This window comes from Arthrobacter cavernae, from assembly GCF_017368795.1.
Lineage (GTDB): Bacteria > Actinomycetota > Actinomycetes > Actinomycetales > Micrococcaceae > Arthrobacter > Arthrobacter cavernae.
This window is the reverse complement of the sequence record NZ_JAFNLL010000017.1, coordinates 1-115,343: the sequence shown is the minus strand read 5'-3', so window position 1 is coordinate 115,343 and position 115,343 is coordinate 1. Positions and strand designations below refer to the sequence as shown.

The 115,343-nt window shown below is 65.8% G+C and carries 101 protein-coding genes and 2 pseudogenes (1 of these 103 running past the window's edge); 33 read left to right on the top strand and 70 right to left on the bottom strand.

Going from position 1 to position 115,343, the window contains the following annotated elements; translation table 11 throughout:
- Positions 1–179: the end of an Lrp/AsnC family transcriptional regulator gene (locus J1902_RS09260; protein ID WP_207615958.1), read on the top strand. Its footprint begins 253 nt before the window's first position; 179 of the gene's 432 nt are visible here — the last part of the coding sequence; the start codon falls outside the window, past its left edge; its stop codon occupies positions 177–179.
- A gap of 131 nt (positions 180–310) precedes the next feature.
- Positions 311–1,207: an SDR family oxidoreductase gene (locus tag J1902_RS09255; protein ID WP_207615957.1), complete on the top strand. Its 897-nt coding sequence runs from the start codon at positions 311–313 to the stop codon at positions 1,205–1,207.
- An 82-nt stretch (positions 1,208–1,289) separates the two neighbouring features.
- On the opposite strand, the gene J1902_RS09250 is transcribed toward J1902_RS09255, so the two are convergent.
- The gene (locus J1902_RS09250) at positions 1,290–2,486 is read right to left on the bottom strand and encodes an ABC transporter permease (protein WP_242701797.1); all 1,197 of its coding nucleotides are present in this window, start codon (positions 2,484–2,486) and stop codon (positions 1,290–1,292) included.
- Complete coding sequence (locus tag J1902_RS09245; protein ID WP_242701796.1) at positions 2,473–3,501, bottom strand: ABC transporter ATP-binding protein; 1,029 nt, start codon at positions 3,499–3,501, stop codon at positions 2,473–2,475. Before J1902_RS09245 ends, J1902_RS09250 begins: the two co-directional genes overlap by 14 nt.
- Positions 3,502–3,672: 171 nt before the next feature.
- Between J1902_RS09245 and J1902_RS09240 the strand changes: the two genes are divergently transcribed.
- Positions 3,673–5,019 carry an aspartate kinase gene (locus J1902_RS09240; RefSeq protein WP_207615956.1) on the top strand — a complete coding sequence of 449 codons (1,347 nt, stop codon included), beginning with the start codon at positions 3,673–3,675 and terminating at the stop codon, positions 5,017–5,019.
- Between the two features lie 122 nt (positions 5,020–5,141).
- Here J1902_RS09240 and J1902_RS09235 read toward each other — a convergent pair whose 3' ends face one another.
- Both J1902_RS09235 and J1902_RS09230 read right to left on the bottom strand, forming a co-directional pair.
- A complete protein-coding gene (locus tag J1902_RS09235; RefSeq protein WP_372434442.1) occupies positions 5,142–5,345 on the bottom strand; it encodes a hypothetical protein in 204 nt (67 codons plus the stop codon).
- 106 nt (positions 5,346–5,451) lie between these two features.
- Positions 5,452–5,676: a hypothetical protein gene (locus tag J1902_RS09230; RefSeq protein ID WP_207615955.1), complete on the bottom strand. Its 225-nt coding sequence runs from the start codon at positions 5,674–5,676 to the stop codon at positions 5,452–5,454.
- A gap of 106 nt (positions 5,677–5,782) precedes the next feature.
- Here J1902_RS09230 and J1902_RS09225 point away from each other — a divergent pair, with 106 nt between their 5' ends.
- The gene (locus tag J1902_RS09225; protein WP_207615954.1) at positions 5,783–6,265 is read left to right on the top strand and encodes a MarR family winged helix-turn-helix transcriptional regulator; all 483 of its coding nucleotides are present in this window, start codon (positions 5,783–5,785) and stop codon (positions 6,263–6,265) included.
- Between the two features lie 96 nt (positions 6,266–6,361).
- Here the strand turns inward: J1902_RS09225 and J1902_RS09220 are convergent, their stop codons facing one another.
- Positions 6,362–8,386: a sialidase family protein gene (locus J1902_RS09220; protein ID WP_207615953.1), complete on the bottom strand. Its 2,025-nt coding sequence runs from the start codon at positions 8,384–8,386 to the stop codon at positions 6,362–6,364.
- 201 nt (positions 8,387–8,587) lie between these two features.
- Here J1902_RS09220 and J1902_RS09215 point away from each other — a divergent pair, with 201 nt between their 5' ends.
- Genes J1902_RS09215 through J1902_RS09205 form a run of 3 tightly spaced genes read left to right on the top strand, consistent with a single transcriptional unit; the run spans position 8,588 to position 10,489 of the window.
- Positions 8,588–9,166 (top strand): SSI family serine proteinase inhibitor, encoded by a 579-nt coding sequence (locus J1902_RS09215; RefSeq protein WP_207615952.1) that lies wholly within the window; start codon positions 8,588–8,590, stop codon positions 9,164–9,166.
- Positions 9,153–10,103, top strand: coding sequence for a 3-methyladenine DNA glycosylase (locus J1902_RS09210; RefSeq protein ID WP_207615951.1), 951 nt, complete (start codon positions 9,153–9,155; stop codon positions 10,101–10,103). Before J1902_RS09215 ends, J1902_RS09210 begins: the two co-directional genes overlap by 14 nt.
- A gap of 2 nt (positions 10,104–10,105) precedes the next feature.
- Positions 10,106–10,489 carry a serine protease inhibitor gene (locus J1902_RS09205; RefSeq protein WP_207615950.1) on the top strand — a complete coding sequence of 128 codons (384 nt, stop codon included), beginning with the start codon at positions 10,106–10,108 and terminating at the stop codon, positions 10,487–10,489.
- Between the two features lie 10 nt (positions 10,490–10,499).
- On the opposite strand, the gene J1902_RS09200 is transcribed toward J1902_RS09205, so the two are convergent.
- The 5 genes from J1902_RS09200 to J1902_RS09180 form a co-directional block, all read right to left on the bottom strand.
- The gene (locus tag J1902_RS09200; protein ID WP_207615949.1) at positions 10,500–12,701 is read right to left on the bottom strand and encodes an elongation factor G-like protein EF-G2; all 2,202 of its coding nucleotides are present in this window, start codon (positions 12,699–12,701) and stop codon (positions 10,500–10,502) included.
- Between the two features lie 258 nt (positions 12,702–12,959).
- Positions 12,960–15,944 (bottom strand): S8 family serine peptidase, encoded by a 2,985-nt coding sequence (locus J1902_RS09195; protein WP_307794406.1) that lies wholly within the window; start codon positions 15,942–15,944, stop codon positions 12,960–12,962.
- A 344-nt stretch (positions 15,945–16,288) separates the two neighbouring features.
- Positions 16,289–19,261 carry an exo-alpha-sialidase gene (locus tag J1902_RS09190; RefSeq protein ID WP_242701795.1) on the bottom strand — a complete coding sequence of 991 codons (2,973 nt, stop codon included), beginning with the start codon at positions 19,259–19,261 and terminating at the stop codon, positions 16,289–16,291.
- 547 nt (positions 19,262–19,808) lie between these two features.
- A complete protein-coding gene (locus J1902_RS09185) occupies positions 19,809–20,099 on the bottom strand; it encodes a DUF1540 domain-containing protein (protein ID WP_207615947.1) in 291 nt (96 codons plus the stop codon).
- 117 nt (positions 20,100–20,216) lie between these two features.
- Positions 20,217–20,405: a hypothetical protein gene (locus J1902_RS09180; RefSeq protein ID WP_207615946.1), complete on the bottom strand. Its 189-nt coding sequence runs from the start codon at positions 20,403–20,405 to the stop codon at positions 20,217–20,219.
- A 324-nt stretch (positions 20,406–20,729) separates the two neighbouring features.
- Between J1902_RS09180 and purS the strand changes: the two genes are divergently transcribed.
- Genes purS through purL form a run of 3 tightly spaced genes read left to right on the top strand, consistent with a single transcriptional unit; the run spans position 20,730 to position 24,065 of the window.
- Positions 20,730–20,981, top strand: coding sequence for a phosphoribosylformylglycinamidine synthase subunit PurS (gene purS, locus J1902_RS09175; protein ID WP_207615945.1), 252 nt, complete (start codon positions 20,730–20,732; stop codon positions 20,979–20,981).
- Position 20,982: 1 nt separating this feature from the next.
- A complete protein-coding gene (gene purQ / locus J1902_RS09170) occupies positions 20,983–21,750 on the top strand; it encodes a phosphoribosylformylglycinamidine synthase subunit PurQ (RefSeq protein ID WP_207615944.1) in 768 nt (255 codons plus the stop codon).
- Positions 21,747–24,065: a phosphoribosylformylglycinamidine synthase subunit PurL gene (gene purL, locus J1902_RS09165; protein WP_307794405.1), complete on the top strand. Its 2,319-nt coding sequence runs from the start codon at positions 21,747–21,749 to the stop codon at positions 24,063–24,065. The genes purQ and purL overlap by 4 nt, the downstream gene beginning before the upstream one ends.
- 93 nt (positions 24,066–24,158) lie before the next feature.
- On the opposite strand, the gene J1902_RS09160 is transcribed toward purL, so the two are convergent.
- The 9 genes from J1902_RS09160 to J1902_RS09120 form a co-directional block, all read right to left on the bottom strand.
- Positions 24,159–24,452, bottom strand: coding sequence for a DUF503 domain-containing protein (locus tag J1902_RS09160; protein ID WP_207615943.1), 294 nt, complete (start codon positions 24,450–24,452; stop codon positions 24,159–24,161).
- Positions 24,452–24,769, bottom strand: coding sequence for a putative quinol monooxygenase (locus J1902_RS09155; RefSeq protein WP_207615942.1), 318 nt, complete (start codon positions 24,767–24,769; stop codon positions 24,452–24,454). Before J1902_RS09155 ends, J1902_RS09160 begins: the two co-directional genes overlap by 1 nt.
- A gap of 96 nt (positions 24,770–24,865) precedes the next feature.
- On the bottom strand, positions 24,866–25,759 hold the full coding sequence (locus tag J1902_RS09150) for a carbohydrate ABC transporter permease (RefSeq protein WP_207615941.1): 894 nt from the start codon (positions 25,757–25,759) through the stop codon (positions 24,866–24,868).
- A complete protein-coding gene (locus J1902_RS09145; protein ID WP_207615940.1) occupies positions 25,759–26,781 on the bottom strand; it encodes a carbohydrate ABC transporter permease in 1,023 nt (340 codons plus the stop codon). The genes J1902_RS09150 and J1902_RS09145 overlap by 1 nt, the downstream gene beginning before the upstream one ends.
- Complete coding sequence (gene ngcE, locus J1902_RS09140) at positions 26,778–28,187, bottom strand: N-acetylglucosamine/diacetylchitobiose ABC transporter substrate-binding protein (protein WP_207615939.1); 1,410 nt, start codon at positions 28,185–28,187, stop codon at positions 26,778–26,780. The genes J1902_RS09145 and ngcE overlap by 4 nt, the downstream gene beginning before the upstream one ends.
- Before the next feature lie 208 nt (positions 28,188–28,395).
- Complete coding sequence (locus J1902_RS09135) at positions 28,396–28,593, bottom strand: hypothetical protein (RefSeq protein WP_207615938.1); 198 nt, start codon at positions 28,591–28,593, stop codon at positions 28,396–28,398.
- A gap of 20 nt (positions 28,594–28,613) precedes the next feature.
- Complete coding sequence (locus J1902_RS09130) at positions 28,614–29,024, bottom strand: MmcQ/YjbR family DNA-binding protein (protein ID WP_207615937.1); 411 nt, start codon at positions 29,022–29,024, stop codon at positions 28,614–28,616.
- 49 nt (positions 29,025–29,073) lie between these two features.
- Positions 29,074–29,922, bottom strand: coding sequence for a polysaccharide deacetylase family protein (locus J1902_RS09125; RefSeq protein WP_207615936.1), 849 nt, complete (start codon positions 29,920–29,922; stop codon positions 29,074–29,076).
- Positions 29,923–29,996: 74 nt separating this feature from the next.
- On the bottom strand, positions 29,997–30,422 hold the full coding sequence (locus J1902_RS09120; RefSeq protein ID WP_207615935.1) for a CoA-binding protein: 426 nt from the start codon (positions 30,420–30,422) through the stop codon (positions 29,997–29,999).
- A gap of 270 nt (positions 30,423–30,692) precedes the next feature.
- Here J1902_RS09120 and acs point away from each other — a divergent pair, with 270 nt between their 5' ends.
- Genes acs through J1902_RS09100 form a run of 4 tightly spaced genes read left to right on the top strand, consistent with a single transcriptional unit; the run spans position 30,693 to position 35,879 of the window.
- Positions 30,693–32,849: an acetate--CoA ligase gene (acs, locus tag J1902_RS09115; RefSeq protein ID WP_242701794.1), complete on the top strand. Its 2,157-nt coding sequence runs from the start codon at positions 30,693–30,695 to the stop codon at positions 32,847–32,849.
- On the top strand, positions 32,846–34,039 hold the full coding sequence (gene sfnG, locus J1902_RS09110) for a dimethylsulfone monooxygenase SfnG (RefSeq protein ID WP_207615934.1): 1,194 nt from the start codon (positions 32,846–32,848) through the stop codon (positions 34,037–34,039). The genes acs and sfnG overlap by 4 nt, the downstream gene beginning before the upstream one ends.
- Entirely contained in the window at positions 34,039–35,388 is a 1,350-nt protein-coding gene (locus J1902_RS09105; protein ID WP_207615933.1) for an O-acetylhomoserine aminocarboxypropyltransferase/cysteine synthase family protein, read from the top strand. Before sfnG ends, J1902_RS09105 begins: the two co-directional genes overlap by 1 nt.
- Positions 35,385–35,879, top strand: a complete 495-nt coding sequence (locus tag J1902_RS09100; protein ID WP_207615932.1) for a CoA-binding protein — start codon at positions 35,385–35,387, stop codon at positions 35,877–35,879. Before J1902_RS09105 ends, J1902_RS09100 begins: the two co-directional genes overlap by 4 nt.
- 118 nt (positions 35,880–35,997) lie before the next feature.
- On the opposite strand, the gene J1902_RS09095 is transcribed toward J1902_RS09100, so the two are convergent.
- From J1902_RS09095 to J1902_RS09065, 7 genes are all read right to left on the bottom strand, one after another.
- Complete coding sequence (locus J1902_RS09095) at positions 35,998–36,615, bottom strand: hypothetical protein (RefSeq protein WP_207615931.1); 618 nt, start codon at positions 36,613–36,615, stop codon at positions 35,998–36,000.
- Positions 36,612–37,166, bottom strand: a complete 555-nt coding sequence (locus J1902_RS09090) for an RNA polymerase sigma factor (protein ID WP_207615930.1) — start codon at positions 37,164–37,166, stop codon at positions 36,612–36,614. Before J1902_RS09090 ends, J1902_RS09095 begins: the two co-directional genes overlap by 4 nt.
- Before the next feature lie 533 nt (positions 37,167–37,699).
- Positions 37,700–38,989 (bottom strand): adenylosuccinate synthase, encoded by a 1,290-nt coding sequence (locus J1902_RS09085; protein WP_207615929.1) that lies wholly within the window; start codon positions 38,987–38,989, stop codon positions 37,700–37,702.
- Between the two features lie 158 nt (positions 38,990–39,147).
- Complete coding sequence (locus J1902_RS09080; RefSeq protein WP_242701793.1) at positions 39,148–40,869, bottom strand: choice-of-anchor G family protein; 1,722 nt, start codon at positions 40,867–40,869, stop codon at positions 39,148–39,150.
- Between the two features lie 8 nt (positions 40,870–40,877).
- Positions 40,878–41,591, bottom strand: a complete 714-nt coding sequence (locus J1902_RS09075) for a hypothetical protein (RefSeq protein ID WP_307794403.1) — start codon at positions 41,589–41,591, stop codon at positions 40,878–40,880.
- 1 nt (position 41,592) lies between these two features.
- Positions 41,593–42,219 (bottom strand): S24/S26 family peptidase, encoded by a 627-nt coding sequence (locus J1902_RS09070; RefSeq protein ID WP_242701792.1) that lies wholly within the window; start codon positions 42,217–42,219, stop codon positions 41,593–41,595.
- Positions 42,220–42,228: 9 nt separating this feature from the next.
- Positions 42,229–42,921: a SipW-dependent-type signal peptide-containing protein gene (locus tag J1902_RS09065; protein ID WP_307794402.1), complete on the bottom strand. Its 693-nt coding sequence runs from the start codon at positions 42,919–42,921 to the stop codon at positions 42,229–42,231.
- Between the two features lie 427 nt (positions 42,922–43,348).
- Between J1902_RS09065 and J1902_RS09060 the strand changes: the two genes are divergently transcribed.
- On the top strand, positions 43,349–43,981 hold the full coding sequence (locus tag J1902_RS09060) for a uracil-DNA glycosylase family protein (protein WP_207615925.1): 633 nt from the start codon (positions 43,349–43,351) through the stop codon (positions 43,979–43,981).
- Positions 43,982–44,095: 114 nt separating this feature from the next.
- On the opposite strand, the gene J1902_RS09055 is transcribed toward J1902_RS09060, so the two are convergent.
- The 11 genes from J1902_RS09055 to J1902_RS09005 form a co-directional block, all read right to left on the bottom strand.
- Entirely contained in the window at positions 44,096–44,290 is a 195-nt protein-coding gene (locus J1902_RS09055; RefSeq protein WP_207615924.1) for a DUF1918 domain-containing protein, read from the bottom strand.
- 142 nt (positions 44,291–44,432) lie between these two features.
- A complete protein-coding gene (locus J1902_RS09050; protein WP_207615923.1) occupies positions 44,433–44,852 on the bottom strand; it encodes a DUF3151 domain-containing protein in 420 nt (139 codons plus the stop codon).
- Positions 44,852–45,871 (bottom strand): class II fructose-bisphosphate aldolase, encoded by a 1,020-nt coding sequence (gene fbaA / locus J1902_RS09045; protein WP_207615922.1) that lies wholly within the window; start codon positions 45,869–45,871, stop codon positions 44,852–44,854. Before fbaA ends, J1902_RS09050 begins: the two co-directional genes overlap by 1 nt.
- Before the next feature lie 191 nt (positions 45,872–46,062).
- A complete protein-coding gene (locus J1902_RS09040; protein WP_207615921.1) occupies positions 46,063–47,322 on the bottom strand; it encodes a lipase family protein in 1,260 nt (419 codons plus the stop codon).
- Positions 47,323–47,612: 290 nt separating this feature from the next.
- The gene (locus tag J1902_RS09035; RefSeq protein ID WP_207615920.1) at positions 47,613–47,930 is read right to left on the bottom strand and encodes a hypothetical protein; all 318 of its coding nucleotides are present in this window, start codon (positions 47,928–47,930) and stop codon (positions 47,613–47,615) included.
- 104 nt (positions 47,931–48,034) lie between these two features.
- The gene (locus tag J1902_RS19810; RefSeq protein WP_207615919.1) at positions 48,035–50,125 is read right to left on the bottom strand and encodes a PxKF domain-containing protein; all 2,091 of its coding nucleotides are present in this window, start codon (positions 50,123–50,125) and stop codon (positions 48,035–48,037) included.
- Positions 50,122–50,556: an NIDO-like domain-containing protein gene (locus J1902_RS09025; RefSeq protein WP_207615918.1), complete on the bottom strand. Its 435-nt coding sequence runs from the start codon at positions 50,554–50,556 to the stop codon at positions 50,122–50,124. The genes J1902_RS19810 and J1902_RS09025 overlap by 4 nt, the downstream gene beginning before the upstream one ends.
- 206 nt (positions 50,557–50,762) lie before the next feature.
- Positions 50,763–51,446, bottom strand: coding sequence for a TrmH family RNA methyltransferase (locus J1902_RS09020; RefSeq protein WP_207615917.1), 684 nt, complete (start codon positions 51,444–51,446; stop codon positions 50,763–50,765).
- Positions 51,447–51,515: 69 nt separating this feature from the next.
- Complete coding sequence (locus J1902_RS09015) at positions 51,516–53,750, bottom strand: ABC transporter permease (RefSeq protein WP_207615916.1); 2,235 nt, start codon at positions 53,748–53,750, stop codon at positions 51,516–51,518.
- Positions 53,747–54,460: an ABC transporter ATP-binding protein gene (locus J1902_RS09010; protein WP_207615915.1), complete on the bottom strand. Its 714-nt coding sequence runs from the start codon at positions 54,458–54,460 to the stop codon at positions 53,747–53,749. Before J1902_RS09010 ends, J1902_RS09015 begins: the two co-directional genes overlap by 4 nt.
- Positions 54,457–54,984, bottom strand: a complete 528-nt coding sequence (locus J1902_RS09005; RefSeq protein ID WP_207615914.1) for a PadR family transcriptional regulator — start codon at positions 54,982–54,984, stop codon at positions 54,457–54,459. Before J1902_RS09005 ends, J1902_RS09010 begins: the two co-directional genes overlap by 4 nt.
- Positions 54,985–55,173: 189 nt before the next feature.
- Between J1902_RS09005 and J1902_RS09000 the strand changes: the two genes are divergently transcribed.
- Positions 55,174–56,004 carry an HAD-IIA family hydrolase gene (locus J1902_RS09000; protein ID WP_207615913.1) on the top strand — a complete coding sequence of 277 codons (831 nt, stop codon included), beginning with the start codon at positions 55,174–55,176 and terminating at the stop codon, positions 56,002–56,004.
- 8 nt (positions 56,005–56,012) lie between these two features.
- Complete coding sequence (locus J1902_RS08995; protein WP_207615912.1) at positions 56,013–56,747, top strand: tyrosine-protein phosphatase; 735 nt, start codon at positions 56,013–56,015, stop codon at positions 56,745–56,747.
- Positions 56,748–56,801: 54 nt separating this feature from the next.
- On the opposite strand, the gene J1902_RS08990 is transcribed toward J1902_RS08995, so the two are convergent.
- From J1902_RS08990 to J1902_RS08895, 20 genes are all read right to left on the bottom strand, one after another.
- Positions 56,802–57,926, bottom strand: a complete 1,125-nt coding sequence (locus J1902_RS08990) for an alpha/beta hydrolase (protein ID WP_207615911.1) — start codon at positions 57,924–57,926, stop codon at positions 56,802–56,804.
- 105 nt (positions 57,927–58,031) lie between these two features.
- Complete coding sequence (pyrE, locus tag J1902_RS08985; protein ID WP_207615910.1) at positions 58,032–58,604, bottom strand: orotate phosphoribosyltransferase; 573 nt, start codon at positions 58,602–58,604, stop codon at positions 58,032–58,034.
- A 43-nt stretch (positions 58,605–58,647) separates the two neighbouring features.
- Positions 58,648–59,496 carry an IclR family transcriptional regulator domain-containing protein gene (locus tag J1902_RS08980; protein WP_207615909.1) on the bottom strand — a complete coding sequence of 283 codons (849 nt, stop codon included), beginning with the start codon at positions 59,494–59,496 and terminating at the stop codon, positions 58,648–58,650.
- 84 nt (positions 59,497–59,580) lie between these two features.
- Positions 59,581–60,249, bottom strand: a complete 669-nt coding sequence (locus J1902_RS08975) for a 3-oxoacid CoA-transferase subunit B (protein ID WP_207615908.1) — start codon at positions 60,247–60,249, stop codon at positions 59,581–59,583.
- A 1-nt stretch (position 60,250) separates the two neighbouring features.
- A complete protein-coding gene (locus J1902_RS08970) occupies positions 60,251–60,940 on the bottom strand; it encodes a 3-oxoacid CoA-transferase subunit A (RefSeq protein ID WP_207615907.1) in 690 nt (229 codons plus the stop codon).
- A 3-nt stretch (positions 60,941–60,943) separates the two neighbouring features.
- Positions 60,944–62,173 carry a thiolase family protein gene (locus J1902_RS08965; protein WP_207615906.1) on the bottom strand — a complete coding sequence of 410 codons (1,230 nt, stop codon included), beginning with the start codon at positions 62,171–62,173 and terminating at the stop codon, positions 60,944–60,946.
- A gap of 317 nt (positions 62,174–62,490) precedes the next feature.
- Positions 62,491–64,770, bottom strand: a complete 2,280-nt coding sequence (locus tag J1902_RS08960; protein WP_242701791.1) for a gluconokinase, GntK/IdnK-type — start codon at positions 64,768–64,770, stop codon at positions 62,491–62,493.
- Entirely contained in the window at positions 64,760–65,989 is a 1,230-nt protein-coding gene (gene manD / locus J1902_RS08955) for a D-mannonate dehydratase ManD (RefSeq protein ID WP_207615905.1), read from the bottom strand. The genes J1902_RS08960 and manD overlap by 11 nt, the downstream gene beginning before the upstream one ends.
- A gap of 132 nt (positions 65,990–66,121) precedes the next feature.
- Positions 66,122–67,564 (bottom strand): glucuronide transporter, encoded by a 1,443-nt coding sequence (uidB, locus tag J1902_RS08950; protein WP_207615904.1) that lies wholly within the window; start codon positions 67,562–67,564, stop codon positions 66,122–66,124.
- A gap of 272 nt (positions 67,565–67,836) precedes the next feature.
- Positions 67,837–69,156 carry a mannitol dehydrogenase family protein gene (locus J1902_RS08945; protein ID WP_207615962.1) on the bottom strand — a complete coding sequence of 440 codons (1,320 nt, stop codon included), beginning with the start codon at positions 69,154–69,156 and terminating at the stop codon, positions 67,837–67,839.
- Between the two features lie 86 nt (positions 69,157–69,242).
- Positions 69,243–70,649, bottom strand: coding sequence for a glucuronate isomerase (gene uxaC, locus J1902_RS08940; protein WP_207615903.1), 1,407 nt, complete (start codon positions 70,647–70,649; stop codon positions 69,243–69,245).
- Positions 70,650–70,866: 217 nt separating this feature from the next.
- Entirely contained in the window at positions 70,867–71,919 is a 1,053-nt protein-coding gene (locus J1902_RS08935) for a LacI family DNA-binding transcriptional regulator (protein ID WP_307794401.1), read from the bottom strand.
- Between the two features lie 88 nt (positions 71,920–72,007).
- Positions 72,008–73,174: a Gfo/Idh/MocA family protein gene (locus J1902_RS08930; protein WP_207615901.1), complete on the bottom strand. Its 1,167-nt coding sequence runs from the start codon at positions 73,172–73,174 to the stop codon at positions 72,008–72,010.
- Between the two features lie 32 nt (positions 73,175–73,206).
- The gene (locus tag J1902_RS08925) at positions 73,207–74,067 is read right to left on the bottom strand and encodes a sugar phosphate isomerase/epimerase family protein (protein ID WP_242701790.1); all 861 of its coding nucleotides are present in this window, start codon (positions 74,065–74,067) and stop codon (positions 73,207–73,209) included.
- Positions 74,068–74,113: 46 nt separating this feature from the next.
- Entirely contained in the window at positions 74,114–74,989 is an 876-nt protein-coding gene (locus J1902_RS08920; RefSeq protein WP_207615900.1) for an ATP-binding cassette domain-containing protein, read from the bottom strand.
- On the bottom strand, positions 74,986–76,842 hold the full coding sequence (locus tag J1902_RS08915) for a dipeptide/oligopeptide/nickel ABC transporter permease/ATP-binding protein (protein WP_207615899.1): 1,857 nt from the start codon (positions 76,840–76,842) through the stop codon (positions 74,986–74,988). Before J1902_RS08915 ends, J1902_RS08920 begins: the two co-directional genes overlap by 4 nt.
- The gene (locus J1902_RS08910) at positions 76,839–77,780 is read right to left on the bottom strand and encodes an ABC transporter permease (protein WP_207615898.1); all 942 of its coding nucleotides are present in this window, start codon (positions 77,778–77,780) and stop codon (positions 76,839–76,841) included. Before J1902_RS08910 ends, J1902_RS08915 begins: the two co-directional genes overlap by 4 nt.
- Before the next feature lie 6 nt (positions 77,781–77,786).
- Positions 77,787–79,313, bottom strand: coding sequence for an ABC transporter substrate-binding protein (locus J1902_RS08905; RefSeq protein ID WP_207615897.1), 1,527 nt, complete (start codon positions 79,311–79,313; stop codon positions 77,787–77,789).
- A 151-nt stretch (positions 79,314–79,464) separates the two neighbouring features.
- Positions 79,465–80,472, bottom strand: a complete 1,008-nt coding sequence (locus J1902_RS08900) for a Gfo/Idh/MocA family protein (RefSeq protein WP_207615896.1) — start codon at positions 80,470–80,472, stop codon at positions 79,465–79,467.
- Between the two features lie 46 nt (positions 80,473–80,518).
- Positions 80,519–81,364: a sugar phosphate isomerase/epimerase family protein gene (locus J1902_RS08895; RefSeq protein ID WP_207615895.1), complete on the bottom strand. Its 846-nt coding sequence runs from the start codon at positions 81,362–81,364 to the stop codon at positions 80,519–80,521.
- A gap of 204 nt (positions 81,365–81,568) precedes the next feature.
- Between J1902_RS08895 and J1902_RS08890 the strand changes: the two genes are divergently transcribed.
- The 4 genes from J1902_RS08890 (at position 81,569) to J1902_RS08875 (ending at position 86,925) form a co-directional block, all read left to right on the top strand.
- Positions 81,569–82,588 carry a LacI family DNA-binding transcriptional regulator gene (locus J1902_RS08890; RefSeq protein ID WP_207615894.1) on the top strand — a complete coding sequence of 340 codons (1,020 nt, stop codon included), beginning with the start codon at positions 81,569–81,571 and terminating at the stop codon, positions 82,586–82,588.
- Positions 82,589–82,671: 83 nt separating this feature from the next.
- Positions 82,672–83,502, top strand: a complete 831-nt coding sequence (gene nadE / locus J1902_RS08885) for an NAD(+) synthase (RefSeq protein WP_207615893.1) — start codon at positions 82,672–82,674, stop codon at positions 83,500–83,502.
- A 219-nt stretch (positions 83,503–83,721) separates the two neighbouring features.
- Positions 83,722–85,875, top strand: coding sequence for an amylo-alpha-1,6-glucosidase (locus J1902_RS08880; RefSeq protein WP_207615892.1), 2,154 nt, complete (start codon positions 83,722–83,724; stop codon positions 85,873–85,875).
- Positions 85,876–85,896: 21 nt separating this feature from the next.
- On the top strand, positions 85,897–86,925 hold the full coding sequence (locus J1902_RS08875; RefSeq protein WP_207615891.1) for a glycosyltransferase family 4 protein: 1,029 nt from the start codon (positions 85,897–85,899) through the stop codon (positions 86,923–86,925).
- Positions 86,926–86,929: 4 nt separating this feature from the next.
- On the opposite strand, the gene J1902_RS08870 is transcribed toward J1902_RS08875, so the two are convergent.
- The gene (locus J1902_RS08870; protein ID WP_207615890.1) at positions 86,930–88,141 is read right to left on the bottom strand and encodes an acyl-CoA dehydrogenase family protein; all 1,212 of its coding nucleotides are present in this window, start codon (positions 88,139–88,141) and stop codon (positions 86,930–86,932) included.
- 115 nt (positions 88,142–88,256) lie between these two features.
- On the opposite strand from J1902_RS08870, the gene J1902_RS08865 reads away from it, so the two are divergent.
- From J1902_RS08865 to J1902_RS08855, 3 genes are all read left to right on the top strand, one after another.
- Entirely contained in the window at positions 88,257–89,987 is a 1,731-nt protein-coding gene (locus J1902_RS08865) for an AMP-binding protein (protein ID WP_207615889.1), read from the top strand.
- Between the two features lie 24 nt (positions 89,988–90,011).
- Positions 90,012–90,521: a MarR family winged helix-turn-helix transcriptional regulator gene (locus tag J1902_RS08860; RefSeq protein ID WP_207615888.1), complete on the top strand. Its 510-nt coding sequence runs from the start codon at positions 90,012–90,014 to the stop codon at positions 90,519–90,521.
- 72 nt (positions 90,522–90,593) lie between these two features.
- Entirely contained in the window at positions 90,594–91,454 is an 861-nt protein-coding gene (locus J1902_RS08855) for a helix-turn-helix transcriptional regulator (RefSeq protein ID WP_207615887.1), read from the top strand.
- A gap of 61 nt (positions 91,455–91,515) precedes the next feature.
- Here J1902_RS08855 and J1902_RS08850 read toward each other — a convergent pair whose 3' ends face one another.
- Positions 91,516–91,926 carry a hypothetical protein gene (locus J1902_RS08850; RefSeq protein WP_207615886.1) on the bottom strand — a complete coding sequence of 137 codons (411 nt, stop codon included), beginning with the start codon at positions 91,924–91,926 and terminating at the stop codon, positions 91,516–91,518.
- Positions 91,927–92,231: 305 nt separating this feature from the next.
- On the opposite strand from J1902_RS08850, the gene J1902_RS08845 reads away from it, so the two are divergent.
- Positions 92,232–94,400, top strand: a complete 2,169-nt coding sequence (locus J1902_RS08845) for a copper-translocating P-type ATPase (protein WP_207615885.1) — start codon at positions 92,232–92,234, stop codon at positions 94,398–94,400.
- A 109-nt stretch (positions 94,401–94,509) separates the two neighbouring features.
- Here the strand turns inward: J1902_RS08845 and J1902_RS08840 are convergent, their stop codons facing one another.
- Entirely contained in the window at positions 94,510–95,880 is a 1,371-nt protein-coding gene (locus J1902_RS08840; protein WP_207615884.1) for an MFS transporter, read from the bottom strand.
- A gap of 228 nt (positions 95,881–96,108) precedes the next feature.
- Here J1902_RS08840 and J1902_RS08835 point away from each other — a divergent pair, with 228 nt between their 5' ends.
- Positions 96,109–96,798, top strand: coding sequence for an SRPBCC family protein (locus J1902_RS08835; protein WP_207615883.1), 690 nt, complete (start codon positions 96,109–96,111; stop codon positions 96,796–96,798).
- 50 nt (positions 96,799–96,848) lie between these two features.
- On the opposite strand, the gene J1902_RS08830 is transcribed toward J1902_RS08835, so the two are convergent.
- Positions 96,849–97,433: a dihydrofolate reductase family protein gene (locus J1902_RS08830; RefSeq protein ID WP_207615882.1), complete on the bottom strand. Its 585-nt coding sequence runs from the start codon at positions 97,431–97,433 to the stop codon at positions 96,849–96,851.
- Positions 97,434–98,057: 624 nt separating this feature from the next.
- Entirely contained in the window at positions 98,058–99,101 is a 1,044-nt protein-coding gene (locus tag J1902_RS08825; RefSeq protein ID WP_207615881.1) for a saccharopine dehydrogenase NADP-binding domain-containing protein, read from the bottom strand.
- Between the two features lie 68 nt (positions 99,102–99,169).
- Here J1902_RS08825 and J1902_RS08820 point away from each other — a divergent pair, with 68 nt between their 5' ends.
- The 4 genes from J1902_RS08820 to J1902_RS08805 all read left to right on the top strand — a co-directional run bounded on the left by J1902_RS08820 (position 99,170) and on the right by J1902_RS08805 (position 103,313).
- On the top strand, positions 99,170–99,772 hold the full coding sequence (locus tag J1902_RS08820) for a TetR/AcrR family transcriptional regulator (protein ID WP_207615880.1): 603 nt from the start codon (positions 99,170–99,172) through the stop codon (positions 99,770–99,772).
- Between the two features lie 4 nt (positions 99,773–99,776).
- On the top strand, positions 99,777–100,658 hold the full coding sequence (locus J1902_RS08815; protein ID WP_207615879.1) for an AfsA-related hotdog domain-containing protein: 882 nt from the start codon (positions 99,777–99,779) through the stop codon (positions 100,656–100,658).
- A 343-nt stretch (positions 100,659–101,001) separates the two neighbouring features.
- A complete protein-coding gene (locus J1902_RS08810) occupies positions 101,002–102,372 on the top strand; it encodes a hypothetical protein (protein WP_207615878.1) in 1,371 nt (456 codons plus the stop codon).
- Positions 102,373–102,380: 8 nt separating this feature from the next.
- The gene (locus J1902_RS08805; protein WP_207615877.1) at positions 102,381–103,313 is read left to right on the top strand and encodes a hypothetical protein; all 933 of its coding nucleotides are present in this window, start codon (positions 102,381–102,383) and stop codon (positions 103,311–103,313) included.
- Positions 103,314–103,381: 68 nt separating this feature from the next.
- On the opposite strand, the gene J1902_RS08800 is transcribed toward J1902_RS08805, so the two are convergent.
- From J1902_RS08800 to J1902_RS08785, 4 genes are all read right to left on the bottom strand, one after another.
- A complete protein-coding gene (locus tag J1902_RS08800; protein WP_207615876.1) occupies positions 103,382–104,161 on the bottom strand; it encodes an enoyl-CoA hydratase in 780 nt (259 codons plus the stop codon).
- A 74-nt stretch (positions 104,162–104,235) separates the two neighbouring features.
- Positions 104,236–105,165, bottom strand: coding sequence for a 3-hydroxyisobutyrate dehydrogenase (gene mmsB, locus J1902_RS08795; RefSeq protein WP_207615875.1), 930 nt, complete (start codon positions 105,163–105,165; stop codon positions 104,236–104,238).
- Complete coding sequence (locus J1902_RS08790; protein ID WP_207615874.1) at positions 105,162–106,265, bottom strand: enoyl-CoA hydratase/isomerase family protein; 1,104 nt, start codon at positions 106,263–106,265, stop codon at positions 105,162–105,164. Before J1902_RS08790 ends, mmsB begins: the two co-directional genes overlap by 4 nt.
- Entirely contained in the window at positions 106,265–107,764 is a 1,500-nt protein-coding gene (locus tag J1902_RS08785) for a CoA-acylating methylmalonate-semialdehyde dehydrogenase (RefSeq protein WP_207615873.1), read from the bottom strand. Before J1902_RS08785 ends, J1902_RS08790 begins: the two co-directional genes overlap by 1 nt.
- 253 nt (positions 107,765–108,017) lie before the next feature.
- Between J1902_RS08785 and J1902_RS08780 the strand changes: the two genes are divergently transcribed.
- Positions 108,018–110,168 (top strand): amylo-alpha-1,6-glucosidase, encoded by a 2,151-nt coding sequence (locus J1902_RS08780; protein ID WP_207615872.1) that lies wholly within the window; start codon positions 108,018–108,020, stop codon positions 110,166–110,168.
- A 122-nt stretch (positions 110,169–110,290) separates the two neighbouring features.
- Positions 110,291–110,392, top strand: a pseudogene (locus J1902_RS08775) (LuxR C-terminal-related transcriptional regulator); the annotation flags it as partial.
- Positions 110,393–110,426: 34 nt separating this feature from the next.
- On the opposite strand, the gene J1902_RS08770 reads toward J1902_RS08775, so the two are convergent.
- The gene (locus J1902_RS08770; protein WP_207615871.1) at positions 110,427–111,830 is read right to left on the bottom strand and encodes a flavin reductase family protein; all 1,404 of its coding nucleotides are present in this window, start codon (positions 111,828–111,830) and stop codon (positions 110,427–110,429) included.
- Positions 111,827–113,131, bottom strand: coding sequence for an aromatic ring-hydroxylating oxygenase subunit alpha (locus J1902_RS08765; protein WP_207615869.1), 1,305 nt, complete (start codon positions 113,129–113,131; stop codon positions 111,827–111,829). Before J1902_RS08765 ends, J1902_RS08770 begins: the two co-directional genes overlap by 4 nt.
- 160 nt (positions 113,132–113,291) lie before the next feature.
- Between J1902_RS08765 and J1902_RS08760 the strand changes: the two genes are divergently transcribed.
- Positions 113,292–114,224 (top strand): LysR family transcriptional regulator, encoded by a 933-nt coding sequence (locus tag J1902_RS08760; protein WP_207615868.1) that lies wholly within the window; start codon positions 113,292–113,294, stop codon positions 114,222–114,224.
- Positions 114,225–114,272: 48 nt separating this feature from the next.
- Here J1902_RS08760 and J1902_RS19320 read toward each other — a convergent pair.
- Together J1902_RS19320 and J1902_RS08750 are read right to left on the bottom strand one after the other, a co-directional pair.
- A pseudogene (locus J1902_RS19320) lies at positions 114,273–114,498 on the bottom strand (S-(hydroxymethyl)mycothiol dehydrogenase); the annotation flags it as partial.
- Positions 114,499–114,613: 115 nt separating this feature from the next.
- Positions 114,614–115,042: an MFS transporter gene (locus tag J1902_RS08750; RefSeq protein ID WP_207615865.1), complete on the bottom strand. Its 429-nt coding sequence runs from the start codon at positions 115,040–115,042 to the stop codon at positions 114,614–114,616.
- Positions 115,043–115,343 lie beyond the last annotated feature (301 nt).

Genomic DNA, 115,343 nt, shown 5'->3' with positions numbered 1-115,343 from the left:
AGCTTCGCGGTTTCCCGGAGATCAGCGCCCTGCACACCACCAACGGCGGCTGGGACCTCGTGGCGGAACTACGTACCGAGGACTTGGCCGGTTTCGATGACGTTCTGGGCCGCATCAGGTCGATCGATGGCGTGGTGAACAGCGAAACGAGCCTGCTGCTCAGCTCGGTGCTGCGCTAGAACGAACGCTGTGGTGTGCGGCAAGCCGCGCAGGACACGCGACTTCGCAGGGCATTTTGATTCGGGAAGCATGGACCGGCGGGCAGGCACGTGCTACGACTGGTCCCAGGAACAATTCCCGGGAGAAAGCAATGACTGGAGAACAGCCGGTACTCGTCGTTGGAGCAACTGGATACCTGGGCGGCCAGGTGGTGGATGAGCTTCTCAGCCGCGGGAAGAGAGTCCGCGCGCTGGTCCGCCCGGCGTCGGACGCGGGGAAGCTCGAGGCCAAGGGTGTTGAGGTTGCCCGCGGTGACATGCTGGATGTCAGTTCCCTTGTCGCGGCGATGACCGGCGTCGATGCTGTCATCTCGACGGCGGCCGGCTACACCCGGAACGACAGGAACGCCGAGGCGATCGATACCTTCGGCAACGCCAATCTTGCAGTCGCCGCCAATCTCGCCGGCGTGCCGCGCTTTGTGCTCATTAGTATTCTCACCTGCGACCAGACACCCCAGGTGCCCCATTTCTGGCACAAGAAGCTCGCGGAGGACAAGCTCGAGGAGCTCGGCGTCCCCTTCGTCGCGCTGCGGCCAGGGGCGTTCTTCGACCAGATCGCCAGGATGGGCGGCGACCCGTTCGAGAAGGGCCGCATCATCTGGCTTGGCTCCAAGAACATCCCGCTGACCTTTGTCCTTAGCAGCGACCTTGCGGGGTATTTGGCCGATGCCGTCGAGGCGGATATTGCTGCGGGTGAGCGCATTGATATCGGCTGGAACCGGCCGCTCAGCATGCTGGACGCCGCGGGCCTGGCATCAGGGCACACAGACAAGAACGTCAGAGTCATGGCCACGCCCACCGGCGTGCTCCGCGCCATTGGCAAGATCACGGCGAAGTTTGCCCCGCTGATGGTCGACATGGCAAGCATGGCCGCCTGGTTCGACACCGGCAGGTACGTCGCCGACACCCGCCGCCAGGCCGAACTCTTCGGACCCGTGCCGACGCCGGAGGACGCCATTTCGCGTCTGGCCGAGCGACTCGGCCACTAGTACTGCAGTCCCTACCCCCGCTGCGCGCGCCGCCGTGCCAGCAGCAGGCCCGGCACCACCACCGCGGCGGGCATGGCCCCGGCTACGCGATCCGGGTGCCGCGGGCCAGACGGTGTGCGGGGGTCCGCAGTGAGCGCCAGCCAAGCCACATGAGGAGCCCGGTCAGCATCAGCTGCAGTCCCAGCCCGAGCGGCCACAGCGGCGTGGTCTGGCCCAGGTACTGCGGGTGCGGCACGCCGTTGGCACACGGGTAGCTGTGTTCGGGGCCGGCGAGCGCGTACCGGGAGCTCTGGCTGATGGATTCGATCATGCCGGGGTAGTGGTGGTGCATGCCCTGGACGTTGCGGTCCGGGTACGGGATGGCGTCGGCCACCACGACGTAGGGGTTCATGGCGAGGACCCAGGCCACCCGCTCGGTGCGGTAAACCACGTGTTCCTCCAGCGGCCCCACGCACGTATGGTCGGGTTGGCCGTTGGTATTCGGTACCGGGAACTGCCTTTCCAGGTATGGATACTGTGCGTTGTTGGCCAGGACGGTTCCTTGGGTCAGCTGCGTGCCCAGCCCGAACGCGATCAGAGTCCCGACCACCAGCCCGGCCACGGTCAGGTACGTGACCACGATCGAGAACAGCGGCCGCCCCGCCAGCGCCGAAATCCCGACCCCTATCCCGCACACTACGGCCAGTTCAACGGCCAGCATGAGCAGGGACACCAGCACGTGCCCGGGGGTCATCCCGCCCTGCATTACCCCGAACACCAGGAACGGCGTGCTGGTCACCAGGAACGCGAGCGCCACCAGCCAGGCCGCGAAGAACTTGCCCCACAGGATCTGGCCGGGCGTGAGCAGGGTGATCTGCAGGATGGCCAGGGTCCCGCCGGCACGGTCCCCGTTGACGGCGTTCGCGGACAGGGCGGGCGCCACCAGCAGCCCGAACAGCAGCACGAACGCGAGCACCACCTCGAAGATCATGGATCCGGGCCCGCTGGGCTCCCCCATCATGGTGTCCGGCATCTCCCGCATGAACTGCTGGCTGGCGTTCCAGCTGGCCCACGTCAGCCAGCTCACCAGCGCGATCAGCGCAAACCAGATGCCCAGCATGATGTACCAGCCGCGCGAACGGAGCCGCTGTTTCATCTCAAGCACCACGACATCGCGGATGCCCGCAAAATAGCCGACGACGGCGTTCCCCGCCTGGGCTGGTCGCCGGCCCGCCGTCGGGGTTCCGGGGCTGTCGCCCACCAGGCTCATGGCCGCTCCTGGTTCATCATCGTTCCGCATCCAGGGTCATGTAGGTCTCCTCCAGGGCGCCTGTGGTGGGCGCGAAGCTGACCACGCCGACGCCAGACTCGACGAGCCGCTTGAGCAGGGAGGCGGCGTCGTCGTCGTCCATCAGCACCAGGCTCACGGACGGCCGGCGGCCGCCCTCCGCACGGAAGACCAGCCCGAACTCGTGCAGCCTGGCACTGAGCGCGGCGCCGTCGAGGGCGGTGACGGAATAGCGCCGGCCCTCCTGGGCGGCTTCCTCGAGCGTCTGCTGCTTGACGGTGCGGCCCTGGTTGACGAACACGGCGCCGTCGGCGATCTCGTCCAGTTCGCTGAGCACATGCGAGGACACCACCACGGCCTTCCCGGACGCGGCCAGTTGCCGCAGCAGGTTCCGCAGTTCCACCCGGGATCCCGGATCCAGCCCTGAGGCAGGCTCGTCCAGGAGCAGCACGGAGGGGTCGTGGATCAGGGCGCGGGCCAGGCTGAGGCGCTGTTGCTGGCCGCGGGAGAGTGCCCGGGCGGGCTGGTCGGCCAGCGCGTCCAGCCGGACCGCATGCAGCAGACGGGACACCCGCTGGCCGCGGCCCTCGGCGGGCAGCCGGTAGAAGCGGGCCATCTGCGTGAGGATTTCGCGGGCACTCAATGAATCCCACACGCCCAGGGTGTCCGGCATCCAGCCGACCTTGCGCCTGACGGCGGCGTGCTCGCGGACGGGGTCGAAGCCGTCGATGCGGATGGTTCCGGCATCGGGCCGGAGCAGCGAGGCGAGCATCAGCAGGAGCGTGGTCTTGCCCGCACCGTTGGGCCCGATGAGCGCGGTGACTTTGCCCGCCGGGGCGTGGAAGTCCATGTACTCGACGGCTTGGACGCTTCCGAAGCGGCGGGAGACCCTCTGGGCTGTGACGCCCCGTGCGGCGCCCCCTGGCACGGCGTCGTACGGCACCGCGTCGTACGGCGCTGCGGCCCCTTCGGCGCGGGCACCCGGCGCCGGGTCACTGCCTGGCATTCCGCCGGCACTCTGCGTCATACGCCGATGGTACGCCGCACGGCTCCGCACCGATACGCGGGGGGTGGCCGCTATTTGGTCACAATTCCCGTGGCGGCGCGGGGCGGCGATAAACTGGGCCAATAAGCCACTCCGGCATGCCCAAATTGGCGGCCGGATTTCGAACCCTAGTGATCCAGTGAGGGTGCGCGCATGAGTATGCCCACTACCGAAGTGAAGACCGAAGAGCTGTCCGTCGAGGCTGCCGTCACCAAGCAGCTGATCGTGCAGAAGTTCGGCGGCTCCTCGGTTTCGGACGCCGAAGGCATCAAGCGGGTTGCACGTCGTGTTGTGGACGCGCAGAAGGCCGGCAACGAGGTAGTCGTGGTGGTCTCCGCCATGGGCGACACCACCGATGAACTCCTGGATCTGGCCGCCCAGGTGACCGATTCCGCTCCGGCCCGCGAGATGGACATGCTCCTCTCCGCCGGTGAGCGCATTTCCATGGCCCTGCTGGCCATGGCCATCAACAAGTACGGCGCTTCGGCCCAGTCCTTCACGGGTTCCCAGGCCGGCATGATCACGGACGGCATCCACGGCAAGGCCCGGATCATCGACGTCGATCCCCACCGCATCCGCACCTCCCTGGACAAGGGACACATCGCCATCGTGGCCGGCTTCCAGGGCATGAGCCGCAGCACCAACGAGATCACCACGCTGGGCCGCGGCGGCTCCGACACCACCGCCGTGGCGCTGGCCGCCGCCCTTGAGGCCGATGTCTGCGAGATCTACACGGACGTGGACGGCATCTACACGGCAGACCCGCGCGTGGTTCCCGCCGCCCAGAAGATCGACCGGATCTCCAGCGAGGAAATGCTGGAACTGGCCGCTTCCGGCGCCAAGATCCTGCACCTGCGCTGCGTGGAGTACGCCCGCCGCTTCGGCGTGCCGCTGCACGTCCGCTCTTCATTCAGCCAGAACGAAGGCACCTGGGTCCTGCCCGGGGCCGATGACAAGATCCAGACTCAAGAGGGAGTTGCCTTGGAGCAGCCAATCATCTCCGGCGTTGCGCACGACCGGTCCGAAGCCAAGGTCACCGTTGTAGGCGTTCCCGACATCCCGGGCAAGGCCGCAGCGATCTTCCAGGTCATAGCCGATGCCCACTCGAACATCGACATGATCGTCCAGAACGTCTCCACGCACGGCACCGGCCGCACGGACATCTCGTTCACCCTGCCCATCGTCGAGGGCGCAGATGCCCTCGCCGCCCTGCGCGCAGCCGAGGGCGAAATCGGCTACGAGAGCATCGAATACAACGAGCACATCGGCAAGCTGTCCCTGATCGGTGCCGGCATGCGCTCCCACCCGGGGGTCTCGGCCACCTTCTTCAAGGCGCTCTCCGATGCGGGAATCAACATCAACATGATCTCCACCTCGGAAATCCGCATCTCCGTCGTGACCGATGCCGACAAGCTTGACGAGGCCGTGCGCGCCATCCACTCGGCCTTTGAGCTCGACGCCGAATCCGAAGCCACCGTCTACGGCGGCACCGGCCGCTAGGTACACCCGCTGGACGGCGCTGCACCAGCGGTGCCGCCGGCCACCCGCCGTCGGGGGTTGAACGTGAAGGACCGGGGCTCGCGCTCCGGTCCTTTTGCTTTAGTTTCAGTCGGCTTTGAGTTTTAGTCTGGTTCCTTGCGGACGCCGTAGCGATGGCCCTCGGTATCGGTCTCTACAACGAAGTGCTCGAGGTCGACCTGCGAAGCCGATTCATATTTGTCGTGCTTGTGGACCACGGGGGCTTTGGTATCGCCCTGGCTCGCCGGGCCGAAGAGCGCCTGCAGGCGGTCCGTCACCTTCATGAAGGTGTCAAGTGCATGTCCCACAACTTCCACCTCCTTCCCCGCAGCTAGGTCCGGCCGAACGGCCGTACCTGGTGGTTCCAGTGAGCCAATTTTACGCCCGGAAGCCCGAAAAGGCCCGGAATCCGGCTCAGCGGAGGGACTTGTCCCCGGGGTTCTTCGGCACCACGTAGGTGCTGCCGTCCGGGCGGCGGAGGGTTTCCCACTGCTGGGTTTCCGCCTGGCGCTGCGCGAGCAGCCTGCGGTTTTCCTCGGTCATCTCATGGTCCAGCGAGCTGCTGTGCGCAGGCCCGAAGATGACCCGCAGCTTGCCTGTGGCGCGCATGAACTTGTGGGTTAAGGATTCCTTTGCCACCCGGATCGACTCCCCTTTCAAAGGTAGTGTGGTTTAAGAGTACACTAACAATTAGTGCACTAATCAATTCGCCAATCAATTCACTGAGCAACGCTGGAGGCAAACCGTGACAACGGTCCGTGAAATCACCCCGGAGACCGCGAACGACGACGACCTCCTGCTGGAGCACCAGCTGTGCTTTGCGCTGACGGTCGCCTCGCGCAGCGTGGTGGGGGTCTACAAGCCGGTGCTGGAACGGCTGGGCCTGACGCATCCCCAATACCTCGTCATGCTGGCACTGTGGGAACGCAGTCCGCGCACGCTCAAGGACGTCAGCGAGGCGCTGCTGCACGAGCCGGCCACGCTTTCGCCCATCCTGCGCCGCCTGGAGGATGCCGGCCTGGTGACGCGCGGCCGCATCCCCGGCAACGAGCGCGCCCTGGCCATCACCCTGACCGAGGCCGGCACCGCCCTGCGGCAGCAGGCCACCGCGGTTCCGGGAACCATCATGGAACGCCTCCATCTGAGCCGCGAGGAAGTCGCCAGCCTCCACAAAGCCATGACGGGCCTCATTGCAGCCACGCAGCTCCCAGCGGACGCACCCGCCTGACGCGCGCCCTGCTTTGAACAGCGCCCCGCCTGAACGGCCGCCGGCCCGTGTCCACTGGGGAGCACGGGCCGGCGGCTTACAGGGACTGGCAGGGCATTACTTCAGTCTCACCACATCCCCCAGAAGACGGCCCGACGTCGTACTTCCGGCCGTGATGTTCCAGGAACTGTCCGGGACGAAGTAGCCCAGGGCGACGTCGGCCGCGGTGACCGTGTGCAGCGGCGTGCTGCAGACATAGGAAGCCCCGGCTCCGAGGTTCGTGTAGCGGCAGTTTCCGGTTCCCGGGGGCACGAACGGCGCAAAGTTTCCTGCCGTCGGCGCGACGGTGAGCGTTCCCGCCGTCGTGTTCTTGACGGTGAACTGGTAGCTAACGGTTTCGCCCGCCACGTAGGGGTTGGCCACGAAGTCGCGGGCGGTGTCCGTGCGAGCGCCGGTGATGGTGACGCCCGCGATGGAGCCGTTCGGCGCCTGGATTCCGCCGGCCAGCGGGACCGGGGTTCCCAGGACATTGCCGCTTCCGGTGGCTGCGCCGGTGATCGCCCAACTGGTGTCGGGCACGAAGTAGCCCTGCGAGACTTCGGCCACGGTGACCGTGTGCAGCGGCGTGCTGCAGGTGTACCCGGCGCCGGCGGCGAGGCTGAGGTAGCGGCAGTTGCCGGTTCCGGGCGGCACGAACGGGGCGAAGTTGCCCGACGACGGCGTGACCGCCACGGTGCCGGCGTTCTTGTTGGTCACCGTGAAGCTGTAGGAGACGGTTTCGCCGGCCGCGTAGGGGTTGGTGACGAGGTTGCGGGCGGCATCGGTGCGGGTCCCCGAGATCTCGACGCCGGCAATGGTGGTGATCCCGGCGGCAGCCGGAGGCGTGCAGCTGTTGAGCCAGGCGTCATTGAACTTCGCGAACATGATGCCGGTGCTGTAGCTGGACTCGTAGAGGACGCCCAGCTGGCCGGACTCGAGCCGCGTGACGGTGGAGTAGGCCGAGAAGCCCGAACGGATGGTGCGCGGGACACCCCAGGTGGCGCCGTCGTCGCACGAGACGCGGGCCGAGACGTTCTGTCGGTTGTCCGCGTGGTTGGCGTTGGTGAAGACCAGCTTCCTGGCGTCCGCCGTTCCCGCCGCGGCATCCGGGAAGAGCCGGGTGATGGCGGCGTTGTTGGCGGGATCGCTCAGGTTCGTGTCCATCGTGACGGCCCCGTAGCTGGCGCCGCCGTCCGTGGAAATGGCCACTTTTCGGGCATTGTCCGCGGCGTTGTTGGAGCGGGAATTGAGCATGACACGTCCGTCAGAGAGCTCCACGGTCTTGTTCTCATCCATCTGCGTGCCCACATTGGCACCCTTGACCCAGGTGGCGCCATGGTCGTCGGAGTAGACGCTGTAGGCCTGGATGGCGTTGCTGCCGCCGCTCTGCCGCACATCGCCGGCGAACTGCTGGATCAGGCGTCCGGCGTAGGCGCCGTATTTGAGCTGGATCCCTTCGCCCGAGCTGGCGAACATGGCGCGGACGTCGCCCGTCTGCGGGTTGCTGGTGCTGGTTCCGGGCTTGACCACGCTGGTGATCAGCCGCGGCGTTCCCCAGGTGACGCCGCCGTCGGTGGACTCCGAAACCTGGGCGCTGATGACGTTGCGGTTGGCATCGTCATTGCCGAAGGTGCTCGCCGTGAAGCCGGCGTCCTGGGAGTAGACGGAGAAGAGGAACAGCTTGTTGGCCACGGCGTCGTAGACAAAGCTGGGGTCGCTGTAGCCGTACTTCGCGGCGCCGCCGTTGGCGCTGTCCTGGAAGCCGGCAAGGACGGTGCGCTGCGTGTCCCAGGTGGCCCCGCCGTCGGTGCTGCGGCGCAGGACGATCGAGTTGGGGTTGGGCGAATCGGCGGCGTTGGTGGGCCGGCCGTCCCAGGCCGCGACCACGACGCCGTTGCCCAGGTAGCTGAGCGCCGGGATCCGGTAGGCCGCAAAGGGGCTGACCAGGGTGGGCGCGAGGTTCTGCTCAGTGAACGTCCCCGGCGGATCCGTGGGCGCGGCCGAGGCCGGCATGGCCGTGCCAAGGGCGCCGGCCAGCAAGGTCACAACCCCGAGGCCTGCCGCCGAGAGGGAACGGAGGGTTCGATGGTGGTTCTGGGGCATCCCAGTCCTTTCGACAGTCCCGGCACGGGGCCGGGCACGAGTGCAGCTCCCGACGCCAGGGCGGCGTGCGGGTTCGGTGACTCTTTCCCCAATGGATTTCCCCCAATAGCCCCATATTGGACATGGAACATCCCATCACCTTAGTGATTCAGATCACAAGCAGTCAAGGGGCGTAAAATGGCAGAAACCTAGGAGAGTCCCATGCGCTTGCGAACAGTACGGCCATTGCTGGCGGTCCTTGCCGTGGCCGGACTCGCCGCCTGTACGGCCGGCCCGCCGGCCGCCCCCAGCGGAAGCGGCACAGGCTCCGCGCCGCCGTCGTCCGCTACACAGTCCGCCTCGCCCTCCAACGGCACACTGCCCACCACGCTGGGACCGGAGGACATGACCCCGGACCCCTCGCTCTCCTACCCCGGCACAGAAGTCACCCCCGGCCAGGGCAATGCGGAACTCTCGATCCTCGTCAAGGACTCCCCCGACGCCGCCCCGGCGAGCCATACACTCGTCTGCCGCGACGGCGCCCCGGCCCCCGAAAGCAAGCACCCCACCGCAGCCGCTGCCTGCACGGCATTGAAGAACAACCCGGCCCTGCTGGAGCGCCAGCCGAAATCCGTGGACCAGATCTGCACCCAGCAGTACGGCGGGCCGCAGACGGCAAGCGTTTCCGGCGCCGTGGACGGCGTCGAGGTCAACGCCTCCTACAGCCTCACGGACGGCTGCGAAATCTCGGCGTGGAACGCCGTCCGCGACATCCTTGGTTCCTCCGGTGGAGCTTCCTAGGCCCCGGCACCTCCCGCAAGAGCAATGGCTCGGGCTGGAGGCTGCCCATCACGCGCGCGTCGCCCGCTACGCCGATCCCTACCTGGCCCGGCGCTCCGCCGGGCGCAAGCACCCGGTGGAGGATTTCCTCTTCACCTACTACACCCAGAAGCCCGGCCAGCTGCTGCGCTGGCACCCGGGCGACGGCGTGGTGCTGTCCGGCGAGCGCGCGGCCGAACGCGCCGCGTGGAAGTTCTACGCAGTGCTCGACGACGCCGGGCTGGCGGCCGCTGGCCTCCCGGCGGGTACCGTGGCGGTCGCCTTCGACCGGGAACGGTTCCTGGCCGAACGCGCCGACGCCGTGCGCTTCGCGGGGATCATCCTCGCCGGCACCGCGGCGCGGCCGGGCCAGTTCGGCTGCTTCGGGCTGCACGAGTGGGCCATGGTGTACCGGCAGGACAAGTTCGACCTCCGGCACGAATACCTGCAACTGCGGCTCGGCTCCGAAGGCACGGACACGGTGGTGGAGGAGAACCGGATCCGCTGCTCGCACTTCGATGCCTTCCGCTTCTACACCCCGGACGCCATCCCGCGCAACGAGCTCACCCCCACCCGCGACAACCAGCGCACCATGGAGCAGCCCGGCTGCCTGCACGCCAACATGGACCTCTACAAGTGGGCCTACAAGCTGGCCCCGGCCCTGCCGAGCGAACTGGTGATGGACTGCTTTGAGCTTTCTTGGCGGATCCGCACCATGGACATGCAGGCCTCGCCCTACGATCTCGAAGAATGGGGCTACCCGCCCATCAGGATCGAGACAGCGCAGGGCAAGGCCGAGTACGTTGAGTACCAGCGGGCCTTCGCCGCCGAATCCCAGGAGTTGAGGGCCCGCGTGCTCGCAGCCGTGCAGCCGCTTCTGGCGGCTGTCGCCGCCGCACCCGCCGCCAGCGAAAGGTAGCCATGGCTTCCGCGGAAACGCGTCAGGATTCACCGTACGACGTCGAGCTGACCGTCAAGCTGACCGAGTCGCCTGGCGGCCCGGAGCATGAGTTCGTCCTCCGCGCCGCCGACGGCCGCCTCTCCCCCGGCTCCACCCTGCCGGATGCGCCCGCGGCTCTAGCCGCCGTCGAGCAGCACGGCGAAGCGGTCTTCTTCCCGGTGCCCACGCCGTACCGGATCTGCACGCAACAGTACGGGGGTCCGCAGGTGGCGGTGGTGACCGGCTGGTTCCATGGCCGCAAGGTCAGCAGCCGTTTCAGCCGGACGGACGGCTGCGAGATTGCGCGCTGGCGCACCATGGCCGCGCTGCTCGGCGGCGTGGCAGGGTCCACGGGGGACGTTTAGCGCGGCGGCGTCAGGCGTTCAGGACCGGCGGGGTGACGTTGGGCGGCAGCGGTTCGTGCCGCAGGTAGCTGCGGCGGAAGCGGCCGGTTCCCGCGGTCAGTGCGCGCAGCTCGACGACGTACCGCAGCAGCTCATCGTCCGGGACTTCGGCGCTGATCTCGGTGCCCTCGCCGTCGGCCGCGATTGTGCCGGTCAGCCGCCCGCGGCGGGAGGACAGATCGCTCATCACGGCGCCCACAAACTCGTCCGGGACGGTGATGGTCACCGCGGAGACGGGCTCAAGGAGCTGGATGCGCGTGGCGGCCGCCGCCTCGCGCAGCGCCAGCGCGCCCGCCGCCTGGAACGCGGCATCGGAGGAGTCCACGCTGTGGGCCTTGCCGCCCACCAGCCGCACCCGGATGTCCACCACCGGGAAACCGGCGGACACGCCCTTCTGCATCTGCGCCCGGACGCCCTTCTCCACCGAGGTGATGAAGGGCCCGGGAACCACGCCGCCCACGATCTTGTCGATGAACTCGAAGCCGGCACCGCGCTCAAGGGGCTCCACATCGATGTCGCAGATGGCGTACTGGCCGTGCCCGCCGGACTGCTTAACGTAGCGTCCGTGGCCGCTGGCAGGCGCGGCGAAGGTCTCCCGGAGCGGCGTGATCACGCCGACCGTCTCCAGTTTCACACCCTGCTCACGGAGCCGGTCCAGCACCACGTCGGCGTGTGCCTGGCCCATGCACCACAGGATCAGCTGATGGGTTTCGGCGTTGCGTTCCACACGCAGCGTCGGGTCGCCTGCCGTGACCTTACCCAGGCTCTTAGCCAGGGCGTCCTCATCGTTGCGCGAGGCCGCCTTGACCGCCACAGGCATCAGCGGCTCCGGCATGTCCCAGGGCAACAGCAGGAGCGGCAGCTCCTTCGCCGATACCGTGTCGCCGGTTTCGGCGCTCCCCACCTTGGTGATGGCACAGATGTCTCCGGCCACGCACTGCGGCATGGGCCGCAGGGTTGAGCCCAGCGGGGAGTGCAGGTGCGTGAGCCGTTCGTCGGCGTCGTGGTCCTGGTGACCGCGGGCGGACAGGCCGTGCCCGGCCACGTGCACGGCCGAATCCTGCCGCAGCGTGCCGGAGAAGACGCGCACCAGGCAGACCCGGCCGAGGAACGGATCGATGCTGGTGCGGACCACCTCGCCGGCCAGCGGCCCCGCGGGGTCGCAGCTGAGCCTCTTGGCCGGCGCGCCATCGAGCTCCGTCACTGCCGGCAGGGGGCGTTCGAGCGGAGACGGGAACGAGCTGCCCAGTACCTCCAGCAGTTCGTCGATGCCGACCCCTGTTTCTGCCGAGGTGGCCAGCACCGGGAAGAACGAACCGCGCGCGACGGCGGTCTCCAGGTCCTCGGCCACCGTTTCCAGGGCGATGTCCTCACCGCCGAGGTAGCGGTCCATCAGGGTCTCGTCCTCGCTCTCCGCGATGATCCCCTCGATGAGTGCGCCGCGTGCGGACTCCGCGGCGGCCAGCTCGGCGGGCTCCGCCGGGCGCACCGCGGGGCGCTCGGCGCGGCGTTCGGCGGCGCGTTCGGTGGCGCTGTAGTCCGAAACCGTTCCGGCAAGCAGCCCGAGCAGTCCGGTGACAGCTCCGTCGGTGCGCACGGGCAAATGCAGCGGCAGCACTGACTCGCCGAACGCCTCGCGGCAGGCGGCCAGGGCGGCGTCGTAATCCGCCCGCGGATGGTCCAGGCGGCTGATCACCACGGCACGGGGCATTCCGACACGTTCGCACTCGGCCCACAAAGCCGTGGTCGCCGCGTCGATGGGATCGCTGGCGGACACCACGAACAGGGCAGCATCCGCTGCGCGGAGGCCGGCACGCAGCTCGCCCACAAAGTCCGTGTAGCCGGGCGTATCGATGAGGTTCACCTTGAGCCCGTCCAGGGACAGCGGCGCCACGGAAAGCGCCACCGACCGCTGCTGGTGGATTTCGGCCGGTTCCGAGTCGCTCAGAGTGGTGCCGTCCACGATCGATCCCATCCGCGAAATGACGCCCGTGGCCGCCAACAGGGCCTCCACCAGCATCGTCTTGCCGGCGCCCGAGCGGCCCACCAGGGCCACGTTGCGGATGCCCCCAGGACCGTCCATGCCGGGCACGGCGGACGCATCTCCCCGCCGGGACTCGGACGGGGGCCGCCCCGGACTTTTCGCCGTGCCGCTTGTGCCTTTCGCCGACATGGTGCCTCCTGGAGTGTTCCCGCGCTCGACCCTGTCTACAGATTCGACACCCTGGGACCACCGCACGGCAAGGGGGCGCCCGCAGTATCCGGGCCGCGGCACGGAACGCACAGCAGCGGCCGGGGGGATCCTCCGCCGGTCGCTGCCGTTCATTCAGCTCTTCAGTTGAGTTCCGCCGGTTCAGATGGCGTTGTTCGGGTTCTCCACCGGCTCGTCGCCGCGGATCTTGCCCTTGTTTTTCTTGTCCTTCTTCGGATCCTACTCAGCGGGCACCACCACTACGGTGACGAACGTAGGATCGCTGGCGCCCGCAAACGTGAGCCGGCCGATGTAGGTGCCCGGCGTCAGGCCCGCCCAGTTGAGTGTGATGGTCTCCACACTGCCGTTGCCCAGCCTGATCGGGTTCGGAGTCACCGTGGCGTTGCCTTCGTTGGCGCCCAGGACGGCGGCGTCAACACTTGCCTTGGTGGGCCGGTTGTCCGGGCTTGCGAACAGGTTGGCGAAGACGATGTAGTCGCCGGCCGCCGGGTTCGGAACGGATACCGATTCGCTCGCTGCCCCGGTGGCGGAGACCAACAGCTGGCCGTCAGGCGTCAGGACCACCATGTCGAAGTCGGCGGCTTCATCGGAGGAAATGACGGAGAACTTCGCCAGCGCCTTGCCTGGTCCCACCGTGACCGTCTTGACGAAGTTGGAGGCGTCAGTTCTGCCGGTGAAGGGGCCCGGGACCAGTTCGATCGCCGAGGAATCCGCCTTGGACAGACCGTCGACGGTCACGGCCACCGGCAAGTTGGTGCCGGCAACGATGTCTATCTCTCCCGAACCGCTAGGGCCTCCCGTGAAGGCGAGGCTCTTGGCCGCCACGACCGACTGCGGACGGACCGCAATCGGGGACGTGACGGTCTTGCCGGCGCTCTGCCAGCTCAGGGAACCCATGGCGAAAGTGCCTAGATCTGCGTTCACGTTTTCGAACTCGACCGTGAACGTCTTCTTCTCCCCCGCCGATCTGAAGTCAAGCACGGACGGGGAGACCTTGACCTTGACGCCGGGGACATTGGCCGTGGCGCGGTAGAGGCCCGGAGTCAGGGCCGTCACCGTACGGGTGACCTCGATCCTGCCCGCCAGGTTGCCCAGGGCGAAGGAGGCGACGTTCATGTCGCGCGGGAGGGTGGAGCCAAGACCCGGCATGCCGAGGTCGAGTCCCGTCCCCTGGATGAATTTGAGGAAGTCCTCGGTATCGGCGTCGTAGACAAGGCCCGGCGAGAGGACGGCGGCGGGGTCAACCTGGCCGGCACCGGTGGCGAAGACATCGGTGTTCCTGGTCCCGTTGGCGAGCACGACGTCCCCGGCCGTGGTCATCATGGCGGACTTCACGGTGGCCGGGGACCATTGCGGGTTCTTGCCCAGGATCAGCGCACCGAAACCGGCCACATGCGGGGCGGCCATGGATGTACCGGACAGCAAGCCGAAGGTGTCGCCTCCGGTGCCGATGGGCGAAACGCCCGCCAGGACGGCCACGCCGGGAGCCGAGACGTCCGGCTTCAGGAGGTCCGAATCGGTGGCGAGCAGCGGACCGCGGGACGAGAAGCCGGCAATCTGCGGCTGCGCCTCAAGGGGCAGGCCCGTGGTGTCCCGGTTCAGCAGGGAGACCGTGATGGCCGGGTTGGCTGTCACCTTGTCTTTGATGGCCTGGGTGGCCGGCGGGTTCACGTGGACAGTGGGCACCGCGTGCTTGTCGGTGTCCAGGGAGGAGTCAACGAGGTTTACCAGGATCATGCCCACGCCGCCGCCGCGGAGGACCTCGCGACTCTTGGCAACACGGTCGACAACGCCGCGGTCACAGACCACAACCTTGCCGGCGATCTTTGCGGGATCCAGGGAGCCAGGGGTGCAGAGTGCTGCGTTGCCGGTGGCTGAGGCTGCGTTGGTGGACAGTACGACGCCGGCCCCGATCACCTCCTTGTTCATGATGCTGGCGCCGCGGTGCTTGCTGCCGTCCGAGAATTCGATGGTTCCCTGGAGCTCCTGGGAGAACGAGGTGGCGGCAACGGTGGTCAGCCACGGTGCCCCGTGGTGGACGGTGCCGGCGTTCGGGCCGGAGTTGCCGGCCGATGCCGCGACGAAGATGCCAGCGGAAGCGGCAGAGAGGAAGGCCAGGGAGACCGGGTCTGTGGTGGTGGTCGCCGAGCCGGAGATCGAGTAGTTCAGCACGTCTACGCCGTCCAGGATGGCTTGTTCGATCGCGTCAACAGCGGCGGAGCCGAAACAGCCGCCGGTGACGGGATCATTGTCTTCCCAGCAGATCTTGTACACGGAGATCTTGGCAGCCGGGGCGATGCCGCTCGTGATGCCGAAGCTGCGTCCGTCCACGCTGGTTTCAATGTTGGCATTGCCCGCAGCCGTGCTGGCCGTGTGCGTTCCGTGGCTGTCCACGTCAACGGGTGAGATCAGTTCCTGGGGTGCCCGGTTGGCCGGGGGAACGGTTTCCAGGAACGGCTCGGCAAAGTAGCGGGCGCTGAGGACCTTGGAGTTGCAGGCCGTTCCGTCAAAGCCCTGGCCGGCCTGGCATTCGCCGACGAAGGTATCGCCGTCGGCCTTGAGCATCGCGATCTTGCCGTCGGCCGTGCGGTACGGCACGCCCACTTGCGGGTTCCCGAGCAGCGGGGATACCGGTTCCCCGGAGAAAAACGGACTGGACGGCGTGTACCCGGTGTCGATCACACCCACCACGGTGCCCTTGCCGGCATTCGCCTGGCCGCCGTACTGGGTGTTCCAGGTGCCGTTGGGCCCGCTGAGCTTCAGGAAGTCCGTGGTGGAGTAGTCAGGGGCAAACTGGGTGTCGGGTGCAACCATCAGGACCTTGGGGTCCTTGGCCAGGTTGATGGCCTGGTCGGCGGAAAGGTTCGCGCTGAAGCCGTTGACGGCCGCGGTGAACTCGCGCTTGATCTGCACGTTTTCCTGTTTGGCCACCTCCTGGTGCTTCTGCTCCAGGTGGGACCGGTACTTCCTGACCTCGGCTTTGTTGGCGTCGAGCTTCTTGCCCTCCTTCGGTTTGGTGGCCTCAAAACCCGGGGTCCCGCCGTCGTACGTTGCCGCAGGCTTCTCTGCCAGGACCACCATGTAGCGTCCGTCTTGGAGGGCACCGGGGTCAATGTTTTTCTTGGCGATGCCCGCCACCGTTGTGTCCGGGGCGGCGTGGGTGGGTGCCAACGCCACGGAGGAGAACAGTAGCGGAAGTCCCACGGCGAGTGCCGAAGCCTTTCGAAGCCCCCCGCTTCGCACGAATCCCTTTCCTTGTGATTTCACGAGTGGTTGCACCTTTCAATAAGGGCGATCCGGTCGTTGGGGCCTGGATCAATCAACTGGGACCGGTTGCCATTTGACACTTCTTGTCATTTGAGCAAAGGACCAGCTGATTCTCAGGGTACCGAGCGGCAGCTGAATATGACATAGAGCACACCTGGACATTTTTGCCTTGTCACGCCCGGCGGAAAGGGCTCCCAAAACAGGAAGAGCGGGCCGGTGGAAGATCCACCGGCCCGCCCAGTTGTTTACCGCCTGCCGCGGGGCAGGGGTCCTAACCCAACTCAGCCTTTGGGCGTGACCTGCAGGAGGTCGAAGGAGACCTGGTTTCCGTCCTTGTCCAGCACCACCACGTCGTCGCGGCCGTTCTGCACGTCGGAGGGCAGGATGAACTCAACCGTGTTGTCGGTGGTGGGGAAAATCCAGCCGATCCGGTAGCTCTTCTTGTTGAGGTAGACGTAGTACCACTGGCCGTAGTCGAGACCCTTCAGGGTCACCTTCTGGCCGTTGCAGTATTTATCCTGGGTGCCCAGCTCGAGCGGAGCCGTCTGCTCCCCGAGGTCCTGGACGGCCAGGACGGGAACCGTCTCCGGCTGCGCCGGCTGGAAAGCCAGCACGACGGCGCCGCCGGTCACCGTGACCGTGACCCGCTTTGCGCCGTTGGAGGCGGTTGCTTCGAACGACACGGCGTCGAGGCGGCCTGCCGCGATGTCGGCTGCGGTCAGGACGTGCTCGCGCGTTGCCGTCACGGTCCCGCCCACGGCCACGTTCGGCTCACTGATCGAGGCGTCCGGTGCACTCAGCCCGGTCAGCGAAACATTGCCGGCGTTGCCCACCGTGTAGGTGTACGTGACGGCATCGCCCGCGCTGGCGAAACGGTCGCCGTCGGCGTCGTTCCACTCGGCGGCCACAGTGCCTTCAAGCTTGGCGTCACGGACCTTCAGGTCAACTTCGCCGCCGTCGATCGTGTAGTTCTTGCTGCTCTGGCCCGCGGAGCTGACTTCCCACGTGGTCTGCGGGACGAAGAAGCCCTGCGCGGCCTCGTCCACCGTCACGGCGTGGCGCGGCGTCGCGCAGCTGTAGCCCTGGCCGGCCGGCAGCACGCCGTAGCGGCAGTTGCCCGGGCCTTCAGGGACGAACGGGCTGAAGTTGCCGGCAGTGGGGACCACTTTTTCCACGAGCGGACTCGTGTTGCTCACACTGAACGTGTACGGGAAAGCGTCACCGGCAGCGTACGGCTGGGTGGCGAGATCGCGCCCGGCATCGCCGCGGGCGCCCGTGATGGCGGCGGAGACAAGGCCGTCACGCAGTGCCACTGCGGCACCGGTGAACGGAACCGTCTTGGTGAGCGACGGCGTCGCGCTGGCCGTGATGGTGAAGCTCGCCTGGGGGACGAAATAGCCGCGGGCGATGTCCTCGGCCGTCAGCGTGTGCTTGGCCGTGGTGCAGTTGTAGTTGGCGCCGGCGGCCAGGCTGTTGAACCGGCAGTTGGGCGAGCTGGGTGCGCCCGGGGCGGGCGGGAGGAAGCCGGTCTCAAAGTTGCCGGAGGCGGGCACTGAATTCGCGGTGACGTTGGCGGTGCTCTTGACGTTGAACGTGTAGCCCAGGACGTCGCCCGTCTGGTACGGGCTGGTGACGACGTCGCGGGCAGGGGCCGTTCCGGTGATGGTGAGGCCCACCTGCGGGGCTGCCGGGACGGTGGCCGTGAAGGTGAACTGCGAAACCCGGCCATCCGCCGTCGTGAACGCGGCGTTGAGGTTCTGCGGGCCGCTGGCGTTCGCCGGTGCGGTCAGGTCCACGTTGACGGTCACCGAGGCGCCGGGCGCGACGTCGGGGACGGGCACCGTGGTGGCGGTCCAGCCGGTGGGGGTATAGACCGTGGCGTTGGCGCCGGACAGCGTGGTGGCTTCCTGGTTGGTGACGGTGACCGCTATCTGCTTGGTGGCGCCGGGGGCCGTGGTGAGGGCTGGCACGGACAGCGGGGCGCAGACGTAGTTCAGCCACGCGTCGTCGAACTTCGCGAACTGGATGTTGTCGGTGTAGTTGCCCTCGTACAGCACGCCGAACTTGCCGTCTTCCAGCCGGGTCACGGTGGAGTAGGCGGAGAAGCCGGAGCGGATGGTGCGCACGCCGGGCCAGGTGGCGCCGTCGTCGCAGGAGACGCGGGCGGAGACGTTCTCACGGCCGGTCTTGGAGTTGGAGTTGGTGAAGATGAGCTTTTTGGCATCGGACGAACCCTGCTCCGCCGCCGGGAACATCCGGGCGATGGCGCCGTTGTTGGCCGGGTCCGGGAGCTCGGTGTCCTGGGTGACGGGACCGTAGCTGGCGCCGCCGTCGGTGGAGACAGCCACCTTGCGGTAGCCCTGGTTGGCGTTGTCGCGCGAGTTCAGCAGCACGCGGCCGTCGGAGAGCTCAACCGTCTTGTTCTCGTCCATGCGGTCGCCCACGTTGGCGCCCTTGTGCCACGTGACGCCGTGATCGTCCGAGTAGACGCTGTAGGCCTGGATCTTGTTGGTGCCGTCGGCTTGGCGGACATCGCCGGCGTACTGCTGGACCAGGCGGCCCTTGTACTGGCCATACTTGAGCTGGATGCCCTCACCGGAGGAGGCGAAGTTGGAGCGGACGTCGCCGGCTACCGGGCTGGTCTTGCTGGTGCCCGGCTTGGTGACGTTGGTGATGAGGCGCGGCTGGCTCCAGGTGACGCCACCGTCGGAGGACTCGATCACGGCGGAGGAGATCACGGTACGGTCGGCGTCGTCGTTGCCGAACTGGCTGCCGTGGAAACCCTGGTCCTTGGAGTACACAAAGAGGTTGAAGACCTTGCCGGCCTCGGCATCGTAGATGTAGGACGGGTCGCTGTAGCCGTACTTGGGCCCGGTGGCGTCGCCCATGTGGCCTGCGGCGATGACCTGCACTGGACCCCAGGTCTGGCCGCCGTCGGTGCTGCGGCGCTGCACGATCGAGTTGGCATTCGGGGCATCGGCGGCGCTGCCGGGACGGCCGTCCCAGGAGGCGAGCACCACGTTGTTGCCCAGGTACGTCAGGGCGGGAATCCGGTAGAAGAAGTTGGCCGCCGTGCGGTCGGCACCGATGTTGGACTCGGTGAAGACACCCGGCGCCGCGGCCGGGTTGTTCGGCGGGATCGGGGCGGCGTTGGCCGGCAGCCCAAGCCCGGCCAGAAGGCCGAGGCTCAGAGCACCGGCGGCCGCGGTGCGGCAGGCGATGGCCAGTCCAGAGTGCGTGCATGTGGATTTCAAAATCCAGCGTCCTTTCGTAGTACCGCGCTGGGCGGCCTTGCGGGGATCGAACGAGTGGCTCGGGGCCTTGCGGCGACATTGTGCTACGTGCCACATCGAACGTCCTACAACCATAGGGTGCCGAGGGTCACACTTCCAGAGCGACATGCAATAAAGTGATTTCTTCGCCCAGATTGCGCCCACAAGGCGTCAGAAGCGGGCCGGTTCCAGCCAAGTTCGGCTTGGTCGAGCGGCGAGCGACGTGGGCCGGCGCCGTCCCCCGACATCCATGCGTGAGGTCTCAACTCTTTGGAAGCTTCAAAGAGTCGAGACCTCACTCCTCGGCGGCCTCAGGTGCCCCTGGCGGGCGCGGCCACGCCGGCGGGCACAGGCACGCGGGAGGCGCTGGTCGTCCGGCGCGCGGGCGCGAGCACACAAACTCCCCCGCACACGCAAAAGCGGGCACGCCCCCGTCGGAAGGGTGCGTGCCCGCTATGCGGATCGGGATCTGACTTATGGACCTAGCTCGGGGCTCTTGCCTGCGAGCCTCGGACGTCAGACTCGGATGTCAGGCGTGCTCGTACGTCAGGCAGTCGGCCGCTTCGGCGCCCGGGCCAATCTTGACGTCGTGGGCCTCGCACATGAGGTGCTCGTTGTGAACGCACTCCGCACGCTGGCAGGCGCCGACGTGGGCCAGGACCTTCGGGAGCCCGCCCATTGCGGTGGTGTCAATGAAGGTGGCGCAGGATGCGTGATCTTTGGTTCCGCCGATGGTGATGCCATAAGCGGTACAGCCATGGTGGTTGAATCCGCAGCTGCCAACACTGCAGGCGGAGACTTCGGCAACATGTTCGGTCATGGTTCCTCCTGGTCGCAATGAATGCTCAATCGAGGGACGGGCCCCTGTGTACGTACCAAAATACGCCGGATTGGGCCGCTTTGACCGCCACAAATAGCGCATTTGTACGTGCGCTATTCAGGACTGCTTGGGAGTGCGCAGGGCGTCGCTGATCCTGGCCCGCGTGGCCTCGTCCAGCGGCGCCGTCACATGCTGCTCCCGGGCCGCCCTGTCCGCCTTGACCTTCTGGAAGACCATCCGGCCCAGGCCCGCAAAAACTGCCGCAACAACAACACCCAGCACCATCGACTTTGGTTTCTCCGCCATGCCGCCATCCTAGTGACGCGGCCCACGGCAGGCCAGAGTCGCCGTCGGGCGCTTCCAATACGCCCAAAAACCGCGGCAGGACTCCTTTTTGCGTCATTTCGGCGGCGCCTCTTCACTGATCGTCGGTGAATAGGGTATGGGCGGATCGCCCGGTAGAATGGGCATGCAAGCTCGCGGAGCGCCCCCCTCATGCTGTTTTCAAGAACACTGTTGCTGAACACTGTTTGGATAACACTGTTTGGATTCAGTTGAACGGCGTGAGACGGCAATTCTCCGCGACACCCTTATTTAAGGTTCACCCAACTCACGCACAGGAGTTACCGGATGCCCCGGATCGTCGTCGACGTCATGCTTAAGCCCGAGATTCTGGACCCTCAGGGGAAGGCCATCGTGGGTGCACTGCCCCGCCTCGGCTTCACCAGCTTCAGCGCTGTCCGCCAGGGCAAGCGATTCGAACTGACCGTCGATGGCGAGGTGACCGACGCCATCCTCGCCCAGGCCCGCGAAGCCGCCGAGACCCTGCTGTCCAACCCGGTGATCGAAGACGTCGTCAACGTCGAGGTCGTCGAGGCCTGACATGACTGAACTCCCCTTGATCGGCGAGGCTGCGGCCGCCGCCGACGCTTCTGGTGCCCGCGAGCTCGCCGGCGCCCGGATTGGCGTCGTCACGTTTCCCGGCTCCCTTGACGACCGCGACGCCGCACGTGCAGTCCGCCTGGCAGGCGGCACCGCCGTCTCGCTGTGGCATGCCGACACCGTGCTGGCCGACGTCGATGCCGTGGTCATCCCGGGCGGATTCTCCTACGGTGACTACCTGCGCGCGGGGGCCATTTCGCGCTTCGCCCCGCTCATGTCCAAGATCGTGGACGCCGCCAACTCCGATGCCAAGCTTCCTGTGCTGGGTATCTGCAACGGCTTCCAGATCCTGACCGAGTCGCACCTGCTGCCCGGTTCCATGATCAAGAACGACCACCTGAAGTTCCTGTGCCGCGACCAGGTCCTGCGCGTAGAGAACAACTCCACCATGTGGACCTCGGACTACGCCGCCGGCCAGGAAATCACGATTCCGCTGAAGAACCAGGACGGCCAGTACATCGCGGACGAGAAGACCCTTGACGCCCTCGAGGCCGAGGGCCGCGTCGCGTTCCGCTACGTGGGCTTCAACCCGAACGGCTCGCGCCGCGACATTGCCGGCATCTCCAACGCCGCCGGCAACGTTGTGGGCCTCATGCCGCACCCGGAGCACGCAGTGGAAACCGGCTATGGTCCGGAATCCAACGCCGGCACCGATGGCCTGGGCTTCTTCACCTCTGTCCTCAACAAGCTCGTGGGAGGCGCCAAGTGACTATTTCCGCTGACGCAGTCAACAAGAAGTTCAACATCGACACGGTCGAGAACGCTGCCAAGACGCCGGACACCGAACTGCCGTGGGCCGAACTGGGCCTGAAGCAGAACGAATTCGACGAGGTCGTGAAGGTCCTGGGCCGCCGCCCCACCGGCGCCGAACTGGCCATGTACTCCGTGATGTGGAGCGAGCACTGCTCCTACAAGTCCTCGAAGAACCACCTGCGCCAGTTCGGCGAAAAGGTGACCGACGAGATGAAGAAAGACATGCTGGTGGGCATCGGCGAAAACGCCGGCGTCACCAACCTGGGCGACGGCTGGGCCGTGACCTTCAAGATCGAGTCCCACAACTCGCCGTCGTTCGTGGAGCCCTACCAGGGTGCCGCAACCGGCATCGGCGGCATCGTCCGCGACATCATCTCCATGGGCGCCCGCCCGGTGGCCGTGATGGACCCGCTGCGTTTCGGTGCCATTGACCACCCGGACACCGCCCGCGTCATGCACGGTGCCGTTGCAGGCATCGGCGGCTACGGCAACTCGCTCGGCCTGCCGAACATCGGCGGCGAAATGGTCTTCGACGCCGTGTACCAGGGCAACCCGCTGGTCAACGCACTGGCCGTTGGCGTCATGCGCCACGAGGACATCCGCCTCGCCAACGCCTCCGGCAAGGGCAACAAGGTGGTCCTGTTCGGTGCACGCACCGGCGGCGACGGCATCGGCGGCGCCTCGGTGCTGGCCTCCGAGTCCTTCGACGACACCAAGCCCTCCAAGCGCCCCGCCGTGCAGGTGGGCGACCCCTTCGCCGAGAAGGTGCTGATCGAGTGCTGCCTCGAGCTGTTCAAGGGTTCCCTCGTTGAGGGCATCCAGGACCTCGGCGCCGCAGGCATCTCCTGCGCCACGTCCGAGCTGGCCTCCAACGGCGACGGCGGCATGCAGGTCGAACTGACCTCCGTGCTGCTGCGCGACCCCACCCTGACCCCGGGCGAGATCCTGATGTCCGAGTCGCAGGAACGCATGATGGCCGTGGTCACGCCCGAGAACATTGCCGCTTTCGAAGCGGTCATGGACAAGTGGGCCGTGGAGTACTCCTGGCTGGGCGAGGTCACCGACACCGGCCGCCTCATCATCACCTGGGACGGCGAAGTAATCGTCGACGTCGACCCGCGCACCGTGGCCCACGACGGCCCCGTCTACGACCGCCCGTACGCCCGGCCCTCCTGGCAGGATTCCGTGCAGGCCGATTCGTTCACCGGTTCCGTACAGGATGCCGGCCGCCCCTCCGCCCCAGCGGAACTGGCTGCCGCCGTCACCGAACTCGTCGCCTCGCCGAACATGTGCGACAAGTCCTGGATCACCAAGCAGTACGACCGCTACGTCGGCGGCAACACCGCCATGGCTTTCCCGGATGACGCCGGCGTGGTCCGCGTGGACGAGGAAACCGGCCTGGGCGTGGCCCTGGCCACCGACGCCAACGGCCGCTACACCTACCTCGACCCGTACCACGGCGCACAGCTGGCCCTGGCCGAGGCCTACCGCAACGTCGCCACCTCCGGCGCCGTGCCGATGGCCGTCAGCGACTGCCTGAACTTCGGTTCCCCCGAGGACCCGGACGTCATGTGGCAGCTCGCCGAGGCCATCCGCGGCCTGTCCGACGCCTGCATGGTGCTGGGCATCCCGGTTACCGGCGGCAACGTCTCCCTGTACAACCAGACGGGCACCACGCCGATCCACCCCTCCCCCGTGGTGGCAGTGCTCGGCAAGCTCGACGACGTCGCGCGCCGCACGCCGTCGGGCTGGAAGGAAGACGGCCAGGCCATCTACCTGCTGGGCACGACGGCGGCGGAGCTGGACGGTTCGGAATGGTCCAACTTGCGCGGACACCTCGGCGGCCTGCCGCCGAAGGTTGACCTCGCCGCCGAACGCGCGCTGGGCGAGATCCTCATCAACGCTTCCCGCGACGGCATGATCGACTCCGCGCACGACCTCTCCGAAGGCGGCCTCGCGGCAGCCCTGGTGGAGTCCTCGCTGCGCTACGGCGTCGGTGCCCGGATCGCGCTCGAGGACCTGCTGGAGCGCGACGGCGTGGACCTGTTCACGGCCCTGTTCTCCGAGTCCCAGGCGCGCGCCCTGGTGGCGGTTCCCCGCTCCGAGGAAGTCCGCTTCAAGGACATGTGCACCGCCCGCGGCTTCGCACACCTCCGGGTTGGCGTGGTTGACGCTGCCGGCGGCCAGCTGGAGATCAACGGCGTGGAGACGCTTTCGCTCGACGCCCTCCGCGAAGCCCACGAGGCCACCCTGCCGAAGTACTTCGGCTAAGGCAGGAATTCAGAAACCGCACCCGTTGCGGACCAACGCACCCATTCGAATGGGTGCCGCGGTCCGCAGCGGGTGCGGTTTTTGCGTTGGCGCTCAGTCTTCGCTGTGAAGCTCCCGCTGCCGGGCGCTGAGCAGCTCCAGCTCGGGACGGGCCGCGACAAAGCGCTCGACGGCGTCGAGCACCTCCACGAGGTGCGCCCGGTCTGCCGCGACGAGGCCGGCACCCACCAGGGCCCGGCGGTGCTGCTCAAGATGGCCCGTCTCGGCCGCCGTGACCTCGAACCGCCTCTTGAGCTCCGCGATCAACGGGCGCACCAGGGACCGTTTCTCCTTCAGGCTCTGGACGTCGCCCAGGAGGATGTCGAACTCGATCCAGCCGATCCACATCAGACGGCCAGTTCGCCCATGCTGTCCCAGCCGTCGCCGTCGAGCTGGCGGCTGACGATCCGGGGCGTTTCCACGAGGGCGGGCAGCATGTCCACCATGGCCTTCTTGAAGTGTTCGCTGTTGACGTGGTCTCCGGCGGCGTCATCCTTGAAGGCTTCCACCAGGACGAACTCGCTGGGGTCCTCCACGCTGCGGGACCAGTCGAACCACAGGTTGCCCGGTTCCGCGCGGGTTGCCGCGGTGAAGTCGGCCACGAGGTCCAGCCAGCGTTCGGTCCATTCGGGCTTGGTCTTGAATTTGACGACGATGAAGATCATGGGATCAGTCTCTCATCGGATGGGGTGGGACAGCCCGACGGCGGCCCCCGCCTTAAGGTGAGGACCGCCGTCGGGCGTTGACTCGGGAGAGCGGCGCTATTTGGAGGTGCCCTGCGACACCGAACCCTGCAGCTGGCGCTGGAAGATGACGTAGACGATCAGCACAGGAACCACCGTGACGGTGACCGCGGCAAAGAGCGCGCCGAAGTCCACGGCGTAGCCCATCTGGCCCGCGAAGGCTGCCAGGCCCTGGGAAAGCACCCGGGGTCCGGCGGCGTTGATCGCCACGGGGATGAGGAACTGGTTCCACAGGCCCAGGAAGTTGAAGATGGCCACGGACGCGAGCCCGGGCTTGGCCATCGGCAGCATCACCTGGAAGAACGTCCGCCACTGCCCTGCGCCGTCCAGGGCCGCCGCCTCGGTGATTTCATTCGGCAGCGACTTGAAGAAGGAGAACAGGAAGAACACGGTGAACGGGAGCGCGAAGCCGACGTACGTGATGATCAGTCCCGGCAGGGTGTTGAGCAGGCCGATGTTCTTCAGGATGAAGAACAGCGGGACCATGGCCAGGAAGATCGGGAACGTCAGACCGGCCAGCATCAGGTAGTAGATGGCCTTGCTGCCCGGGAACGCGTAGCGCGCCAGGACGTAGGCGCACATGGCTCCGAGCACCATGACGATCACCAACGCCGAGCCCACCACGATCACGGAGTTCAGGAAGTAGCTTCCGATTCCGGCTTCGCTCCAGGCCCGGATGTAGTTGTCGAAACGCCACTGCGAGGGCAAGGCGAACGGCGAGGCGAAAATCTCGCTGGACGTCTTGAAGGAGGACATGAAAGTCCAGAGGAGCGGCAGGATCACGATGAGCGACCAGATGGTCAGGGCAGAGTGCGAAACGGCGCCCACCACCTTGTCACCGGGCGTGGTGGCCGGCTTGCGCGGGTTGAAGTGCAGCGACTTCATTTCCTGGTTGGCGGTTCTGGTACTCATCAGAGGGACACATCCTTGTCGCCGCCGGTGAGCCTGTTGACCAGGAACACGAGGCCGGAGAAAATCAGGGTGGCTACGGCCAGCACAACGCCCATGGCGCTGGCCAGGCCGAACTGGCCCTTGGTGAAAGCGGTGAAGAAGAGCTGCTGGGCCATCACCAGGGTGGAGTTGTCCGGGCCGCCTCCGGAGTTCAGTGCGGCCATGTAGACGAACGCGTCCAGCGCCAGGATGCCCATGTAGATGTAGGCGGTCTGGATGTTGTCCCGGATCAGCGGGATGGTGATGGAGACGGCGGTGCGGAAGCGCCCCGCGCCGTCGATCCTGGCCGCCTCGAACAGCTCGGCCGGGATGCCCTTGATGCCTGCCACGAACAGCACCATGTAGAAGCCGATGAAGCCCCACACGATCACGAACATGGTGGCGATCATGGCGGTGTTCTTGTCCCCGAGCCATGCGAAGGACTTGAACTGCTCCAGGCCCATGGACGTGAGGATGCCGTTCAGCAGACCGCCGGAAGGATCGTAGATCTGACCCCACATGATGCCGATGGCAATGGCCGGGATCGTGTACGGGAAGAAGGAGACAACTCGGTAGAAGCTCGAATTGCGCAGACCCTTGATCTGGCCTTTGCTGCTTCCGCCGACGGTCACGAAGGTGGCCAGCACCAGGCTGAGGATGATGGTGATGATCGGCAGGAAGATGACCAGCAGGATGTTGTTCCCCATGGCCTTCATGAAGATGTCATCCGTGAAGATGCGCTGGTAGTTCTCCAGCCCCGTGAAGTTCTGGGTGGGCGAGAAGCCGGTCCAGTCCGTCATGGAGTAGTAGAACGCCTGAGCGAACGGCGAAATCACAAACAGGACGTAGATGGCCAGCGGCAGCCCGAGGAACACCGCGAAGAAGCTGACCTTGTCGAACGTCAGGGGCTTGCGCCGCCGCTTGACGGCGGGTGGAGCGGTGTCCGGAACGACGGCGGTCAGGCCGCCGTCGTTCCGGCGCGGCTTTGTTTTCACTTCTGTCACTTCACTTCAATCTTCTTGACCGAGCTGTCGTTGCGGACCTTGTCGGTGATTTTCTGCAGTTCTGACGTCAGTGTTGCCACGTCCGCCTTGCCGTCCAGGAACGAGTTCATGATCACCAGCTGGTCCTTGTTCATGCCGTAAAGGTCAATGAAGTTCCAGGTGAAGATGTCCTTGCCCGCGTCCCCGAGCATCTTGGTCTGGGAGACCAGAGCGGTGGAACCGAAGCCGTCCGCGGGGACGGTGCCCTTGACGATGGTCGGAGCCAGCTTGGTCTTGGCGAAGTTGGTGGCGGCCTCCTTCGAGAGCATGACGCGGAGCAGTTCCTTGCCGCCGGCCACGTTCTTGCCCTGCGACGGGACTATGAACGGCTCGCCTGCGGCGCTGTGCATGGCCGCGAACGGCAGCTTGGAGCTAGCCGTCAGGGTGGGGACGGGAGCGCCGGTCATCTTGAAGCCGGCCTTGGTCTGGTCCTTCATTTCGTTTTCGATCCAGGAACCGGACGGGTACATCAACGACTCCTGGGCGTTGGTCCACTGTGCCTGGGCCGCTGTGAATTGGGTTCCCGAGCCGCCTGGCTTGAAGTAGCCGGCCTTGACGATCTTCTCCACGGCGGTGAAAACGCCCTGCAGCGCCGGGTGCGACCAGCCGTCTGCCTTGAGGTTTTCCAGGCCCAGCCGGACGTCGTGGCCGCCTTCCTTGATGGCGGACTCGATCATCATCCAGAGATAGTAGGAAGCGGCTTCCTTGCCCCAGACGAACAGGTACTTTCCCTTTTCCTTGGCCTTTCCGCCCAGCTCGTATGCCTCGTCCCAGGTCTTGGGAACGGTCCAGCCGTTCTCCTCGAACAGCGACGCCGAGTACCAGTTGGCGAACACGGTCAGCACATAGTTCAGGGCTGCCAGCTTGCCTTCAAAGGTACCCGGGGCAAGGACGCCGTCGTAGAGGGTGTCCCTGATAACGGTTCCCTCGAGGTTCTTGGCGTCCACCACGCTGTTCAGGTCCTCCAGCTGGGCCAGGATGGTGCTGAAGCCGATCGACTTGGCGCCGGAGTTGTCGATCAGGTCCGGCGGGTTGCCGCCGACGAAGCGCGGCTGGAGTTCCTGCGCGATGTCCGTGGACGGCGCGATCTTGGCCGTGGAACCGGCGTGCTTTGCTTCAAACGCCTTGCCGGCGAAGTCGACGTAGTCGATCCCGTAGCCGCCCTTGAAGATCACGGCATCAACGGTGGACTTGTCCGCCATGCCAAAAGGGTTGGCGTCGGAGATGGTTCCCGTGGGGCCGGCGGTGCCTCCGCCGCCGCCCCCTGCACAGGAAGCCAGTGCGCCGCCCATCGGCACGAGCACTGCTGCGGCGAGTGCTCCACGCAGGAATCCGCGGCGACCAAAGGACTGGTGCTGAACGTTCATTTCTAAACCCTTCAGTGACTCGTTGTGCCGACTGGTGCGGCACGCAGGCCGTTAGTCGGGCAGTGGGGACGATCGCGAACGACGCCGTCCTTCGTGTGACATACTTCACCACGAATGATCGAAAATCAATATTTCACGCTAGTTTCGATCAACATTTGTCAAAGTGTGATCGTTTTGTGATCCCCTCCCATCCAGCGTTTCCGCTGCTTCAGAGCCTCTCCCAGTGTCCTCCCGCCAGCGACTTTCCGCACTCGTTAATGGCTTCACGGGCCCGTATTTGCTGGTTTTCCGTGCCCACGCGCCCAGCCCACTGCTCGGCCAATTGGAACTCCACCATGGCCTCAGGGAAACGCGCAGCCGCGTGCAGGATCCAGCCCCGTTCCAGCAGGATCCGCACGCCCACCATGGGGGTCCTGGAGCGTGGCGTCAGGTACTGCGCCCCTGGGCGAGCCGGGCCCAGCCGAGCTGTTCCTGCTGCTTGCGGCTCAGCGTGGCCACCACAAGGTCGTAGGAGTCCTCCACCATGTCCCGGACCATGTCGTCCGGCAGGGCGCCGTCCAGGCGGACGCCGTTCCAATGGGTCTTGTTCATATGCCAGGCGCCGGTGATCTCCGGATGGGCGGCACGCAACTGCCCGGCCAGGGTCGGTTCGCATTTGAGGCTCACAGACCAGTTGTCCGGATCCATGGCCGACAGGGCGAACATCTTGGCCTCATGCCGGGCCCCGCCGGCGACGGCGGCACGCACCTTGAACACGGAGGTTTCGGCGCCGAAGGGGAAGTCTTCGAAGGCACCGGGGAACCCCAGGCAGATCTCACGGAGGCGGGAAACGTCCATGGGGCGAGCCTACCCGGGGCGGATGGGCCGGTGAACCCAGTGAGCTGCCTCAGGCCACGCCGAGGAAGTCCTCCAGCAGCACCACTTCCAGGCCGGCGGCGAGCTGGGCCGCACGGAAGGCCGCCAGGTCGGCCGCGAACTCGGGACGGAAGTGCATCAGCACGATGTCCCCGGCGCGCAGCGAATTGCCCACCTGGTAGTCCATCCTGCCGGCATTGGCCTTGGCCTCCCAGGTCACGATCGCTTTCATCCCGGCGGCCGCCACTGCCTGGCGCATCGCCCCGGAGTACGCGCCTCCGGGCGGCCGGAACAGGGTGGGGCGCCGGCCGTACTGCAAGCCGGCAAACTGCTGCATGCCCTCGATGTCGTTGAGCTGCTGCTGGTAGCTCCACTGCCGGACCATGTTGATGTTGTGCGAAACCGTATGGTTCTCGATGAGGCTGCCCTGGGCCTGGAACGCCTTGAAGAACGCGGGATTGTCCTGGACGGAATTCTGCGTCAGGAACAACGACGCCGGGTAGTCGTGCTCCGCCATGAGCCTGGCCATCTCGGGAGTCTTGGTGTTGCCGTCGTCGATCGTCAGGAAGACCACGGGGTGCTTGGTGTCGATCTTGGTGATGACCGGGGCCAGGCCGTCCCGGATCGGAGGCAGAGCGAAGTCCGGGATAAAGGTCCGCCGGATCCGCTTCTTGACAGCCGGCGTGGGTGTTGCGGTTGGTGCAGGCGTTGCGGAGGGAGCTCCCGACGCCGGGACGCCGGCGCTCGGCGGCAGCTCCGCCGTCGGGGTCGCGGGAGCTGCACAGGCGGTGATGCCGGCCAGAAGAGAGACGCCGAGAACACCGATCGCGGCGCGTCGGCTGGCGCTCCGGGGGGCCACCTCTGGGTGGTCGTTACACATGGCGGTCCCGGTGATCGGAGGGAGGGTTCTCCAGCAGATTAGCAGCCGGCCGGGTCCCAGTGGGCCCGGCCGTTCTACAGGCCGTAACGCCAGCCCACTTGGGCCGGGCAGAGGTTCATGACGACGTCCAGTCCGGCGGCCTTGGCCCGCTCCGCCGCGTCCTCGTCGATCACGCCGAGCTGCAGCCAGACGGCCTTCGCACCGACCTCGATGGCTTGGTCCACCACGGCGCCCACACGCTGGGAGTTCACAAAGCAGTCGACGACGTCGATTGGCTGGCGTTCCAGGGGCACGTCGGCGAGGAACTTGTAGCCTGTTTCGCCGTGGACGTCCTCGCCCCGCATGTTGATGGGGATGATCTCCATGCCCATGGTGCCGCGCACATAGAGGGCCACCTCGAAGGCGGAGCGCCACTCATTCGTGCTCAGCCCCACGATCGCCCAGCGGCCTTTTGTTCGCATAAGGCGGTCTACAACAGCCGGATCATTGACGTGCGTCATGCCCCAAGCCTACTCCAGGGGCAAAGTGGTCCAGCCGATCGAATTTATGAATGAATCTCTGGCAAATCTCAGGCAGGGCATGAATATTACGCATCAAGACCGCGTGATTTTGAGTGGACTGAATGATCGGCTTTAGTTGAAAGCGACCATCCCGAGCGGCCGAGAGACCTGGATCCATGACGCCGCAGCAACCCAAAACCAGCGAACCGCGGGCGACCATCCCACACGTTCAGCAACGGGTGCTACCGCCAGGACCGATGGAGTTTCTTCATGTCTTTTGCGGTACCGCCACACCTGATTTCACAAACCACTTCGGACGCGACGGCGATCGAAGCAGGGCTGCTTGACGCGCCCGGCTCCATTCGCGGCTCTTCGGGATGGTCCTCGACCGAGCCCACGGACGGCGCTGTGCACGGCGTTTTCTCCAGCGACCGGGCGCGTCACCGCAGTTCAAATACCAACGGCTTCGACCCTGCCGGCTCTGCCGTGGCCTTTTGGGAAGAGCAGGCCCTCCGGCTGGACTGGGCCGAGGCTGACTGGGCGGGCGCTTCCGGGCCGGAAAAGCCCTGGCACACCGCCCACGCCTGGGTGCCTGCCGATGCTGAGGCCGGCCGCGGCCCGCAGATCAGCTGGTTCGACGGCGGCAAGCTCAATGTTGCCTACAACTGTGTGGACCGCCATGTGGAAGCCGGGCGCGGGGACAAAGTGGCCCTGCACTTCGAGGGCGAGCCCGGCGACCGCCGCACCATCACCTACGCGGATCTGCAGCGCGAGGTCTCCAAGGCAGCCAATGCACTCCTGGCCCTGGGCATCACCAAGGGCGACCGCGTGGTCATCTACCTCCCGGTGATTCCCGAAACCGTGGTCATCACCCTGGCCGTGGCACGCATCGGCGCCATCCACTCGCTCGTCTTCGGCGGCTTCTCGGCCGAGGCCCTGCGCTTCCGCGTCGAGGACACCGGCGCCAAGCTCCTGGTGACCACGGACGGGCAGTTCCGCCGCGGCGCAGCGGTGCCCGTGAAGGACAATGCGGATGCCGCCGTCGCCGGAGCCAACGCCATCGAGCACGTGCTGGTGGTCAACCGCACCACGGCGCCCGAAGACCTGGCGGCCGTCCCCATGACCGCAGGCCGCGACGTCTGGTGGCATGACGTCGTCGGGCAGGCTTCAGAGGTCCACAAGCCCGAGGCGTTCGACGCCGAAACCCCCCTGTTCATCATGTACACCTCCGGGACCACCGGGAAGCCCAAGGGCCTGGTGCACAGCTCCGCTGGGTACCTCACCCAGGCGTCCTGGAGCTTCGAGCACCTGTTCAGCAACCCGGATCCCGCGCTCCGTGACCAGGACGTGCACTGGTGCACCGCGGACCTCGCCTGGGTCACGGCCCACACCTACGAGATCTACGGACCGCTCTCCAACGGCGTCACCCAGGTGATCTTCGAAGGCACCCCCAACACCCCGCACCCGGGGCGGCACTTCGAGATCATCGAGCGTTACGGCGTCACCCAGTACTACACCGCGCCCACCCTGGTCCGTTCCCTCATGGGCTGGTTCCCCGACGGCGTCCCTGCGGAATACGACCTCTCCAGCATCCGGATGCTCGGCACCGTGGGCGAAGCCGTGAACCCCGAGGCCTGGCGCTGGCTGCGCGAGAACATCGGTGCCGGGACGGCACCCGTGGTGGACACCTGGTGGCAGTCCGAAACCGGCGCCACCATCATGTCGCCTGCTCCCACGGACACCGAATTCAAGCCCGGCTGCGCCGCCCGCCCGCTGCCCGGCGTCAGCACCCGCGTGGTGGACGAGAACGGCGAGCGCACGGCGCCCGGCGTCCAGGGCTTCATCGTGGTGGACAAGCCCGGGCCGGCCATCGCCCGCACCGTGTGGGGCAACCCGCGCCGCTACTTCGATTCGTACTGGAGCCAGTACGCGGAGCAGGGCTGGTTCCTTGCCGGCGACGGCGCCAAATACGACGACGACGGCGACATCTGGATCCTCGGACGCGTGGACGACGCCCTCAACGTCTCCGGACACCTGCTCTCCACCATCGAGATCGAATCGGCCCTCGTCTCCCACCCGGACGTGGTGGAGGCCGGGGTGTGTCCCGTGGCCGATCCCACCACCGGGCACGCCGTCGTCGCGTTCGTGGTCCTCCGCGGCGACGCCACCGGTGACGCTCCGGCGGACGTTGCCGCGGACCTCCGCAACCACGTCGCCGCGGTGATCGGCCCCATCGCCAAGCCGCGCGACGTCGTCGTGGTGGCTGACGTACCCAAGACCCGCAGCGGCAAGATCATGCGCCGGCTGCTTACCCAACTCTTCGAGGGAACCGCCCTGGGCGATACCACCTCACTCCAGAACGAACCGGCGATTGCCGGCATCCAGGACGTCCTGCGCGAGCGGGCTCTAGTAAAGGAAAATTCATGACCGAGATCAGCAACGTGGCCCGACTCTCCGAGCCGCTCAAGTTCGCCTACTGGGTACCCAACGTGTCCGGCGGCCTGGTGGTCTCCACCATCGAACAGCGCACCGGCTGGGACTTCGACTACAACAAGAAGCTCGCGCGGATCGCCGAGAACTCCGGCTTCGAGTACGCCCTGACGCAGACCCGCTACGCCGCCTCCTACGGCGCCGACAAGCAGCACGAAGCCACGTCCTTCAGCCTGGCCCTGCTCGCCGCCACCGAGCGCCTCAAGGTCATCGCCGCCGTCCACCCGGGCATGTGGCACCCCGGCGTCCTGGCGAAGTACATCATCACCGCAGACCACATCTCCAACGGCCGCGCCGCCGTCAACATCGTCTCCGGCTGGCTCAAGAACGAGTTCACCAACTTCGGCCTCGAGTGGCTGGAGCACGACGAACGCTACGTCCGCACCGAGGAATTCATCAAGGTCCTCCGCGGCCTCTGGACCGAGCAGGAATACAGCCAGTCCGGGAAGTACTACAACATCACCGACTTCACGCTGAACCCGGCCCCCGTGGACATCCCGGGACGCGCGCACCCGGAGATCTTCTTTGGCGGCAACTCCACCGCAGCCCAGGCCACGGCCGGCCGCGTGGCCGACTGGTACTTCTCCAACGGCAAGGACCTGGAAGGCTTCAAGGAAAACATCGCCGGCGTCGTGGCGGCTTCCTGCGAGACCCGGCGCGGCACCGAGGGCCAGCTGGCCGCCCCGCGCTTTGGCCTCAACGGCTTCGTCATCGCCCGCGATTCCGAGAAGGAAGCCCGCGACACCCTCCGCGAGATCGTCGAAAAGGCACACAAGCCGGCCGTCCAGGGCTTCCGCGATGCCGTGCAGGAAGCCGGTCCGTCCACCAAGGACGGCAAGGGCATGTGGGCCGACTCCACGTTCGAGGACCTGGTCCAGTACAACGACGGCTTCAAGACCCAGCTGATCGGCACCCCGGAGCAGATCGCCGAGCGGATCGTCGAATACAAGAAGATCGGCGTGAACCTGTTCCTCACCGGCTACCTGCACTTCCAGGAGGAAGTCGCCGCGTTCGGCCAGGACATCCTGCCGATCGTCCGCGAACTCGAGGCCGACCTTGCCCGCAAGAACGGCACCGAGCTGGACCTGTCAGGCACGCCGGCTGCGAAGGTCGAGGTGGCCGTCTGATGGCCGACCGCACCTTCGGCTTCCGCACCCGCGCCCTGCACGCCGGCGGCACCCCCGACGCCGAGCACGGCGCCCGCGCGGTGCCGATCTACCAGACCACCTCCTTCGTGTTCAAGGACACCCAGGACGCGGCCAACCTCTTCGCGCTGCAGAAGTACGGCAACATCTACTCCCGCATCGGCAACCCCACCGTGGCAGCGTTCGAGGAGCGCATCGCCTCGCTGGAGGGTGGCATCGGCGCCGTCGCGACGTCGTCGGGCATGGCGGCGGAATTCATCACCTTCGCCGCGCTGACCCAGGCGGGCGACCACATCGTGGCGGCCTCCCAGCTGTACGGCGGCACTGTCACCCAGCTGGACGTCACCCTGCGCCGCTTCGGCGTGGACACCACCTTCGTACCCGGCACCGACCCCGCAGACTACGCGGCGGCCATCAAGGAGAACACCAAGGCGATCTTCGTCGAGGTGGTGGCCAACCCGTCGTCGGAGGTCCAGGACCTTGAGGGGCTGGCGAAGGTAGCGCACGACGCCGGCATCCCCCTGGTGGTCGACGCCACCTTGAGCACGCCGTACCTCGTGCGGCCGATCGAACACGGCGCGGACATCGTGATCCACTCCGCCACCAAGTTCATCGGCGGGCACGGCACAACCCTGGGCGGCGTGATCGTGGAAAGCGGACGCTTCAACTGGGGCAACGGCAACTTCCCCATGATGACCGAGGCCGTGGCCTCCTACGGCAACATCTCCTGGTGGGACAACTTCGGCGAATACGGTTTCCTCACCAAGCTGCGCTGCGAGCAGCTGCGCGACATCGGCCCGGCGCTCACCCCGCTGGCCGCCTTCCAGCTGCTGCAGGGCGTCGAAACCCTCCCCCAGCGCCTGGACGAACACCTGAAGAACGCCCAGGCCGTGGCCGAATGGCTCGACGCCGACCCCCGAGTGGCCTACGTGAACTACTCGGGCCTGCCGTCCCACCCACACTTCGAACGCGCACGGAAGTACCTGCCGCTGGGCCCCGGCTCGGTGTTCTCCTTCGGTGTGGCCGGCGGACGCGCGGCCGGGCAGAAGTTCATCGAATCCCTGCAGCTGGCCTCGCACCTGGCCAACGTGGGCGACTCCCGCACCCTGGTGATCCACCCGGGCTCCACCACGCACCAGCAGCTCAGCGGTGAACAGCTCGAGACCGCCGGGGTTCCGGAGGACCTGGTCCGCATCTCGGTGGGCCTGGAAGACCTCGACGACATCCTCTGGGACCTGGACCAGGCACTGGCTGCCGCCTCCACCGCTTCGGCGGAAGACGCCGTCGTGGTTGAAGAAGCTGAGTCCTGCACGATCGGAGCACGCGCATGAGCACCGGACCCCGCACCTGGGAAGGCCCCTCCGCACCGGAACGCCTGGGCCTGCTGCGCGACGCGAAGTCGATCGCGATCGTGGGTGCCTCGGACAAGCCGTCCCGGGCCAGCTACTTCGTGGCCACGTACCTGCTCTCCTCCACCCGCTACAAGGTGTACTTCGTGAACCCCGTGGTCAAGGAGATCCTGGGCCAGCCCGTGTACGCCTCGCTCGCCGATCTGCCGGAGTCACCAGACGTGGTGGATGTCTTCCGCAAGCACGACGACCTTCCGGGCGTCCTGGCGGAAGCGAAGTCCGCCGGCGCCAAGACGCTGTGGCTGCAGCTGGGCTCCTGGCATGAGGATGTGGCCCGCGACGCCGAGTCCGCCGGCCTGAACGTGGTCATGGACCGCTGCGTGAAGATCGAACACGCCCGTTTCCACGGCGGCCTGCACCTGGCCGGCTTCGACACCGGGGTGATTTCCTCCAAGCGGCAGCTGCTGGCCTAACGCTTTTAGCTCAAGTACGACGACGGCCGGTGCCCTCCCTTCGGAAAGGCGCCGGCCGTCGTCGTACTTAAGCTCTTCTCCTCAGCGGTCAGCGCTGGTGAAGCGGCGGCGTGGTGCCTCAGCCTTGGTCATTCTTGGGTTCGGCTTTGGGCACCTCGGGAAGGGGCTTGGTCTCCGTGGTGTTCTCCCGTTTGGGCGCAGGTACGGCCGGAACCGCAGGCACCGCCGCTTGCTCCGCGGGGGCGCTCTCCCGCTTGGGCGCGGGGACGGCCGGAGCCGTCAGCTGCTCGGCGGGAGGCACGGCCGCAGGGTCAACCGTGGGCGCCGGTGCGGTGGTGACCTTGGGGGCGTCCGGGACGGGAACCTGCGGCTGAGCCGGCGTCGGAGCGACAGTCCAAGCCGGCGCCCAGCTCTCCAGCATGCGGTCGACGAATTCCGGCCGCTCGCTGAAGCCGGAACTCGCAGCGGCAACGCCGCTGACGCCAAGTCCCATGGCCGCCAGCACGGCGACTCCCACGACGGCGGGGCGGTGGTTGCGCAGCCAGCGGCGCTTGCTGAGGTCATCGGTGGGTCCGGCCAGCATGGCGGCCAGTTCCGCTCCGGGCGCGGGTGCGGGCATCGTGGCAAAGGAGCCCAGAGAGTTGAGCACGGCTGTCAGCGCGGGCGCGTCCCGGAGACCGGCGTCGAGCATCACGTCGTCCACAATCTTTTCGCGTTCGATATTCCTGCACGTCATGGCGCCACATATTCCTTTACTGCCGACTGCTCACGGAGTGTTATCAGTGCCCGGCGCTGCAGCTGTTTCACTGCGCCGGCGGTTTTCCCCATAATGTCGGCCACCTGCTCAACGGTCAGACCGGCGACGATCCGGAGGGTCAGGACCTCCCGCTGGTCCTCGCCGAGGATATCCAGCAGTGCCATGACTTCGCCCGGTGCGAGGCGGTCCATCGCTTCGGCCTCTGCCGAACTCGACTCGCGTGTGTCCCGCTCCGGTTCAAACTCACACTGCTCCGGCGCCCTGCTTTGCCGCCGGTGGTCATCCACCATGCGCGCGTGGGCAACCGAAAAAACGAAGGTCCGCAGTCCGTGCACCCCGCCGGTGATCGAATCGATCCGGGGCAGGACCGCCAGAAAAACGTCCTGCGTAACGGCCTCGGGGTCCGTCACCCCCTTGGCCGTCAGATAGCCGAGGACCTGGCCCGCGTAGGCCTGGTAGACGGCGCTGAAAAGCTCCGCATCCCGGCCACGGAGGGCACGCAGCGCGTCATCGGTCAATGCGTCGGTCACAGGGGAAGGGACTTTCGGTTGGCGACAGATCCTTGGCTCCTCGAGCCAACTGAGTCCACCGCGGTGGCCGGAGGACAACTTTACCTAGGGTAGCCGCTGCGCCTGCACAGCCGAAACACTTGATCACGTGGCTGCCGAAAAGTCGTCCGGATATGGAAGAGCCGAGCCGGAACATGATGGGGGACAAGTTCCGGCTCGGCTCTTTCAAAGAGGTAATCGACGGGGCACCCACAAGGGTTACGCAGATGCGAAAGTTTTTTGGGGAGGTTGCCGGGGCCTTCCCGTGGCGCCAGGTGCAACGAGGCGGCCACCCCGCGCCTCACCCGGGGGCCACCTTGCGCCGCCCCGGACTTGATCCAGCAGATCTGGCGGGTCAAGGCCGCCCACGTCGCCGACGTCGCCTCATCTGCTGTCTGGACTGCATCCCTGGACTGTAGCTGCTGCCTGGACCGTAGCTGCTGTCTGGACGGGCCGGAAACTACGACGGCGGGCCACCCATAAGGGTGACCCGCCGCCGTCGTAATCTCTGAAAGTTAGTCCTGGATCAGATCGCGGACCACGATGGTCTGGTCGCGGTCCGGGCCGACGCCGATCGCGGAGAAGCGCGTGCCGGAGAGCTTTTCGAGGGCCAGCACGTAGTTGCGGGCGTTCTCGGGGAGGTCCTCCAGCGTGCGGGCGCCGGTGATGTCCTCGGTCCAGCCGTCGAAGTACTCGAAGATCGGCACCGCGTGGTGGAACTCGGTCTGCGTCATGGGCATTTCGTCGTGGCGCACGCCGTCAACATCGTAGGCAACACAGACCGGTATCTGCTCGATCCCCGTGAGGACGTCCAGCTTGGTGACGAAGTAGTCCGTGAAACCGTTCACGCGCGAAGCGTGGCGGGCCAGGACGGCGTCGTACCAGCCGCAGCGGCGCGGACGGCCGGTGTTCACACCGAACTCTCCGCCGGTCTTCTGCAGGTACAGGCCCATCTCGTCGAAGAGCTCCGTGGGGAACGGGCCGGCGCCGACGCGGGTTGTGTACGCCTTGATGATGCCGATGGAGCGCGAGATGCGGGTGGGGCCGATGCCCGAGCCCACGGACGCGCCGCCGGCGGTGGGGTTGGAGGAGGTCACGAACGGGTAGGTGCCGTGGTCGACGTCCAGGAACGTGGCCTGGCCGCCTTCCATGAGCACAACCTTGCCCTCGTCCAGGGCATTGTTGAGGACCAGGGTGCTGTCGATGACCAGCGGGCGCAGGCGCTCGGCGAAGGACAGGAAGTAGTCCACGATCTCGTCCACCACGATGTCACGGCGGTTGTAGACCTTGACCAGGAGTTCGTTCTTCTGGCGCAGCGAGCCTTCAACCTTCTGGCGGAGGATGGATTCGTCAAAGACGTCCTGGACGCGGATGCCCAGGCGGGCCACCTTGTCCATGTAGGCCGGGCCGATGCCGCGGCCGGTGGTGCCGATGGCGCGGCTGCCGAGGAAACGCTCCGTGACCTTGTCCAGCACCTGGTGGTACGGGGCCACCAGGTGGGCGTTGGCGGAGACGCGCAGGCGGGAGGTGTCCGCGCCGCGGGCTTCCAGGCCCTCGATCTCCTCGAAGAGGGCCTCGAGGTTCACCACGCAACCGTTGCCGATGATCGGAATCGCGTTGGGGCTCAGAATGCCGGCGGGAAGGAGCTTGAGCTCGTACTTCTCACCGCCTACGACCACGGTGTGCCCGGCGTTGTTGCCGCCGTTGGGCTTGACCACGTAGTCCACGCGGCCACCGAGCAGGTCGGTTGCTTTGCCTTTGCCTTCGTCGCCCCACTGGGCGCCGACGATCACGATAGCGGGCATGGGATCCTCCCCCATTCTTTCGGGCCAAGCCGCGATGGCCTGGCGCCGTACATGAGAACGCCCCGAACCTTTCTGGTGCCGCCGCTTGGCGCAGCAAACGCAAGAGTTCCGGGGCTCTTACCAGCCAAGTTTAGCGGATGCGGCCCGGATCCTCGGTGTCAGGGGGCGCGGAGTGACGCTGGACCCGCCGAGGCATTGCCGAGCGAGAGGCTGAGGAGGCTTGCACTGTCGATCAGTCCCACCCTGAGTGCCGAAACTTTGTACTCCCCGACGGCGGCCGTGGCGTCGGCGGGTTTGGTACTGGTCCAGGGCTGGTCGGGCTGGACGTTGACGCGGATGGAGACGGTGCTACTGAACGCGGTGAGGATCGGGGCGACGGCGTTGACCACCGGAGTGATGAGCGACTGCAGGCCTGTGCCCAGCGCTGGGATTATGCCCGAATTGAAAACGGTGGCGTTAAGAACGGTCTGCACTACGCCATTGGTGCCACTGAGCAGTGCCCCGGTGATGGGAGATAAGAGCGCAGCCACCACACCCCCGAGATCGAGTCCGATGACATCGGCCGTCACCGCCGGCGCTACAGCTGTGCCATCCAGGAACTGCCCGAGCGTGGATGGACCCATGTTGACCCCGATGGTCGCTGCGTTGATGCCGGCCAGTTTCAGGGTGATATTGGTGGTGGCGTTCAGGGTGATGGCCCTGAGTGCCGTGGTGAGTGCTGTGAGGACACGGGTCTTCCATGCGTTCAAGAGTGCCGTCACCTTACTGGTGACGGCGGCGGTTATGGCCGCGTCCAACACCACAGCGTGGTTGGGGCCCATGCCGTTCAACCCGGTGGTGCCGCCAGCCAGCGACGCGATGTTGACGCTAATCGTTCCAGCCCCCAAATCAACAGTGACGATGCCGTCCGTCATCGACTCGGTCATGAGGGCGGTCACCCCGGACAGATCCGGGGCGGACAACGTGGCGTTGGTGCTGATGGAGCCAAGAGTCAGGGTGCCTAGGAGCGGATTCACAATGGCGGATATGCCGTTGGTGATCCCGGTGGCCAATCCGCCGGTCCCCAGCAGCGCATTCAGCTGGGTCGGGACCGCGCCCACCAGCGTGGCACCCTGCGTGGACAGCGCTCCCACCGAGGCAACATTTGCGTTCAGGTCCAAGCTCGCAATGCCGTAGTCCCGCTGGACCGTGGGTGTTGCGTCCAGGGCCGGCCAGCCGTTCACCATCTCACAGGCGTCCAACTGGGCCGAGGATGCGAGCGCGCCAATGTCAAGGGTGACGCCGCTCAGCGAAGCAGGCACCAGTGCACCCAGTGAAATGCTGGCTGCCTTCGGAGCCGTGGCGCTGCCGTTAGCGGTCCCTGCAGCGTCAACGGTGCCCGACTGGTCCGAGACCAGGCCGGCGGCACCGCGGGAGTGGCCGTTGTTCTGCGACTGTGCCCATTGTGTGTACGTTCCAAGGCCGCCCACGGGGATCCCCAGCCCCAGGGCTGCGGTGATGGGATTGCTGCCCAGCGCGGTGACAGGCAGCTTGCTGATGAAGGCATCTGCTGTGCCGGGCACTGGCGTCGCGGATACCGGCACCGGCGAAGCCGTGGCGCCGTTGTTGCTGACCGTGAGACCTTCGACGCCGGCAATGGAGTCCAGGCTCGTGCTCAGCACCGTACCGCTGAGCTGCCTGGCCCAAGCTTGGTTCGTAAACATCGTATTTGTGGTGCAGTCGCCGGGCGCGCTGACTCCGACCGAGGCCTTGACCCATTCGCTGTCGGTCCACGCGGCAGACGTGATGCTCGTTCCTGCGGTGACGGCAATCGCAGTGGCGGCCGCGACGAGCAGCGAGCGGCGGGGCCGGTCAAGAAGGCGCCGTGTCAATCGGGTCATGGTGCCCTTCATCCGCTTCTGTCCGTCCGCCGCGTGACGATCAGGACCACGGCTCCCAGCAGCAGAAGGCCGGCACCTGCGAACAAGGCCGGCAGCACCGCCGCGCCAGTGTCACCCAACAGTTCAGGAGCGGCGCCCTCACCGCGAGGCACAGTTCCGGCGTCGTCATCTCCCATGGCAGTCACGCCAATGCCCAGACGCAACTCGGAGGCTCCCTCCGGAGTCACCGGTACGGCCGAGCGTTCCAATCTGAACATCAGATAGGGGGATGTTCCTGTGCGGAGATCGCTTAGCTGAATGCGCACATTTCCTCGGAGCTCGGAAAGCACAGTGGCGCGGACCCTGTGTATGGCACCACTCGGGCAGGACAGGACCTGGTTCAGACCGCTGGCGCCCTGCCACGGCACCGCACATTCTTCGACCGCAATGATGTGACTTCCCGTCACTGCGCTGGCGGCCGTCAGTTGGAGAGCCGCCGTTGCCACAGGCTTGTCGCTCAAGGTCACCCCAATCTGCCAGCTGAAGGTCTCAGCCGGTTTCAGTGCTGGGAAATCGAGGGGATATACCGACGAAGACAATGACAACGCCCCTGGCATCCCGGTTTCGGGCACGGGCACGAAATGGTCGTCGGCTGCCGCGATTGGTGCGGCAAGAATCGCCGCTGTCAGCACAGCGATGCAGGCACACCCCACCCGGCCCACGGACTTGATCCATGCCCTCACCTCATTCACCTCCGCTTGAGTCGTCGCCGGAGCCATTTGGGTTACCCGCGTGGCGAGGTTGCCGCTTCGGCCAGTACGCCCACACCACCAGACCGGCCACCGCCAGAGTGGCCCCGCCAATGAACCCCGGTCCCCTTGCCGCCATCACCCATGAACCCAGCGAAGGCACGGTGAAAAGAACCTTCTGGGCAGTGGCGACGTCGTACGGCAGCGGGTCCTGGGAGCTGTTGGCATCGCCCTTGAGCGTCAAGGACGGATTGGCATCCGGCGATTCCGGAAGCACCACCGAAACCACCCGGTGCGTCACCAGCGCGCTGGCTTCCGTGCGCTTGACGGAGACGACGTCGCCGGGCAGCAGGTCCCCTGCGGGCACCTGAACGGTCAGGGACAAGGCCCCGACCGGATAGTTCGGTTCCATGGAGCCTGTCCGGAAGACGACGAATGACGCCTTGTAGAGGAAACCCAAGACCAGCGCGAGAATGCACAGAAGTCCCAGGACCGCCACCAGTGTCAGGGCAATCTCACGGGAGAGCGTCAGGATGCGAAACAGGACCCGCCAGAGCCTCTTCCCGGGCGGCGTTGCAGCCGCTCGGGAAGAAGTCCTGCGCCGGGTCTGGAGATCCGGCATGTCAGTTGGCTAGGATCCGACCGTGCTGGTGAAGCGCCAAAGCGGGACGGTCTTAAGCCCCTGGAGCGAGGATGCTGCGCCCGCCGGCAGCGTGATCGCAAAGCAGACGTCGACGCCGCTACCAGCGGTGGTCGCGTCCGCGCCGGCGGGCAGATCGATCGCGACGGCAGAAGAAGCAGTCAACGCCGAGCTTGCTGCGACCAGAGTTGTCCCTGCACCTGCGAAGCCGGCTGCGTTGCAGGATGCTTTCCCGACGAGCTTCTTGGCTTCGTACGTCAGGGCTCCGTACAAAGCTGTGCTGTTGGTGACAGCATCGGCTGGAGCGGACTGGACACCCTCGGCGAGTGTGGCCGTGAGCGCCTCCGAGCCGGCCGCCGCACGCAGCTGCATGGGTGCATAGACCGTGGCTCCGGGCACCAGCTTGTCGGCATTGACGGCGAACGTCAGTGCCCCGCCGTCCTTGCTGCCCTGATCGCTCCACGCGTCGATTCCGGCAGCGCCAGTCCAGGTGTTCTGCTCCATGTGATAAGTCTTGGTGCCGGGTCCGCCGCCGTTATCCGACTGGCCGAAGACCCATTCGTTGTCCGTCCAGGCTGCCAGCGTGAACGCGGCTCCGATGCCAAGGACAAGACCGCCGGCCAAGAGCGCCCGGACTTTTGTTGCTTTTCCGGAGCGATGCCCCGGGTTGGATATTGCTGCCACTAGTACCCCCACAGTAGATGTGATGCTGACGATCTGCGACCGAAGCACGGACGTGGGGGATCCACGATGGTTTCCCCCAAAGAACCGATGGTGCAAACCCATCATCTGCCGGGGTCGTTGTCAACGCGGCCGGGCCGCCCGAGCGTTCATTTCCGAATGTTACAAGTCAAGCCGTATGACCGCCTGAACTGGGACGATATGTTCAGACTCCGCCGTCGAGCGACCCATCCCGCCGTCGAGACCCCTGCCACGTTGGCCCAACACGCCGGAGGCGTCAGGACACGGCGCGCCGGGACCGGGATTTTGACACCCCGCCCGTCCGGTAAGGTTAACCAGCCCCCAACAGCACCCTTCAGGGACCGGCAGCGGCATGCCCGCAACCGGTCCTGCGAGTGCGCTCAGCAACACCTAGGAGACCCAAGACCCGATGCAAGACCTGGCGACTGAATCACCCAACGAGCTCCTCTGGAACCGCCGTTACGAACCCCACATCGCCGAGGTCACCGGGCTGTGCGATTCCCTCAAGGAACAGAAGCCGGGCAGCGAGGTCCTCTACATCGACCCCGTGCACAACACCGATGAGTGCCGCATCATCAGCCTCTTCTCCAACACCCGCACCACGTCCGGCGAGGGCTTCATCGTCCCCGGCGATGCGGAGGCCACCACCCGCATGCTCGGCATGCAGTGGCAGCTGGGCCTGCGCCCGGAACTCACCATGCCGTGGAACGCGTACCCGTGGATCGAGCCGAACGAAGAGCCGGGCAAGCTGACTCCCGCCAACATCACCGAGGGCCTCAAGCCGCTGCTGCGCCTGCTGGCACTGCTGCCGCGCACCTCCGCGCTTGTGGCGCACGGCAACGAGGCACACCGCCTGGCCGACCAGCTCATGAAGGCCGCCCCCGCGAGCATCATGCGCCGCGGCTTCAAGACCTTCAAGGTCCGCTCCCTGGGCGGCCGCTCCTTCGCCGGCTCGCCCGCGCGTCAGCAGGAGTACCTGGACGCCATCCACGGCGCCTACGCCGAGGCCATGGCCCGCACGGGCATTCCCCGCAAGGCCTAGCAATAAGGACTTAACGACGACGGGCGGCCCCCACCTTTTGGTAAGGGCCGCCGTCGTCGTTGGCGATTGAGCGCGTCCAAGTCCGGGCGACCCGGTGATTGTGCCAGTCGTGACTCAGGCAGATTCCTGGCTCGCCTCGACGACGAAGTCCCCTCCCGGAAAGATGATGGACTCGTGGCCGTCGTCGAAACGCACACGGTAGGGCGGCGCCCCGTCAACGCCGCGTACCTCAATGATCTCGCCGTGCCGGTCAGATGACTCTACCGTCCTGCCCCGGACGATGATGCGATCCCCTTGCGATGCCTTCATGGCAATCACCTCCACGCCCCAGCGTACGATGCTGCGCCCGCCGGGAACAGGGCCCGAAGGGCTTAAATGCGAGGCCCGCTCTGCGTCCTTGGAATGCTCTGAAGGACGCAGAGCGGGCCTCGCAAGTTGTCACTGCAAAACTCTAGGCCTCGATCGCTGCCTTGGCCGAGGGGTCCGAGTCGTTCAGGAACTTCTCGATCCGCTCCGGTTCCTCGGCCTCGCCGATCGCCGCGGATGCCCTGCCCAGCGCGTACAGGGCGCGCAGGAAGCCCTGGTTGGGCTCGTGCTCCCACGGGATGGGGCCGACGCCGCGCCAGCCGTTGCGGCGCAGGGAATCCAGGCCGCGGTGGTAGCCCACGCGGGCGTAGGCGTAGGACTCGATGGTCCGGCCCTCAGCCCAGGCTTCCTCGGCCAGGATCGCCCACAGGAGCGACGACGTGGGGTTCTGGGCCACGAGGTCCAGCGCTTCCTTGCCAAGGGCCAGGTGCTGGTAGATCTCCGTCTCGGCAGGCAGGAGCGTCGGCTCCGGACCCATCAGGTTCTTGCGGAATTCGTCGGACATCAGAAGGTCTTGCCGACCGAACCGAGCTGCTGTGCGGCTTCGACGATGCGCGCGGCCATGCCGGCTTCGGCGGAAGCGCCCCAGACGCGCGGGTCGTAGCTCTTCTTGTTGCCCATTTCGCCGTCGATCTTCAGGACGCCGTCGTAGTTGGCGAGCATGTGGCCGGCCACCGGGCGGGTGAAGGCGTACTGGGTGTCCGTGTCCACGTTCATCTTGATGACACCGTAGGACACGGCGTCGGCGATTTCCTGGGCGGAGGAACCGGAGCCGCCGTGGAAGACGAGGTCGAAGGGGTTTTCCTTGCCGATCTTGGCGCCCACCTCGGCCTGGATCTGCTTGAGCAGCTCGGGGCGGAGCTTGACGTTGCCCGGCTTGTAGACGCCGTGGACGTTGCCGAAGGTCAGCGCGGTCAGGTAGCGGCCGTGCTCGCCGGCACCCAGGGCCTCGATGGTGGCCAGGGCGTCCTCGGTGGTGGTGTACAGCTTCTCGTTGATTTCGTTCTCGACGCCGTCCTCCTCGCCGCCGACCGTGCCGATTTCGACCTCGAGGATGATCTTCGCGGCCGCGGCGCGCTCGAGCAGTTCACGGCCGATGCGCAGGTTCTCGGACAGGGTCTCGTGCGAGCCGTCCCACATGTGCGAGTTGAAGATCGGGTCCTTGCCGGACTTGACGGCTTCCTCGGAAGCGGCCAGCAGCGGCAGGACGAAGCCGTCCAGCTTGTCCTTGGGGCAGTGGTCCGTGTGCAGGGCGATGTTGACGTTGTAGTTCCTGGCGACCTCGCGGGCGAAGGCGGCGAAGCCGAGCGAACCGGCAACCATGTCCTTGACGGAGGCGCCGGACCAGTAGGCCGCGCCGCCGGTGGAGACCTGGATGATGCCGTCAGACTCGGCCTCGGCGAAACCGCGGATCGCAGCGTTCAGAGTCTGCGACGACGTCACGTTAACCGCCGGGAAGGCAAAGCCTCCGGCCTTGGCGCGGTCGATCATCTCGGAGTAAATCTCTGGGGTTGCAATGGGCATGGTGACTCCTATGCTGAGTTTTCGTCTGTTGGGTTGTGACCCTGGAGTAGACCGCTTACGGCTAGCCACCATCCTAGCCATTTCTGTGCAGGCGCAGTGTTTCGGGTCACGCAGGCGGGTAACACTTGCGGCAGTTTTGCCGGGATGGCACCCCGCAGCGTGTCGCCGCGGGGTGCCATCCCGCGCAGGGTTCAGCCCACCAGCCAGCAGTTACTGATGGCGCTCCGGCCCGAGAAGCGGCGCTCCAGGAAGATGAACGCCTGCGGGATGGCCGCCGCGTAGCCGCCCATGTGGGTTGCCCCGGCCGTGGTGTCGAAATACACGGAGGATCCGGCGGCGCACCAGCGCTTGGCCAGCTGCCTGGTCTGGTCATAGGGAATGACGTCATCGAGCAGGCTGTGCGAGAGCAGCACGGGGACCTGAGGCGCCCGTCCGTTGCCGATCTTCTGCTCGGCGAGGACCGGCTTGACCTCGGGGAGATCCAGCAGGGAGCTCAGCTTTTGCCCGGACACCGTGAGCTGGGCGGTGTTGAGGAAGCCGCTCGACACGATGGACTGCACGGTGCATTCAGTGTCCGTCGCGGCCAGCTTGGCCCGCCCGGCGGCGTTGAGGTACGGGCTCAGCTCGAGTCCGCCGGTGGCGCTCATGCCCGTCACCGCGTACAGCAGGAACCCGGTGTACAGGCCGCCGTCGAGGTTTCGTCCGACGGCGGGGAGGTCCGCGGGCACAGCCCCGGCGTACGCCCCCTTGAGGTTCAGCTCCGGGGCGTACTGGGGTGCGAGCTCGACGGCGGCTGCCGAGGCGCCGCCGCCCTGCGAGTAGCCGGCCAGGGCCACCGGACCGCCGGGGACGATCTGCGGGTTGCCGAGCCGCTGGGCCGCACGGGCGGCGTCGAGGACGGCGTGCGCCTGCGAAGCCCGGGCCATGTACGTGTGGCTTCCGGCCGTGCCGAGGCCCTCATAGTCAGTGACCGCCACGGAATAGCCGCGCGCCAGCAGTCCGGCGAGGAACACACCTTCGTATTCCTCACCGGCCGCCATGGCCCTGGACGGGGCGCACTGGTCCCCTTGGCCCTGGGTTCCGGCGGCGTAGCTGACCAGCGGGCGCGGGCCGGAACCGGTCCAGGCGGCGTACGGCACCAGCACGGTGCCCGTCACGGCAATGGGTGTGCCCGCACTGTTCACCGAGCGGTACATGATGCGCTGCACCGCGGCCTGGGCGCGGATGGTCTTGAGCGGGTCGACGTAGAACACCGACGGCTCAGCCCGAACGAGGTCCCCGTTGTTGGCCGGAAGCGATGCGGGGGTGGCGTAGAAGTCGAGCGGATCGGCCGCCGTGGTGGCCGGCGCCAGGGTGGGAGCAGGGGCGGCATTGGCCGCGGCGCCGCCCCCGAACGTGAGAACCGCCGCCAGGGCAACGGCCGAACAGACGCGTACAGAAGGATGCTTCATTGAACCTCCAGTCAGTGCCACACTCGCCAGTGAGTGTGATCCAAGCCACATGCTACTGTCGGGTAACTTGCGGACCTAGGGTTTCAGTGAAGATTTCCGATAGTTGCGTGTCGGATTCGGTGCGGGGTCAGAGGTTCATGCAAGTTCTCATGCTGAGATGCGGCGCGTGGTGATGGTCCTCTCAAGGATCTCAAACTATAGGGCCGGTTCGCAGGCTAAACGCAGCGCCGCAACGTGTAGCTAGAACCCCCGGGTTCCTGGCGAACCCGTTCCGCACGTGGGCCCGGGCCCTACTCTGACCGCCGGGAGCCCCGGTGCCGCATCCCCCAATAGAGGCCGACCACAGCCAAAGGAAAGGCTGCGGCAGCAACTACGTGCCGGATCAGGCTGGTGGGCGCGATCAGGGCTGCCCCGCCTACCAGGACAGCGGGCGCCGCAACGAAAGCAATAACCCAGCGAGGGTGCCTCAGAATCACGGACAATGCGGTGGCCCCCAGGGATGCCAGTGCCCCGGCGAGGATGTAGAGTCCGCCGACCCTCAGATCCTCAACAAGTGCAGGATCTGGCATGTAGCCGAAGAACATGGAACGCCAGAGCCCTATGCTCATGAGAACGATGGAGGCGACGATGAGGGCCCCCCAAAGTATCAGTCCAGGCCAGCTTCCGCGGTTAGCCGCTGGAGGGTCTTGTCTCATGGCATCTCCGTTGGTCGTCACCGCACGAACCTGAACATCGCTTGATGCGAACTGCCGTCATCCAGGACCATGTCGAATGTACGGCAGCTTCCTGCCCAGGTTGATTCAGTCTTCCAGACGTAGCTGTACCTGCCGGACGCCGGGTCGTAACTGAGCGAGCCTGCACCAGCGGTGGACGTTGCCTCCGCCACGCTGACCGGAGTGTTAGCCGGGCAGCCAACCTGGAACGAAGTGGGCGAACCTGCAGCGATGATATTGAGCCCGTAGTCACCGCCGAGGCTGAACTTCATGGGCACGGCACGGCCGGCTTTGACTTCGCTGATGGCCGGCGCGGCAGCAACAGGCTGGAAGAATCCTGCAAAGTCGTAGGCTGACACCGTGACAACCTGGTCGGCAGCGTCAAAGCCCTCTCCGCCGGCGTTGTCACGGATGGCCAAGGTGGTCAGGTACTTTCCAGCCTCGGCGTAGGTGTGGGTGGCCTGGCTACCTGTGGCGGTAGCGCTGTCGCCGAACTCCCACAAGTAGTCGACAATATTGCCGTCGGCGTCCGTGCTTGAGCCGGCGTCTACCGTAACGGTCCGCCCATCCTGCGACAAAGTGAAGCTGGCGGTCGGGGTCTTGTTGACCGCTGGGACATGCCATACGGACAGCCTTGTGGGTTCGCCCTGGGGAGCCACCTGCGCCCCGAAGAGTCGAACGGTCCAGATGCCGGCCTCGCTGGAGCTGAGGTGGTAACTTTCGAACGTCGGGCCAACCTCATGCTGGACATCTGCAGCATTGACGCCGCGGTCTATGACCCGTCCCGAAGGGGAAATCAGGCTCATCACGACGTCGCTGCCCGGCCACTGCGTGGAGACGCTGACCGGCTCCCCAGCGGACTCGAACGTTGTGGAGATCGTCTGCCCCGGCAGGACATTGTAAAAAGTCCCAGGATCGGGGCTAGACAGCTTGGTGGCGACTCGACCGGCAATCAGCTCATGGCCAAAGGCGTTCGGATGGAAGGATTCGTTGTCACCCAGCCCAATCAAGCCGTTGAGGAACTTCTGGTCCGAGTCGGTGCACAGCTCGTGCCCATCCGGGGCGTCGTAGATGTCCACGTATTGCATGCCGAGACTGCCAGCCTGATTGCTGATCAGTTCATTGAGTTGCCCGATCTTGGAGTTGATCCAGCGCTGGTCGGCGATGCGGACATACTCGCAGTGGTTGTCGAGCCAGCCACTCTTGCCACCTTCGACGTAGAACCTCGGGTAGCCGACGACGACGACCCGGGCGAAGGGGGCCCTGCGCCGGATCTCCCTATAGGTTTCTCCGAGCATATTGCTGGACACCATGGCGTCATAGCTCGTCTGGAGTTCGGCACCCAGGTCATTTTCGCAGCTTGCTTCGGCGAAGGGATTCACCCAGTCCCTGATGGCTGACTGGATGCAGCTTTTGAGAATTCCAGCAAAGCCCAGATCGTTGCCGCCGATGCCAATGGTGACCAGTTTCGTGCTGCTGTCCAGCCGGTCGAACTGGGCCATCCCGTCGGTGTACGGTGGCCGCCCGGCCGCGTAGGTCACCGGTAGGTCCGTGGTGAGGGCGCCGCTGCATGCTCCGAAGTCAAGATCGAGGGTCACGGTCCCGCTTGTCACGATGCGGTTCGGGTAGGCATGGACGGAGCGGTGGCATCTGTTGGTGGAAATGTCCGTCAGCGGAAAGTAGTCGTAAGCTCCCTCGCCCGACTGAAAGGAATCGCCGAGCGCAACGTAGCGGGTTAGCGGAGCATTGCCGCCGCGCACCCGGAAGACATGTCGGCCGGAAACGGCGCTGTCGGTGCTGGTCACGGAAAGTCCGGTGGGACTGGAATCCAGGAAGGCGCCGTTCGTCAATGAGCCGGCCAGTTCATAGAAAGTGCCCTCCTGGCCGCTCCCGTTGGAGAAGCCTGCGGCTGCCGATGTGCCGCCCAGGCCTGCCGAGCCGCCGCTGAAGTCACCGGACTCCCACTGGATCTGGTCGTAGTTGAAAACGATGTCGAAGTCGCCGGGGGTGGATGAGTCCTCCCGGTTGACCAGCAGGAGCTGGAAGCTGTTGAGCTTGTCGGTGTGCCCGGCGTAATAGCCGACGTTCACCCAATTGACGCAGAACGCACGGTGGCCTCGTAGGTGGTGTTTCCCCACCCGTAGCCCACTGGCTGTGAGCCAGCACCCCTGGTGTCCACGTCACCGAAGAAGGGTGCGATGATCTTGCTGCTTGTCCCAGCCAGGCCGAAGGGCGTGTACGTCGACAGCGGGCCGTCGAAGGTGACGTTGCCGTTGTTGTTCACCCAGAGGCTTTCAAAGGATGACCCGTAGAAGTTGACGCCGAATGGCAGCTGGACGGACGCCGACGAAGAATCGTCATTGGCCCTGAGTACATTTGCATTGCACTCTGCAGCGTTGATGATCGCCTCCGCGGGTTCCATCACCGCCTGCGCGACGAGCGGCTGCGCAGCCAAAGCTGCCGCCAGGAAAACGGCAGAAATGGTCCCTGTAATACGATCCAGCATGGTGTTCTCCCCCACTGAAGCACGATGATGAACGCAAACGTAGCACTCAAAAGTTAGACATGTCTACGAGTTTGTCCAGCAACTTGAATTACTGGCGAGCAGCCCGCATATTGGGGCCCTGCCGGAGAAAGTCAAGGTCAATCCGAAACGCACCACGGGCGATCAAGGTACGTCGCAATGTCGCGCGCGAACACCGCCGTGAAATGCCATCTCGGCGAGGATCAGACGTGCTGCTGGAAGACGTGCCGGCGGACCCAGGCGTGCATGGCAATCGCCGCCGCCGAGGCGGCGTTGATGGAGCGGGTGGAGCCGAACTGCTCGATCGAGAGGGTGGCTGCGGCGGCCTCGTGGACCTCCGGGGTGAGGCCGGGTCCCTCCTGGCCGAACACCAGCACGCATTTCTCCGGCAGCTCGTAGGTCTCCAGCGGCACGGAATCCGGGAAGATATCGATGCCAATGATCGCCAACCCCTCGTCCTCCGCCCAGGCGACGAAGTCCTCCACGGTGGGGTGGTGGCGGACGTGCTGGTAGCGGTCGGTGACCATGGCCCCGCGGCGGTTCCACCGGCGTCGTCCGATGATGTGGACTTCCTTGGCGAGGAAGGCGTTGGCCGTGCGCACTACGGTGCCGATGTTGAGGTCGTGCTGCCAGTTTTCGATGGCAATATGGAATTCGTGGCGACGGGAATCCAGTTCGGCCACGATGGCCTCGTGCTTCCAGTACCGGTACTTGTCCAGCACGTTGCGGCGGTCGCCATCGGCGAGCAGATCCGGGTCCCAGTGATCGCCGTCGGGAAGTTCGCCTTCCCAGGGCCCGACGCCGACCTCGGGTTTCGCCTCGGCCTCCCCGTCTGCGGTGGTTTCGGCAGGCGTCGGCAGGGCTTCGTTGGGGGGAAGGTCAGTCACCCCTCAACTTTAGCCGCGCCCCGCTACGGCTCTAGCCCGCCAACTTCCATTTGTTGATGCGGAGGAGGTTCATTCGAAGCGGGTAGCCGCCATGGCCGTGTTGCCCCGGATGAGACCGAAGGTGGCTGTCACCGCTGCCAAGGCGAGCAGGAGGCTAAGGCCCAGGGCTATGAAGTAGTCGGGCGTCGGCCAGGCCACCCGGTAGCTGTCGTCGATGCCGGTGACCATCAGCCAGGCCACGAGGAATCCGAGCCCGACCGAGAGGAACAGCACGGTCAGGAGCGGGACAGCTGCCTCACGGGTGATGATCCGGCGCAGGACCGAGACCGGCATCCCCATGAGCCGCATCAGACCGAGTACCCTCTTCCGGTCCAGGACAGCGGAGGCGGTGGCGACGGCCAGGGACAGTCCGGCGATCGCGACCGCGAGGAACATGCCAAGATAGGCGAGCACGGCCAGGCCCTGGATCAGGCGGGTGGAGGACTGCAGTTTGTTGTCCATCGGGGAGGTGGCCGGGATGGCCGTGACACCTGAACTGTTCATTGCTGTCCGAGCGCGGTCCATGGCCTCGGGGGTCCCGTCGGTGCCGAGCACCATCACCACCGGCACCAGCCCTTCCAGCGCCCTGGCAGGAGCCGGGGACAGCGCCAGTGGCTGCGTTGTCCAGAAGTGGAGCAACGACGCATCAACGGCAACGGTCTCCGATTCCGGGATGTTCTCGAACCCCAGGGCAGGAGCATCCGCGGCGCGAAGGAAGATTTCCGGGCCGGCATCCCTTTCGTGAAGTGCTGCCGGCCCGTAGCCGATTGTGGCGCTCCGGATTCCAGGCAGCTCATTGGCCCGGTGTGCGGCCTCCAGGACCCGGGCTGGAGTGTGCCCGGTGCCCACGGTCGCATGGAGGCTGGTGGGCTGGAGCAAGCCGGGGCGGGCCGCGGGCGCCTCTGTTGTTTGGATGACGCTGGATGCTCCGGCGAAGACGGAGACGACGAATACTGCGATCACAAGCCCTGACACGGAACGGAATGTCGCCACAGGGGTCTTGTGGATCCGGCTGGCGGCAATGACGGCCGCGGCACTCCGCGCCCGGCGCAGCCCCGTCCGGCTCACCAGTTGGGTCAGCCAGGGGCCGATGACCACGATGCCAGCGAGGATCAGCACGAACCCGCCGATGAGCAGTGGTGATTCAAGCCACGGCAGGTGCACTTCCAGGACCCGGATGATGACGACGGCAGTGATCATGGCGGCCAGCCCGGCCATCAGTGGCACGGCCCGCCACATGGTGGGTGTCTTTTCGTGCACGGCCCGTGTCACTCCCAGGGGACCAATGCCGGCCCGGGACGTGCGGTATCCGGCCACCAGTGCCGAGGCGAGCACCACGATTGCGACAACGGCGCTGGCGGCCACCGGGCCGGTGGCCAGATCGGCTTCGAACACCCTGGTGCCATTGACCGGTATCTGCGCGGCTGCCGGCCTCAACGCGGCAGCGAGGACGACGCCGAACACCGCGCCGATCAGGCTGGGCACTGCGGTTTCAACGGCGGCGATGCTCGATACCGTCTGCGGCGATGCGCCAATCAGCCGCAGGGTCGCGAACCGTTCCCGGCGCTGGGCTGCACCAAGTCCGGTGACGATGCTGATCAGCAACAGAACGGGGAAGAACACCGCCGCGGCTCCGATGAGAAGCACCGTATTGTAGGCGGCCGCGCTGCCTCCGTAGGGGTTGGTAGTGAAGTCCGACACGAGGGAAGCTCTCCCGCTCAGGCGGAGTTCGGCTTCCGTGGCGCCGGTAATGACGACCAGCGAGTCCGGTCCTGGCAGCGCCGAGTCGTCAATCGTGCCGGCGAACTGCCCGAAACGGTCCCCGAGCTGATCGCGGGGTGTTGATTCGATCAGGCGTTGGAGGGCCGGCGACGCATAGTAATGGCCCGGTTCCGGAGGGGCGGGGATACCGGGGATCTTGACGGTGCTCGGGCTGAGTGCCGCGAAGTCGCGGCGGTTGATCAGTTGATCTCGGAAGATCTCCACCGGGTTCGTCCTCATGAGTACCGTTCCCGCGGTCATCGGCACCGGTGTCGCCGGCCCCGAAGCGCTCGGATCGCCGGATACCGCCGGGACGGCCACAGCGGGGCGCCCGGTTTCGCGCAGCCAGGCGCCGCGGTCATCGCGGGCGCTCAGCCCGTTGGCGCCGCCCCACAGCAACAACACCAGGCACACCCCGACGGCGACACCTCCGGCGATTCCGGCGAGCCTGCCGTAGGCGGACCGGCTGCCGACGACTGCCAGCCTGAACAGCCCGGGGTTCACGCGGACACCCGGTAGCCGGCGCCGATTGCGCCGTCGCGCACGATGACTTCCCGGTCCGCATACGCGGCGGTGCGGGCATCGTGGGTGATCATCACCACGGTTGTGCCGGCTTCGCGGACAAGCTCGAGCATAAGAGTCAGCACATTCTCTGATGCGAGGGAATCCAGCGAGCCAGTGGGTTCATCGGCGAACAACACGGCAGGGGACGTCACCAGCGCCCGGGCAACGGCGACGCGCTGGGCCTGGCCTCCGGACAGTTCACCGGGCAGCTTGGCGCCGAGTCCGTCAAGACCCAGTCGTTCCAGCAGATCCCTCGACCGGCGGAGCGCCTCCGGGCGCCGGGTCCCGGCCAGGAGCAGCGGGATGCTGACGTTGTCCGCCGCGGTGAGCTCCGGCAGCAGCTGGCCGAACTGAAAGACGAACCCGAAATCGCTCAGCCGCAGCCGGGCCCGTTCCGGTTCCCCGAGGGCACTGGTCTCCACCGCAGACCGCCCGGCGGGACGGTAGGTCACCGAACCGCCGTCGGGGACAAGAACACCGGCGAGGCAGTGCAGCAGCGTGGACTTGCCGGATCCGGACGGGCCCATGACGGCGAGTACTTCCCCTGCGTGGACGTCGAGGTCGATGCCCCGCAATGCCTCGGTCTGCCCGAAGGAGTGGTGCAGGCCGCGGGCACTGAGGATGGGTGCAGCGGTGTCATTGGTGCTCATGCGCTCTGGAGCTCCTTCTTGAGTTGGGTCAGGCGGGCGCCGGTGAGGTCGATCCAGCGCAGGTCCGCTTCGATGTGGAACAGGCCGTGATCGCACATCAACACTTGCAACAGCCCGGCATCGCGCTTGAGCCGGGTCAGTTCACGCATGCGGGCCATGTGTTCGCTGCGCTGCACATCGAGCAGCCGCTCGGCGTCGTCGTCGAGCAGCAGGGCGATCACGGTCTTGGCGAACAGCTCGCTCTGCAGGGACTCAGAGGGCACATCGGGAGTGAACAGCCACGCGCGCACCCTGTCCTGGCCGGCAACGGTGATCTCGTACTTCTTCCGGTCCGGACCACCGCCGGTCTCCTCCCCCAGGGCCCGGATCAGCTCATCACGGACCATCCGGGCCAGGGTGGAATACACCTGCCCGAAGGCCAAGGCCTTTCCGGCTCCGAAGTAGCGGTCATAGGAGTGCTTGAGGTCGTAGCCGTAGCTCGGCCCGCGGCTCAGGAGGCCCAGCAGGGTGAGGGAGTTGTTCACACCTATATCTATACACTCAGTGCATAGTGAGACGCCAGCCTCCACCTGCCAAACGTGCCGTGTCGCCGTGCAGATGGTCGCGGCACCGGGGAATGGAGCGAAAGACACCAATGACCATCGGGATGTTTAGCAGCCTGAAAAATGAAAGACTGGGAGGCAGTGCACGAGCAACCCTAGCTGGAGGCAAACATGGCAGAAGAATCCACGCCCAACACATCCACATCGGTCTACCGCAATGGCCACGAGATCGAATGCTGGCTCACGGACATGGACGGTGTGCTGGTCCACGAGAACCAGGCGATCCCCGGAGCCGCAGAGCTGATCCAGCGCTGGGTGGATACCTCCAAGCGCTTCCTGGTGCTGACGAACAACTCCATCTACACCCCGCGCGACCTCGCGGCCCGCCTCAGCGCCTCCGGCCTGGAGGTTCCGGAAGAAAACATCTGGACCTCGGCCCTGGCCACCGCCCAGTTCCTCAAGGACCAGGTGCAAAGCTCAGATTCGGGCAACCGCGCCTACACCATCGGCGAGGCGGGGCTCACGACTGCCCTGCACGAGGCCGGCTTCATCCTCACGGACACGGACCCGGACTTCGTGGTGCTCGGCGAAACCCGCACCTACTCCTTCGAGGCGATCACCATGGCCGTGCGCCACATCCTGGCCGGCGCCCGCTTCATCGCCACCAACCCGGACGCCACCGGCCCGTCCAAGGACGGACCGCTCCCCGCAACGGGCGCCATCGCCGCCATGATCACCAAGGCAACGGGCCGCGAGCCCTACATCGTGGGCAAGCCGAACCCCATGATGTTCCGCTCGGCCATGAACCAGATCGACGCCCACTCGGAAACCACGGCCATGATCGGCGACCGCATGGACACGGACATCATTGCGGGCATGGAAGCCGGACTGCACACCGTGCTGGTCCTGAGCGGCATCACGCAGCGGGACGAGGTTGCCTCCTTCCCGTTCCGACCGAACCAGATCCTGGACTCGGTGGCCGATCTGAAGAGCCAGATCTAGGTCCCACCATGACGGTGCTGAACCTGCGGCCCCTGGCCGGCGGCCGGATCCTCAGGGGAAGCCAGCCGTTCGGCCTGGATGCCGTGTCCGCCGCCGGGTTCCTGGCCGCGCACGGCATCCAGACCGTCATGGACCTGCGCAGCGAGTACGAGCGCGCCATGGTTCCGTGGCTGATCCCCAACGGCGGGAGCGACGCCGGGACATCCGGTCCCGCCGGTCCCGCGGTGCCGGCCGCCGCCGTCGAGCTCGTGGAAAACCCGTTCGATCCGCACACCGCCGCCGGCGGGCTGCAGTCGATCGAGACCCCGCAGGACCTCGGTGAGCTGTATCTGGGCTGGGTGCGTTCGCGCCCGGAGTGGGTGGCGGATGCCCTGCGGCCAGTGGCCCAGGGCCGGCGGACGCTCATCCACTGCTCGCTGGGCAAGGACCGCACGGGCGTGGTCTCGGCGCTTGCCCTGCTCCTGGCCGGCGAGCATCCGGATGCCGTGGTTGCCGACTACACGGCCACCACCGCCAACCTGCCGGAGATGCTGCACATCATGGCCGACACCTGGCGCCTGCACGTGCCGTCCACGCCGTCGCAGTTCTTCAGCCCGGACCTCATGATCCTGCAGGCCCCGGAGGCCGCCATGCGGCACTTCCTGGCCGGCTTCGCCCGCGAATTCGGCGACGCCCGGGGCTTCCTACGGGAGGCGGGCCTGACCGCCGTCGAGGTTTCCGCGCTGGGTGGGCCCGGCGCGTAACGGCCCTCAACGTCAATTGAAGTCGCGAAGCAACGTTCGCCAGCGAAGAAAAACCTAAGCCGGGCGAATAATCCGCCCCGACGGCTCCTTAAACGACGGCTCCTCGGGGGTCGGCGGCAGCGGCTGCAGCTCATTCTGGACACGTTCCAGCAACGGCCTGTAGATATCCGCGCTCCACTGCGGGCTGGCGTGCGCTGGTCGTGCGCCCTCTGTGCTGAGGACCGGCAACTTCATGTTGGCCGCAAACACCTTGGTCCAGCCCTCCCGGGCGGAAACGTAATCCACCGTGCCGTCCTGGGGGTTGCCGAGGAAAGCCATCTGCGTGCCCCCGATCTTCCCGGCGAACCTCAGCCCATCGAAGTGGTAGATGTACGCCGACTCGGTCTGGATCAGCACGCTGGACGGTGCAATCGGCGAGAGCTGCTCCAGGCTTTGGTCCAGGATCTGCCGCCACGCGCGCTCGTCCTTGTGGACCACGCGCTCCCCCAATTCGTAGCTACCGCGGAGCACGGAGGGGATGCGGAAGCCGTTCTCGTAAAGGAACACGACGCCGTCGAACCAGCTCTGGTCCAGGACGTCGTAGCGGCTGTACGGGCTGGAATCGAGGACGATCAGCTGCGTCTCCACGCCGTGCAGCTCAAGCAGGCGGGCGGCCACTTGCGTGGCGAGCATTCCGCCGAAGCTGTGGCCGTAGAAGTACAGCTTCTCAAGCTCCAGTTCGCGGACGTGGAGGATGACTTCGCGGACGATCTCGTCAACGTCGAGCCCCAGGTTGGAATATCCGACGGCGGCAAGGCGGCCGCGCTGGTGAAGGGCCGGACGCAGTGAGTTGAGGATCCACTGTGCCTCATCCCAACTGGTTTTGTAGCCGGGGAAGAGGATCCAGCTGGCCTTCGGGAAGTACAGGTCGGAGAAGGGGTCGGGCACCCGGAGGATCTTGGTGGCCCGGCGTTCGGCCTGCACGCGCCGGGTGAACAGCATGTCCCCGGCCAGCGCAGCGGAAGCCCCAGCCGTAATCAAGAAGTTGCGCCGGGATGTCTTTTTGAGGCGCGCAGCGAAGGGCAGGATCCGGGCCCAAGAGCCCGGATCCTCCAAGTCCTCCGGTTCCGGCGGGGCCGGTAGGGGGAGGTTTTCGTTCACCTCCGGCAGTACCGGGAGCTTCCCTACTTGAACGTCCACGCAGCAAGCATAGCTTTGCGGCGACGGCCTTGCAGTCCTTCAGTTTGAGTACAGGTAGCGCCCTTAAGATGCCCCCTTAAGGGCGTTTCCTGTACACAAATTCGATTAGTTGAGGCCGAGCTCGTCCTTGCCGAAGGCGAACAGGTACGGCACGCCGGTTTCGGCTTCGATCTTTTCCTTGGCACCGGTGTTGCGGTCCACGATGACGGCCACGGCCACCACGTTGCCGCCAGCCTTGCGGACGCCTTCGACGGCGGTCAGTGCGGAGCCGCCGGTGGTGGAGGTGTCCTCGAGGACCACCACGTTGCGGCCCTCAACGGAGGGGCCTTCCACCTGGCGGCCCATGCCGTAGGACTTCTGGGCCTTGCGGACCACGAACGCGTCCACGGCACGGCCGGCGTCGGCAGCTGCATGCATCACGGCGGTACCGACGGGGTCGGCTCCCATGGTGAGGCCGCCGGCGCACTCAACGGCGATGCCGGCGTCGTCGATCATGGACAGCATGACCTGGCCCACCAGCTTGGATGCCTCGTGGTGCAGCGTAATGCGGCGCAGGTCGATGTAGTAGTCGGCTTCGGCGCCGCTGGAAAGGATCACCTTGCCGCGGACGACCGCCAGTTCTTTGATGAGTTCAAGAAGGCGGGCACGGGCAGCAGTGTCAACGGTGGGGGAAGTCATGGTTCCTATTCTACGTAAGGCACCGGCGTCACGCCGTCGCGCGCTACGCGTCGCCGTGCTTCGCGGACACGTCCTGCGAGATGGCGCGGGCCGTCTCCACCACGTGCCTGCGGACGGATTCCAGGTAGGCCGCGGGATCCGCCTGGGCCGCGACGCTCTGTGCCTGCAGGGACACGTTGACGGCGGCAACCACGTCGCCCGCGTTGTGGTTCCAGACCGGGGCGGCAATGGACATGAGGCCGACTTCCAACTCCTGGTCCAGCAGGCACCATCCCTGCGCGCGGACCTTGTCCAGAACGGCCAGCAGCTCGCCCCGCGTGGCTACGGTACGCGGGGTGATGGCGTGCAGCTCGGCCGCCGCGAGGTATTCCTCCAGCCTGGGCTGCGGCAGGCCGGCCAGCAGCACGCGGCCCATGGACGTGGCGTAGGCCGGGAAACGCGTGCCCACGGTGATGCCGATGGTCATGATGCGGCGGGTGGCCACGCGGGCCACATAGAAGATGTCCGTGCCGTCCAGCACGGCGGCCGACGTCGACTCCCCCAAGGCGAGGGACAGATCCTCGAGGTGGGGCTGCGCCAGCTGCGGCAGGGACAACGCCGAGAGGTAGGAGTAGCCAAGCTGCAGCACTTTGGCCGTGAGCACGAAGCTCTTTCCGTCGGTACGGACGTAGCCCAGCTCCACCAGCGTGTGCAGGAACCGACGGGCAGTGGCCCGGGTGAGGTCCGTGCGGGCGGCCACCTCACTGAGCGTCATGACGGGGTTGGCGGCATCGAAGGCGCGGATCACGGACAGCCCCCGCGCCAGTGACTGGACGTACTGGTCACTCGCCTGCGGCGCAGTGCTCTTGCCGGGCGCAGTGCTCTTGCCGGGCGCGGATGCTTCGTCAGTCATGATTACCAATCCTATGGGTACGTTGTGAGGCCCGCTCTGCGTGCCTTGACGCCGCGCAGGGACGCAGAGCGGGCCTCACAACGGCTAGGAAGCGGCCACCAGCGGCAGCGGCACCATTGCCTGGAGCTCCTCGAAGGTGCAGCCGAACGTCTCACGCACGGTCACGCCGTCGGGCCCGGTCAGGAAGACCGCCTTGTCCGTGTACACGCGGGTCACGCAGCCCACGCCCGTGAGCGGGTAGCTGCAGTGCTCCACGAGCTTGGACACGCCGTCGCGCGTCAGGAGCGTCATCATCACGAACACGTCCTTGGCGCCCGTTGCGAGATCCATGGCGCCACCCACGGCAGGGATGGCGTCCGGCTCACCCGTGTGCCAGTTGGCGAGGTCGCCCGTGGCGGAGACCTGGAAGGCGCCCAGCACGCAGATGTCCAGGTGGCCGCCGCGCATGATCGCGAAGGAGTCGGCGTGGTGGAAGTAGGACGCGCCCGGGAGCTCCGTGACGGGGATCTTGCCGGCGTTGATGAGGTCGCCGTCGATCTGCTCCCCCACAGCCACCGGGCCCATGCCGAGCATGCCGTTCTCGGTGTGGAGCGTGATGTTCTGCTCCGGCCGGAGGTAGTTGGAGACCAGTGTGGGCTGGCCGATGCCCAGGTTCACGAACGAGCCCGGCGCGATGTCGCGCGCCACCAGTTCCGCGAGCTCGTCGCGGCCCAGGGGCTTGTCGCTGGTTTGGATGTTGCTCTGGGCGCTCATGTCAGGCCACCTGTTCCTTGCTGCCGAGGGCGTCAGCCACGCGGACGATGCTGTTGACGTAGATTCCCGGGGTGACCACGTTCTCCGGGTCCAGCGCACCCGTGGGCACGATCTCCGAGACCTGCACAATGGTGTGCTTGGCCGCGGCCGCCATGATGGGGCCGAAGTTCCGGGCGGTCTTGCGGTACACGAGGTTCCCGACGCCGTCCGCCTTCAGCGCCTTGATGAGGGCGACGTCGGCGTGGATGGGGGTCTCGAAAACCTGCCCACGGCCGTCGATGATGCGGGTCTCTTTGCCCTCGGCCAGCATGGTGCCGTAGCCGGTGGGGGTGAAGAAGCCGCCGATGCCGGCCCCGGCAGCGCGGATGCGTTCAGCCAGGTTGCCCTGCGGCACGAGCTCCAGCTCGATCTCGCCGGCCTTGTACCTGGCGTCGAAGTGCCAGGAATCGGACTGCCGCGGGAAGGAGCAGATCATCTTCTTCACGCGCCCTTCCTTGATGAGCAGCGCGAGGCCCTGGTCGCCCTGGCCGGCGTTGTTGTTCACCACGGTCAGCTCTGTGGCGCCGGATTCCAGCAGCGCGTCAATGAGTTCGAACGGCTGGCCGGCATTGCCGAAGCCGCCGATCATCACCGTGGAACCGTCGCGGATGCCGGCGACGGCCTCACTGACGGTGTCGATGAAATTCAGCATGGCCTAACCCTTCACTGCTTGTGCCGACGGGGCGGCGGAAACGTTTTCGAGGACGACGGCGAGCCCTTGCCCGACGCCGATGCAGATGGCCGCGACGCCCCAGCGCTCACCCGAGGCCTGCAGGCTGCGGGCCAAAGTGCCCAGGATGCGGGTGCCGGAGGCGCCCAGCGGGTGGCCCATGGCGATCGCGCCGCCGTGGCGGTTCACGATGGACGGGTCGATCCCCCACCCGTCGATGCAGGCCAGCGACTGGGCGGCGAACGCTTCGTTAAGTTCGACGGCGCCCACCTGCTCCCAGCCGATGCCCGCCTTCGCGAGGGCCTTATTGGCGGCCGCCACCGGGGCGAATCCGAAGAACTGAGGGTCGTTGCCGTGCGCGCCGCGGCCAGCGATGCGGGCCAGCGGTTCCAGCCCGAGCAGCCCGGCGGCAGCCTCGCTACCGACCCACGCCGCGGAGGCGCCGTCGGACAGTGGCGACGCGTTGCCGGCCGTCACCGTGCCGCCCTCAATCCCGGCGGATTCGGGGCGGAACACGGTCTTGAGCCCGGCCAGCTTCTCGGCGGTGGAACCGGCACGGATGCCCTCGTCCCGCACCAGCTCGGTGCCAGGCACGGGCGAGACCAAAGAGTCGTAGAAACCTTCATCCCAAGCGGCCGCGGCAAGGTTGTGCGAGTCGGCGGCGAACTGGTCCTGCCGTTCCCGGGTGATGCCATGCTTTTCGCGCAGCCGTTCGGTGGCCTCGCCCAGGGAGATGGTCCAGTCCTTGTTCATGGCCGGATTCACCAGGCGCCAGCCCAGGGTGGTGGAGGCCAGGGTCATGTCCCCGGCCGGGTACGGCTTGGAAGTCTTCGGCAGCACCCACGGGGCACGGGACATGGACTCGGCGCCGCCCACCAGGACCAGATCGGCGTCGCCGGCGTTGATCTGGCGGGACGCGATGATCGCCGCGTCCAGGGAGGAGCCGCAGAGCCGGTTGACCGTGGTACCCGGGATGGACACGGGGAGTCCGGCCAGCAGTGTGGCCATGCGGGCGATGTTGCGGTTTTCCTCGCCGGCGCCGTTGGCGTTGCCGAAGACCACCTCGTCGATCCGTTCCACATCCAGGGCCGGGGCGCGCCTGACGGCTTCACGGACCACGTGGGCGGCGAGGTCATCCGGACGGACGGCGGCAAGGCCGGAACCGAACTTGCCGAAGGGGGTGCGCACGGCGTCGTACACATAGGCCTGGTTCATGGGTTTCCTCTGATTCCAACTGAGTAGTCCTGTGGTCACCGCTGCTGGCCAGCCTCCCAACTAGGTAGCAGTAGGTGTCGTTATGAAGGCTCAAAACGACATTAACTGCTACCTAGTTGGGCGCGGACCCGGACGCCATGGGCGCCCCCGGCTGACCGGGCGGTTGATTCAGCTTATCTCAGATGTTCACAATCCGCACGTATGTTCTTATTGCGAACAAGTGACGGTGCACAACAGAAATGCCCGGTACCGCCGTATAGGCAGTACCGGGCATTTCCGTTCTTCCTCCCTGATGGCGGGGAGGAACGCGTCCCAGGCTAGAGCCGGGTGTCGAACGAATCGCAGAAGACGTTCTCGTTGAACGTTCCCTGGAATTCGGACTTGCCCTGGATCTTCTGGATGGTTGCGCGAATGGCCTCGCGCGTTCCCGCATGGGCGTGGATGGCGGTCTTGACCATCGGCACGTCGATCAGGTGGTTGGGCTGGTTGAGCGAGACGAACACCGTGGGGACCTCGGTCACGTACCAGGGGATCTCCGCCGCCATGGGCGTGGACCACTTGATGCGGATCGCAGCCTCCTGCGCAAACCCCTTGACATTGGCGAACACAAACGCGGCATCGTACTTGTCTGCGTAGTCGCCGGTGGCTTCTTCCGAGATGACGGACATGAAGTTGACGCCCGTCTCCCCCGCGGCTTCGCGCTGCTCCGCCGTCTTGAAGACGTGTACTTCGAACCCTGCAGATTCCAGTTCCTCCTTGACGGTGTCAAGGTAGGCCAGCGGATCTGCCCGGGTGAAGTCCGAGCCGCCGGAGATGCCGTACAGACGGATGCGCTTGTGCGTTTCCGGCGTGATCGGCAGGTTGCCGGCGGTGTCCTTCACCAGGGTGATGGTCTTGTCCGCGACCTCCGCGGCGATGGCGCGGTGCGCCTCGCTGCCGATCAGCTCCAGAGCGCCCACAGGCGGCACCAGTTCTTCGCGGGCGGACGTGTGCAGCCCCAGGCTGGCCTTGAGTGCCAGGATCCGGCGCAGCGCATCGTGCAGGCGTTCCTCCGTGATGACGCCGGACTTGTAGCCGTCCAGCATGTACTGGAAGTCCTCGTCCGGGTTGCGGAAGAACAGGAACATGTCGCAGCCGGCGGCGATGGTGGCAGGGACCAGGTCCTTGCGCTTCATCACCTGCGTCAGGCCGATCATCTGCGAAGCATCCGTGAGGATGAGGCCGTTGAAGCCCAGCTCGCCGCGCAGCAGGTCCTGCAGCAGTTCCGGGGCCAGCGTGGCTGGCAGGATGTCCTTGTCCGCCAGGCCGGGCCGGAAGTGCTTGGACAGCTCCGGTGCGCCGATGTGGCCGATCATGATCGACTGCACGCCGTGACCGATCATCTCCCGGTACACGTGGCCGTACGTCCGGTTCCACTCCTCGTAGCCGAAGGTATTGTACGAGGTGACCACGTGCTGGTCGCGCTCATCCAGGCCGTCGCCCGGGAAGTGCTTCATGGCGCAGACGGTGCGTGACTCACTGATGCCGTCGAAGTATTCCTTGGCGCGCTCCACCACGATCTCCGGCGTGTTGCCGAAAGCGCGGGTGGAGATGACCGTGTTGCGCCAGTTGTAGTGGATGTCCACGATCGGCGCGAAGGCCCAGTTGCAGCCAAGCGCGGCGGTCTCGACGCCGGCCACCTGGCCCATCTGGCGTGCGATGGACTTGTCCGGGTGTGAGCCCGCCTGCAGGTGGGTGGACACGAACGTGCCGTCGTCGCAGCTGCCGGCGCCGCCCATTTCAGGGTTGGAGGCGATGAGTAGGGGGATCTTGGTCTTGGACTGCGCGTAGCGGATGTGCTCCTGGACCGCTCCCGAGGGGCCCGGCCGGTAGCGCATGCCACCCACGTGGTAGTTCTCCAGCACACCGTCGAGGTACTCCGGGGAGTAGTCGTTGTTGTGGTTGATGAACAGCTGGCCGATCTTCTCTTCGAGCGTCATCGAACCGAGGGTGGACTCCACCCAGGCGATGGCGTCGTCGTCGAGCTTGAACGGCGCTGCCTTCAGGTCCACCTGGAACCGCCCGGCGGCAGCTTCTGCCGATCCGCTGAGGGCGGCTTTCACGTCATTCACAATCTTCTCCACAGGTTCAGCGATGTCCACCACAAGGGCGGCTTCGTCGGCGTGCGGGACTTCCAGCGTTGCCAGCTGGGAGTCCAGCAGCGACGCCGGCATGAAATGGTCCGGGCGGGCGTTCATGCGTTCGGCCAGCAGTTCCTTGGTGCCGTGCAGGTGCACGAACACCACGGAGGAGTCGCCGCTGCGGATGATGTCGCGGTAGGAGCGCTTGAGGGCGCTGCACGCGATGACCAAGCCAGTGTCCGACGCCGCGAACCGGCTCCCGATTTCGGCCAACCACGGTGCGCGGTCGTCGTCGTTCAGCGGCGTTCCGGAGGCCATCTTGTCGATGTTGGACTGCGGGTGGAGCGAATCGCCGTCGAGGAATTCCGCGCCGATGCTTTCGGCGAGGGCGGCACCGACGGTGCTCTTGCCGCAGCCGGCCACGCCCATCACCACGATGTGGAGAGGTGCGTGGACGGCGTTCAGATCACCAGTCATGGACGGTGCCGTCGACCAGGCGGTTGTAGGGCAGGTAGGCCTGCTGGTACGGGAACGCGTTGGCGGCTTCCACGTTGAACTCGACGCCGATGCCGGGCTTGTCGCCCGGGTGCAGGTAGCCGTCCTTGAAGGTCATGGACTGCTCGAAGACCTCGTTGGTCTTGTCCGAGTGCTGCATGTATTCCTGGATACCGTAGTTGTGGATGGCCAGACCCACGTGCAGCTGTGCTGCGAAGCCCACCGGGGAGATGTCGGTGGGGCCGTGGAAGCCGGACTTGATCTGGTACTGGGCGGCGAAGTCCATGACCTTCTTCAGCGGGGAGATGCCGCCGAAGTGCGTGGAGGCTGCGCGCACGTAGTCGATCAGCTGTTCCTTGATGATGGTCTGGTAGTCAAACACGGTGTTGAAGATTTCACCGATGGCCAGCGGGGTGGTGGTGTGCTGGCGGACCAGGCGCAGTGCTTCCTGGTTTTCGGCCGGGGTGCAGTCCTCGAGCCAGAAGAGGTCATACGGCTCCAGGGCCTTGCCGAGCTTGGCGGCCTGGATGGGCGTCATGCGGTGGTGGCCGTCGTGCAGCAGCGGGATTTCCGGGCCGAACTCGTTGCGCACGGCCTCGAAGACAGTGGGCAGGTGGCGCAGGTAGGCGCGGGTGTCCCAGTCCTCTTCCTGCGGGAAGGCTCCGCGGCCGGCGGGCTCGTAGTCGTAGCGTTCGCCGGAGGCCTGTGCCTGGGCGGCAACGCCGTAGACGGCCTTGATGCCGGGGATGGCGGTCTGGATGCGGATGGACTTGTAGCCCAGTTCCAGGTGCTCGCGGACGGAATCGAACAGCGAGGGGATGTCCGCGCCGGAGGCGTGGCCGTAGGCACGCAGGCCGTTGCGGGATGCGCCGCCCAGGAGCTGGTAGACCGGCATGTTGGCTACCTTGCCCTTGATGTCCCACAGGGCCATGTCCACGGCGGCGATGGCGGCCATGGTGACCGGGCCGCGGCGCCAGTACGAGCTGCGGTAGAGGAACTGCCAGGTGTCCTCGATGCGGTGCGGGTCCTTGCCGATGAGCAGCTGGGCGATGTGCTCCTTGAGGTACGCGGCAACGGCGAGCTCGCGGCCGTTCAGGGTGGCATCGCCAATACCGACAACACCCTCATCGGTGACGACTCGGAGCGTGACGAAGTTGCGGCTGGGGCTGGTCACAAAGACTTCAGCGGAAACGATTTTCACAGCTTGTCCTTTCGGGGGCGGGCTGGGCCGAGGGGTTCACCAGGCTGGGTGCAATGCACACCACAGCTTTCTAAATATGATTTTATGCTGGATGGCAATAGTAAGGCAACCGATTGCCGATAGGCGGCGGGTTTAGCTCGAGGCCTGGTTTGCCCCGGCTGCTACGGGCCGCGCCCCGTCAGTGGCCGGGAGCTCGACGGCGGGAGCCTGGCCGGCGCCTCCGTCACCCTTGGCTTCGGCTTCGGCCAGCTCCCGGCGGGCCTTGATCTCGCCCACGATCTGGGCGTGGAAGACGTCCGTCAGCTTGTACTTGGACATGACCATGATCGCGAGGATGGTCATGATGGCGGGCAATGCACCTGCGGCGAACTGGATTCCGGCGACCGCTTCCGCGGTCTGCGCGGCACCGGACTTGTAGCCACCCATGGCGAGGGCGTAGGCAGCCAAGGCGCCGCCGACGGCCTGGCCGGTCTTGCGGGTGAAGGAGAACAGCGCGTACGTGATGCCTTCGGTGCGGACGCCAGTCTTCCATTCGCCATATTCGACGGTGTCGGCTTCCAGGGCCCAGACCACGATGTTGATGGCCATGACGCCCACGATGCTCACGAGGAGGCCGGAGAAGCCAAGCCAGACCATCCAGGCTGGCGAGAAGAAGACGATTGCGCCGCCGACGACGCAGATGAAACCCGCGGCAATGTAGACGGTCTTCTTGCCAAACTTCCGGACCAGCTTGGGCATCGCCGGAGCGAGGACGAAGGTCAGGATGAGCTGGGCGATGGACAGTACCGGGTAGAGGTCCAGGCGGCCCAGGACGTCGCGCAGGTAGTAGAGCTGCACGGAGGACAGCGCCATGTAGCCGGTCAGGAAGAGGAAGGAGCTCAGGCACAGCCACAGGAGCGGACGGTTGGTCTTGAGCGTCTCCATGCTCTGCTTGAAGGACACGTTGGGTACGGAACGGTGGACGCGCTCCTTGGCGGTGAAGATCGTGAAGAAGTACAGCGCGGCGCCGATCACCACGAAAATGAGGGTGATGGTGGTAAATGTCTCCTGCAGCTTGGCGCCCGGCTTGATCAGCGGCGCAACGAAGATGCCCAGGGCAGATCCGACCAGCAGCGCGCCCACCATGCGGGCGGAGCCCAGCTTGGCCCGTTCACTCGGGTCTTGGGTCATGGCGCCGGCCAGGGAGCCATAGGGGATGTTGACGAGGCTGTAGGCCAGGCCAAGTGCTGCGTATGTCACGTAGGCGTAGAGCAGGGTTCCGGATTCGCCCAGCTGCGGAACGGAGAACGTTGCAACACTCAGGAGCAGCAGCGGGATGGAGCCGAACATGATGAACGGGCGGAACTTCCCAAAGCGCTTGCTAAACGTGCGGTCCACCATGCGGCCGGCAAAGACATCGGCGAAGGCGTCAAAGATCCTGACGACCAGCAGCAGGGTACCTGCCGCGGCCGCGGAGATTCCGGCAACGTCCGTGTAGTAGACGAGCAGGAACATGGTGGCCGTAGTGAAGGCCAGATTGTTTGCCGCATCGCCGGCACCATAGCCGAAGATGCTGAGCTTACTGAGCTTTTTCAAAGCGGGCTCCTTTACCCTTGTGCGTCATTGCATACCGGGCCGGCTCAGGAAGGGGAATTGCCCGAGGGGCCAGCGGTTTTTTGACTCTGGTGTAATTCTAATCACGCTGGCAATCCACTGGCAAGCGGTTGCCAAAAGTTTCTTAGGATTTCTTTTTCAGAGTCGGTGCATCGAACAAAACCCCAGTTCAGGGCCCTCTTCCGTTCTTGGCATTAAACGGAAACTGCCCGGGCCACCGGTGAAACCTGGCCCGGGCAGCAGTGCAGTCAGAGCTAGCTGAGCTTGCCCGCAACCGCAAAGGTTCCTGAGAGGCTCTCCACAAGGTCCGTGATACCGGCGTCCGTGGCGAGTTCCGGATCCAGCATGCCGAGCAGGGCTTCGAGCCGGGCGCGGCCCTGGAGCAGGTTCGCGGCGGCGATGTCCGCTGCCAGAGGATCCTGCAAGCCGGTGGCCGTGGCAGTGAACACGGCCCAGGCCGCGATCATGCGCGCCGCTGCTTCGCCGCTGCGGCCTGCGGCACGCTCGGCGCGGAGCACGGGCACGGCGCGCATGCGCAGTTTGGTGCTGCCGTCCATGGCGATCTGGGCCAGGTGGTGGGCAATGCGGGAGTTGCCGAAGCGCTCCAGCAGGGCGGCGCGGTAGGCGGGGACGTGGAGTCCTTCGCCGTGCAGGTTCGCGGCGGCCTCGTCCCAGAACTCTTCCACGGCCTGGCGGCAGACGTCGTCGCCCAGGGCCTCGGCCACGGTGGTGTGTCCGCGCAGCTGGCCGGCGTAGGCCAGCAGCGAGTGGGCGCCGTTGAGGAGCCACAGCTTGCGGTTCTCGTACGGTTCGATCTCGGCTACGAACATGGCACCGGCATCTTCCCAGCGCGGACGGCCGGCCGGGAAGTCCCCGCTCAGCACCCAGTTGTGGAAGGGCTCGGTGACCACGGGAGACTCGTCGCGGTAGCCGCACGCGGCGGCGACGGCGTCGAGGTCGGCGTCCGTGGTGCGCGGCGTGATCCGGTCAACGGAGGTGCTGACGAAGCTGACGTTGGCGTCGATCCAGGCGGCCAGGCCGGCGTCGAAAGCTGACGCCATGCCCACCACTGCGTTGCGGGCAACGGTGCCGTTGTCAGAAAGGTTGTCGCAGCAGACCACGGCGAGGGGGCCGGCGTCGGCGTCGCGGCGGGCGGCGAGCCCGAGCACCAGGCGGCCAAGCGGCGTCGCCGGCTTGTCTGCCGAGGCGGCGGTCAACAGCGCGAGGTCTGCGACGACGTCGGGGGCCTTGCTGTCCAGCTTGCCGTCGGCGTTCAGGCGGTAGGCGGCCTCGGTGATGGTCAGCGTGACCACGGAGGTCAGCGGCGCGGCCAGCAACTCGACGAAGCGGGCAACATCGGCGCCGTCAACGGCCTCCACGATGCTGGTAATGACCTCGAAGGAATCGCCCTCGTCCGAGCGCTCCACCACGGTGTACAGCCCGTCCTGGGCCGCGAGGACCTCGGCGGCGTCGGGGCGGCGGCCCGTGAAGGAAGCGATGCCCCACTCCGCGGAATCGCCGGCCTGCTGGGTGTACCAGGCCTGGTGGGAGCGGTGGAAGGCGCCCAGGCCCATGTGCACAATGCGCACGGGCGCCTTAGCGGCCGGCCTGACCGCGCGGCTGAGGCGGGGCAGTGCGTCGGTGTGGTTCAGTTCGGCGGTCACAGCTTGAAGACCCTTCGGGGTGAAGCGTCGACGAGGTCGACGATGAGTTCGTGGGCGCGGTCCTCTGTGACGCGGTGCTCGGCGACGAGGCGGGCCAGGAAGGAGGCCTCGATGCGGCGGGAGGCGTCATGCCGGGCCGGGATGGAGCAGAACGCGCGGGTGTCGTCAATGAAGCCAGAGGACCGGGAGAAGCCGGTGGTCTCGGTGACGGCGGAGCGGAAGCGCAGCATGGCATCCGGGGCATCCAGGAACCACCACGGCGCACCGAGGTACACGGAGGGGTAGAAACCGGCCAGCGGCGCCAGTTCGCGGGAGTACACGGTTTCGTCCATGGTGAACAGCACCAGGTGGAAGTCCTTGGCCGTGCCGAAGTCCTGCAGCAGCGGGCGGATTGCCTCGGTGTAGTTCACGGCGAACGGGATGTCGTGGCCGGTGTCGGCACCGAATTCGTTGAAAGTGGCCGTGTGGTGGTTGCGCGAGGAACCCGGGTGGATGGTCATGACCAGGCCGTCTTCAACGGACATGCGGCCCATCTGGTACATCATGTGCGCTTCGAAGGTGTCGCGGTCCTCGGCCGTGGCCTTGCCGGCACGGGCGAACTCGAACAGACGCTCTGCCTCGGCACCGTCCAACTTGAGGGTTGCCGGTGTGAGGACGCCATGGTCCGCGGAAACCGCGCCGTGCTCCACGAAATAACGACGGCGGTTTTCCAGGGCCGTGATGTAGCCCGCGTAGCCGCTTGCGCCGTCGCCGGCGCTTTCGATCAGCCGGTCAACGTTGGCACTCCACGTGGGGTGCGCGATGTTCAGGTAGGCGTCCGGGCGGAAGGTCGGCAGGACGCGGCCGTTGAACGTGGGGTCCTCGGCGATGGCCTTGTGGCTGGCGAGGTTGTCCAGGGGATCGTCCGTGGTGGCCAGGACCTCGATGTTGAAGTCCTTGAAGAGTTGGCGGGGACGGAAGCCGGGCTCAATGAGCTTGGCGGCGATGGCGTCATAGCTGGCGTCCGCGGACATCTCGCCGAGGTCTGCGCCGAGCTTGAACACGCTGTCGAACTGCGTGCGCAGCCAGTAGCCGGAGGCGGTGCCCTCGAACAGCGGCCAGGCCTCGACGAAGGTGCGCCAGATTTCACGCGACTCGGGCGTGGTGGCACCGCCTGCGCGCAGATTGTCCAGGGAAATGCCGTTGGCGTGGATCAGGCGCGTGACGTAGTGGTCCGGGCTGACCAGCAGCGCGGCAGGATCGGGGAACGGCGTGTTCTGTTCGATGACGGCGGCGTCAACGTGTCCGTGCGGGGAAATGATGGGCAGGTCCTGGACGCGTTCCAGCAGGGCGCGCGCAATGCTGCGCGTCCCGGGATCCGCGGGCAGGAGCCGGTCAGGGTTGGCTGCGATCGACTGTGACATAGATCAATTTTCGGCCCGTTCGAAGATTTTGTCAACCGGTTGCCAAAAATTGCCATCTGCTTGCAGCGGGGGTCGAATTGGGGTCACCGACGCGGTTCGCGCCTGGGGATGCGCAAAATCCCCAGCGACGCGGGAAATCGGGCGTCGCCAGGGATTTTGCGCGTCGGCGGACCGTTTGCGCGTCGGTAGGCACTCGTGCCCGACGGCGGCTGCTCGCCTAGTTCGCGACGAGGAGCCGTCCGCTTGAGCCCCGCAGCACGAGTTCCGTTTCCACCCGCACCGTGCCTTCCGGGCCGGCCTGGCCCAGGAGCAGGTCCAGCAGCAGGAGTGCGGCCCGGGAGCCGCACTCCCCCAGCGGCGAGCGGACCGTGGTGAGGGGCGGCGTGGTGAAGTCGGCACCGAAAATGTCGTCGAAGCCCACGATGCTGATCTGGTCCGGCACGCGCATGCCCCCGGCCTGGAGTTCCTGCATGAGGCCGATGGCGAGGAGGTCGTTGTAGGTGATCACCGCCGTCGCGCCGCTGTCCATGACATCGCGCGCTACCTGCCGGCCGCCGTCGACCGTTGGCTTGGACGATTCCAGGCGAACAGCCTTCAGCTTGGACCATTCGCAGGCCGCCTGGACGCCCTCCCAACGCCGGACGGACATCCAGGACTGCGGCGGGCCCGCCACGTAGGCAACGTTTTTGTGGCCGTTGGCGGCCAGGCTCCGTACGGCCTCGCTGATGCCCTTGTTGACGTCCGGGACGACACACGGCACGCCGTCCACTTCACGGTTGATGACCGCGACGGGCTTGCCGGAGGCCAGTTCGCGGATCAGTTCGTCGTCCATGCGGGGGCTGGCCAGGATGAGGCCGTCCACGGTGCCCATCATCCGGCGGGCCGCCGTGATTTCCGTTTCCGGGGACTCGGCGGACTCGGCCAGCACCAGCGTGTAGTCGCGGGCGGCCGCAGTGGTCTCGGCACCACGGATGATGTCGAAGAAGGTGGGGTTGGTGATGTCCGCGACGATCAGCCCTATGGTCTGCGTGCGCCCGGTGGGCAGTGCTCTGGCGAAGGGGTTCACCTGGTAGTTCAACTGCTCGGCGGCGTCCTCGATGATCTTCTGGGTCTTGGCGCTGACCCGGCCGGGCTTGCTCAGCGCGCGGGAAACCGTGGAGGGGTTGACGCCGGCGAGCTTGGCGATGTCGTAGATCGTGGCGGAAGACTTCTCACCCCGTCCGCGCTTGGTGGAGGCAGGGACAGTTGCGGATTCCGTAGCGTCAGTCACGGTTCCATCGTAGCCGTTTGGCAACAAAAGCGGGCCGGTTGCCATCCCTTTGGGGATGGCAACCGGCCCCGTTTGCTAAGTCTCGGCGTTAGCTGCGCTCGGGGAACTTGCCTTCTTCGGCGATGCGCTTGTTGAGCTCGCGCATGTATTCCTCTTCGTCGAAGTCCAGGGAGACTTCCTTGCCGGTCCAACTGGAGAGGTGGATGGCGTTGGCGAGGCGGACGCCGTTGATGCCGTCCGAACCCGGGGCCAGCAGCGGGGTGCCGTCCAGGATGTTGGCGGCGAAGTTCTCCAGGACACCGGCGTGCTGTGCACCCCAGGCGGACTCGAACTCGATGACCTCGGTGGTGTAGTACTCCGCCGGGTTCAGCTGGCCAGTGAAGAGCTTCATGACGTCGCCCATGTCCATGGCGTCGCTGAGTTCGCGCTCGGGCTTGTGCAGGCGGGTAACCGTGGCGGTCTTGCTTCCTTCGACGACGATCTTGCCCTGGTCGCCCAGGATTTCGAAGCGGTCGGTGCCCACGAGGTCGTGCGTGGCGGTGACGAAGACGCCGGTGGCGCCGTTGCCGTAATCGACGACGGCAGTGACTTCGTCCTCGACCGCAATGTCGCGGCGGAAGCCGTAGGCAACCTTGGAGTAGACGGACTGCGGCACGCCGCAGATCCACTGCCACAGGTCCAGCTGGTGGGGTGCCTGGTTGACCAGGACGCCGCCGCCTTCGCCGCCCCACGTTGCGCGCCATTCGCTGGAGTTGTAGTAGCCCTGCGGACGCCACCAGTTGGTGATGATCCAGTTGGTGCGGCGGATGGCACCGATTTCGCCGTTGTCGACGATTTCCTTGAGCTTCTTGTACAGCGGGTTGTTGCGCTGGTTGAACATGATGCCGAAGGAGAGCTCGGGCTTGGAGGCCGCGAATTCGTTCAGTTCCTTGACCTGCTTGGTGTAAACGCCGGCCGGCTTCTCCACCAGGGCGTGGATGTTGCGTTTGAGGGTCTCGATTCCCATTTCCGGGTGCAGGAAGTGCGGAACGCAGGTGACGATCGCATCGACGTCGCCGCTGTCCAGCATCGCGATGTAGTCGTCGTAGAACGGAACCCCCGGGTATTCGCTTTCGAACCGTTCCTTCTTGGCGGGATCGTGGTCGCAGAGGGCCCCGATCTCCATGTTGGGGACAAGCCCGTCCTTGATGAACTTGGCGTACATGCCGCCCTGCTGTCCCAGGCCGATGATGCCGAGGCGTACTTTCGTGCTCATGTGGTGAGTTCTCCGTATCTTCTTGCTAAGGATTAGAAAAGGTCAGCGTGGCCCAGGGCCCGCAGGTTGTCGTGGGAGGTCTGCAGTGCTTCCCAGACGGTGCGGCCGTAGAGCTCGTCCTGCTCCACCAGCAGGTACTGGGCGCCGGCGGCCTCTGCGGCCGGGATGATGGACGCGAAGTCCAAGTTGCCTTCGCCCACCTCGGCGAACTGGACCACGTTCTTGAAGTGGTCCATGAAGCCGCGGAAATCGCCCGTTTCCAAGAGCCCGAAGGATTCCTCGGGCAGCTGGCCGATCCTGTAGTCCTTCAGGTGGACCATGGCGGTGCGGCCGGCGTACTTTTCGATGGTGCGCACGGGGTCCAGGCCGCCGCGCTGCACCCAGTGCACATCCAGTTCCATGCCCATGGCCGGGGAGTTCTCGGCGATGAGGTCCAGCATGTACTTGCCATCGAACTTCGCGAACTCGATGTGGTGGTTGTGGTAATACAGGCCGATGCCCTGTTCCTGCAGGCGTTCGGCGTACTCGTTGGCCTGCTTGGCGAAGTCGATCACCGCGTCGATCGACTTCATGGCCGTGAACGGCAGCATGCCGATGCGCAGCAGCTTCGAGTCCAACCGCTTGGCGTCCTCCACCACCTTGTCGAAGTTGTCCTTGAGCGAATCGCCGGGCATGCCCTTGGGGGTTTCCATGGCGACGGACAGCGCGGCAATGTCCATGCCGAGTTCGCCGCGGGAACGGTCCAGTTCGGCAACGTTTTCCGGGGTCATGGGGATCTGGGAGATCTCGACGGCGTTGTAGCCGATCGCGCTGACCTTGCGGAGCGTCTCGAACGCCCCGAGTTCGGCGAAGCTCTCCTTGAGCATCATTGCCTGTACGCCGATTTTTGCCATGGTTGTGTATCCTCCTGCTTGGTGGTGGTCTTTTTCCGCGTGCTGCCTAGGCGAGCGCGCCGGCTTGTTCCGTTTGCTGCCGCTGGATCTCCAGGAGCCGGTGGCGGTCCGCGCGGCGCTTTTCCTGCCGGTCCGGGTCCGGCACCGGCGAGGCCAGCAGGAGCCGCTGCGTGTAGGGGTGTTCGGGATCGCGTGTGACGACGTCGGCTGGTCCTTGTTCCACGATCTCGCCGTGGTACATGACGGCCACGCGGTGGCTGATGTGCCGGACGACGTCGAGGTCGTGGGAGACGAACAGGTAGGAGACGCCGGTGTCGTTCTGGATCTGCAGGAACAGGTCCAGGACGCGGGCCTGGGTGGTGAGGTCCAGCGCGCTGACGGGCTCGTCGCACACGATGAGCTTGGGCGAGAGTGCCAGGGCACGGGCGATCGCCACGCGCTGGCGCTGGCCGCCGCTGAATTCCCGCGGCAGGCGGTGGATGGCGTCCGAAGGGAGCCCCACCTGGTCGAGGAGTTCCTTGACCCGCTTCTTGGCCGCGGTCTTCTCCATGCCCTGCACGCCGAGAGGTTCGGCGAGAATGTCGCCGATCTCCAGCGCCGGGTTCAGTGACGTGTAGGGATCCTGGAAGACCACCTGGAGGTCACGGCTCAGGGTCCGCCGCTGCTTGCGCGTGGCGTTGCTGATGTCGTTGCCTTCGAAGATGATCTTGCCGCCGGTCACGGGCGCCAGGCCAAGGACCGCCCGGCCCAGGGTGGTCTTGCCGGAACCGGACTCCCCCACCAGGCCAAGGGTCTCGCCCTGGCCGATGGTGATGTTGATGTCCGTCAAGGCCCGGAAGGGCTTGGCCCGGAACCTTTTGCTGGGGTATTCGACAATCAGCTTGTCCACCGTCAGGAGCGGGGCGTTTTCCGTGGTGCTCATGCGACTGGCTCCTTTTCGCTGGAAACAAGCATGGTCATGGGGGTTTTGCCTTCAAGCATGGAGGCCAGAAGGGTCTGGGTGTACTTCTGCTTCGGGTTGCGGAGGATGTCGCGGACGGGGCCGTCTTCGACAAGCCTTCCGTTCTGCATCACCGCCACGCGGTCGCAGAGGTCCGCCACCACGCCGAAGTTGTGCGTCACCAGGATCACGCCGACGCCCAGGCTCCGCTGCAGGTCGCGGATGAGTTCCAGGACATCTGCCTGGACCGTAACGTCCAGGGCGGTGGTGGGTTCGTCCGCGATGATGAGGTCCGGTTCGCAGCTGATGGCGCCGGCGATGAGCACGCGCTGTGCCATGCCGCCGGAGACCTCGTGTGGGTAGGCCTTGAACGTCCGCTCCGGGTTGACGATGCCGACGTCGGAGAGCAGCTTCATGGCCCGCTTGGTGGCTTCCGCCTTGGAGATTCCCAGGACGCGGACCATGGGCGTGACCAGCTGGTAGCCGATGGTGAAGGCCGGGTCCAGGTTGCTCATGGGTTCCTGCGGGATGTAGGAGATCCGCTTGCCGCGCAGCTTGGAGAGCCGGTCCTGGTTGACCTTCTCGTCCCCCGGAGCCACGGTGTAGTTGCCATCGAACTGGATGGCGCCGCCCACGATGCGCGCGGTATCCGGCAGCAGGCCCAGGATGGAGAAGGCAGTCTGGGACTTGCCCGATCCCGACTCGCCCACGATGCCAAGGATTTCGCCCCGGTCAACGTGGAAGGAGACGTCGTCCACCACTTTCTTGATGGAGCCGTCCGCCTGCGGGTAGCCAACCCCCAGGTTGGTCACCTTCACCAGGTGGTGCTCGGTTCCGGCTTCGACGGCGGCAAGGGTCTTGCGTGCCGCCTTGGCGGCGCTGGCTGACGCCGCGTGTTCCGCGTCATGCATCTTCTTCCTGCGGTGCTTGATCTTGTCCGCGTCCTCCAGGGCGTCGCGGATGGCGTTGCCGAGCAGGACCAACGCACCGATGGTCAGGGCCATGGCAAATGCCGGCCAGAACAGCAGTGTCGGCGTCAGGTAGACGTTCTTGAAGCCTTCAGAGAGCATCACGCCCCAGGTTGCCTTGGCCGGATCGCCGAGGCCCAGGAACTCCAGGCCGGACTGGATGGCGATGGCAACGCCGGCAATCGCTGCGGTCTGGATGATGATGGGTGCCCGGACCACGGAGAAGATGTGGCGGGCGATGATGCTCCGGTCGGAAAGCCCGGATACCCGTGCAGCGTCAACGTAGAGCTCGTTGCGCACCGACTGTACGGCCGAGCGGGTCAGTCGGAAGTAGGACGGGCTGATGAGGATGCCGAAGGCAATCATGGAAATCCACACCGAGGGCCCGAAGGCGGCCCGGATGGTCAGCAGCACGATCAGTCCGGGAAGGCTCATGAGGATGCTGACCATCCAGTTGGACACTGCCTCGAACTTTCCGGCGTAGTACCCGGCGATCAGGCCGGACGGCAGGCCGATGGCAATGGCCACGGCCGCGCAGAGCACCGCGGAAAGCAGCGTCAGCTGCCCGCCATACAGCAGGCGGCTCCAGACATCGCGACCGGCGCTGTCCGTGCCCAGGATGTTCACGGCGTCCGGAGCGGCGAGCGTCTTGGCGATATTGGCGAAGTTCTCCTGGAACGGTGCGATGACCGGAGCCAGGGCGGCCAGGAGCGTGATGGTCGTCAGGATCGCCATGGCAATCAGGCCGAGCGGGTTCCTGAACAGGCGCCGCAGAACGGTGGAACGGACTACCGTTCCACTCTGCCCTGTGGGGGCAGGAGGTACGGGCGCAGCGGCGGCCGCCGCGGTTTCTACAGAATCGCTCATGACACACGTACCTTCGGGTTGAGCCAACCATTGAGAATGTCCACCAGCAGGTTCACCACAATGACGACGACCACCGTGTACATCACGACGCCCATCACCACTGGAAGGTCCGACTGGCCAGTAGCAGCGACCGCCAGCGGACCCATGCCCGGGAGGGCGAAGATCTGCTCGATGATCACCACGCCACCAAGCATGCCGATCAGCTGCAGGCTGAGGACGGTCAGGCCAGCCGGAGCGGCGCTGCGCAGCACATGCTTGAACAGGATCTCCCCCTCACCGATGCCCCGGCTGCGCAGGGTGCGGACGTAGTCCCGCTCGAGTTGCTTGATGACGGCGCTGCGGATCTGCTGCGCGCCGCCGGTGACGCCGTTGAGCAACAGGGCAATTACCGGCAGCGTCATGGAGTAGACCCATGCTTCTGCCCCGGAATCCGGGGAGATGGTGCTGGTTGCCGGGAAGATGCCCAGCTGGATGGCCAGGATGGTAACCAGGATGACGCCGATTACGAACCCCGGGATGGAGTCGCCGAGGATGGCGCCGACCTGGACCGCCCTGTCCACCCAGCCGCGCTTGACGGCAGCGGCAACACCGATCAGTGCTGCGCAGATGGCGATCAGGATCATTGCGGCGAAAACCATGGTCATGGTGACCGGGATCCGGGTGGCCAGGGAGTTGGCTACCGGTTCCGAGGTGAACCATGAAGCACCGAGGTTTCCGGTCAAGGCATCGCCCACCCAAGCGAAGTAGCGGACAGGCAAGGGCTGGTCCAGCCCCAGCTCGTGCTCCTTCATGGCCACCTGCTCAGCTGTGGCCTGGTCGCCCAGGATATTCCGGGCGATGCTACCGCTGGAGATATACAGCAGGAAGAAGGTGAGTGCCGAGACAACAAACAGCACCACCAGCCCGCTGCCCAGCCGTTTCGCAATGAACCTGATCATAGTGTCCTACTTGGCGGGTGAGTAGTTGTAGATGGACGGAACGGCCTGCTCGATCTGCGGCGTAACGTTCACCTTGGCATTGGTGTAGTACATCTGGTTGACGCGGAACAGCGGGGCGAACCACGCCTGCTCCACCACGTACTTGTTCACTTCCTGGGCCAACTTACCGGCATCGGCCCCGCCGTTGCGCACAGCCGCGATCTTGGCATCCAGCTCCGGCGAAGCACTCTTGAACGGGTTGTAGAGCGCCTTGGTGGAGACGATCTGGTCGATAGCGACCGTGGGCTGGCCTTGGAAGAGCGAGAAGTACATGGTGGTGAACTTCTGCGCCGCAACGTCGGCTGTGAACGTGTTGGTCAGCGCGGCGCCCACCTTCAACTCAATCCCGACGTCAGCAAGCTGCTGCTTGACTACGGAAATCTGGGTCTCAAAGTTGGGAACGAGCGGGATTTCCAGGGTCACGCCAGTCTCAAAACCGGCTTCCTTCAGGAGCTGCTTGGCCTTGGCGGGATCGTAGCTGTAGTAGTTCTCCAGCTCCTGGGTCCAGGCGCCGCTGCCCTTGCCGAACGGCTGGGACGTCGGGGTGCCCTGGCCCAGCATGACCTGTTCCAGAATCGTCTTGCGGTCAAAGGCGTGGTTGATGGCTTGGCGGACCTTGACGTTCGCCAGCGCAGGGTTCTTGGCACCGTCGCGGTCCAGGAGCAGAAGGCCCTGCCAGTCAACTTCGTTGGCCGCAAGTTTCATCTTGGCACCCTCCGCCTGCTTACCCGTCTTGGGGTCCAGGAGCGTGGCATCGACCTGTCCGGAGACGAGGGCGTTGGTGCGGGCAGTGAGGTCAGCAAGGATCTTGAAGGTCAGCTTCTGGTACTTCTGCAGATCCTTGTTCCAGTAGTCCTTGCGGGCATTGAAGACGGTCTGGGAGTCCTTGACCGTGGCTGCCTTGTCCATGACGTAGGGGCCGGAGCCGACAGGCTCGGTCTTGATGCGCTCGGTACCGAGCGCCTTGGGGCTGCCCATCAGGCCGGCGGCCTGGCTGAGGAAGTACTCCAGGCCCGGGTCCGGGGTGCTGAGGTTGATGTCGATAGTGTCGGCGTCAACCACCGAGACATCCGAGACGGAGGCCAGCTGGGCCATCTGCGGGCCGTTGGCCTTCTTGAAGTGGTCGATGTTGGCCTTGGCGGCCTCGGCGTCGAACTTGGCGCCGTCGCTGAACGTAACGTCCGTGCGGAGGTCCACCGTGAGCTTGGTGTTGCCGGTGTTGTACTTCCATGCCGTGGCCAGCATCGGGCTGAGCTTGCCGTCCGGCTCGCGAAGGATCAGGGTGTCGTACACGGCCTGGTACGGCTGCAGGACGTGCCCGACGTGCGCCTGGGCGGGATCCCAGGAAGTCACATCCCGGAGCGTGCCAAGGGTCAGAGCCGTGGCGGCAGCTCCGCCACCGGAGCCGGCGGGTGTACCGCCCCCGCACGCGGTCAGTGCAAGCGATGCGCTGAGGATAAGGGCGGCCGCTGCCGCCTTGGGACCTAACTTCATTGTTGGCTCCTACGAGTCTTTTGATTCTACCGAGGTTTCAAGAGATGTGGCCTGCGCCACATTCTCGTCTGTGAGATTCAGCGTACGCATGGTTGCCGTTTTTGGCAACCGATTGTCAAAAGTTTCTGGACTGGACGCGAAACAGCGGCCTTTAAGACACTTCCGCGGCGCGGTCCGGGTAGCTCTGGGCGTAGATGTCCTTGACGATCTTCAGTGACTTCCCGGCTTCCGCCGGGCTGATCCAGAACGGCTCGGGATCACCCAGCTTGGCGTAGAAATCCTCGATGAGGAGCTCGTGGGACACGCCCCAGTAGGCGCGGCCGCCGGATTCGCTCCGACGCTCAGGTACGACGTCCACAGTGCCGTCCCCGTAGGTGATCGTAAGGTCGCCGCGCAGGCTGAGCGTGGCTTTTTCGGTCACGATGTCCAGGGTCACGGGCGCATTGGTGGCGTTGGCCAGGGTGGCATAGAAGACGCTGCGCGCTCCGCCCACGTGCTCGGCAACGAATTCAGCAGTGTCCTCGACGTCGATCACGGCACCGAGCGAACGTGTGGAGGCATGGCCCTCCACCTTGGCCACATCCCCCACCAGCCACTGCAGCAGGTCCACGGTGTGGATGGCCTGGTTCATCATGAGGCCGCCGCCGCCCTCGGCCCAGGTGCCCCGCCAGGGGCGGTCCTGGTAGTACTCGGCCGTCCGGTGCCACATCACGGTGGCCGAGGCGCCCAGCACCTCTCCCAGCCCGCCGTCATCGAGCAATTTCCGCATGGCTTGCGAAGTGGCGTTGTAGCGGTTCTGGAAACAGACGGCGATCTTCGCCGGACTCCGCTCGGCCACCTCGATCAGCCGACGGCCCTCCTCAAGGGTGTGGGCCACCGGCTTCTCGACGATCACACTGACGCCGCGCTCCAGGCAGTCCGCGGCCAGCGAAGCGTGCAGGTGGTGCGGGGTGCAGATATGCACGACGTCGGGACGCACCGCCTCGAGCATTTCCAGGTAGTCCGCGTACCCCGGAACGCCGTGGGCGGCAGTTGCCGCCTGCAGGCGGCTGGCGTCGGTATCGCAGACCGCCACCAACTCGACGTCGTCAAGCTTGGCGATCGCCCCAAAATGGACGCTCGACACATCGCCGCAACCGATTACTGCCGCTGTAGACATTCCTGCTCCTTCGAAGGATGGTGTGTTTTCGGGAGGGTTCAACCCGCTAGTTCAGCGTCACACCGTTCTTGGCTGCAAGAGCGGCGAACGCGCGGGCCGCGGTGCCGAAGGCGACCGGACCGGAGAAGCCGCCGAGTTCGTGGGCGCTGGCCAGGTGCGGCTCCAGAGAGGCGAAGCCGGTGAAGCCGTCGGCCTTGAGTGCGGCGATGGTGGCGTCGAGTTCGCCGTCGCCCTCGCCGGAGGGGACCACTTCGCCGGTGGCTGCCACGGCGTCCTTGACCTGGAAGTACTCAAGGTACGGGCGCAGCATGGCGTAGCCCTCGGTGTAGGGCTTGACGCCAACCTGCACGAAGTTTGCGTTGTCCCAGGCGATGCGCAGCGCCGGAGAGTCGACCGTCTCCATGATGTCCAGCACGCGCTCGGGGGTGTCGCCGTAGATGCCCTTTTCGTTTTCGTGCAGCAGGACGACGCCGGCAGCGGCAGCTTCTGCGGCCAGGGCGGACATGCGCTCCATGACGGCGTCACGGATGTCTTCCTGGCTCTGGCCCTCCGCGCGGTAGAAGGAGAAGATGCGGATGTACTTGGCGTCCAGGGCCTTAGCCACGGAGATGATCTGGCGCAGGCGGGCCAGCTCATTCTCGACGGGCAGGCTGACGTCCACCTTGCCGATGGGGCTGGCCACGGCGGAGACCTTCAGGCCCTTCTCGTCCAGGATGGCCTTGAGTCGCTCAACGGCCTCCGGCTCGAGTTCGGAAACGTTGGTGCCCCACGCGCTGCGTACTTCGATGTGGCTGGCGCCGAGCGCCAGCAGCACGGCGGCCTGGACCGCAGGATCGGGATCCACCTCGTCGCCGAAACCGGACAGGCTCCACACGGTATTGGTTTCAGTCACGGAAATCTCCTAGCTAGGTTCGGCGCCCGCAAGGCTGCTGGCGGCGCCGTGATGCAATTCACAAAGCCTGTGTTATCCACACGAGTCTACTCAGCGTGGCACAATTTGACAACCGATTGCCATGCAATGGCAGAATGTGGCATTCTTGGTCCACGGTGTGGCAGCGGTCACAGCCGGATGATTGACGTTCAGAGAGGAACGCCCATGTCGACGCACCCCGTGGCAGCAGACCGCCCTGCCACCATCCATGACATCGCCGCGCTGTGTGGTGTTGCGGCGTCCACGGTGTCCCGCGCCCTGTCCACCCCCGAGCGGGTCAACATCCACACCCGGCAGCGGATCCAAGCTGCCGCCGTCGAGCTCAATTACACGCCGAACTCCCAGGCGAAGGCCCTCAGCTCCGGCAAGACCGGCGCCGTCGGCGTTCTGGTCCCGGACATCACCAACCCGTTCTACTTCGATCTCATCCGCGGCACCCAGCTCCAGCTCAAGGCGGCCGGCTACACGCAGTTGCTGGTGGACACCGAGGAATCGGATGAAGTGGAAGCCAGCACCATGGAGCAGCTGCGCAAAAGCGCGGACGGCGTGATCGTTGCCGCGTCCCGGCTCAGCGACGAGGCGCTCACCGCTGCCGCGGCGAAGATGCCGATGGTCACCGTCAACCGCGACGTGGACGGCGTCCCGGCCGTCATCATCGACACCCCCTCGGCCACCAGCCAGGCCCTGGACCACCTCATTTCCCTGGGACACAGCTCCGTGGCATACATTGCTGGGCCCGCCACCTCCCAGTCCAGCGCACGACGCTGGGAAGCCCTGTCCGAGGCGGCCGAGGCCAGGGGAGTCGAGGTCCGCGTCCTGGGCAATTTCGCGCCCAAAACGCAGTCCGGCGCGGCCGCCGCGGATGCCGCCGTGCACAGCGGGGTGACCGCCTGCATCGTGTTCAACGACCTGATCGCCATCGGCATGCTCCAGCGGCTGCGCGAACGCGGGCTCCGGGTCCCGGAGGACATGAGCATCGTGGGCTGCGACGACATTTTCGGCGCCGACTTCTGCAACCCGCCGCTGACCACCATGACCTCGCCCATCGAGCAGGCCGGGCGTGTGGCCGTTTCCATGCTGCTGGCCCAGCTGAACCCGCTGGCCGGCGGCGGCGTCCGCAACCGCTCGGTCATGCCCACCTATTTGACCGTCCGCGGCTCCACGGGGGCGGCGCCGCAGCATTAAAAGCGGCATGCGGCGTCAGCGTGTCCGGCCTGTGTGGGACGACACAGTTGAGGGGTGCGGACGCCGCTGACTAGTGTGGTCCTATGCGCGAACTCCAGGCCACAATCATTGCCGAATTGGGCGTACAGCCCCGGATCAACCCTGCCGAGGAGGTCCGCAAACGCGTCACCTTCTTGAAGGAATACCTCAAGGCCACCCACACCAAGGGCTTCGTCCTGGGTATTTCCGGCGGGCTCGACTCCACACTGGCCGGCCGTCTGGCGCAGCTGGCGGTCGAGGAACTCGAGGCGGAGGGCGTGGAGGCCAACTTCGTGGCGGTCCGGCTCCCCCACGGCATCCAGCATGACGAGGAGGACGCCCAGGCCGCGCTCGACTTCATCCAAGCCAAGACCGAGTGGACCTTTAACATTTCACAGGCCGTTGACAGCGTCGAGGACGAGTTCGAAAAGACCACGGGCGCTCCCATCTCCGACTTCCACAGGGGAAACACAAAGGCCCGCGCCCGTATGATCGCCCAGTACGCGCTGGCGGGCGAACACAACTACCTGGTGATCGGTACGGACCACGGCGCCGAATCCGTCACCGGTTTCTTCACCAAGTTCGGCGACGGCGGGGCGGATGTCCTGCCGCTCTTCGGCCTGAACAAGCGCCAGAACCGCGAGCTGCTCGCAGAGCTCGGCGCGTCCGCACGCCTGTGGGACAAGGTCCCCACGGCTGACCTGCTGGACGACCAGCCCGGCCGCACCGACGAGGACGAGCTCGGCCTCAAGTACGACCAGATCGACGACTACCTCGAGGGCCGCGACGTCCCCGTTGAGGTGGCGGAGAACATCGAGCAGAAGTACCTGCGCACCCGCCACAAGCGCACCGTCCCGGTCACCATCTTCGACACCTGGTGGAAACAGAGGGGTTAGCTCCTCGTAGGCACCGCGCAACTCCGGCGGCCCGCCGTCGTGGGGCACGTTGAAGCCGACGACGGCGGATCCGGGGCGGAGTGCCGGCGTGTCCGTGTCGATGTGCCCCGCGAAGGCGCCCGGCACCCAAAGCCGGCACCCCACAAGCTCTGGCGCCCGCGGGAGCGCAGGCGTAGGGTCATAGGGCAACGCACCGGATTCTCCCTGAAGGAGCCAGTGATGGCTGGATGGAATGCTGACACTGCGGCCGGGCCATTGGGTGCCTCCGTGACACTCGTGGACGGCTCCAACTTTTCGATTTCCGGCCTCGCTGGCGACATGTATTCCGATCGCCCCCATGGTGTGTTCTATTCGGACACGCGCATCATCTCCCGCTGGAGATTGACGGTCAATGACGTCACGCTGGAACCGCTGGCCGCGCGGAGTATGGAACCCTACCGGGCGATCTTCATCGGCCGCCCGGGCAGGGTCGCCGGCCACGCGGACAGCCCGCTGATCATTGAACGAAACCGCGAGATTGGCGCGGGAATCGTGGAGACGATCACCGTCTGGAACCATTCCCGCGAGCCTTCCGTGTGCGGCATCGACCTGGCCATGGACGCGGACTTCGCGGATCTTTTCGAAGTGAAGGACGCCCGTATCATCCGGATTTGGGAGCAGACCCGCCGCCTCGAAGGTGACTCCCTCTTCATTGAAGGTGTCTGGCGGGGCACGCACAAAGGGGTGTTGATACACGCTCCGGACGCCATTGTCAGCCACGAAGGCCTGGGCTACCGCACCGTGGTGCCGCCCCACGGCCACTGGAGCACCACGGTGACGGTGTCCCCGTTGCTGGAGGGAGCCAAAACGCCCGTGCCATTCCAGCGCCAAACGACCGGCAGTTCGCCGGCGGAAATACGGCGCCAGGAGTGGCTCCGGAAGATCCCCACGCCGCAGATCGACAACGTGTCCTTCTCACGGACTCTGATGCGCAGCCACGAGGACATCGGGGCACTCCAGATCGAGGACCCGGATCGTCTTGACCGGACAGTCGTCGCGGCCGGGGCTCCGTGGTTCATGGCACTCTTCGGCCGTGACGCGATCCTGTCCTCCTACATGGCCCTGCCACTGGACCCGACGCTGGCGCTGGACACCCTGCGGAACCTTGCCGATCGACAGGGCACCGTAGTGGACCCGCTGACCGAGGAACAGCCCGGCCGGATCCTCCACGAAGTCCGCCTAGGAGTCGGTACGGGCCTGGCGCTGGGCGGCAAGTCCGCCTACTACGGCAGCATCGACGCCACGCCCTTGTTTGTGTCGCTGCTGGGCGAAGTCAGCCGCTGGGGCCTGGCCGCGGACGAGGTTGCGGCGCTGCTTCCCAATGCGGACCGGGCGCTGGACTGGATCCGGGACTACGGGGACCGGGACGGCGACGGTTTCGTGGAGTATCAGCGGCTCAATGACCAGGGGCTGATGAACCAGGGCTGGAAGGATTCCTGGGACGGCATCAACTTCGCGGACGGGCGGCTGGCGGATCCGCCCATCGCGCTCTGCGAGGTTCAGGGATATGTGTACGGCGCGTTCATGGCCCGGGCATGGATGGCGTACGACGCCGGCGACCTCGCTTTGGCGGCCGAGCTGAAGGAACGCGCGGCGCGTTTGAAGAAACAGTTCAACGAGCAGTTCTGGCTGCCCGAGCGCGGCTACTACGCCATCGCCCTGGACCGGGACAAGAAACCGGTGGATGCCTGCGCCTCCAACATGGGGCACTGCATGCTGAGCGGGATAGTCGACGCCGACAAGGCGCCGCTGGTGGCCGCACGGCTCATGTCCCCGGAAATGTTCAGCGGCTGGGGCATTCGCACGCTGGCCACGGACATGGGCGCCTACAACCCGGCAAGCTACCACAACGGATCCGTATGGCCCCACGACAACGCGCTGATCGCCACGGGGCTGATGAGGTACGGCTTCGTGGAGGAGGCGCAGCGTGTTGCCCTCGCACTCCTTGATGCCGCGGACTTCACGGACCACCGGCTGCCGGAACTCTTCTGCGGTTTTGACCGCAGCGAGTTCCCCGAACCTGTGCCGTACCCGACGTCGTGCTCACCACAGGCCTGGGCCGCCACCACACCGGTGCAGCTCCTGCGCATGCTGCTGCGATACGACCCCCATGTCTCCCTGAACGGCATGTGGATGGACCCCGTGCTGCCAGCGTCACTGGGCAGGGTCCGGATTTCCAACTGCCCCATCGGCGATGGCCGGATCACCATCGATGTGACGGGCAACCAGGCCACAATCGAAGGGCTCCCGCCAGGCATGACGTTTCATCGCGGGACGCGTCCGCCCCTCGCGGACCTGGTGGAGCTCGCAGACTTGCTGAATCCCACCATCTGAGCACGGTCAGGAGCCCACACCATGCGGATAGGACTGATTGCTCCTCCATGGCTTCCCGTCCCGCCCACCGGCTATGGCGGGACGGAGGCAGTCGTCCATGCGCTGGCGACATCGCTGGCGGCCGCCGGGCACAGAGTGGTGCTTGCAGCGGCATCAGACAGCACATGCCCGGTGGAACGGATCGATGGATTCGCCCCCGCGAAGCGCGCCGAGATGGGCGAAACAAGCTCCGAGCTGCCCCACGTTATCAGGGCCTACGAGGAACTGGCCGACGTCGACATCATCCATGACCACACGCTGGCCGGTCCGCTGTACCGGCACCGCCCCACCGAGATACCCGTGGTCTGCACCATTCATTCCGCCATGACGCCAACACTGCGCCCTGTATACAAGGCGATGAGCCGTGACGTCTCGCTGGTTGCCATCTCGCAGCATCAAGCCGGCAGCGCCCCGGAAGTGAAGATCAGCCGGGTCATCCACCACGGCATCGACCCCTCAGCTGTCCCCCTGGGGGCAGGGACAGGCGGCTATGCGTGTTTCCTGGGCCGGATGGCGCCGGACAAGGGTGTGGTCGAAGCCATCATGGTGGCGCGCTTGGCCGGGATCAAGCTGAAGATCGCCGCGAAAATGAGTGAAAAGGCGGAACTGGACTACTTCCACGCCGCCGTCGCCCCCTTGCTGGGAGCAGATGAGGAGTTCGTGGGGGAGGTGGACCTCAAGGGAAAGCTCGCCTTGCTGGGCGACGCGATTGCCCTGATCAACCCCCTGCAGTGGGATGAGCCGTTCGGCATGGTCATGATCGAGGCATTGGCCGCCGGAACACCCGTGGTGGCCATTCCCCGCGGCTCCGCGCCGGAACTCATCGAGCACGGCGTGACAGGCTTCCTCGCAGCTGGCACCGACGAACTGGCGCGCTGCCTTCAGCGGGCGGCCGACTTGGACCGGCGAGGCTGCCGGGCCGCCGTCGAGACACGTTTCAGCGCAGATCTGATGGCGCGGCGATACGCCGCGCTGTTTGAAGACGTGCTCGCCGGCACCCACCAATCCTGAACCGCTAAACGAACGCGGACACGCCGGTCACGGCGCGGGCCACGATCAGGGAGTTGATCTCGTAGCTCCCTTCGTAGCTGTAGAGGACCTCGGCGTCGCCGAACAGCTTGCCCATTTCGAAGTCGCTGCTGATGCCGTTGCCGCCCAGCAGGGAGCGGCCCATCGCCACGGAGGCGCGGGCGATCCGGGTGGTGGTGGCCTTGGCCATGGCGGACTGGACCATTTCGAGCTTGCCGGCCTCCTGGATGCGCGCCAGCTCCACCATGAGGGAGAGCGAGGCGCTGGCGTTGCCCAGGATTTCGGAGAGCTGCTGCTGGATGAGCTGGAAGCGGGCCAGTTCCCTGCCGAACTGCCGGCGGTCCAACGCGTAGGCACGGGCTACGTCGAACGCGGCCAGCTGGATGCCGGCGGCCTGCCAGCCCACCCACGCCCGCGAATCCCGCAGGAGCTCGTTGGCCTTGGCGAAGTGGGTGGCGCCGGGCAGCATGTTGGAGGCCGGGATCCGGACGTTGTCCAGCACGATGTTTGCGTTCTGCATGATGCGCAGGCCGATCTTGTTGGAGATCTTGGTGGCCGTGTAACCGGGACGGCTGGTCTCCACGATGAACCCCTTGATCTGCCCGTCCGCCTCGTCGCGGGCCCAGACCAGCGCGAAGTCGGCGATGGTGCCGGCGCCGATCCAGCGCTTGGCGCCGTTGATGACCCACTCGCCGCCCTCCAGCCGGGCGGTGGTGGCCAGTCCCCCGGCGACGTCGGAGCCGTGGTCCGGTTCGGTCAAGGCGAAGGCCCCCAGCTGGGTGAATGACTCAAGCCCCGGCAGCCAGCGTTCCTTCTGCTCCTCGGAGCCGAGTTCGTCGATCATGCCCACAATGAGTTCGTTGTGGATGCCCACCAGCGCCGAGAGCGAGACGTCCGCGCGGGCCACCTCGGTGTACATCAGGCCCTTGAACAGCTTGGAGGTGCCGTCCGTCTGCAGCCTGCCCAGGCCGAACTTGGCCAGGTCCGCCACCAGCCCGAACGGGAATTCCTCGCGGTTCCAGTAGTCGATGCTGGCCGCCCTGATCCGGGTCTGCAGGAACTCCCGGACCTCAAAATACCTATTGCGCTCCTCGTACGAGAGGAGGTCCACCACATGCATCAGATCCGCTTCGGGATACGGCGGGAGGTCCTGCTGTTCCGCGGCCTGTCCGCCGGCGCGCGCGATTTCGTCAAGCATGTGACCCCTTTGTCTCTTACGTCTCTTCCAAACGGTTGGATGTCCTAGTATATTGCAAGGTGATGTGGATCACTAGGCCGAAGGTGTCCTGTCCACAAAATGCGAAAGGCGGACCATGGCAGTCACTACAGTCACAGAGGAATTCCGGGCGGCCCGCGACAGGCTCCTTGAGCTGCGCGAGAACTACCAGCAGGCCCACAGCGAGTTCGAATGGCCGCGCTTCGAGGAGTTCAACTTCGCCTTCGACTGGTTCGACCAGATCGCGGCCGACCCGGAGCGGGGCAGCAAGCCCGCCTTGGTCATCGTGGAGCAGGACGGCAGCGCCACCCGCCGCAGCTATGCGGAGCTCTCCGCACGGTCCTCGCAGGTAGCCAACTGGCTCAGCAGCCAGGGCGTGCACCGCGGCGACCACATGATCATCATGCTCGGCAACCAGATCGAGCTGTGGGAGCTCATGCTCGCCGGCATCAAGCTGGGCCTGGTCATGATCCCCACCACCACGCTGATGGGGCCGCGCGACCTCGAGGACCGGGTGGAACGCGGCAACGCCCGCTGGGTGGCCGTGGGAAGCGCCAACATCGGCAAATTCGCCGACGTTCCGGGCCGCTTCACCGTGATTGAAGTGGGCGACGGCGGCAGCCGCACCGAGGACGCGCTGCAGTACGCCGATTCGGCCTGGTCCAAGACGGACTTCACCCCCGATTCCCCTAGCCGCGCGGACGATACGCTCCTCCTCTACTTCACCTCCGGCACCACCTCCCGTGCCAAGCTCGTGGAGCACACCCACACCTCATACCCCGTGGGCCACCTGTCCACGATGTACTGGATCGGCCTGGAACCGGGCGACGTCCACCTGAACGTGGCCTCCCCCGGCTGGGCCAAGCACGCCTGGTCCAATGTGTTCACGCCGTGGATCGCCGAGGCCTGCGTCTTCATCTACAACTACGAACGCTTCGACGCCGCCGCCCTCATGGCGCAGATGGACCGGGAGGGCGTCACCAGCTTCTGCGCCCCTCCCACCGTGTGGCGGATGCTGATCCAGGCGGACCTCACCCTCCTGAAGACCCCGCCGCGCAAGGCCGTCTCCGCTGGCGAGCCGCTCAACGCCGAGGTCATCGGCCAGGTGGAGAAGGCCTGGGGCGTGACCATCCGGGACGGCTTCGGCCAGACGGAGTCCACGGTCCAGATCGCCAACACCCCCGGCCAGCCGATCAAGATCGGCTCCATGGGACGCCCGCTGCCCGGCTACGACGTGGTCCTGGTGGATCCCGCCACCGGGGATGAAAGCGACGACGGCGAGCTCTGCCTGCGCCTGCACAAGCACCCCGTGGGGCTCATGGCCGGATACTTCGGGGACCCCGTCAAGACGGCCGAGGCGTTCCGCAACGGCTACTACCACACGGGCGACATGGCCAGCAGGGACGCCGACGGCGTGATCACCTACGTGGGCCGCGGCGACGACGTCTTCAAGTCCTCGGACTACCGGCTCTCCCCCTTCGAACTCGAAAGCGTGCTGATCGAGCACCCCGCCGTGGCGGAGGCCGCCGTCGTTCCTTCACCGGATCCGGTGAAGCTCTCGGTGCCCAAGGCATTCGTGGTCCTTGCCAGCGGGCACGAGGCCGGACCGGAGCTCGCGGAGGACATCCTGCGGTACTGCCGGGAGCACCTGGCGCCGTTCAAGCGCATCCGCCGGATCGAATTCGGCGAGCTGCCCAAGACCATCTCGGGCAAGATCCGGCGGGTGGAACTGCGGGTCGGCGAGGAGATGCGGCACGGCGGCGGGGACATCCCGGAGGGCCTGGGCATCGAATATTCCGAGTCGGACTTCCCCGGTCTGAAAGACTAGACACCCAACAACGTCAGGAGGCCCATGGGCAACCCACTTCCACGCGACCCCATTGCCGATGCCCAGCGCAACTGGGAGCGGCACGGCTGGGGCGATGTTGCCGCGCCCATGGCCGCCATCACCGCCATCATGCGCACCCAGCAGATCCTGGTGGCACGCATTGAGGGTGTGCTGAAGCCGTTCGGGCTGACGTTCGCACGGTACGAACTCCTGGCGCTGCTCAGTTTCGCCCGCAGCGGCGCGCTGCCCATGAACAAGGCCAGCGCGCTGCTGCAGGTGCACCCCACCTCGGTGACCAACGCCGTCGACCGCCTGGAAAAGGCCGCCCTGGTGGTCCGCTCCCCGCACCCCACGGACGGCCGCACCACCCTGATCGAGCTCACCTCCGAGGGCCGCACCCTCTCGAAACGCGCGACGACGGCGCTCAACGCCGAGGTGTTCGGCCAGTCCGGATTCGGGGACGACGACGTGGAGCACCTCATCCGCATTCTGGGCAGCTTCCGCAGGGATGCCGGAGACTTCACCGACGCCTGACGGCGCCGCGATCTGATAGCCAGGCCCCGCCGCCAGCCACAGGGGGACGCTGCGGCCCACAGAAAGTCCTTCATGACGAAGAACGAGTATTCCCGTCCGGACGACCGCGAACTCCTCCGCGCCTCGCTCCGCTCGCTGTCCGCCGCAATCCGCCCGGCCGTGCTTTTTGGCGGCCTGGTGGACGGTACTGGCCTGCGCCTGTCCGAGTTCCTCGGCACGGACACGGCCAGCCTGCACAAGGTCCGGGTGGAGCCCGGATCGGGGCTGGGCGGGCGTGTCCTGAGCCAGCGCCGGCCCTTCCTGATCCAGGACTACGTGGGCTCCGACGCGATCACGCACGAGCACGACTTTGCCGTCAGCCACGAACGGCTGAGGTCCATGGCCGCAGCCCCCGTGGTGGTCCGCGGCAAGACCCGCTCCGTGCTGTACATCGCCACCCGCGGCGAGGCCCCGCTCGGCGAGCGGGTCCTGAACGAGGCGATGGGCGCCGCGGCGGCCATCGCCGTCGAAATGAACATCCGGGACGAAGTGGACCGGCGCCTGGCCATGATGGCCGAGGCCCGGCAGCCGGAACAGTCCTTCGACAGCACCTGGATGGAGCATGTCCGCCAGGCCCACGCCGATCTGCGCTCCCTGGCCAGCCGGGTGGAGGATGCCGAACTCGCGGCGCAGCTGGAGCGGATCGGCGGGCACCTGGCACCCGCACCGTCCGCGCCGCCCATCGCCGTCCACTCCCTGGTCCGGCTCACGCCCCGGGAGCTCGACGTCCTGGCCCAGCTCGCACTGGGGTGCTCCTACGAGGAGACGGCCGCCCGGCTCGCCCTGAAACCCGTCACGGTCAAGAGCTACCTGCAGAACGCCATGGTGAAGCTGTCCGTCCACAACCGCATGGAGGCTGTGTCCGCGGCAAGGAAGCTGGGCCTGCTGCCGTAAGGTTCTGCGACGGCGCATCCTGACAACATCACCACCGTCAAGACGACGCGTCATCCAACTTCTAGTGCGCCTGGTGCGAGGCTCCGTGATGATGTCCCGTGTCTTCCTGGGTTATCCCGGCGGTCATTGCGAGGTAGCTCCAGCCGGCGTCGCTCAGCGCGTGGTACGCAACATGGAGTTCTTTGGCTGGCCCCGCGACAATTCCGGTATCGCGCTTGTCGAGTGTGTCGGCGAGTTGTTCGGCCGCAGCGGTGAACCCGTCGGCCATTGGCTGGATCTCGGCGGGCCAGCCAACCACGGCGACGGCGATCCGGGCATTGCGGATGAGCGCGGACCAGTTTCGATCGATCTTCGGGGACGCCCCGGCGAGATTGGTGGCGATGCCGTGGAAGCCGACATTGTCGATGTGGGTGAGCCCGGCGAGCAGTGCAGCTGTCCGGGCTGCCGCCTCGGGGTTAGTCGCGTGATCCATTCCAGTCTCCTTCGTCGTGTCCGGCTGTTTCCAAGAATGGCCCTTCCCGGGGGAAGGCTCAAGCCCTTTCCTGCCGGACAGGAGGCCAGGTGAACCGGCGAGAGCGGCGTTTCCCCGGGCGCCGAAGCGGATTTGGTCTCAGCAGAACTCCTCCGTTCCCGCCTCTTGTCCAAGATACCCCCTGGGGGTATATTGAAGGCGTTGTCAGTGAAGTGGTATGTCCCGGCGGGATGCAGCAGCGCACCCTCCATCACAGCCGTTCAACCCCAGCCCCCATCGCACCTTCTTCAAGGAATGGAACTGACATGCACGGAACAGAATCCCGCAAGAACCTGCCCCTGGTTGTCTCCGGAGCCGCGGATCATGCTGCGGTCCGGGACGCTGTCACATCGGCCGGATACAAAACCACGGCCACGGCGCCCGCCCCGGTCGGCCACGGTCATCACGAAGCCCATGCCCGCGACGATGATCACGTGGTGCACAGCCACGGCAAGCACACCGGGCACAGCACAGCCATGTTCAAGGACAGGTTCTGGCTGACCCTGGCGCTGTCCGTGCCGGTGGTGTATTTCAGCCCGATGTTCGGACATCTGCTCGGCTACATGCCCCTGGAGTTTCCAGGGTCGGTCTGGATCCCGCCCGTGCTGGGCACGGTCATTTTCCTCTACGGCGGGCAGCCGTTCCTCAAGGGCGGCCTGAATGAGCTGAAATCCCGGACCCCGGGGATGATGCTGCTGATCGGCATGGCCATTAGCGTGGCCTTCGTGGCATCCTGGGCCACCACACTTGGGATCGGTAATTTCGAACTGGATTTCTGGTGGGAACTGGCCCTGCTGGTGGCCATCATGCTGCTGGGCCACTGGCTTGAGATGCGGGCCCTCGGTTCGGCGCAGGGCGCGCTGGATGCCCTTGCCGCGTTGCTGCCGGATGAGGCTGAGCGGATCACCGAGACGGGCACGGAAACCGTCAGCGTTTCCGAGCTGCGGGCCGGGGACACGGTCCTGGTACGTTCCGGGGCGCGGATGCCTGCAGACGGCACCGTTGTTGACGGGCAGGCCGAGTTCGACGAATCCATGATCACGGGCGAATCTAAAACGGTGCTCCGCACTGCCGGTGATTCCGTTGTTGCCGGAACCGTAGCCACGGACAACACTGTCAGGGTCCAGGTCACCGCAGTCGGGGACGATACCGCATTGGCCGGCATCCAGCGCCTCGTGGCCGAAGCACAGGCCTCCTCCTCCAAGGCCCAGGCCTTGGCGGACAGGGCCGCGGCGTTCCTGTTCTACTTCGCCACCTTCGCCGGCGCCGTCACGTTCGTCGCCTGGACGCTGCTGGGCAGCCTTCCCGATGCCGTCACCCGCACCGTCACCGTCCTCGTGATCGCCTGCCCGCATGCCCTGGGCCTGGCCATTCCGCTCGTGATCGCCATCACCACCGAACAGGCTGCCCGGGCCGGGGTGCTGATCAAGAACCGGATGGCGCTGGAACGCATGCGCACTGTCGACGTCGTCCTGTTCGACAAGACCGGAACACTAACCAAGGGCGAACCGGAACTCATGGACGCCGTCGCGGTCGACGGCGTGAAGCGTGAGGAGCTGCTGGCACTGGCCGCGGCTGTGGAGTCCGACAGCGAACACCCGGTGGCGCAAGCCATTGTCAGAGCAGCCCGCACGCATCGCTTGGACATTCCCCGGGCCGCAGGCTTCACCTCGATGACGGGCAGGGGCGTACGCGCTATAGTCGACGGCCGAACAGTCCAGGTAGGCGGCCCTGCCCTGCTGCGCGAATTGGGAATCACCGAACCGGAATCCGTGGCGGCGTCCACCCGGGTCTGGATGGACCGCGGCGCCGCCGTGCTGCACGTCGTGGACGCAGACCGGATACTGGGCGCGGTGAGCCTGGAAGATGCCGTCCGACCGGAATCGCGGCAGGCCGTCGCAGCGCTCCAGACCAGGGGCATCAAGGTGGCCATGATCACCGGCGACGCCCGCCAGGTCGCCCAGGCTGTCGGGACTGAGCTGAAGATCGATGAGGTCTTCGCCGAAGTCCTGCCTGCGGACAAGGACAAGAAGGTGGCCGAACTGCAACGCCGCGGCCTGAAGGTGGCAATGGTCGGCGACGGTGTTAACGACTCACCGGCGCTGGCCAGGGCCGAAGTCGGCATCGCCATCGGGGCAGGCACCGATGTCGCCATGGAATCGGCGGGAGTGGTCCTGGCCGGCAACGACCCCCGCGCCGTCCTGTCGATGGTGGACCTGTCACGGGCCAGCTACCGGAAGATGTGGCAGAACCTGGCATGGGCCACCGGCTACAACATCATCGCCGTCCCGCTGGCAGCCGGGATCCTGGCCTTCGCCGGAATCGTGCTCTCCCCTGCGGCCGGCGCCGTTCTGATGTCCATCTCCACGATCGTGGTCGCCCTGAACGCCCAGCTCCTGCGGCGGGTGAAACTGAACCCGTCCGAGGTTCGTTGATTCAGGAGGCGCCGGCTCCTGAACACAGTCGCACCGATTCCGCGGTGGCAAGCGAAGAGGAGGGGCTGCCCGCGCAGCCCCTCCTCTTCGTTAGCCCAGCGCGAGGTTCCTACGACGCCGTAGCGTGCACCGGCGTCGTGCTTTCAGCACCGGAAACTGCCGCGGAAGCCTCCATGTCGCTGTGCTCGCGGTTCGGGAGGGCGAGGGTGCAGATGATGCTGAAGACGCCGATTCCGGCGAGCAGCAGGCCCACGGCCCAGGTTCCGGGGCTGGCGGCCAGCTGTGCTGCGAGGAGCGGGACGATGCCGCCGCCCACCACGCCGGCCAGGTTGTAGCCCATGCCGGCGCCCGTGTAGCGGTAGCGGGTCTCGAACAGTTCGGGCAGGAGCGCGCCGGCCGGGCCGTAGGCGATCGCGAAGATCATCAGGGTGACGGTGAGCCCGACGCCGAACGCCAGGACTGTGCCCGTGCCCAGCAGCGGGAAGAGCACCAGGGACCACGGCACGGCGATGATGCAGGATGTGGCGATGACCTTCTTGCGGCCGAAGCGGTCGGACAGGATGCCGGAAGTCAGGGTGGCGGCGGCAACGAATACGGAGGCGATGATGCCCGTGCTCAGGACGTCCACGCGGCTCAGCTTCATGCCCGTGGGGCTGGCGGCGTAGCTGGTGAGGAACGCCGTGCCCAGGTAGAAGAAGGCGAACAGGAGCGTCAGGGAGCCGCCGGCCAGCAGGATTTCCTTGGGCTGGCGCTTGATGGATTCCAGGATGGGGAGCTTGCGGACAACGGGCTGCTGGGTGTTCTTGAACACCGGCGTTTCCTCGATGCTGCTCCGGACCCAGAAGCCGACCAGCACGAGGACGGCGCTGAGGATGAACGGCACGCGCCAGCCGATGGTGATGAAGGCCTCGGACTTGTCGCCGAGGGTGAGGTTGGTGACCAGGAACGTGGCGCTGGCCAGGGCGAACGCGATGGACGGGCCGATCTGCGGGAAGGATCCGAAGAGCCCGCGCTTGCCCTTGGGCGCGTATTCGGCGGTGAGCAGCGTGGCACCGGCCCATTCGCCGCCCACGGCCAGGCCCTGGACGAAGCGCAGGACCACCAGCAAGATGGGTGCCGCGACGCCGATGGTCTTGGCATCCGGGACCAGGCCGATCGCCACCGTGGCAATGCCCATCATGAGCAGGGTGGTGATGAGGGTCTTCTTCCGGCCGATCCGGTCGCCGAAGTGGCCGAAGATGATGGCGCCCACCGGCCGGGCGAAGAACGCGACGGCGAAGGTTCCGAAGGAGGCCACGGTGCCGGCGGCCGCGCCCAGGGCCGGGAAGAAGACCACCGGGAAAACCAGGGCCGCCGCCGTGCCGTAGATGAAGAAGTCGTAGAACTCGATGGTGGTGCCGGCCGCACTGGCGAACGCCACCTTGCGGAGGGTCTTGCGGCTGTGGGGTGATGCATGCGAAACGGGTGAAACAGAGGTCATGGGAATCTCCTTTGATATCCGCTCTGATGTCTCACAATGTGATTCACATCACCGTAGCGAGGGGCGGCGATCCCCCAGTACCTCCGAAAAGAGGTAGTGGCATGTTGCACTGGTTCCGGAACCGTGTGCGGATAGTCTGATCGTCGGCCTCATACCGTTGACGCCGGATGCCAAGGAATGGGGAAGATGGGAATCTCAAGCCGAAATGTGCAACGCGCGCAGGCTGGCGTGACACTGGTGACAATGGCCGGGCTCATTTTCATCGCGGCTGCCACATTGTCCTATTTCACACGGTCCTCGGCGGCCGAGGAATTTCTCGGAGTCGTCGACAACGCGGTCTATTCGCGGCTGCGGGAAACTTCCGCCATGGAGAAGATCATGTTCCTCCTGGGACTCGTGCTGTTGCTGGTGGCATTCATGCTTTCCGTTTTTGCGGGCGCCTCCGGACGGCGCGTCCGCAAGGTCTCCAAGAACGTCTTCTACGCATCTGCCGAGGTCAAGATCAACGCCCCACGCAAACAAGTATGGGAATTCATCAAGCCCGCCGAAAACAACCCGCTGCACAGCCCGGGCACCACATACGGATTCAGCGCCCCCGGCATTCCAGAAGGGGCCGGCGAGATCCAGGTATTCATCTCGAACGTCAACGGCGTCGAGAGCATTGCGGCAATCCGCGTGATCGAGGAGATTCCCTATGAGCTCGCGGTGACAAGCCCCCTGGGAGACCCCACTTACAAAGGCCGCACCAGCCTTGAAGACAGCGATGACGGAGGGACGCTGTTCACACACGGCTCGTACTTCAGTATTCCGGCCGGGCATCAGAACCATGCAGCGGCACACAAACGGCAAGTGCAAGAGCACTGCGAGCAATACGTCAGCCAGATCAAGGCCCTGATGGAGAAGGCACCCGTGGCCTAGCGGATACGGGTGCCGCCAGCGGCTCCTTCAAGGATGCGTTCAGGCGTCAGCTATTCACCGCGGCCGGACCGCACCATGTACTCAAGCTCCACCAAACCGGCGTCGTACGTTTTGGCGCTCAGCAGGGTCAGCAGGGCCGGATCCTGCCCGGCCGGGAAGGCCCCGCGTCCGGCGCCGATCGCCACGGGCATCACCACGAGCCGCACGCCGTCCACCTCCCCGGCCGCGAAAAACGCTTCGCTCAGCGTGAGGCTGCCCCAGAGCACAACGGTGCCTGCGGCTTCGTCTTTGATCCGGCGTATCGCCTCCACGGCGTCACCCGACTCGATGGTGGCCGCAGGGTAATCGCCCCACGGTGCGGCCTTGAGCTGGCTTGAGAACACGTAACGGCGGAGCCCGTTCAACGCGGGGGAGATGATTTCGCCCTCTGATGCCGGGGTCGGCCAGTACTCTGCGAACATCCTGTACGTGGAGGCGCCCAGCACCATGGCATCGACTGTCTTGAGCCACTCAACCTGATTGCGCTCGAACTCGGCCGTGCCGCCGTCGAGCAGCTCATAGGCCCTGAACTCATTGTTGGCGTCGGCCGCAAAGCCATCGGCGGTGACGAATTGCTGAACGACCAGTTGTCCCATGATCGGCTCCTTGCGTCGGGTGGCAGCAGGACTCTACGCCGGCCGCGGAAACCCTTCAACCCCCACGGAGAACCCCGGCGATGTGAGTATCGGGACAAGGCTGAATGCCCGACTCCTACCCGCCCGGTTTGGAGCCTCGCCGCATATCCAAGTACTGAGCTCATCAAGTGGAGTAACCAATCCGAGTAGCTCCAAGTAGTTCCAAGTAGTTCCAGGCGGATCACGGTGAATACCAAGTACCGCCGCGTAGCTCCGACCGGGATGCCGCCAAAAAGTCGAGTAGTGGCTACGGATGTGCCCCCTGCCCTCCGCTTGGTTTACTGAAAGCAGCCAAAAATGCAAAGGAAAAGGCCTCCCGATGCAGCAACCCGCAGCCCGAACCAGCACCGGCCCCCGGCCGTTGCGCGGTGGCGCGGACACCGGATTTCAACCGGCGCGCTGGACGCACCTCCTGCCAGCAGCGCCCCCAGAACGGAGCCGGCGGCGATAGAGCCCCCTGAGACCAGGACTCTACCCCCAGCCGCCGCCGGCTCCCACATAATATAATGCACCATCCGCCCGGACCGGGCAGCACAGACGAACACGCCCGGACCGGGCGGTGCGTGAACCCCGCGCTGAAGGTCCTCAGAAGTCCGTGAGCCGCAGTCCGGGCAAGCAAAGCGTGTAGTCCGCTCCCAGCAACTGCCCGGACGTCCGGAATCCGCTTAGCCGCGAGGCGCCCAGGCGCTGCGCAAGCTCCAAGGCGATCACCGCCGTCGTATCCGTCCCGTGTCCGTGAACCCAGCCGGCCTCCGCGGCGCCACGGTGATTTTTTGCCTCAACCCAGATCATGGAAGGGGCGGGGGCGGGTCCTTGCCCTGAACCAGCGCCCAGTCGGCCAGTGCCCTGCCGTCCGGCGCGCGGCGGGCCGAAGCTGCCCGCGCGGGCGAGCGTCCGGGCGAGCGGAACGGCCAGCCGCGAGATCACCGGGCCGGTCCGCGTGGTGAAATAGGCCGCCACATTGCGCACTCCCGTTGACTGCGCGACGGCGAACATCTCGCCGCTGCCGATCGGCACCGCCGAGCGCCGGCCTTCCGGCAATTCGAAGTCCGCGATCCGGTTGGGACCCGGGGCCAACACGCCGTCCCTGACCCGCCAGTTGCCCGCCGCCAGAAGATCCGACGCCGTCCGCCGCGCACCTTCGCTTCGGACAGCGCCAGGCGAGGACCGCACGATAGTCACTGTATCGGCGTCCGGGATCCTGTCCAGCACATGGGACGCGAGCCCCTCCACGACGGCGGTGGCGAAGCCGGCTCCGGGGACCAGCGCGACGCCGGCCCCCTGGGCTTCGGCGTCCAGGGACCACGCGTCGCGGAACGTGGCGAGCTCGTTCGAGACATCGACGTAATGGCAGCCGTTGCGCAGGCACGCCCTCGCGAGCGCGGGCGCCGTCCGGCGAAAGGGTCCGGCAGCGTTGACCAGCACCCGGGCTCCCTGCAAGAGGCGGGACAGGGCATCGGCATCCGTAGCCGTGGAAGTCCGCCACTCCAGGCCCAGGGAGCCGGCCGCGGCAGCCACCCGGACAGCATCCCGGCCGCCCATCACGGGTTCAACGCCGGCTTCCTTGGCGAGCCGCGCGGTCCGCATCCCCACAGAGCCGCACCCGTAGATCATGAGAATAGCCGCCACCCACATTCTGCTCGTGACCGTGTTTCTGACCATGGCGCAGGAAGTCCCTGGCTACACTGTGCTTCATTATGATGCAGAGCGCGGGGCGGCCACGGAACGCTGACCTGGATGTTGCCCTGATCAAGGCGGCTGAGGAGCTCATCCTGGACAGGGGCTTCAGCGCCGTCTCCGTCGAAGCCGTTTCGGCAAAGGCGGGAACCACACGCCCCGCCTTTTACCGCCGCTTCGACGGCATTCCCGATCTCATTCTCGCCCTGCTTTTGGAGCGTTTCGCCACCGACCTCGATGCGGTGCTGGACTTTGGCAGCCTGCCCGCCGACCTTGAGGCGATCCAACGCGAGCAGGTGGCGCTCTTCGAGGACCCGCTGGTGAAATCCAGTTTCACGGGCTTCCTGGATTCCCTGCACACCAACGATCAATTGAGACAGATCTTCCTGGAGAAGTTCCTGGGCCCCAGGCGGGCCGCCGTGGCTGCCATCATCCGCAGGGCCCAAAGCCGCGGGGAAATCCCCGATTTTCCTGATGTTGAGTGGATCTGCGACCTGATCACCGGCCCCATGGTCATGCGGATCCTGCTGCCGGGGCTCCTCCCGCTGGATGATGCGCTTGTCATGAACACCGTTGCCAGCGCCCTTCACGCGCTGGGTTATCAATCGTCTGAGGGGAGATGATGCCATGCAGGCCCACATCGATCGGACGCTGGTCCACAAGTCATCCGCTGACGCGGTGCTGCTGAGTTCGGCGGACAAGGTAAGCGTAGGCTGCTGGGAATTCGAGGGCGCGCTCCCCGGGAAAAGGGCGGGCGAAGGTTCGCCGGACGGCCTCCCGGTCCTCCTGGGCATGGAGCTTATGCGGCAGACCGCCATCGCCTACGCCCATCTGGAAGGTCAGGTTCCCCTGGACTGGGCGCTGCTCATGAACGTGCTCGATTTTGGCTGGCTGCCGGAGGCCGCGCACCATCCCGCAGCAAGCCTGTTGGCCGGTACCGTCCGCGTGAACACGCAGTCGGTGCGGATGCGGCGGGAACACGTCAGCGAACTCACCCTGGAAGCGGAATACAGTGCGGGCGGCGTCCTGGTGGCGGCAGGCCACGGGCAAGTGTCCTGCCTTTCCTCCACTGCTTACCGGGCCATCCGGAGGAACGCGCCGGCGGTTGACAGGCACAACACCGGCCCCCTGCACATGGTGCTGGCGAACGTTCACCGTGCCGGCAACCGGCTTGAGTCGGAGCTCGTGTGGAACTGGGGAGATGCCGTCACCTTCGACCATTTTTCGGACCACCTGCCCGGCATGCTGCTGGCCCGGGCCATGGTGGAGGCACACCGGCAACTCACGGGATCCGAGCCCGTCCATGTCCGCGTCAAGTGCGAGAACTTCGGGGAGTTCAACGCGCCCGTCATGGTCGTGGCGCAGCTTTGCGGGAGCGCAGACACCCACGTCACCATCACCCAGGCCGACAGGCCCCTGGCGGGCGGGCGCTGCAGCGGTTCAAATGAGGGCACACCCCACGGTGGCGAAGGGGCAAGGACCATTGACCGGGAGTCCCTGCCCCATTAGTATTTCGTTACGTAGCGAGTCGTAATCCAATGGCCGTGGCAGGCATCATCAAGCCGCCAACAGCCCGACGACCAACGCTCAGCAAGTGAATGGGGGTTCACACTTCAGTGTCTTGCCACCCCCCCATCGTTGGGGAAGCGTCCAGTCCCCAACCAGCCAGGATCCCAGGCGATCCACAGGCAACAGCGGCTGTGGGCAACAGCAGAATCCGCGCGCGTTTGGTCCGCGGCGGACTCCATCAGCAGGACCGGGAAGCGGCCTCGCTGACTTCAGTGGTTCCACCGTCACAACGGCGCCCAGCCAAGGGGTGGCCGCGATGCGAAATACCAAGGAGTGAAAAGACATGAGTGACACAGTTGATTCCATGCTCCACCACCTGGAATGGGATGCCACGGACATCCCCACCACCGACCACCCCCTGGCGACCACCCGCCAGTACGCCGTGCCAACAGCGGCCACCGCCGAGGACAACGACAAAGCCTGGAATCACCTCTACGGGGCAATGATTGCCGGGATGGGCCTGAAAGCCGACAATTTCCAGCTGAACTACCCGTTCCTCACCTGGGACTGGCCCATCACCAACATCGGCTACACCTCAGCCGCGCAGTACGACTTCTGCTCCACCGTTCCGCAGTTCAGCGCCACGGGAGCGTATGTCTCCGCCGGCGTCCAGTTCAACGACACCTACGGCCAGGTGCTCAATGTCTTGGCGGCAAACACCACGGATCCGATTCTTGAGGAGAAGATCAGCCAGGCACGGAACGTGCTGAACATTGCCACCAACGACTTCCAGACCACGTACGCGCAGGCGCGCAATGCGTACCTGCAGGAGACCGGCGGCACCAACATCCCGTCATTCCTGGAGTGGCAGGGCAGCTACGGCGGCAAGCCGTGGGCAGCCCAGCTCGACGCCGCGGACAAGACCGTCCAGGCAAAGCAGCGCGTCCTGAACCAGTTGCTGTCCGAGACCATCACACCCGGCCTGAATGAAGCCGTGGCGCGGTACGGGAACAAGGATTACTACACCAAGCTGCAGGACCCCTCACTCAGCAGCTTCCCCGCGGTGCCGGGATACTCCCTGGGCATGGACGCAACCACGTGGCTGCAGAAGGTCAAGGCGGGAACGGGCGGCAGCAGCGGCCACATCGGCTTCACCAACGAACAGGCCGAATACGACTACAGCAAGACCTGGGCCAAAGGCAGTGCCTCGGTGGGAAACTTCTTCTGGAGCGTGAACGTCGGCGGTTCCTGGGAGCGCGTCGAGGAGTTCGGCTCGGACAGCTCCCTCGAGGTGAACGTGAATTTCGAGGCCTGGGACACCATCCCCATCGGGGCGGGCCGCTGGTACAACGGTGCGTTCGTCCGGAGCATGACCGAGGGCCCGTTCATCCGCGGCTATTCCGCATACGGGGCAGGCGGGGAGAAGGCCGTGTGGGGGCGGGGCGGCATCATGGACGTCCAAAAGGTGGGCATGATCGTTTGCTACAAGCCGTCGTTCTCCATCAAGGTCAGCAGCTCGTCCTTCACGTCCTTCTCGAACAAGTGGAGCGTCTCCGCAGGTGTGCGGATCGGTCCGTTCAACTTCGATGGCGGAGGCGGCAGTTCCTCCTCCGGATGGACCGCGGATTCCGCGACCAGCACGTTCACGGGGACCTCGACCGCGGAGACAGCCCTCATACTGGGGACCACCATCGCCCTGGTCAACCCGGAATAGGGACGGCCATGGCCCTCGAGCAGGAGCAGATCGAGCCGATACTGCACACGGTGCGTACGTGGCTTTCCCATGAGAACATCACGGGCCTCACTGTGGGGCCCAAGACGATCAATGGCCAGGAGACGGAGCAACTGGCGGTGGTGGTCCACGTGGTGAAGAAAAAGCGTCCGGAGGAGCTGGGGATCGATGATCTGGTGGTGCCGCCCTTCGTGGAGGTCCACGTCCAGGACGATGCCGCCGGGCCGCCACGCGTGGAACAGGTCGCCACCGATGTCATTGAGACAGGGCAAATACGCCTCAGCGTCCTGAACGAGAAGGTCCGCCCGACGCCGGGTGGTTACCAGGTGTCCGCGCCCGCAGGGTGGTTCGCCGAGGGAACAGGCACGCTCGGCGTGAACATGGTCTGGGGAGGCCGGTTCAGGATGCTCACCAACAACCATGTCATCTCCAAGAACGGGACCCGTGGACCCACCGTGTACCAGCCCGACTGGGCGCTGTGGGGAAACAGCCTCTCCGACGTCGCGGGTTATGTGAATGTGGTGACCTATGCCAACCGGTCCGAACCGAACCCGACCTTCAACTCGACGGACTTTGCCTGGTGCAACATGACGGCAGACAACGGCGACCGCGCGATTCACGGGATCGGGACGCCTACAGGCTACCGTCCACCGCTCGTCAAGGAGGCCGTCAGCTGGATCGGCAAACAGACAGCCGTGGTGCAGCACGCCACCATCACCAGCAAGAGCGGCCAGTTTGTCATGGAGTTCCTGCCTGGACGGTGGGCCTGGTTCGAAAACTGCCTCAGTTTCAGCGGGGGCACAGTGATTGACGGCGACTCGGGCTCGGCGATTGTCGCCACGGACGACATGCAGGTGGTGGGGCTGATCTTTGCGAGCAACAGCCAGCACCGGGGGTTCGGCGTCCGGATACCGGGCCCCTGAGCTGGCCGGCCGCTCCTCAACCGGAGTCACAGTCCGTCCCCGCCATCACGGCGGGACGGACTGTGGCGTCAGCGGTGCTTGAACTCCGGCGTCCGCTTCTCGGAGAACGCGGCCATGCCTTCCTTCTGGTCCTCGGTGGCGAACAGCGAGTGGAACACCCTGCGCTCAAACAGCACCCCCTGGGCCAGGCCGACTTCGAAGGCCGCGTTGACGGCTTCCTTGGCCACCATGGCCACGGGCTTGGACTTGGAGGCGATCACCTCTGCCGCCTTGAGGGCTTCCTCCACCACATCGGCGGCCGGCACCACACGGGACACCAGGCCCGCCCGCTCGGCCTCCTCGGCGCCCATGAAGCGGCCGGTGAGCACCATGTCCATGGCCTTGGCCTTGCCCACGGCGTGGGTGAGCCGCTGGGAGCCACCCATGCCCGGAATGACGCCGAGGTTGATTTCAGGCTGGCCGAACTTGGCGTTGTCTCCGGCGATGATGAAGTCGCACATCATGGCCAGTTCGCAGCCGCCGCCCAGGGCAAAGCCGGACACCGCCGCAACGATAGGGATGCGCAGGCGGGTGAGATCCTCCCAGCCGCGGAACCAGTCCGCCGCGTACATCTCCATGTAGCCCTTGGACTGCATCTCCTTGATATCCGCCCCGGCGGCAAAGGCCTTGGCGGATCCGGTCACCACCACGGCGCCCACCTCGGGGTCAACATCCATGGCGGAAACGGCTGCCACGAGCTCATCCATGAGCGCCTTGTTGAGCGCGTTGAGCGCCTCCGGCCGGTTCAGTGTCACCAGGCCCACACGGCCCCGGCGTTCCACCAGAATGTTTTCGTACTGCTCCGCCATGCCGTGCCCCTCGTCTGAAGTCCCCTCTGGATCCTTCGTCCGAGTCTGATTGATAACGTCTGTTGCCGCCAAAGTTAAGCTCCCGATTTGTCGCGGATGTCGGTAATGATGCCGGAGAAGTCACGCCCGGCGCCGCCCTCTGCGGCGAAGGTGTCATAGATCTGTGAGGCCAGGTGCCCCATCTTCCCGTCGACGCCGGTGCTTTCCAGGGCGTTGACGGCAAGCCGGAGGTCCTTGGCCATGAGGGCCCCGGCAAAACCCGGCTGATAGTCCCGGTTGGCCGGGCTGGCGGGCACGGGCCCCGGAACGGGACAGTTGGTGGTCAGCGCCCAGCACTGGCCGGAGGCGTTGGAGGCGACGTCGAACAGCGCCTGGTGCGTCAGGCCCAGCTTCTCGCCGAGCACAAAGGCCTCGCTCACGGCGATCATGGAGACGCCCAGGATCATGTTATTGCAGACCTTGGCGGCCTGCCCGGCGCCGTGGTCGCCGCAGTGCACAATCCTCCTGCCCATGAGCTCCAGGATGGGCTTCACGGTCTCGAAATCCTCCGGCAAAGCGCCCACCATGAACGTCAAAGTGCCTGCCTCGGCACCCACCACACCGCCGGACACCGGGGCATCCACGGAACGGTGGCCGGCCTCGAGGGCAATGGCCGCGGCCTCCCGGGCCTCGTCCACGTTGATGGTGGAGCAGTCCAGGAACAGGGTGTCCGGAGCGGCCACTGAGAGCAGACCGGGCGCCCCGTCCACACCGCGGTAGGCGTCCAGGACGTGCTTGCCGCTGGGCAGCATGGTCAGCACCACGTTGGCGCCGTTTACTGCTTCCTCAGCGGAGGCCACCATGGGAACCCCATGCTCCTTGGCAGCCTCAACGGCGGCCGGCACAGGATCGAAGCCCACCACTCGGTGCCCGGCCTTGATCAGGTTCGCCGCCATGGGACCACCCATGTGCCCGAGCCCCAGGAAAGCGATGGTGCCCGTGTCCACTGCTGGGTTTTCTGTCATTTCGTCTCCTTTGACTGGCTGAAGCTCTGCATCCCGGCGCTTACGCTGCCGAGGCCGAGTTCCCGTTCGCCGAGCGATTCAAAACAGGCTTCGACGGCGGCCTCGCCCACCTCGGCGAGCGTGGCCGGCTGCCACTGCGGATTGCGGTCTTTCTCGACCACCTGCGCCCGGATGCCTTCACGGAAGTCCGGGCCGGCCAGGAAGCGCAGTCCCACCCGGTATTCCTGGTTCAGCGCCTCTTCGAGCGAAAGCCCCCGCACACACCGCAGGGAGGCCAGCGCCACCTTCACGGCCGTGGGCGACTTCTGTTCGATGGTGCCAGCGGCCTCCGCCGCCTCGCCACCCGCGGCGCGCAGCCGGCGGACAATCTCCTCCGCGTCATCGGTGGAATAGGTGGCATCGATCCAGTCCCGCTGTCCCTCCAGCGCCGAGGCCGGCGGTTCTTGGGCAAAGCGCCCGACGGCGGCCTCCGCCGTCGAGCTTTCCAGCGCTTCGGCCAGCGCGGGAAGACTGCCGGACGGCACGAACGTGTCCGCGAGCCCCAGGAACAGGGCGTCGGCCCCGTCCAGGTGGGCGCCCGTGAGGGCGGCGTGCGTGCCTGCCTCCCCCGGTGAGCGGGACAGCAGCAGGGTCCCGCCGACGTCGGGCACAAAACCAATGGTGGTTTCCGGCATGCCCGTCCGCGTCCGTTCGGTCACCACCCGGACCGAGCCGTGGGCCGAGACGCCCACGCCGCCGCCGAGCACCAGCCCGTCCATGAAGGCCACATAGGGCTTGGGGTAGCCGGCGATGAGCGCGTTGAGCCGGTATTCGGCGGCCCAGAACTCGGCCGTGGCGTTGCCGCTGCGCAGCATGTCCTGGTAGATGGCCACGATGTCCCCGCCAGCGCACAGCCCGCGGTCACCGGCGCCCTGCACCAGGACGGTGGCAACGGCGTCGTCGTCCGCCCAGGCGGTGAGCTGTTCCAGCATGGCGTCCACCATGCCGAGCGTGAGGGCGTTGACGGCCTTGGGCCGGTTCAGCGTGATCACGCCCAGGTGCCCGCGGCGTTCGAACAGGACCTCGTTCCCGCTCGCCGCGGCTCCGGGAAAGCCAGCCATCAGCTGCCTGCCGGCATCACGAAGCTGGCGCCCTGGCGGATGCCCGAGGGCCAGCGGGTGGTGACCGTCTTGGTCTTGGTGTAGAAGCGGAAGGCGTCCGCGCCGTGCTGGTTCAGGTCGCCGAAGCCCGAGGCCTTCCAGCCGCCGAAGGTGTAGTACGCGATCGGGACGGGGATGGGGACATTGATGCCCACCATGCCCACCTCGACGCGGCTGGCGAAGTCGCGGGCGGAGTCGCCGTCGCGGGTGAAGATCGCCACGCCGTTGCCGAACTCGTGCTCGGAGCAGAGCCGGAGCGCTTCGTCGTAGTCGGCGGCGCGCAGCACGCTCAGCACCGGCCCGAAGATCTCCTCCTTGTAGATGGACATGTCCTTGGTGACATGGTCGAACAGCGTGGGGCCCACCCAGAAACCGCCGTCGTAGCCGTCCACGGTGAGGCCGCGGCCGTCCGTGAGGAGCGTTGCGCCCTCGTCCACGCCGGCCTGGATGTAGCCTTCGATCCGTTCCTTGGCGGACTTGGCAACGACGGGGCCGAAGTCCGAGTCCTTGGACAGGCTGTGGCCCACCTTGAGCTCCTTGATGCGGTCCTGCAGCTTGGAAACGAGCTGGTTGGCGGTTTCCTCGCCCACGGGAACGGCCACGGAAATGGCCATGCAGCGTTCGCCCGCTGAGCCGAAGCCGGCGCCGATCAGGGCGTCCGCGGCCATGTCCAGGTCCGCGTCAGGCATGATCACCATGTGGTTCTTGGCGCCGCCGAAGCACTGGGCCCGCTTGCCGTGCGCGGCGGCCGTGGCGTAGATGTACTGGGCGATCGGCGTGGAGCCCACGAAGCCGATGGCCTTCACGCGCGGGTCCTCCAGCAGCGCGTCCACGGCTTCCTTGTCGCCGTTGACGACGTTGAAGACGCCGTTCGGCAGCCCCGCCTCGGTGAAGAGCTCGGCCAGGCGCAGCGGCACGGAGGGGTCCCGCTCGGAAGGCTTGAGGATGAAGGCGTTGCCCGCCGCGAGCGCCGGGCCGGACTTCCACAGCGGGATCATCGCCGGGAAATTGAAGGGCGTGATGCCCGCGACGACGCCGAGGGGCTGGCGCAGCGAGTGGACATCGATGCCCGTGCCAGCGTTGTCCGAGAATTCGCCCTTGAGCAGGTGAGGGGCGTTGGCGGCGAACTCCACCACTTCGATGCCGCGCTGGATGTCCCCCTTGGCGTCCGGGAACGTCTTGCCGTGTTCGGAGGAGAGCAGCGTGGCGAGCTCGTCCATGTGCTCGTTGACCAGGTCCACGAACTTGAGGAGGATCCGGCCGCGGCGCTGCGGGTTCATGGCCGCCCATTCGAGCTGGCCCTTCTCCGCGTTGGAAACGGCGTTCTGCACTTCTGCCTTGCTGGCCAGGGGAAGCTTCGCCTGCACTTCACCGGTGCAGGGATCGTAGACGTCGCTGAACCTCCCGGAAGTGCCGTCGATCCGCTGGCCGTCTACGTAGTGGGAAAGCTCTTGCACCATGATGGAATGCTCCTTTGCATATGAGTGAGTGCCCTGCCATCGGCCTCGGGAACACATGTCCACCTGTGATCCGGGTCATCTCTGATCCCGAATATACTCGGACTTCCTACTAATTTCTAGAGTTGCTCCTTGGGGCCTTTGCAGGCCTCCGGCGCATCTGGGATGCGGCTCCGGAAATCCAGCCTCTGGTATCCACAGGTCCTCCGGCGTAGCGTCAACTACATCCACGCTGATGCCGTCGAAGGAGCACGAAGTGGCTGGATGGAATGCCGACACTGGCGCGGGTCCGCTCGGTTCCGGAACGGTGACGCTCGTTGAAGGTTCCTCCTTCTGCATCTCGGCCGCCAACGGGGACATCCGGCCCGACCTGCCGCACGGCGTCTTCCACTTGGACACGCGCATCCTGTCTTGCTGGGAGCTGACCATCAACGGCCAGCCCATCGAGCCACTGGCGGCAGAAACCAAGGAGCCCTACCGGGCCTTATTCGCAGGCCGGGTACCCCGCTCCGACGGATACGCGGACAGTCCATTGCTCGTGGAACGGCTGCGTGAAGTCGGAGCCGGGATTCTCGAGGAGATCACCCTCCGGAACTACTCGACGCAACCGGCCGAGTGCAGCATCACGCTGACCGTCGAGGCCGATTTCGCGGATCTCTTTGAAGTGAAGGAAGCCAGGATCACCCGCCAATGGACGGAAACCCGCCGGCTGGAGGGCGACTCGCTGGAAATTCGGGGGCAGTGGGAGGGCGTCCGGAAAAGTGTGGTGATCCGGGCCGAAGGTGCCGGTGTCGGCGCCAAGGCCCTGGGCTTCAAGACAACGATTCCGCCCTCCGGGCACTGGAGGACCCGCGTGAGCGTAGTGCCCGGAGCCGGGACCATGGCGCCCTTCGCCCATCCAGCGCGCGGGGAAATGTCCCCCAGCGACCGGAGGCGGCAGGAGTGGGTGGAAAAGATCCCGGTGCTGCAGATGGGCAACCACTCCATAGAGCGGACCCTGAAACGCAGCTACGAGGACCTGGGCGCCCTCCGCATCCAGGATCCCGACCATCCGGACAGGGTTGTGGTGGCCGCAGGCGCTCCGTGGTTCATGACGCTGTTCGGCCGCGACTCCCTCTGGGCGTCCGAGATGGCGCTGCCCGTGGACCCGTCTCTGGCGCTGGGTACGCTCCGCACGCTGGCCGACCGCCAGGGAACAGTGGTGGATCTTGTGAGCGAGGAAGAGCCTGGCAAGATCCTTCACGAAGTCAGGCTCGGCGTCTCCAGCGGCCTCGCCCTGGGCGGAAAGTCCGCCTACTACGGCAGCGTGGATGCAACACCGCTCTTTGTGATTGTCTTGGGTTCGGTCAGCCGCTGGGGCTTCGCCAAGGACACCATCTCCGCCCTCCTGCCCAACGCCGACCACGCTCTTGACTGGATCCGCGACTACGGAGATCGGGACGGCGATGGCTTCGTGGAATATGGCCGCCTCAACGAGCACGGACTCATCAACCAGGGGTGGAAGGACTCGTGGGACGGCATCAACTTCGCGGACGGCACCCTCGCGGAACCTCCCCTGGCGCTGTGTGAAGTTCAGGCGTACGTGCACGGTGCGTATATGGCCCGGGCCTGGATGGCGTACGACGACGGCGACCTCACCTTGGCTGCGGAGCTTCGGGAGCGCGCGGATCGCCTCAAGCAGAAGTTCAACGAAGAGTTTTGGCTTCCGGACAAGGGCTACTACGCGGTTGCGTTGGACCGCGACAAGCGGCCGGTGGACTCCTGCGCGTCGAACATGGGCCACTGCCTATGGTTTGGCTTGATTGATGAGGACAAGGCCCCATCCGTGGTGGAGCACCTGATGTCCCCCGAGATGTTCAGCGGCTGGGGAGTCCGGACCCTCGCCTCCAACATGGGCGCCTACAACCCGGCCAGCTACCACAACGGATCCGTCTGGCCGCATGACAACGCCCTGATTGCCCAAGGGCTGCTGAGGTATGGCTTCGTGGAGGAAGCCCAGCGGATTGCCACTGCGTTGTTGGAGGCTGCCGAATATTCGGGCGGACGGCTCCCCGAGCTCTTCTGCGGATTCGACCGGCAACAGTTCAATGAGCCAGTGCCCTACCCCACCGCCTGCTCGCCGCAGGCATGGGCTGCCACCACGCCAATACAGCTGGTTACGGGACTCATGCGCTACGACGCCCACATTTCCTTGGGCGGCGTGTGGCTGAATCCCGCGCTGCCGGAATCCTACGGCGAACTGCACATCAGCAACGCGCCGATGGGAACCGGCCGGGTCACCATCGACATCGCAGGCTCGGAGTCCACCGTCCAGGGCCTGCCGGAAGGGCTGACGCTCCACCACGCGCAGAGGCCCTGGATCACTGAGCTCGTGGAGCGGGCGCAGCTGGAGAAGCCGGAAAATTAGAACGCCCGAAAGAGCGCCTTCCCAGGCACTCTTCCTGGGCGGAACCTTTTGGGTCGGCGGGAATCAGTTACTGGATGGCTGCTTTGAGTTCCTTGGCGGCCAGTTCCGGGTCGGCGGCGCAGCGAAACACCGTCAAGTTCCATCTCCGCAACCTCTTCCGGAAACTCGACGTCCGGTCCCGCACTGAGGCCATCGCATTGGCACACAGTGCGGGACTCCGGTAGTCGCTGGCTTTTCGGCTAGAGCAGCTGGAAGCGGCTAGGCATCGATCACCAAATCGGTCCGCGCGGTGGAGCAGCAGGGCAGGAACTTCCCTGCATCGATTTCCCGTGCGCGGATTCCGCCCTGGTGGTTCATCTCGACCTCCCCGGAAAGCTTGACGACCTTGCAGGAGCCACACATGCCTTCCTTGCAGTTCGCGCCGATCCTGACGCCCGCACGCTGGGCCACCCCGAGGATGTGTTCGGTGGGGTCGATCCGCACATTGATGCCAGTGCGCATGAAGGACAGGGTGAGGCTTCCCGTTCCCACGGTGTCGAAGCTCGAGGCGTCAGGGGAATCGGCCTCCGGCGCCATGCCCGAACTGCCGTCGGGGTCTTCGGAACCGGGTGCGTCCGGGTCGACGGTTTCCAGCGGCAGCCCCGTGGCCTTCAGGGTTCCCTCGGCGTCGTAGCCAGGCTCGTAGAGTCCGAACGCGTTGGGCTGGCTTTCATAGTAGTCCTCGGCGGAATCGGCGATTTCCTCTGCGATGTCCGCTGCAAGCGCGAGCTCCGCCTGGTATTCAAGGAGCGTCTGGCGATCTCCCGAGAAGAATTCCATGTAGATGGAGGTGTCGTCGACGCCCACCTTCCCCAGGAGCTCGGTGGCGGTGTTCAGGTAACCCTCGGGGCCGCAGGCATAGACCTGGCGGCCGTTGGCATCGGGTGCCACCTCGTCGAGCATGGCTGCCGTCAGCCTTCCGTTGAGCCCTTCCCACCCCTCAGGTTTGCTGCGGTCGCCCAGGGAGTAGAAGACCTTGACGCGCGAGTCCACGGAGGCGATGTAGGCCAACTCCCGGTGGAAGGCAAAGCCTCCGGCCTCCGCTCCGTGGTAAAGCACCACAACATCAGCCTGTCCGGGCAGGGAGTGGATGGTCCGCACCATCGACATGATGGGAGTGATGCCTGCGCCGGCGGCCAACAAGAGGTACCGCGCCCGCCGGTCGGCATCGGGCAGGTGAAATGCCCCGACCGGTCCGAGCATCTCGAGCACCGTGCCGGGTTTGACATTCTCGTGCACCCACGGTGAGACCAGTCCCGTGGGGTCGCATTTGACGGTGATGTTGAAGGTCCACGGCTCTGTGGGCGAACTGGACAGCGAGTAGCTGCGGTCCGACGGATCCTGGTCCTCGCCGTTCACTGGAAAGGCGACGTTCACGTACTGGCCCGCACGGAACGCCAGGGGCGCACCGTCGCAGCGGCGGAACACGAAGGTCATCATGCCGCCCGCCTCGGGAACGGTCTCGACACATTCGGCCATGAACTCCTGCGGATGCCAGGGGCCCAATGCACGGGCGGCGCCGGCGGGTCCCTCGGTGCTGCCCATCACCCTGTTCCACGGCATCTCAAGACCGCGAATGCGCTGTGGTTCCTGGATTGCCGCCTCAGTGAGGAGTTCAATCATGCCAAGTGCTCCTGCACGCGCTGCACGTACCAGTTGATGAACGCCTCCACCTGGTATTCGCTCTTCATGTACGGGCCGGGCTCGTAGGCGGGGCTGCCGGCGCCCTTCTGGCACAGCTCCACGAACGCCTTGTCCTGCAGATTGGTCTGCTTCCAGGTGTAGGTGAGCTTCTCCAAGTCGTAATCGACGCCTTCCACGGCGTCGTCAGCCACCAGCCATGTGGTGCGTACGAGGCTCTGGTGTTCGTTGATGGGGAAGACGCCGAACGTGATGACGTGGTCCCCGAGGAAATGGAACCAGCTGTTGGGCTGCAGGTGCATCGAGCAGCGGCCAAGGCGGAAGTCGGGCAAGTCACCGAGCAGCTTCTTGGAGAGCCTGCGCCCATCGGGGGAGAACGATTCGCCCTCTCCGTCGAGCGCTTCCCGGGAAATGCGGATTCCCGCGATGCGGGTGTCAAGCTCCTCGACCACCTCATAGGGAAGGCCATAGCGGCGGCAACGCTCCTCGAGCGAGGACTGGGCCTGCTTGTCGCGGTTCCACACTTCCTCAAGGTGGGCAGGGATGAGGCCCTCCGTCAGGCCCCACGTGGGGAAGAGGGAGCAGGCGAGTTCCGGGTGGCCGTCGCAGTGGTAGCACTCACGGTTGTTCTCCATGACGAGCTTCCAGTTGCCCTCTTCGACAATGTTCTGCTGGTAGGCGATCTTGGTCTTCGACAGATCGTGGGGCGCGAGGTAAGGCTCGAAGATCTTGGAGGTTTCGTCGAAATCCGTCGGCGGTTCGTCCGCAATGCAGACGAAGATGAGGCCTGCGATCACGCGGCCGTGGGCGCGCTTGAGGCCGAAGCAACTCTTGTCGAACTTCGTTTCCCCCGGTGCCGAGGCGTGGATCAAATTGCCGTCAGGGGAGTAGGTCCAGGAGTGGTAGCCGCAGACCAGGTTTCCGGTTGACCCCGCGGCTTCGGTCAGGACGCGGGCGCCGCGGTGGCGGCATACGTTGTGCAGGACGTTCACGCCGCCGTCGTCATTGCGCAGCACGATCAGGGAGTAGGGTCCATAGTCGACGGTGACGTAGTCGCCCGGCTCCGGCAGTTCGGCGATGCTGGCGGCAAAGATCCAGTGCTGGCCAAAAATGGCCTCCATGTCGATGTTAAAAATCGTCGGATCGGTGTAGAAGGGGGCATCGAGGGAATATCCCGTGCGCCGGAAATCGAACAACTCGGTGATTTCCGCCAGCTGCTCTGCAGGCAGTGATGAAGCGAGTTTGCCGCGTGATTTGAGGGGCGAGTTCACTGGAGCAGTCATGTGTTTCCTCCCGGGAGACGTTGGGTAAGGGTGCGATTCGTGGGGACCACGGTTGTTGGGTGCAATCGACGTGGTCGAAAACCTTGTAGTCATGAGATTAGGGACGATTGAACTGCGAAAAAAGCGCAACATTTAGAAGAGAACCGTGCACAATAGGTGCATGATCGATCCAAGGCTCATAACTCTTCGGGTGTTTGCCCGGTGCGGCACCGTTGGCGCAACCGCGGAGCTCACAGGTTATTCTCCCTCCGCCGTCTCCGCGCAATTGCGGGAGCTCCAGCGCATGCTTGGAATGCAGCTGCTGACGAAGGACGGCCGGGGTGTGCGGCTGACCGCCACGGGCCGCTTTCTCGTGGCCGGCTCGGACGCCCTCATTGCCGAATGGGAGAGCCTGCGCGCCGCAGCCATGAAGGCCGGCGACCAGGTGCAGTCACATTTTGGCCTCGGCGGATTCTCCACGGCGGCCGCCCAGTTGCTCGCGCCGCTGGCCGCCACCCTGCGCTCAACACGCCCCCTGCTGGAGGTACAGGTACTCGAGGCCAACCCGGCCCGCTGCTTCGACTTGTTGGTTGCCGAGCGAATCGACCTCGCAGTCATCGTTGCCATGCAGTCCGACACCTATGGTGAGGACGATCCGCGCTTCGAGCAGACCGTCCTGCTCGACGATCCGCTGGACGTGATCATTCCCGCCGACCATCCATTGGCATCGCGGGAAACGGTGACGCTCGAAGAGCTGGCGTCAGAACCCTGGATCACGGAGGCCGCCGGCTCCACCTACCATTCCCTATTCACTGCGGCGTTCACGGCAGTCGGGGTGACACCGCGGATTGCCCACGAGGCCGTCGAATGGGAAACCCAAATCGCCTTCGTGGGCGCGGGGCTGGGCGTGGGCCTGCTGCCGCGACTGGCGCCCCTGCACAGTGCCGAAAACGTGGTTCGACTGCGCATTACTGGCAAGGGGAAGCCCGCGCGCCGCATTGTCGCTGCGGTGCGCAGGGGCAGCATCTCATCGCCCCTGATCCAGGAGTCGCTCGGCATCCTGCAGACCAGCGCCAATCGGATCCTCGCCGCCCGGCCCGAAGACGATCTCTGAAATCGCATGCATCATGGAGAAGGGCCGGGCGGCGCCTTGCGCTCGGCCCCCATGGTGGTCTTGTCCACCGACCTGTTCGATGGTGATGCGTTCTGTGACGAAGGCATCCAGGTTGAGGTTGCCCTGTTTGTAGTGATCCACCACCAGCGCCACACCGCCAGAGAGGCCGCGGGCGTAGAAGGCCTGCTGATCGGCTTCAGGACGTCTGACGGCGTCAATCACCACGTCTGCGCCGTTAGCCTCCCATGAGGGCCAGGATGGCTTCGACGGGATCCACGAGGGCGAAATTCACCCCCGTGGGTGGCGCCCCGGAGACTTGGCCACTTTGACCTTGTGAACGCCGCTGGGTTCCTTTCTTGGACCGCTGAGGTCTTGGTGCGCAACCCGTTCTAGACGGTAGTGGTGTTGGACTGGTTCTCTGGAGCTGCAGCCGGGATGGTCTCCTTGCCGCCGGCAGCGGCAGCGAGTGACATGCCCTTGGTTTCTTCTGCCATGAGCACGCAAATCAACCATCCCAGGGCGGTAAGTCCAGCGGCGGCCAACATCGTGGGCCCAATCCCCCGGTCGCGCAGGGCGAACGGAATCACGAAGGTTCCGATTGCGGCGCCAATCCGGCTGGCGCCGGTGGTGATGCCGATCGCGCTTGCCCGGACCTCCCTGGGGAACAGTTCGCTGGGGTACGCCCACTCGAGGATGTTCGGACCACTGTGCTTCTGCTGCGAAAACTGCGGCGGCGTCCACCTGGTCGCCCAGACCCACGCGCAGGGCTTCCTCGGCTTCCTTTGGTCGGCCGTTTGTCGCGCATCACACCATGTCAATCCGTGAAGCGCCCCCCCCCACGAGGTGGGTCAAACCCAGACCTGATATCCGGTCGACTTATCAAAAAGTCGCCGCGTACTGGCTCCCGCGGCGGCGATCCACAAGGCAGAGTCGTCGTCCGATGCCTGCTCAACCACGCCCGTCATGACATGGTCATCCAAGAGCCACACCTCAACCGTGTGGCCAGTCAACTTAGCCCAATCCTTCCGCAAACCGCGGCCATCAACGGTCTTCAACGGCTTCATGCACAACACTTCGCCCTACCAGCCGCGCTCGGCGAGGCGGTGCGGCTGCGGGATC

Coding starts and splice junctions, on each gene's coding strand:
- J1902_RS09100 (WP_207615932.1), top strand. CDS start 35,385: ATGAGCACCGGACCCCGCACCTGGGAAGGCCCCTCCGCACCGGAACGC.
- mmsB (WP_207615875.1), bottom strand. CDS start 105,165: ATGACAGAAAACCCAGCAGTGGACACGGGCACCATCGCTTTCCTGGGG.
- J1902_RS08760 (WP_207615868.1), top strand. CDS start 113,292: ATGATCGATCCAAGGCTCATAACTCTTCGGGTGTTTGCCCGGTGCGGC.
- ngcE (WP_207615939.1), bottom strand. CDS start 28,187: ATGAACGTTCAGCACCAGTCCTTTGGTCGCCGCGGATTCCTGCGTGGA.
- J1902_RS08920 (WP_207615900.1), bottom strand. CDS start 74,989: ATGAGCACCACGGAAAACGCCCCGCTCCTGACGGTGGACAAGCTGATT.
- J1902_RS08970 (WP_207615907.1), bottom strand. CDS start 60,940: ATGCTGAATTTCATCGACACCGTCAGTGAGGCCGTCGCCGGCATCCGC.
- J1902_RS08805 (WP_207615877.1), top strand. CDS start 102,381: ATGGCCCTCGAGCAGGAGCAGATCGAGCCGATACTGCACACGGTGCGT.
- J1902_RS08875 (WP_207615891.1), top strand. CDS start 85,897: ATGCGGATAGGACTGATTGCTCCTCCATGGCTTCCCGTCCCGCCCACC.
- J1902_RS08765 (WP_207615869.1), bottom strand. CDS start 113,131: ATGACTGCTCCAGTGAACTCGCCCCTCAAATCACGCGGCAAACTCGCT.
- J1902_RS09125 (WP_207615936.1), bottom strand. CDS start 29,922: ATGTGTAACGACCACCCAGAGGTGGCCCCCCGGAGCGCCAGCCGACGC.
- J1902_RS08915 (WP_207615899.1), bottom strand. CDS start 76,842: ATGAGCGATTCTGTAGAAACCGCGGCGGCCGCCGCTGCGCCCGTACCT.
- J1902_RS09120 (WP_207615935.1), bottom strand. CDS start 30,422: ATGACGCACGTCAATGATCCGGCTGTTGTAGACCGCCTTATGCGAACA.
- J1902_RS08815 (WP_207615879.1), top strand. CDS start 99,777: ATGCAGGCCCACATCGATCGGACGCTGGTCCACAAGTCATCCGCTGAC.
- J1902_RS08770 (WP_207615871.1), bottom strand. CDS start 111,830: ATGATTGAACTCCTCACTGAGGCGGCAATCCAGGAACCACAGCGCATT.
- J1902_RS08945 (WP_207615962.1), bottom strand. CDS start 69,156: ATGGGCCTGGGCGCCTTCCACCGCTCCCACCAGGCCTGGTACACCCAG.
- J1902_RS08840 (WP_207615884.1), bottom strand. CDS start 95,880: ATGACCTCTGTTTCACCCGTTTCGCATGCATCACCCCACAGCCGCAAG.
- J1902_RS08995 (WP_207615912.1), top strand. CDS start 56,013: ATGACGGTGCTGAACCTGCGGCCCCTGGCCGGCGGCCGGATCCTCAGG.
- J1902_RS08865 (WP_207615889.1), top strand. CDS start 88,257: ATGGCAGTCACTACAGTCACAGAGGAATTCCGGGCGGCCCGCGACAGG.
- J1902_RS08980 (WP_207615909.1), bottom strand. CDS start 59,496: ATGACTGACGAAGCATCCGCGCCCGGCAAGAGCACTGCGCCCGGCAAG.
- J1902_RS09220 (WP_207615953.1), bottom strand. CDS start 8,386: ATGCCCCAGAACCACCATCGAACCCTCCGTTCCCTCTCGGCGGCAGGC.
- J1902_RS08855 (WP_207615887.1), top strand. CDS start 90,594: ATGACGAAGAACGAGTATTCCCGTCCGGACGACCGCGAACTCCTCCGC.
- J1902_RS09135 (WP_207615938.1), bottom strand. CDS start 28,593: ATGGTGGGCGTGCGGATCCTGCTGGAACGGGGCTGGATCCTGCACGCG.
- nadE (WP_207615893.1), top strand. CDS start 82,672: ATGCGCGAACTCCAGGCCACAATCATTGCCGAATTGGGCGTACAGCCC.
- J1902_RS09085 (WP_207615929.1), bottom strand. CDS start 38,989: ATGCCCGCTATCGTGATCGTCGGCGCCCAGTGGGGCGACGAAGGCAAA.
- J1902_RS08860 (WP_207615888.1), top strand. CDS start 90,012: ATGGGCAACCCACTTCCACGCGACCCCATTGCCGATGCCCAGCGCAAC.
- J1902_RS08975 (WP_207615908.1), bottom strand. CDS start 60,249: ATGAGCGCCCAGAGCAACATCCAAACCAGCGACAAGCCCCTGGGCCGC.
- uxaC (WP_207615903.1), bottom strand. CDS start 70,649: ATGTCACAGTCGATCGCAGCCAACCCTGACCGGCTCCTGCCCGCGGAT.
- J1902_RS08820 (WP_207615880.1), top strand. CDS start 99,170: ATGATGCAGAGCGCGGGGCGGCCACGGAACGCTGACCTGGATGTTGCC.
- J1902_RS09215 (WP_207615952.1), top strand. CDS start 8,588: ATGCGCTTGCGAACAGTACGGCCATTGCTGGCGGTCCTTGCCGTGGCC.
- J1902_RS08830 (WP_207615882.1), bottom strand. CDS start 97,433: ATGGGACAACTGGTCGTTCAGCAATTCGTCACCGCCGATGGCTTTGCG.
- J1902_RS09105 (WP_207615933.1), top strand. CDS start 34,039: ATGGCCGACCGCACCTTCGGCTTCCGCACCCGCGCCCTGCACGCCGGC.
- J1902_RS09160 (WP_207615943.1), bottom strand. CDS start 24,452: ATGTGGATCGGCTGGATCGAGTTCGACATCCTCCTGGGCGACGTCCAG.
- J1902_RS08870 (WP_207615890.1), bottom strand. CDS start 88,141: ATGCTTGACGAAATCGCGCGCGCCGGCGGACAGGCCGCGGAACAGCAG.
- J1902_RS08930 (WP_207615901.1), bottom strand. CDS start 73,174: ATGAGCACGAAAGTACGCCTCGGCATCATCGGCCTGGGACAGCAGGGC.
- J1902_RS08960 (WP_242701791.1), bottom strand. CDS start 64,770: ATGACTGGTGATCTGAACGCCGTCCACGCACCTCTCCACATCGTGGTG.
- J1902_RS09055 (WP_207615924.1), bottom strand. CDS start 44,290: ATGAAGGCATCGCAAGGGGATCGCATCATCGTCCGGGGCAGGACGGTA.
- J1902_RS09240 (WP_207615956.1), top strand. CDS start 3,673: ATGAGTATGCCCACTACCGAAGTGAAGACCGAAGAGCTGTCCGTCGAG.
- J1902_RS09080 (WP_242701793.1), bottom strand. CDS start 40,869: ATGACCCGATTGACACGGCGCCTTCTTGACCGGCCCCGCCGCTCGCTG.
- J1902_RS08890 (WP_207615894.1), top strand. CDS start 81,569: ATGTCGACGCACCCCGTGGCAGCAGACCGCCCTGCCACCATCCATGAC.
- J1902_RS09200 (WP_207615949.1), bottom strand. CDS start 12,701: ATGTCGGCGAAAGGCACAAGCGGCACGGCGAAAAGTCCGGGGCGGCCC.
- J1902_RS09095 (WP_207615931.1), bottom strand. CDS start 36,615: ATGACGTGCAGGAATATCGAACGCGAAAAGATTGTGGACGACGTGATG.
- J1902_RS09130 (WP_207615937.1), bottom strand. CDS start 29,024: ATGGACGTTTCCCGCCTCCGTGAGATCTGCCTGGGGTTCCCCGGTGCC.
- J1902_RS08845 (WP_207615885.1), top strand. CDS start 92,232: ATGCACGGAACAGAATCCCGCAAGAACCTGCCCCTGGTTGTCTCCGGA.
- J1902_RS08785 (WP_207615873.1), bottom strand. CDS start 107,764: ATGGTGCAAGAGCTTTCCCACTACGTAGACGGCCAGCGGATCGACGGC.
- pyrE (WP_207615910.1), bottom strand. CDS start 58,604: ATGACTTCCCCCACCGTTGACACTGCTGCCCGTGCCCGCCTTCTTGAA.
- J1902_RS09155 (WP_207615942.1), bottom strand. CDS start 24,769: ATGATCTTCATCGTCGTCAAATTCAAGACCAAGCCCGAATGGACCGAA.
- J1902_RS08790 (WP_207615874.1), bottom strand. CDS start 106,265: ATGGCTGGCTTTCCCGGAGCCGCGGCGAGCGGGAACGAGGTCCTGTTC.
- J1902_RS08880 (WP_207615892.1), top strand. CDS start 83,722: ATGGCTGGATGGAATGCTGACACTGCGGCCGGGCCATTGGGTGCCTCC.
- J1902_RS09150 (WP_207615941.1), bottom strand. CDS start 25,759: ATGAGTACCAGAACCGCCAACCAGGAAATGAAGTCGCTGCACTTCAAC.
- acs (WP_242701794.1), top strand. CDS start 30,693: ATGTCTTTTGCGGTACCGCCACACCTGATTTCACAAACCACTTCGGAC.
- J1902_RS09070 (WP_242701792.1), bottom strand. CDS start 42,219: ATGCCGGATCTCCAGACCCGGCGCAGGACTTCTTCCCGAGCGGCTGCA.
- J1902_RS08850 (WP_207615886.1), bottom strand. CDS start 91,926: ATGGATCACGCGACTAACCCCGAGGCGGCAGCCCGGACAGCTGCACTG.
- J1902_RS09205 (WP_207615950.1), top strand. CDS start 10,106: ATGGCTTCCGCGGAAACGCGTCAGGATTCACCGTACGACGTCGAGCTG.
- J1902_RS08900 (WP_207615896.1), bottom strand. CDS start 80,472: ATGTCTACAGCGGCAGTAATCGGTTGCGGCGATGTGTCGAGCGTCCAT.
- J1902_RS09185 (WP_207615947.1), bottom strand. CDS start 20,099: ATGACCGAACATGTTGCCGAAGTCTCCGCCTGCAGTGTTGGCAGCTGC.
- J1902_RS09000 (WP_207615913.1), top strand. CDS start 55,174: ATGGCAGAAGAATCCACGCCCAACACATCCACATCGGTCTACCGCAAT.
- J1902_RS09040 (WP_207615921.1), bottom strand. CDS start 47,322: ATGAAGCATCCTTCTGTACGCGTCTGTTCGGCCGTTGCCCTGGCGGCG.
- sfnG (WP_207615934.1), top strand. CDS start 32,846: ATGACCGAGATCAGCAACGTGGCCCGACTCTCCGAGCCGCTCAAGTTC.
- J1902_RS09010 (WP_207615915.1), bottom strand. CDS start 54,460: ATGAGCACCAATGACACCGCTGCACCCATCCTCAGTGCCCGCGGCCTG.
- J1902_RS09180 (WP_207615946.1), bottom strand. CDS start 20,405: ATGGCGGAGAAACCAAAGTCGATGGTGCTGGGTGTTGTTGTTGCGGCA.
- J1902_RS09050 (WP_207615923.1), bottom strand. CDS start 44,852: ATGTCCGACGAATTCCGCAAGAACCTGATGGGTCCGGAGCCGACGCTC.
- J1902_RS08905 (WP_207615897.1), bottom strand. CDS start 79,313: ATGAAGTTAGGTCCCAAGGCGGCAGCGGCCGCCCTTATCCTCAGCGCA.
- purS (WP_207615945.1), top strand. CDS start 20,730: ATGCCCCGGATCGTCGTCGACGTCATGCTTAAGCCCGAGATTCTGGAC.
- J1902_RS09060 (WP_207615925.1), top strand. CDS start 43,349: ATGCAAGACCTGGCGACTGAATCACCCAACGAGCTCCTCTGGAACCGC.
- fbaA (WP_207615922.1), bottom strand. CDS start 45,871: ATGCCCATTGCAACCCCAGAGATTTACTCCGAGATGATCGACCGCGCC.
- J1902_RS09250 (WP_242701797.1), bottom strand. CDS start 2,486: ATGCGGAACGATGATGAACCAGGAGCGGCCATGAGCCTGGTGGGCGAC.
- J1902_RS08965 (WP_207615906.1), bottom strand. CDS start 62,173: ATGAACCAGGCCTATGTGTACGACGCCGTGCGCACCCCCTTCGGCAAG.
- J1902_RS08910 (WP_207615898.1), bottom strand. CDS start 77,780: ATGATCAGGTTCATTGCGAAACGGCTGGGCAGCGGGCTGGTGGTGCTG.
- J1902_RS08800 (WP_207615876.1), bottom strand. CDS start 104,161: ATGGCGGAGCAGTACGAAAACATTCTGGTGGAACGCCGGGGCCGTGTG.
- purQ (WP_207615944.1), top strand. CDS start 20,983: ATGACTGAACTCCCCTTGATCGGCGAGGCTGCGGCCGCCGCCGACGCT.
- J1902_RS09255 (WP_207615957.1), top strand. CDS start 311: ATGACTGGAGAACAGCCGGTACTCGTCGTTGGAGCAACTGGATACCTG.
- J1902_RS09245 (WP_242701796.1), bottom strand. CDS start 3,501: ATGACGCAGAGTGCCGGCGGAATGCCAGGCAGTGACCCGGCGCCGGGT.
- J1902_RS08810 (WP_207615878.1), top strand. CDS start 101,002: ATGAGTGACACAGTTGATTCCATGCTCCACCACCTGGAATGGGATGCC.
- J1902_RS08925 (WP_242701790.1), bottom strand. CDS start 74,067: ATGGCAAAAATCGGCGTACAGGCAATGATGCTCAAGGAGAGCTTCGCC.
- J1902_RS09035 (WP_207615920.1), bottom strand. CDS start 47,930: ATGAGCATAGGGCTCTGGCGTTCCATGTTCTTCGGCTACATGCCAGAT.